The 88,625-nt window shown below is 63.2% G+C and carries 77 protein-coding genes; 36 read left to right on the top strand and 41 right to left on the bottom strand.

The features are described from left to right. The first annotated feature begins 235 nt into the window (after positions 1-235). Positions 236-643, top strand: a complete 408-nt coding sequence (locus NKH30_RS22580) for a carboxymuconolactone decarboxylase family protein (RefSeq protein ID WP_352997121.1) — start codon at positions 236-238, stop codon at positions 641-643. Between the two features lie 214 nt (positions 644-857). Here NKH30_RS22580 and NKH30_RS22585 read toward each other — a convergent pair whose 3' ends face one another. The 11 genes from NKH30_RS22585 to NKH30_RS22635 all read right to left on the bottom strand — a co-directional run bounded on the left by NKH30_RS22585 (position 858) and on the right by NKH30_RS22635 (position 11,214). Continuing rightward, a complete protein-coding gene (locus NKH30_RS22585) occupies positions 858-1,745 on the bottom strand; it encodes an amidohydrolase family protein (protein ID WP_352997191.1) in 888 nt (295 codons plus the stop codon). Next, a complete protein-coding gene (locus tag NKH30_RS22590; RefSeq protein WP_352997123.1) occupies positions 1,745-2,881 on the bottom strand; it encodes a vWA domain-containing protein in 1,137 nt (378 codons plus the stop codon). The genes NKH30_RS22585 and NKH30_RS22590 overlap by 1 nt, the downstream gene beginning before the upstream one ends. Before the next feature lie 235 nt (positions 2,882-3,116). Then, positions 3,117-3,998: an AAA family ATPase gene (locus NKH30_RS22595; RefSeq protein WP_352997125.1), complete on the bottom strand. Its 882-nt coding sequence runs from the start codon at positions 3,996-3,998 to the stop codon at positions 3,117-3,119. Positions 3,999-4,007: 9 nt separating this feature from the next. After that, positions 4,008-5,018 carry a xanthine dehydrogenase family protein molybdopterin-binding subunit gene (locus NKH30_RS22600; protein ID WP_352936922.1) on the bottom strand — a complete coding sequence of 337 codons (1,011 nt, stop codon included), beginning with the start codon at positions 5,016-5,018 and terminating at the stop codon, positions 4,008-4,010. A 1-nt stretch (position 5,019) separates the two neighbouring features. Then, positions 5,020-6,387: a xanthine dehydrogenase family protein molybdopterin-binding subunit gene (locus NKH30_RS22605; protein WP_352997127.1), complete on the bottom strand. Its 1,368-nt coding sequence runs from the start codon at positions 6,385-6,387 to the stop codon at positions 5,020-5,022. A 14-nt stretch (positions 6,388-6,401) separates the two neighbouring features. After that, positions 6,402-6,884, bottom strand: a complete 483-nt coding sequence (locus NKH30_RS22610; RefSeq protein ID WP_352997129.1) for a (2Fe-2S)-binding protein — start codon at positions 6,882-6,884, stop codon at positions 6,402-6,404. A 49-nt stretch (positions 6,885-6,933) separates the two neighbouring features. Then, positions 6,934-7,728 carry an FAD binding domain-containing protein gene (locus NKH30_RS22615; protein WP_352997131.1) on the bottom strand — a complete coding sequence of 265 codons (795 nt, stop codon included), beginning with the start codon at positions 7,726-7,728 and terminating at the stop codon, positions 6,934-6,936. Positions 7,729-7,759: 31 nt separating this feature from the next. Then, positions 7,760-8,203, bottom strand: a complete 444-nt coding sequence (locus tag NKH30_RS22620; RefSeq protein ID WP_352997133.1) for an SRPBCC family protein — start codon at positions 8,201-8,203, stop codon at positions 7,760-7,762. A gap of 107 nt (positions 8,204-8,310) precedes the next feature. Then, on the bottom strand, positions 8,311-9,138 hold the full coding sequence (locus tag NKH30_RS22625) for a helix-turn-helix domain-containing protein (RefSeq protein WP_352474974.1): 828 nt from the start codon (positions 9,136-9,138) through the stop codon (positions 8,311-8,313). Between the two features lie 302 nt (positions 9,139-9,440). Then, on the bottom strand, positions 9,441-10,439 hold the full coding sequence (locus NKH30_RS22630; protein WP_352453761.1) for an ABC transporter permease: 999 nt from the start codon (positions 10,437-10,439) through the stop codon (positions 9,441-9,443). A 34-nt stretch (positions 10,440-10,473) separates the two neighbouring features. Then, complete coding sequence (locus tag NKH30_RS22635; RefSeq protein ID WP_023675804.1) at positions 10,474-11,214, bottom strand: ATP-binding cassette domain-containing protein; 741 nt, start codon at positions 11,212-11,214, stop codon at positions 10,474-10,476. Between the two features lie 426 nt (positions 11,215-11,640). Between NKH30_RS22635 and NKH30_RS22640 the strand changes: the two genes are divergently transcribed. Next, positions 11,641-12,630 carry a sugar-binding protein gene (locus NKH30_RS22640; protein WP_352453763.1) on the top strand — a complete coding sequence of 330 codons (990 nt, stop codon included), beginning with the start codon at positions 11,641-11,643 and terminating at the stop codon, positions 12,628-12,630. A 147-nt stretch (positions 12,631-12,777) separates the two neighbouring features. Further along, complete coding sequence (locus tag NKH30_RS22645) at positions 12,778-13,557, top strand: FadR/GntR family transcriptional regulator (protein WP_352453764.1); 780 nt, start codon at positions 12,778-12,780, stop codon at positions 13,555-13,557. Positions 13,558-13,585: 28 nt separating this feature from the next. Here the strand turns inward: NKH30_RS22645 and NKH30_RS22650 are convergent, their stop codons facing one another. After that, positions 13,586-13,837, bottom strand: a complete 252-nt coding sequence (locus tag NKH30_RS22650) for a hypothetical protein (RefSeq protein ID WP_352683613.1) — start codon at positions 13,835-13,837, stop codon at positions 13,586-13,588. Positions 13,838-14,335: 498 nt separating this feature from the next. Then, complete coding sequence (locus NKH30_RS22655; protein ID WP_352901609.1) at positions 14,336-15,274, bottom strand: NAD(P)-dependent oxidoreductase; 939 nt, start codon at positions 15,272-15,274, stop codon at positions 14,336-14,338. A gap of 151 nt (positions 15,275-15,425) precedes the next feature. On the opposite strand from NKH30_RS22655, the gene NKH30_RS22660 reads away from it, so the two are divergent. Further along, complete coding sequence (locus NKH30_RS22660) at positions 15,426-16,322, top strand: NAD-dependent epimerase/dehydratase family protein (protein WP_352780625.1); 897 nt, start codon at positions 15,426-15,428, stop codon at positions 16,320-16,322. A gap of 287 nt (positions 16,323-16,609) precedes the next feature. On the opposite strand, the gene NKH30_RS22665 is transcribed toward NKH30_RS22660, so the two are convergent. Further along, entirely contained in the window at positions 16,610-17,014 is a 405-nt protein-coding gene (locus NKH30_RS22665; protein ID WP_352531794.1) for a VOC family protein, read from the bottom strand. A gap of 107 nt (positions 17,015-17,121) precedes the next feature. On the opposite strand from NKH30_RS22665, the gene NKH30_RS22670 reads away from it, so the two are divergent. Both NKH30_RS22670 and NKH30_RS22675 read left to right on the top strand, forming a co-directional pair. Continuing rightward, positions 17,122-17,604 carry a MarR family winged helix-turn-helix transcriptional regulator gene (locus tag NKH30_RS22670; protein ID WP_352531796.1) on the top strand — a complete coding sequence of 161 codons (483 nt, stop codon included), beginning with the start codon at positions 17,122-17,124 and terminating at the stop codon, positions 17,602-17,604. Positions 17,605-17,765: 161 nt separating this feature from the next. Further along, entirely contained in the window at positions 17,766-18,275 is a 510-nt protein-coding gene (locus NKH30_RS22675; protein ID WP_352997136.1) for a GNAT family N-acetyltransferase, read from the top strand. Between the two features lie 19 nt (positions 18,276-18,294). Here the strand turns inward: NKH30_RS22675 and NKH30_RS22680 are convergent, their stop codons facing one another. The 4 genes from NKH30_RS22680 to NKH30_RS22695 form a co-directional block, all read right to left on the bottom strand. Continuing rightward, positions 18,295-18,600, bottom strand: coding sequence for a transposase (locus tag NKH30_RS22680; protein WP_352531832.1), 306 nt, complete (start codon positions 18,598-18,600; stop codon positions 18,295-18,297). An 11-nt stretch (positions 18,601-18,611) separates the two neighbouring features. Beyond that, positions 18,612-19,100, bottom strand: coding sequence for a nucleoside deaminase (locus NKH30_RS22685; protein WP_352531833.1), 489 nt, complete (start codon positions 19,098-19,100; stop codon positions 18,612-18,614). 172 nt (positions 19,101-19,272) lie between these two features. After that, a complete protein-coding gene (locus tag NKH30_RS22690; protein ID WP_352531800.1) occupies positions 19,273-20,130 on the bottom strand; it encodes an EamA family transporter in 858 nt (285 codons plus the stop codon). Continuing rightward, positions 20,127-20,741 (bottom strand): nitroreductase family protein, encoded by a 615-nt coding sequence (locus tag NKH30_RS22695; protein WP_352997139.1) that lies wholly within the window; start codon positions 20,739-20,741, stop codon positions 20,127-20,129. Before NKH30_RS22695 ends, NKH30_RS22690 begins: the two co-directional genes overlap by 4 nt. Before the next feature lie 110 nt (positions 20,742-20,851). Here NKH30_RS22695 and NKH30_RS22700 point away from each other — a divergent pair, with 110 nt between their 5' ends. The 6 genes from NKH30_RS22700 to NKH30_RS22725 all read left to right on the top strand — a co-directional run bounded on the left by NKH30_RS22700 (position 20,852) and on the right by NKH30_RS22725 (position 26,840). Continuing rightward, a complete protein-coding gene (locus tag NKH30_RS22700; protein WP_352997141.1) occupies positions 20,852-21,853 on the top strand; it encodes a LysR family transcriptional regulator in 1,002 nt (333 codons plus the stop codon). Between the two features lie 30 nt (positions 21,854-21,883). Next, the gene (locus NKH30_RS22705; RefSeq protein ID WP_352997143.1) at positions 21,884-22,657 is read left to right on the top strand and encodes a FadR/GntR family transcriptional regulator; all 774 of its coding nucleotides are present in this window, start codon (positions 21,884-21,886) and stop codon (positions 22,655-22,657) included. A 207-nt stretch (positions 22,658-22,864) separates the two neighbouring features. Beyond that, positions 22,865-23,857: a substrate-binding domain-containing protein gene (locus tag NKH30_RS22710; RefSeq protein WP_352997145.1), complete on the top strand. Its 993-nt coding sequence runs from the start codon at positions 22,865-22,867 to the stop codon at positions 23,855-23,857. 125 nt (positions 23,858-23,982) lie between these two features. After that, positions 23,983-25,092, top strand: coding sequence for an ABC transporter permease (locus tag NKH30_RS22715; RefSeq protein WP_352997147.1), 1,110 nt, complete (start codon positions 23,983-23,985; stop codon positions 25,090-25,092). Further along, positions 25,089-25,940, top strand: a complete 852-nt coding sequence (locus NKH30_RS22720; protein WP_352542457.1) for an ATP-binding cassette domain-containing protein — start codon at positions 25,089-25,091, stop codon at positions 25,938-25,940. Before NKH30_RS22715 ends, NKH30_RS22720 begins: the two co-directional genes overlap by 4 nt. A 30-nt stretch (positions 25,941-25,970) precedes the next feature. Next, positions 25,971-26,840, top strand: coding sequence for a polysaccharide deacetylase family protein (locus tag NKH30_RS22725; protein ID WP_352997149.1), 870 nt, complete (start codon positions 25,971-25,973; stop codon positions 26,838-26,840). A gap of 12 nt (positions 26,841-26,852) precedes the next feature. Here NKH30_RS22725 and NKH30_RS22730 read toward each other — a convergent pair whose 3' ends face one another. The 5 genes from NKH30_RS22730 to NKH30_RS22750 all read right to left on the bottom strand — a co-directional run bounded on the left by NKH30_RS22730 (position 26,853) and on the right by NKH30_RS22750 (position 32,080). After that, entirely contained in the window at positions 26,853-27,947 is a 1,095-nt protein-coding gene (locus tag NKH30_RS22730; protein WP_352997151.1) for a Gfo/Idh/MocA family protein, read from the bottom strand. A 32-nt stretch (positions 27,948-27,979) separates the two neighbouring features. Further along, positions 27,980-28,792 carry an ATP-binding cassette domain-containing protein gene (locus NKH30_RS22735; RefSeq protein WP_352542462.1) on the bottom strand — a complete coding sequence of 271 codons (813 nt, stop codon included), beginning with the start codon at positions 28,790-28,792 and terminating at the stop codon, positions 27,980-27,982. Between the two features lie 14 nt (positions 28,793-28,806). Continuing rightward, the gene (locus NKH30_RS22740; RefSeq protein WP_352997194.1) at positions 28,807-29,922 is read right to left on the bottom strand and encodes an ABC transporter permease; all 1,116 of its coding nucleotides are present in this window, start codon (positions 29,920-29,922) and stop codon (positions 28,807-28,809) included. A 148-nt stretch (positions 29,923-30,070) separates the two neighbouring features. Beyond that, the gene (locus tag NKH30_RS22745; protein ID WP_023675817.1) at positions 30,071-31,039 is read right to left on the bottom strand and encodes a rhizopine catabolism ABC transporter substrate-binding protein; all 969 of its coding nucleotides are present in this window, start codon (positions 31,037-31,039) and stop codon (positions 30,071-30,073) included. A gap of 201 nt (positions 31,040-31,240) precedes the next feature. After that, complete coding sequence (locus NKH30_RS22750) at positions 31,241-32,080, bottom strand: polysaccharide deacetylase family protein (RefSeq protein WP_352997153.1); 840 nt, start codon at positions 32,078-32,080, stop codon at positions 31,241-31,243. Between the two features lie 362 nt (positions 32,081-32,442). On the opposite strand from NKH30_RS22750, the gene NKH30_RS22755 reads away from it, so the two are divergent. Further along, entirely contained in the window at positions 32,443-33,687 is a 1,245-nt protein-coding gene (locus tag NKH30_RS22755; RefSeq protein ID WP_352997155.1) for a DegT/DnrJ/EryC1/StrS family aminotransferase, read from the top strand. 170 nt (positions 33,688-33,857) lie between these two features. Beyond that, a complete protein-coding gene (locus NKH30_RS22760; protein WP_352542451.1) occupies positions 33,858-34,301 on the top strand; it encodes an SRPBCC family protein in 444 nt (147 codons plus the stop codon). Positions 34,302-34,332: 31 nt separating this feature from the next. On the opposite strand, the gene NKH30_RS22765 is transcribed toward NKH30_RS22760, so the two are convergent. From NKH30_RS22765 to NKH30_RS22785, 5 genes are all read right to left on the bottom strand, one after another. After that, complete coding sequence (locus tag NKH30_RS22765) at positions 34,333-34,710, bottom strand: GFA family protein (RefSeq protein ID WP_352997157.1); 378 nt, start codon at positions 34,708-34,710, stop codon at positions 34,333-34,335. A gap of 180 nt (positions 34,711-34,890) precedes the next feature. Next, a complete protein-coding gene (gene mocR, locus NKH30_RS22770; RefSeq protein WP_352774483.1) occupies positions 34,891-36,357 on the bottom strand; it encodes a rhizopine catabolism transcriptional regulator MocR in 1,467 nt (488 codons plus the stop codon). Between the two features lie 4 nt (positions 36,358-36,361). Further along, on the bottom strand, positions 36,362-36,568 hold the full coding sequence (locus tag NKH30_RS22775) for a LacI family DNA-binding transcriptional regulator (RefSeq protein ID WP_352453276.1): 207 nt from the start codon (positions 36,566-36,568) through the stop codon (positions 36,362-36,364). Between the two features lie 200 nt (positions 36,569-36,768). After that, positions 36,769-37,680 (bottom strand): myo-inosose-2 dehydratase, encoded by a 912-nt coding sequence (gene iolE, locus NKH30_RS22780; RefSeq protein ID WP_352997160.1) that lies wholly within the window; start codon positions 37,678-37,680, stop codon positions 36,769-36,771. Positions 37,681-37,799: 119 nt separating this feature from the next. Next, a complete protein-coding gene (locus tag NKH30_RS22785) occupies positions 37,800-38,087 on the bottom strand; it encodes a DUF3175 domain-containing protein (RefSeq protein WP_352473504.1) in 288 nt (95 codons plus the stop codon). 174 nt (positions 38,088-38,261) lie between these two features. Here NKH30_RS22785 and NKH30_RS22790 point away from each other — a divergent pair, with 174 nt between their 5' ends. The 7 genes from NKH30_RS22790 (at position 38,262) to NKH30_RS22820 (ending at position 46,248) form a co-directional block, all read left to right on the top strand. Then, positions 38,262-39,494, top strand: coding sequence for an MFS transporter (locus tag NKH30_RS22790; RefSeq protein ID WP_352997162.1), 1,233 nt, complete (start codon positions 38,262-38,264; stop codon positions 39,492-39,494). 172 nt (positions 39,495-39,666) lie between these two features. Continuing rightward, positions 39,667-40,695 carry an HTH-type transcriptional regulator GntR gene (gene gntR / locus NKH30_RS22795; RefSeq protein WP_352571764.1) on the top strand — a complete coding sequence of 343 codons (1,029 nt, stop codon included), beginning with the start codon at positions 39,667-39,669 and terminating at the stop codon, positions 40,693-40,695. Positions 40,696-40,990: 295 nt separating this feature from the next. Beyond that, positions 40,991-42,115 carry a sugar ABC transporter substrate-binding protein gene (locus NKH30_RS22800; protein WP_352473506.1) on the top strand — a complete coding sequence of 375 codons (1,125 nt, stop codon included), beginning with the start codon at positions 40,991-40,993 and terminating at the stop codon, positions 42,113-42,115. A gap of 80 nt (positions 42,116-42,195) precedes the next feature. Continuing rightward, positions 42,196-43,737 carry a sugar ABC transporter ATP-binding protein gene (locus NKH30_RS22805; protein ID WP_352997164.1) on the top strand — a complete coding sequence of 514 codons (1,542 nt, stop codon included), beginning with the start codon at positions 42,196-42,198 and terminating at the stop codon, positions 43,735-43,737. Then, entirely contained in the window at positions 43,734-44,714 is a 981-nt protein-coding gene (locus tag NKH30_RS22810) for an ABC transporter permease (protein WP_352997166.1), read from the top strand. The genes NKH30_RS22805 and NKH30_RS22810 overlap by 4 nt, the downstream gene beginning before the upstream one ends. Continuing rightward, positions 44,711-45,697, top strand: a complete 987-nt coding sequence (locus NKH30_RS22815; protein ID WP_352997167.1) for an ABC transporter permease — start codon at positions 44,711-44,713, stop codon at positions 45,695-45,697. Before NKH30_RS22810 ends, NKH30_RS22815 begins: the two co-directional genes overlap by 4 nt. A 5-nt stretch (positions 45,698-45,702) precedes the next feature. Then, positions 45,703-46,248: a gluconokinase gene (locus NKH30_RS22820; protein ID WP_352997169.1), complete on the top strand. Its 546-nt coding sequence runs from the start codon at positions 45,703-45,705 to the stop codon at positions 46,246-46,248. On the opposite strand, the gene NKH30_RS22825 is transcribed toward NKH30_RS22820, so the two are convergent. Next, complete coding sequence (locus NKH30_RS22825; protein WP_006202816.1) at positions 46,245-46,694, bottom strand: RrF2 family transcriptional regulator; 450 nt, start codon at positions 46,692-46,694, stop codon at positions 46,245-46,247. The two genes, NKH30_RS22820 and NKH30_RS22825, sit on opposite strands and share 4 nt — an antisense overlap. 247 nt (positions 46,695-46,941) lie before the next feature. Then, a complete protein-coding gene (locus NKH30_RS22830; protein ID WP_352473511.1) occupies positions 46,942-47,928 on the bottom strand; it encodes a sulfate ABC transporter substrate-binding protein in 987 nt (328 codons plus the stop codon). A gap of 284 nt (positions 47,929-48,212) precedes the next feature. Between NKH30_RS22830 and NKH30_RS22835 the strand changes: the two genes are divergently transcribed. Together NKH30_RS22835 and NKH30_RS22840 are read left to right on the top strand one after the other, a co-directional pair. Beyond that, positions 48,213-48,485: an antitoxin gene (locus NKH30_RS22835; RefSeq protein ID WP_352997196.1), complete on the top strand. Its 273-nt coding sequence runs from the start codon at positions 48,213-48,215 to the stop codon at positions 48,483-48,485. Further along, the gene (locus NKH30_RS22840; protein ID WP_502911506.1) at positions 48,485-48,883 is read left to right on the top strand and encodes a type II toxin-antitoxin system VapC family toxin; all 399 of its coding nucleotides are present in this window, start codon (positions 48,485-48,487) and stop codon (positions 48,881-48,883) included. Before NKH30_RS22835 ends, NKH30_RS22840 begins: the two co-directional genes overlap by 1 nt. 14 nt (positions 48,884-48,897) lie before the next feature. On the opposite strand, the gene NKH30_RS22845 is transcribed toward NKH30_RS22840, so the two are convergent. From NKH30_RS22845 to NKH30_RS22875, 7 genes are all read right to left on the bottom strand, one after another. Further along, positions 48,898-49,938, bottom strand: coding sequence for a sulfate/molybdate ABC transporter ATP-binding protein (locus NKH30_RS22845; RefSeq protein WP_352465240.1), 1,041 nt, complete (start codon positions 49,936-49,938; stop codon positions 48,898-48,900). Positions 49,939-50,069: 131 nt separating this feature from the next. Beyond that, complete coding sequence (gene cysW, locus NKH30_RS22850; RefSeq protein ID WP_352473513.1) at positions 50,070-50,954, bottom strand: sulfate ABC transporter permease subunit CysW; 885 nt, start codon at positions 50,952-50,954, stop codon at positions 50,070-50,072. Next, entirely contained in the window at positions 50,947-51,798 is an 852-nt protein-coding gene (cysT, locus tag NKH30_RS22855; RefSeq protein ID WP_352771332.1) for a sulfate ABC transporter permease subunit CysT, read from the bottom strand. The genes cysW and cysT overlap by 8 nt, the downstream gene beginning before the upstream one ends. Before the next feature lie 18 nt (positions 51,799-51,816). Next, positions 51,817-52,845 (bottom strand): sulfate ABC transporter substrate-binding protein, encoded by a 1,029-nt coding sequence (locus NKH30_RS22860; RefSeq protein ID WP_352473515.1) that lies wholly within the window; start codon positions 52,843-52,845, stop codon positions 51,817-51,819. Between the two features lie 218 nt (positions 52,846-53,063). After that, complete coding sequence (locus NKH30_RS22865) at positions 53,064-53,750, bottom strand: M15 family metallopeptidase (RefSeq protein ID WP_352997173.1); 687 nt, start codon at positions 53,748-53,750, stop codon at positions 53,064-53,066. A gap of 54 nt (positions 53,751-53,804) precedes the next feature. Continuing rightward, entirely contained in the window at positions 53,805-55,895 is a 2,091-nt protein-coding gene (pbpC, locus tag NKH30_RS22870) for a penicillin-binding protein 1C (RefSeq protein WP_352997175.1), read from the bottom strand. Between the two features lie 201 nt (positions 55,896-56,096). Next, complete coding sequence (locus tag NKH30_RS22875; protein ID WP_352997177.1) at positions 56,097-61,577, bottom strand: alpha-2-macroglobulin family protein; 5,481 nt, start codon at positions 61,575-61,577, stop codon at positions 56,097-56,099. A gap of 273 nt (positions 61,578-61,850) precedes the next feature. On the opposite strand from NKH30_RS22875, the gene NKH30_RS22880 reads away from it, so the two are divergent. From NKH30_RS22880 to NKH30_RS22905, 6 genes are all read left to right on the top strand, one after another. Continuing rightward, positions 61,851-63,776 (top strand): autotransporter assembly complex protein TamA, encoded by a 1,926-nt coding sequence (locus NKH30_RS22880; protein ID WP_352997179.1) that lies wholly within the window; start codon positions 61,851-61,853, stop codon positions 63,774-63,776. After that, positions 63,776-69,826: a translocation/assembly module TamB domain-containing protein gene (locus NKH30_RS22885; protein WP_352997181.1), complete on the top strand. Its 6,051-nt coding sequence runs from the start codon at positions 63,776-63,778 to the stop codon at positions 69,824-69,826. Before NKH30_RS22880 ends, NKH30_RS22885 begins: the two co-directional genes overlap by 1 nt. A gap of 260 nt (positions 69,827-70,086) precedes the next feature. Next, positions 70,087-71,739: an ABC transporter substrate-binding protein gene (locus tag NKH30_RS22890; protein ID WP_352473524.1), complete on the top strand. Its 1,653-nt coding sequence runs from the start codon at positions 70,087-70,089 to the stop codon at positions 71,737-71,739. A 221-nt stretch (positions 71,740-71,960) separates the two neighbouring features. Beyond that, positions 71,961-72,995 carry an ABC transporter permease gene (locus NKH30_RS22895; RefSeq protein WP_352453204.1) on the top strand — a complete coding sequence of 345 codons (1,035 nt, stop codon included), beginning with the start codon at positions 71,961-71,963 and terminating at the stop codon, positions 72,993-72,995. A gap of 12 nt (positions 72,996-73,007) precedes the next feature. Next, positions 73,008-74,165: an ABC transporter permease gene (locus tag NKH30_RS22900; protein WP_352473527.1), complete on the top strand. Its 1,158-nt coding sequence runs from the start codon at positions 73,008-73,010 to the stop codon at positions 74,163-74,165. A gap of 79 nt (positions 74,166-74,244) precedes the next feature. After that, entirely contained in the window at positions 74,245-76,653 is a 2,409-nt protein-coding gene (locus NKH30_RS22905; RefSeq protein ID WP_352769165.1) for a dipeptide ABC transporter ATP-binding protein, read from the top strand. Positions 76,654-76,672: 19 nt separating this feature from the next. Here NKH30_RS22905 and NKH30_RS22910 read toward each other — a convergent pair whose 3' ends face one another. After that, positions 76,673-77,263 (bottom strand): transglycosylase SLT domain-containing protein, encoded by a 591-nt coding sequence (locus tag NKH30_RS22910; RefSeq protein ID WP_352779134.1) that lies wholly within the window; start codon positions 77,261-77,263, stop codon positions 76,673-76,675. 218 nt (positions 77,264-77,481) lie between these two features. Here NKH30_RS22910 and NKH30_RS22915 point away from each other — a divergent pair, with 218 nt between their 5' ends. The 3 genes from NKH30_RS22915 (at position 77,482) to NKH30_RS22925 (ending at position 82,503) form a co-directional block, all read left to right on the top strand. After that, positions 77,482-79,020, top strand: coding sequence for a trimethylamine methyltransferase family protein (locus tag NKH30_RS22915; protein WP_352997183.1), 1,539 nt, complete (start codon positions 77,482-77,484; stop codon positions 79,018-79,020). 83 nt (positions 79,021-79,103) lie between these two features. Then, entirely contained in the window at positions 79,104-81,545 is a 2,442-nt protein-coding gene (locus NKH30_RS22920; RefSeq protein ID WP_352997185.1) for a GcvT family protein, read from the top strand. A gap of 151 nt (positions 81,546-81,696) precedes the next feature. Continuing rightward, positions 81,697-82,503 (top strand): class I SAM-dependent methyltransferase, encoded by an 807-nt coding sequence (locus NKH30_RS22925; RefSeq protein WP_352473532.1) that lies wholly within the window; start codon positions 81,697-81,699, stop codon positions 82,501-82,503. Positions 82,504-82,523: 20 nt separating this feature from the next. On the opposite strand, the gene NKH30_RS22930 is transcribed toward NKH30_RS22925, so the two are convergent. From NKH30_RS22930 to NKH30_RS22940, 3 genes are all read right to left on the bottom strand, one after another. Continuing rightward, positions 82,524-82,916, bottom strand: coding sequence for a DoxX family protein (locus tag NKH30_RS22930; protein ID WP_352684720.1), 393 nt, complete (start codon positions 82,914-82,916; stop codon positions 82,524-82,526). Positions 82,917-83,072: 156 nt separating this feature from the next. Further along, positions 83,073-83,849 carry a VOC family protein gene (locus NKH30_RS22935; RefSeq protein ID WP_352997187.1) on the bottom strand — a complete coding sequence of 259 codons (777 nt, stop codon included), beginning with the start codon at positions 83,847-83,849 and terminating at the stop codon, positions 83,073-83,075. Between the two features lie 279 nt (positions 83,850-84,128). Beyond that, the gene (locus NKH30_RS22940) at positions 84,129-84,578 is read right to left on the bottom strand and encodes a cupredoxin domain-containing protein (RefSeq protein ID WP_352771312.1); all 450 of its coding nucleotides are present in this window, start codon (positions 84,576-84,578) and stop codon (positions 84,129-84,131) included. Between the two features lie 220 nt (positions 84,579-84,798). On the opposite strand from NKH30_RS22940, the gene NKH30_RS22945 reads away from it, so the two are divergent. From NKH30_RS22945 to NKH30_RS22960, 4 genes are all read left to right on the top strand, one after another. Continuing rightward, positions 84,799-86,163, top strand: coding sequence for an NAD(P)-dependent oxidoreductase (locus NKH30_RS22945; protein ID WP_352819133.1), 1,365 nt, complete (start codon positions 84,799-84,801; stop codon positions 86,161-86,163). A 2-nt stretch (positions 86,164-86,165) separates the two neighbouring features. Beyond that, a complete protein-coding gene (gene preA / locus NKH30_RS22950; protein ID WP_352927827.1) occupies positions 86,166-87,479 on the top strand; it encodes an NAD-dependent dihydropyrimidine dehydrogenase subunit PreA in 1,314 nt (437 codons plus the stop codon). Positions 87,480-87,579: 100 nt separating this feature from the next. Next, the gene (locus NKH30_RS22955; protein WP_352453193.1) at positions 87,580-88,098 is read left to right on the top strand and encodes an RrF2 family transcriptional regulator; all 519 of its coding nucleotides are present in this window, start codon (positions 87,580-87,582) and stop codon (positions 88,096-88,098) included. A gap of 13 nt (positions 88,099-88,111) precedes the next feature. Beyond that, on the top strand, positions 88,112-88,570 hold the full coding sequence (locus tag NKH30_RS22960) for a carboxymuconolactone decarboxylase family protein (protein WP_352997189.1): 459 nt from the start codon (positions 88,112-88,114) through the stop codon (positions 88,568-88,570). Positions 88,571-88,625: the final 55 nt, after the last annotated feature.

Below are 88,625 nucleotides of genomic sequence, written 5' to 3' on the forward strand. Positions count from 1 at the left end.
AACGACGCAAAACAACCGTTGCAGGCAGGGCGCCGTCCACATATGGATCCCAGGGTCTCCGCGACGGAGCTTCGCTCCTGCTTCGCCCAGGGATGACGAAGGTGAGGGGCCTCGGCCAGCCTTACGGTCTTGCCTCAGCGCGTCAATTGCTGATTCATCCAAGGCGGTTAGCCGCCTTTTCTCCCGACCTGATTCAACGACCTCGCATAACGATTCAAAGCGAAAGGACCAAGCCATGGCCACGACGAAACTTCTGACCGATGCCGAGGTCGAGGCCATTCCCGCTGTCAAGGCGGTGTTCGACGACATCCGCGCGACGCGCAAATCCGATTTCGTCAACAATTTCTGGCGTGGGCTGGCCAATGATCCGGTCTCGCTGAAGCGGGTGTGGGAGCAGCTCAAGGCGGTGATGGTCGCTGACAGCGCCATCGATCCGCTTACCAAGGAGATGATCTACATCGCCGTCTCGACCGCCAATGGCTGCTCCTATTGCGTCCACTCGCACACCGCCGCAGCGCGGGCCAAAGGCATGACCGACGCGCAGCATGGCGAGTTGGTGTCGGTCATCGGGCTGGCCGGGCAAACCAACCAGATGGTGACAGCGCTGCAGATCCCGGTCGATCCGGAGTTCGAGGTGCGGTGAGGTGAGGCGCGGCGCCTTCCCTTCTCCCCTTGTGGGAGAAGGTGGCCGGAGCGAAGCTCGGTCGGATGAGGAGTGCTGGACGGATCACTGCCTTGGAGACGTAAGTGCTTCAAATCGCTGGCAATTTCTCCGCCGAGTTCCTTCCGGCACCCCTCATCCGTCTCGGCGCTACGCGCCGATCCACCTTCTCCCACAAGGGGAGAAGGGATGCGCGCTACACCGGCCGATATACCCGCTCCGCCGTGTTCCAGAAGATATCGGCCTCTGCCGCCGTGCCGTGCTTGCCCACCGCTTCCCGGTGCGCCTTGATCAGCTCGGAATGGCTGGTCCACAGCTTCTCGATCGGGAAGTTCGAGCCGAACATCAGATGATTGCTGCCGAGGATGTCGATGGCGTTGTCGACGATATAGCCGATCAGCGCCGGGTCGTTGCGGTGGACGAAGGTGCCGAGCCCGGACAGCTTTGCATAGAGGTTGGGCGCCGCTGACAGCGTGCGCAGGCCGGACTTCCACGCCTCGGTGGTCTCCGGCTCCATGTCGGTCAGCATGCCGGCGTGGGTGAGAATGAAATTCGTCTCGGAGTTGTCGCCGACGAGCGTCAGCCCGTCCTTCATCTGGGCGGGGAAAAGCTGCAGGTCGAAGGACAGGCCGTAATCCTTGAGCCGCGCGACATTGGCCCGCACCTTCGGGTCGATGACCTGATCGGCCGAGGCGGCGAAGCGGAAGGCCGGCGTTCCGTGCCAGTGCAGCTGCATGCGCACGCCGCGCAGCAGCGGATATTTTTTCAGCCGGTCGATCTGGGGCCTGATATCGGCCACCGTCATATCGGCATAGCCCACGATGGCGTGCGGCCAGCCGGTTTCTTCCGCGGTCTTCTGCAGGAACGCCACCTCTTTCTCGAAATCCTCCTTGGCCCAGTTGGTCTGGACATAGACCGCCTTCTCGACGCCTGAACCTTGCTGGTCGGCGAGGAATTCCTCGATCGGATAGTCGCGGCGGATCGGCTCGTATGGACCGAAGATGCGTGGCACCATCGGCCCGACCAGCCATGGCTGGTCCTTTTGGCGCCAGATGTGGAAATGCGCGTCGATCGCCTTCTGCATCACGAAACCCTCCTCCAGATTGCCGCGGCCGCCGGAGCTGGGCGGGCGAGCGACAGGATGAACTCGGTGAGGCCCGCGATGGACGAGCCGTCGACCAGGTCGTCGAGCACCGGCAGGATGGCGCGAAGTGCTGCCGTGGCCGGCCGAAAACGCGGATCGCCGGCCAGCGGCGTCGCCAGCGAAAGCCGAAAGGCGCGGGCGCTCAGCCGGCGCATCGCGGTCTCCAGCTCGGCATGATCGCCGCGCTCCAGCGCATCGGACAGGATGACGATTGCCGCCCCGCGCGCAAAAGCGGAGAAGCGCGGCACCGACAGGAAGGCGAGCAGTGTCGGTCCCATGCGGGTGCCGCCGTCCCAGTCGTCGACCTGCGCAGCGGCGCGGGCCAGCGCCTGGTCGCGATCGCGAATGCGCAGCGGCGAGGTGATGCGGGTCAGCCGTGTGCCGAAAGTGAATACCTCCGCCCGGTCGGCGCCTTGCACGGCCGCGTGCGCCAGTTTGAGGTAGTCCGATGTGTAGAGCTTCATCGAGCCGGACACGTCGATCAGGATGAGAAGCTTGCGCGGCACGGACTGGCGGCGGCGCAGCAACGGCGAGGGGACATCACCATCGGCACTGACGATTTCCCGCAATGATCGGCGCAGATCGAGTTTGCCGCGCGAATGCGTGCGCACGGTGCGGAAGGAGCGGCGCGCGGGCAAAGCGGTGGCGAGCTTGCGGCGGAAGGCGGCAAGCCCGTCGCTGTCGCGCTGGAACTCGCGGACGCTCAACTGTTCGCTGGCCGAAGACAGTTCGCCGCCTTCCTCCTGGCGGACCACCTCGATTTCTTCTTCGCCCGTTGCACCATCGTCCTTGATGCGGGTTTCCTCGTCGGCCTCGCCTTCGACCAGCGCCGCGGCGTCGCCATAGAAATGGCTCCGGAAATGCGCCTCGAATTCGTCGCGGCGGTCGGGCGGCGGCGCCAGCGTGGCAAGAGCCGCCTCGCGGATGTCGTTCATCGAGCGGGGCCCGAGCAGGGTTACGGCCTGCATGAAGTCTGATACCTGCTCCGGCGCGACAGCAAAGCCGTAGCGGCGGAGCAGCCGGCCGAAGCCGAGCATTGGGGTTGCGGCGCGCGGCAAGCTTTCTCCCCGCATCATTCCTTCGCGCCCCCCTCTGTCCTACCGGACATCTCCCCCTCAAGGGGGGAGATTGGCAGCTTCGACGCTCCGCTCAGCCCTGCAATGTTGGAGTTTAGCGAAAGCCGGGATGACATCTGATCTCCCCCCTTGAGGGGGAGATGCCAAGTGGTGGCAAAGAGGGCAGGACAGAGGGGGGTGCTGTCCCGCCAACGTTGCGGAATGGACGGGAGGAGGGGATTGCCGATTTCCCGGCTCACGCCAGCGCCTCCTCGACAATCTTGCCGAGCTCGGGCGCGATGCAGGAAAGGTCCTCCTCGTCCTTGATCAGCACGCCGATGGCGCGGCGAAACGCTTGCGGCCACGGGCTGCCGCCCTTTTCGAGGATGGTCGCGGCATTGGCCCATTCGACCGCCTCGGCGATGCCTGGCGGCTTGGCCAACGGACGGGCGCGAATGTCGCGCACGGCCGAGGCAACGGCGCGGGCCGTGGCCTCGGCGACATCGCCGGCGCGCAGCATGATGATCTCGGCTTCGCGCCCGGCGTCGGGATAGGTGATCCAGTGGTAGACGCAGCGCCGCCGCAGCGCTTCGGCCAGTTCACGGGTGCGGTTCGAGGTCAGGATGACGATCGGCTGCGCCGTCGCGCGAATGGTGCCGCGCTCGGGAATGCTGATCTGGAAATCGGACAGGAACTCCAGCAGCAGCGCTTCGAATTCATGGTCGGACCGGTCGATTTCATCGACCAGCAGCACGCGCTTTTCCGGCGCCTTCAGCACCTGCAGCAGCGGCCGCGCGATCAGGAAGCGATCGTCGTAGATGTCGACCTCGCGCTCGCCGGCATGGCGGATGGCGAGCAACTGGCGCTGGTAGTTCCATTCGTAGAGCGCATGCGCGGCATCGATGCCCTCATAGCATTGCAACCGCACCAGATCACGCCCGAGCAGCTCGGCTATCGCCTTCGCCGCTTCGGTCTTACCGACGCCGGGCGCGCCCTCGAGCAGCAGCGGCTTGCCCAGCCTGATCGCCAGGAAGATAGCGGTGGCCAGGCTTTCGTCGGCCAGATAGCGCGAGGCGGCGAGGCGGATCGCCACCGCCTCCGGCGAGGTCGCGACAGTTTCGGCGCTTCTCTTGGGCATTTCCAACACTCAGTTTGGCGCGCCGGCTTGCGCCTTCAGCGCCCGCAGGATGCGCTCCGGCGTGATCGGCAGCGTGTCGATGCGCACGCCGACGGCGTCGAAGACGGCATTGGCCACCGCGGGGATCTGCGGGTTGGCGCACATTTCGCCAGGCCCCTTGGCGCCGTACGGCCCGTCCGCCGAGGGCCTCTCCAGCACGATGATCTCGGTTTGCGCGAGATCGCCAGGACCCGGCATCAGATACTGATTGAAATCGGTGCCGCCGTGATCGCGGTTGGGATAATAGGGTTCGGTCGTTTCGTAGAGCGCATGGCTGATGCCCATCCACGAGCCTCCGACGAGCTGCTGCTCGACCATTTTCGGGTTCAGCGCGCGGCCGATCTCAAAGACGTTCTTCACGGTCAGCACGGTGACCTCGCCGGTCTCGTCGTCGACCTCGACCTCGGCAACCGTGCAGGCGTGAGCGTAGCAGGTCGAGGGCTTCATCGCGCCGGTCTCTTTCTCCGGATAGGAGCGCGGGATCAAAAACATGCCGCGGCCGGAAATCGAGCGGCCGCGCTTGAAATGCGCCGACAGCGCGACATCGAAGATCGAGATCGATTTTTGTGGCGCGCCCTTGACCAGGATGTTGCCCTGGCCATCGGTCTCGAGGTCCGACGCATTGACCTCCAGCTCCTCGGCCGCTACTTCCAGCATCACCTGGCGGGCTTCCCTGGCCGCCTGGATAACCGCATTGCCGGCGCGGTGCGTGCCACGAGAAGCGAAGGTGCCCATGCAGTGCGGGCCGGTGTCGGTGTCGGCGGTGTCGACGACGACGCGGTCGGTCGGCACGCCGATCGTCTCGGCGCAGATCTGCGCCATGATCTGCTTCATGCCCTGGCCGAGATCGACGCTCGACAGCGTGACCATGAAATTGCCGGTCGGCGTCGAATGGACCAGCGCCTGGGTCGGGTCGCCGCCGAGATTCATGCCGGTCGGATAATTGATCGCGGCGACGCCGCGTCCGCGCCTGATCGCCATCTCAAGCTTCCTTCGCGTAAGACGACATCGCCATGAATTTTTCCGCTACCGGCCAGTTGGCGGCGCGCGAGGCTTCCTGCATGCACTCGATCAGCGCAGCACCCTCGGTCGGCTGCCGATGTGCTTTCATGTCGCCATCGCGATAGGCGTTGATGAAACGGAATTCGAGCGGGTCCATGCCGATCAGCCGGGCGAGCTTGTCCATCTGTACCTCTAGCGCGAAATCGCCAATGGTGACGCCGAAGCCACGCATCGCCGAGGACGGGGTGCGGTTGGTGTAGACGCAGTAGGTGTCGATCCAGACATTCGGGATCGTATACGGGCCGGGATAATGCCCGGCGCCCTTCTGCGCGCCGTAGGGCGAATGGCGCGAATAGGCGCCGGCGTCGGTGTAGCCGGTCACTTTGCGCGCGACGATGCGGCCGTCGTTCATGACGCCGTCCTTGATGACGACTTTCTCGGCGGCGCGCGGCGAGGAAATCTGCATCTCTTCCTCGCGGCTGTAGATAAAACAGACCGGTCGTCCTGTTATTTTGGCGCCAAGGATGGCGATCGGCTCGACGATTACGTCGACCTTGCCGCCAAAGCCGCCGCCGACAGTGCCGCCGACGAAATGCAGCTTGTTGCCGGGCATCTGCAGGATGATCGAGGCGTTATCGAGAGTGAAGAACATCGCCTGCGTGTTGGTGTAGCAGGTGAAGCGGTCGTTGCCCTCCGGCGCGACGATGCAGCCGGTCGTTTCGGTCGGCGCATGCTCGATCGGTGAAGACTGGTAGGTCTGTTCGAGCACGTGGTCGGCTCCTGTAAAGCCTGCCTCGACATCGCCGAAGCGCACCTTGCGGCATTCGCCGCTATCGTAGAGATAGTAGTTCCGGCCATGGTACTCATTGACGATCGGCGCGCCGGGCTTCAGCGCTTCGTCCATGTCGAAGACGGCCGGCAGCACCTCGTAGTCGACCTTGACCTTGGCGGCGGCTTCCTGGGCGGCACGCTCGGTCTCGGCCAGCACCGCGACCACGGCCTCGCCCTTCCAGCGCACCTTGCCGTCAGCCAGCACCGTCTCGTCCTCCGGCCCGATCTGGATCAGGATCAGGATGGTGTAGACATTGTGCGGCACATCCTTGGCGGTCAGCACCTTGACGACGCCGGGGTGCTTTTCCGCCTCTGACGTATCGATGCTGCGGATGCGGGCGTGATGATGCGGGCTGCGCACCATCTTCAGGTGCAGCATGCCGGGAAAATTGCGATCGGCGAAATAGGCGGTCCTGCCGGTAACATGGCCGGGTGAATCCGAACGCGGCCGCGGCTGGCCGATCTCGTGCAGATCGTCCTTGCGCTGGTCGGCGAAATAGCTCTTGCGGAGTTCCATTTTCTTGACTCCCCTCAAGCCGCGTTCTGCGAATTGGAGCGCGCGGCGGTCAGAACTGCCTGGATGATCGGTTCGTAGCCGGTGCAGCGGCAGATATTGCCGGACAGTGCCTCGACCACATCCTCGCGGCTGGGGTTGGGGGTTTGGTCGAGCAGCACCTTGGCGGCCATGATCATGCCCGGCGTGCAGAAACCGCATTGCGTCGCGAAGGCGTCGAGGAAAGCGCGTTGCAGCGGATGCAGCACGCCGCCTTCCGCCAGCCCCGTGGTCGTGGCGATAGTCGCGCCATTGCAGGTCTCGGCCAGCGTCAGGCAGGACAGCCTGAGCTCGCCGTCGATGATGACCGAGCACGCCCCGCAGGTGCCTTGATGGCAGCCGCCCTTCGGCGAGGTGTCGCCGATCTTGTCGCGCAGCGCATGAAGCAGCGTTGTGCCGCTGTCGATGAATTCGGCCTTTTCGGCACCATTGAGCGTGAACTGAACCGGGACCTTTGCCATCTTTTTACTCCTTGCGCCGCAGCCAGGCGGACATACGCGCCACGGTCTTTCAGGCGAGCAGCAGCCGGCCGAGATGGACCGGCAGGACTTCGTTGCGATACCAGGCACTGGCGATCGGATCGGTTCGCGGCGAAGTGCCGTCGCGGGCAACAGCCAGTGCCGGTGCGATGCCCTGGCTCGTGAGTTCCCGGCCAATCAGGGCCTTCTCCGCCGCCCTGGCACGGATCGGCCGGTCGGCCATGCAGCCGAGCGCGATCCGCGCGGACGACACGGTGCCGTCCGGTGCGTGCTCCAGCACGGTCGCGATGCTCAGCACCGAAATGCCCTTTGGCTTGACCCTCGACACTTTCAGGAAGCGAAAGCCGCCTTCCTTCGGAAGCGTGAAGCCGACCGCAGTGACGATGGCGTGGTTGCTTTCGCGTTTCGCCAGGAAGGTTTCGATCGGGAGTTCGCCGTCGCCGGTGTTGACGGTTGCGTCCAAGGCCAGCAGTGCAACGGTGAAATCGCCGTAAGGCGCTGGCGCGAAGAGATTGCCGCCGACCGTTGCCATGTTGCGGATCGCCGGGCCGCCGACGGCGCGCGCTGCGTGGGCCAGCGGAGCGAGATCCGCATGACGGGCGATCGCCGCCATGGTCACCGAAGCGCCAATGCGGACCGTGCCGCCGGAGACGGTGATGGCCGACAACGCCGGGTCGGTCGACCTGACGAAACCGGAGATCGACACGTCGCCTTCATTGGCGGCGCGCACGACCAGTGTGCCGCCACCGAGATAGCGGGCGCCGGCGGCTTTCAGCGCCGCGCCGGCGTCCTTCACCGTCGCGAAAGTCTGCAATGCAAGCGTCATGGAACGCTCCTGTTTGTCAGCTCAATTCAGTTCAACCTTGGCCGGCAAAATGGGCCTTCAGGGCGTTGAAGCCGCCCTGGAAGACGTTGGCGCCCATGCCTTCGGCCAATTTATCGGCTTCCTCGGGAGCGGCGTCGAAGCTGGCGGTCCATTCGGCATAGGTGCGGTCGCCGTCGGTCACCCGCCGCAACTGCAGCGTCGCCTTGTGGTTGGTGAGCGGCTGCGGCGTCTCCAGGATGGCGTAGCTGACGAGGAAGTTCTCGTCGGAGAAGTCGAGCAGCTTTTCGCGGAGGCGGGCGCCGCTGGCGAGCTGGAAATTGCGCACGCAGCCGATCGTGCCGGCATCCTTGCCGTCCTCGATATGGCTTTCGACCATGCGCGGGTGCCAGGTCGGCAGGCCGTTGAAGTCGCGTATGCGCGCCCAGACCTTTTCGACCGGTGCGTCGATGACGCTGGAGATGGTGACTTTCGCCATATGATCGTTCCCTTGCAAATCAGCTGCTTGGGAGGGTAGGGCGGCAGGCTCGGCAGCGCTTATCAATGCGTCTTGAACGCCTATCAAATAGTCTGAAAAACGGGCGCTCAGCTGATCGCCCGCGCCGCTTCGCGGTAAAGCGTCGGCGGGACGCCGACATGGTCGCGGAAGAAGCGCGAGAAATTGCCTTGCGTGGTGAAGCCGAGATTGCAGGCGACCGAGATCAGCGGCTCCTGCGACCACTGCAACTGCCGCACGGCTTCCTCCATGCGCAGCGTGTTCCAATAAACGTTGGGCGTCAGATTGGTCTGTTCCTTGAACAGCGCGAAGAAATGCGGCCGCGACAGGCCGACGCTGCGCGCCACGTCGTCGAAGCAGATGCGCTCGCAGACATTGGCTTTCATCAGCTGGATCGCCTTGCGGACGCGGAAGTCCTGCATGGTGTTGATGCGGGCGCGCACGGTCTGCGGTGCGGAGGCATCGGCGGCATCGAGTACGCTGTCGATGAAGCGCTCGATCTCGTAATTGGCGATGTCGTCGATGCTCTCATTGTCGCTGAGATGGTCGAGGAGGTTAGCCGCTGCCTTGTGCAGCCAAGGCTCGAGCGTGATTGCCGGGGCGGAGAACAGCGGCGCGGCGGAAGGCAGCTCGCGGCGTTTCCGTGCCCAGTCCGGATCGATGTAAAAGGCGAGGAACAGGCCGGGCGTGCCGTCGCGGGACAGAGCGTGGCTGTGCGGCTGGAAGGAATTGATGCCGGCGGCGGTGCCCGGTCCAAGCCGCACCGTCTCGCGGCCGATGGTCATCTCGCCGGCGGTGCCTTCCAGCCAGATGATGATATGCGCCTCGACATGGGCGTGGGTGACGAAGTCGCTGGCGACGTTCAGGACAGAAACATGTCCGAACCGGCCCCAGTAGAGCCTGATCGCTTCCGTCATGGGTATATCCTCCCGCAGGCGACTGGCCTCCCTTCGCCTGCTGCGAGCGATTGTGCGGCGCAGTTCGGGCTTGCGTCAAGACGGATGTGCACGTCCGGGCGCCGGCCATGCGCCGCACCGGCGGATTATCAGACCCGGCGATAGGAGCGCGTCCCCTTCCCCCTGTGGGAGAAGGTGGATCGGCGCGCTAGCGCCGAGACGGTTGAGGGGTGTTGGAAGAAATGAGGCGATGGCAAACTGGAGCACCCCTCATCCGTCGCCTTCGGCGACACCTTCTCCAAGGGGGAGGCTGCGCTTGAACGTCAGTCGTTGCGCCTGAAATTGCGGATGCGGTCGAACAGCACGGCGAGCAGGATGGCGCCGCCGATGAACACGCCTTGCCAGAAGGCATTGATGCCGAGCAGGCCGAGGCTGTTGCGGATGACCTCGATCAGCGCCGCGCCGACGACCGCGCCGAAGGCTGTGCCCATGCCGCCGGCCAGGTTGGCGCCACCGATGACGGTGGCGGCGATCACCTGAAGCTCCATGCCGTTGCCGAGATTGGTGGTGACCGCGCCCAGCCAGCCGGTCTGGATGATGCCGGCAAGGCCAGCCGCCATTGCCGAGATCATGTAGACGACGACCTTGATCTGGCGCACCGGAACGCCGGTCAGCGTTGCCGCATGCTCGTTGCCGCCGATGGCGAAGATGTGCCGGCCGAATTTCGTCCAGCGCAGCACAAAGCCGGTAATCAACGCCAGCACGATCATGTAAAGCACCGGATTGGCGATGCCGAACACCCAGGCGCCGCCGCCCAGCGCCAGCAGCTTGTCGTGATCCGGCCCGAACTGGAAGACGACGGTGTTGTTGGAGGCGACCATGGCCAGGCTGCGCGCAATCGACAGCATGCCGAGCGTCACCACGAAGGGCGGGAAGCCGAGATAGGCGATCAGAACCCCGTTGAAGGCGCCGATGATCAGCGCCGTCGCGATCGCAGCGCCAATGCCGATCTCGATGCCGTAGCCGGCATGCATGGTGACGGCCAGCACCATCGAGCACAGGCAAAGCACCGAGCCGACCGACAGATCGATACCGCCGGTGATGATGACGAAGGTCATGCCGAGCGCCACGATGGCGACGAAGGTGACGTTGCGGGTGATGTTGTAGAGGTTCTTGGTCGTGGCAAAGGAATCCGTGGCCACCGACAGGAACAGGCAGGCGAGGATGACCGCGATCACCACCCAGAAGGTCTGGCTGGCAAACACCTTGCTCAGCAAGGTGTGCTGCTTGTGCGCGATCGTCTGATCAAGGGTGACTGCCATTATCGACCTTTTTTACTCATGGTTGAGGCGTCAATCATACCTGTTCGATGGCGCCGGTGATGAGTCCGGTGACTTCTTCCGGCGAACTCGATGCGATCGTCTTGTCGGCGACCTTGCGGCCGCGCCGCATGACGATGACGCGGTCGGCGACGTCAAAGACGTCGGGCATGCGGTGGCTGATCAGCACGACGGCGATGCCCTGGTCGCGCAAATGGCGGATCAGGTTCAGCACCTCGGCGACCTGGCGCACCGAGATCGCCGCGGTCGGCTCGTCCATCAGCACGATCTTGGCCTGCGAAAGCATGGTGCGGGCGATCGCCACCGCCTGCCGCTGGCCGCCCGACATTTGTTTGACCAGGTCGCGCGGGCGCGTTTCGGATTTCAGCTCGGCGAAGATCTGGCCGGCACGCTTGTACATCGCGGCATAGTCGAGGATGCGAAGCGGCCCGAGGCCGCGGCGCAATTCACGGCCGAGATAGACGTTGGCGGCGGCCGTCAGATTGTTGCACAGTGCCAGGTCCTGATGGACGATTTCGATGCCGTGCTGGCGCGCCTCGACCGGCTTGTGCAGGATCAGCTCCTTGCCGTCCATCTGCATCGTGCCATGGCTCGGCGGGAAATTGCCGGCGATCATCTTGACCAGCGTCGACTTGCCGGCGCCGTTGTCGCCCATCAGGCCGACAACCTGTCCGGCCTCGATCGACAACGAAACGTCGTTGACCGCCTGGATGGCGCCAAAATGCTTCGAGATGTTGGTGAGTTCGAGAACCGCCACCAGCCTTCTTGCCTCCCCGTGCTTTGGGGCCTGCGGTTCTGCCGCGGCCATTCGCTCTCCCCAGTTCCTCCCGGAAGCAGCGATTTTGCCCATTTACGCATATGCCTCCTTGGCGTCAACCACGGCTTCTTTCGAAAAATCAGTTTTGTAGGACAAATAGCATTGACGTCGGTGACAAGGCGATATTAGCTAAGTGTCGGAGGAGCTTGCGCCGAGCCACCGGGTTGCCGGAAGGAATCGGTGAGGGTTTGTCGGTCAGGGATTTGGTAACCAGCGATATCTGTCGGTGCCGGTCCGAGACTGAATATGAAAATGCTTATCGACCTGGCTTGGCGACACGAGTGCGACGTCCTCTGTCATCTTGCTCCGGGTCGATCTGTGTGTGGCGGGCACGTCGTGTCCGTTTGTTTCAAAGGGAGGACTGACATGAGGAAATCACTATTGCTCGCTGCCGCCGCCGTCATGGCGCTGGGTGCCGGGCCGGCCATGGCCAAGAAACAGCTCGTCATCGTCGTGAAGGGGCTCGACAATCCATTCTTCGAGGCCATCCACCAGGGTTGCGAGAAATGGAACAAGGAAAACGCCAGCTCGGAATATGAGTGCTTCTACACCGGACCGGCGTCGACCTCGGATGAGGCCGGTGAAGCCCAGATCGTCCAGGACATGCTGAGCAAGCCCGATACAGTGGCGATGGCGATTTCGCCGTCGAACGCGCCATTGATCGCGCAGACGATCAAAAGCGCCAATCCGTCGATCCCGATCATGACCCTCGACGCCGACCTCAGCAAGGAAGATGCGGCGCTGCGCAAGACCTATCTCGGCACCGACAACTACCTGATGGGTCACAAGATCGGCGAATACATCAAGAAGGCCAAGCCGAATGGCGGCAAGATCTGCACCATCGAAGGCAATCCGGCCGCCGACAACATCCTGCGCCGCGCGCAGGGCATGCGTGACGCGCTGTCGGGCAAGGACGGCCTCGCGGCGCTGGCGGGCGAAGGCGGCTGGACGGAAGTTGCCGGCTGCCCGGTGTTCACCAATGACGACGGCGCCAAGGGCGTGCAGGCGATGACCGACATCCTCGCCGCCAATCCCGATCTCGACGCCTTCGGCATCATGGGCGGCTGGCCGCTGTTCGGCGCTCCGCAGCCCTACCGCGACCTGTTCAAGCCGATGGCCGACAAGATCGCCAGCAACGCCTTCGTCATCGGCGCCGCCGACACGATCGGCGACGAGGTGGCGATTGCCCGTGACGGACTGGTGACCGCGCTGGTTGGCCAGCGGCCGTTCGAGATGGGCTACAAGGCGCCCTCGGTGATGATCGACCTGGTCGGCGGCAAGCCGGTCGCCGATCCGGTGTTCACCGGCCTCGACGAATGCACCAAGGACACCGTCGACACCTGCATCCAGAAGTAGGTTCGCAATTTCGGGGCGCCCTTCGACGGGCGCCCCGTTCGCACTGTCCATACAAAACGCACGAGGCGACGCTGCTTTGGAGCGTAGGCCGCTGCTTTGCCGTGCCCTGAGTTCAGGCTTTCGACAAGCAGCTGCCGGGGAATACCAATGCCGGACGCGACATCAAAAAAGCGACCCGCCAAATTCAAGGCAGAGGCTGAGCGGCCGGCCGGCGTTCGGCGTGCCGACGCCGCACACTTTCCCGGCTCGAGCGTGCATGCCTCGCTCGCCAATGAAATCGGGCTCAGGATCGTGCGCGGCGACTATCCGCCGGGAACCATCCTGCCCAACGAAGCCAAATGGTCGGAGACCTTCGACGTCAGCCGCTCGGCGGTGCGCGAAGCCATAAAAATGCTGATGGCGAAGAGCCTGCTGGCGTCACGCCCGAAGATCGGCAGCTGGGTCGAGCCGAAGGAGCGCTGGAACCTGCTCGATCGCGACGTGCTGGCCTGGTATGCGACCTCGCCGGACCGCGAGGTGTTCCTCAGGACCGTGCAGGAATTCCGCCACATCATCGAGCCGGAGGCCAGCGCCTTTGCCGCGATGCGGCGCACCGACGAGCAGATGGCCGAGATCAGCCAGGCCTGCCGCGAGATGGGCGAGGCGACCAATCTGCAGGAGCGAACGCGCGCCGACACGCGATTTCACCTCGCCATCCTGCGGGCCTCGGGCAACGATCTGCTGGTGCCGCTCGGCGTGCTGATCGAATCGGCGCTCGACCATTTGTTCCAGTTCGTCACCCGCGAGACCAGCGATCAGCGGCGGGCGCAGGCACTGCACGAGGCGATCGAGAAGAACATCCGCCTGCAGCGGCCCGCCGCAGCCCGCGCCGCGGTGCACAGGCTTCTTGCCAACACCGACGATGTCATCGGCCGGTCGCGGCGGTGATTTATAACGCAAAGTCCGGCGCCGCCCCTCATCCGGCTGCCGCCACCTTCTCCCCGTATAGTGACGGGGAGAAGGGGCTGGCCGCGATCTTGGCACACTCTTTGCAATGGAAATAGTTGGCGAAATCATCAGCGAAAGCGTCCTTCTCCCCGTCACTATACGGGGAGAAGTGCCCGGCAGGGCGATGAGGGGCGGCGCTGGCGTTGATTGAAAAATAGTGCGCCGTGCGCATTGCCCATGCGCTTAGATCGTCTGCATTTTTCGCATCCTTGGCCGGCATGACGTCGACACCGTTGAGCTTTGTGCGACCGGGGGCGTATTTTGTTCTTGCTTTGTGCCGGCAGCTATGCTACTAATTTTGGTATGGTGCTAATTGGCTCCAACGACCCGCCTCCCGAGGCGGGTTTTTTGTTTCTGGCTTCTTCCGATCGGAAGTGCGCGTGCTTTGGTGCACAGACTTCTCGCCAATACCGACGACGTTATCGGCCGGTTTCGGCGCTGATTCGATCGTTTCTCGGCCAACTGCGTGTAAGTCGGGTCAACCAGCAACGAAGGTCGATCATTCCCGTCAGTCGCAAATCGCAAATTTAGGAGATTAGCCGAAACCCTCCCTTCGTCATCCCAGGGTCTGCGCGACGTCGCTTCGCTCCTGCTCCGCCCTGGGATGACGAAGGTGTGGTGTCATATGCTAATCGCCAGCGTTGGAGATTGGGGGATGTAGCTGGTCGGCAGCGAACGTTTGCAGTTGCGACACTCCCAGGCGTTAATCCCAACGTTCTCAGATCGTCTGCTTTTTGCCATCCTTGGTGGGCATCAGGTCGACACCGTTGACCTTGCCGATATGCGTGGCCAGCATCGGCACATATTGATCGGCGGGGCCGACCGCGAAGGCGCAGGCGAAGGCGTTCTTGGTGGCGTTGCCAAGCGGGTTGGCGATGCCGGCAGCACCCGCCATCGATTCGAGATAGGTGAGGTCCTTGAGGGCGTTGGCGATGGTGAATTTGTGCGCGTCGCGGTCGCCTTCCAGCGTCCAGCGCATGAAGGTCTGGTAGAAGCCGCAGTCCATGCGGCCGTTGCGGATGACGCTGTCGAAGCGCGGCGGCGAGATGCCGACCTTCTGCGCCAGCGCCAGCGCCTCGGAATAGATCGCGGCGTAGCCGAGCGAAATGAAGTTGTTGAGCAGCTTCATGCGGTGGCCGTCGCCGGTGTCGCCGATATGGACGATGCGTCCGGACCAGGTGTCGAGCACTGGCTTCAGCCGGGCAAAGATCGCATCGGGCGCGCCGACCATGGCGTCGAGCGTGCCTTCCCAGGCCTCCTTCGGCGTGCGGCTGAGCGGGGCATCGACATAGTCGACGCCGAGCGCCTTGAGTTCGGCGGCCAGCGCCACCGTCGAGACAGGATCCGAGGTCGAACAGTCAACGACAACCGATCCCGGCTTCAGGCCCTCCTTGAGGCCGCCTGGACCCCGAATGATGGCTTCGACTTCGCGGGAACCGGTGACGCAGATGAAGACAACCGTCGATGCCGCCGCCACGTCGCGCGAGGTCGCCGCTTCCTTGGCGCCCCGGCCGAGCAGGTCTTCCGCGGGCTTGCGGTTCTTGCGGCCGAGAAACGTCAGCGGATAACCTTTGTCGACGATGTTCTTCGCGATCCCGTGCCCCATCAGGCCAAGCCCGATGAAGCCAATCTTTTCACTCGCGGCAGTCGTGTTCATGTCGTTTCGTCCTATTTGCAGTGATGGATGACGGCGCTGCACCTTGCCGGCGAATTGTTGAGGCGGTTTTTGCCGCATGCCATGGCAGGCGATTGCAGAGTTCGATATTGTCTGACAATACACATGAATTCCAGGGAATGTGGAGAGCAAAATGACAAAGCGGATCATGTTCACCGGCGGCAGCGGCAAGGCTGGGCGCCATGTCGTGCAGTATCTGGTCGAGCAGGGCTGCCAGGTGCTCAACATCGACACCAAGCCGCTCGACAATCCCAAGGTGCGCACGCTGATCACCGACATCACCGACAGCGGGCAGGTGTTCAATGCGCTGTCGAGCTATATCGGCCTGCACGAATTCGACCCGTCGCTGCGTTCGCAACCGATCGATGCCGTTGTGCATTTCGCGGCGATCCCGCGCATCATGATCACGCCCGACAATGAGGTGTTCCGCATCAACGCGCTCGGCACCTACAACGTCATCGAGGCCGCGGTGAAGCTCGGCATCCGCAAGGTGGTGATCGCCTCCAGCGAAACGACCTACGGGCTGGTCTTCGCCAACGAACCGCGCGATCCGACGCATTTCCCGCTCGATGAGGCGTACGACGTCGATCCGATGGACAGCTACGCGCTATCCAAGGTGGTCAACGAGAAGACGGCGCGCGCCTTTGCGCTGCGCAGCGGCTTCGACATCTATGCCTTGCGCATCGGCAACGTCATCGAGCCGCATGAATATTCGTTGTTTCCGAAATGGTTCGCCGATGCGGGTTTCCGCAAGCGGATCGCCTGGAGCTATATCGATGCGCGCGACCTCGGCCAGATCACGCTGCGCGCCATCGAGAAGGACGGGCTCGGCTACCAAGTGTTCAATGCCGCCAATGACGACACCTCGTCCGATCTGCCGACAGCCGAACTCCTGAGGCGGTTTTATCCCGATGTGCCGGTCAAGAGCGAACTCGGCGAATACGAGACGCTGCTCTCCAACCGCAAGGCGCGGGACGTGCTCGGCTTCCGGCCGGAACACAGCTGGCGGAAATATGTCAAGACGACCTGACGGGCGCAGCTGACGCGAAACGGCGCTGGGCCATGCCCGAATTGCTGGTCATGACTCGAGGCTCACACCCGCTAGGACCGATGCGCCGACACCTTCATGTCCGCCATCTGCATTGCCGCAACCGCCATCTTCTGGCTCTGATCAACGAGAGCCTAGTCGCGCTCATTGCGTGGCCTTCTAAAGCGCGTCGCGTTCGACCGGCTTCATGCGACGCGCTTTAGGTTCTTGTTTTGATGCATGTCGTTATCGCAAAACCGCTGCACACTTTTGCGCGACATGCATTAGGTTCAGGCGTTCGCCGTCGGGTTCATCCATACGATTTCCCAAACGTAGCCATCTGGGTCTTCAATGTGGCGGTTATACATGAAGCCAAGATCCTGTGCTGGGTTGGGATCGGCGCGACCGCCCGCCACAACCGCGCTGGTCAGTGTTGAATCGACGGCGTCGCGGTTATCGACAGTGAGGACGATCATTGCCTGGCTGTCGCGCCGTGCGTCGCCGATTGGGCGAGTAGTGAATTCGCGGTAGTGGTCATGGGTCAGCAGCATCACCCCGATCGTGTCCGAGAACATGAGCGAGGTGGATTTCTCGCCCGAAAACTGCGGGTTCACAGTGCCGCCTAGCGCCACGTAGAACGCCGTCGACGCCGATAGGTCACGGACAGGCAGGTTCACGAAAATCATTTTGGGCATCGATTTCTCCTTCTCCAGGGCTGCGCGCTGCGCTATTGTCTTACTACAATGTTAGTAGATGCAATGTATCTTGATTGCAAGATACATTTGCCGAGGGAATATTTGCCATGGATCGCGCCGAGGCCGCAGCTAAGGAATGGGCCCGCGAGCGCCCCGATCTTCCGTTGCTACCTGTTGAAACGGTAGGTCGTCTGCTTGATGCCGCCGCGCGGGTTATCCGCGATCACATGAACCCGTTGCTCAAAGAAGTAGGCCTGAATGTAGGTGAGTTTGATGTGCTCACGCCGCTCAGGCGCGCCGGTGAACCCCATATGCTTTCACCTACTCAGCTCTACGAATCGGCAATGATCTCCTCGGGCGGCATGACGAGCCGCCTGGACCGGCTCGAGCGCGCTGGGCTGATTGAACGACGCCCCGATCCCAACGACCGGCGCGGCAAGCAAATTGCGCTAACGACTGGCGGCAAGCGCGCGATAGACGATTTGATCGGTCCAATGGTGGCGCTAGAAGAGCAATTAATCTCCGTGCTGACGCCGGCGGAGCAGGAAACTCTTAACGCTCTACTTAAGAAATTGCTCACCGGCCTCTAGGATCGGGACTCATAACTGGGCATCAGGCGGCGGCGAAGGGCAAGCTTCGACAGCGGCCATGCCTTAGCTTTTTTCCCATCATCGTGATGATCTTGTGCTAACTTGAAAGCGGTTTGCACTGGACCTGCTGAAGAATGCCGAGGATCAGCCTGGACCATCGGTTGGCGTCACATGCCGATATGCCGGCGCTGGTCTTACTGATGAATGCAGCCATCGGCGAGCTTCAGAAGCCGTTCCTCACAGAGGAGCAGATCGCTTCGAGCCGAGCAATCATGGGGCTCGATACGCAACTCGTTGATGACGGAACATATTTCATTGCGGAGCAGAATGGCGTCCTGGCCGGTTGCGGCGGATGGAGTCGGCGCGCAACCCTCTACGGCGGCGACCGTTCTCCTGGGCGCGATGCAGCGCTGCTTGACCCGACGAAAGACGCTGCGCGCGTGCGCGCCATGTATACGCATCCCAGCTTCATCCGCCGAGGCGTGGGGCGCCTAATCCTCATGCTGTGCGAGGACGCCGCCCGCCGCGAGGGCTTCACAAGTGTCGAGCTTATGGCAACGAGGGCCGGCGAACCGCTGTATCGGGCCTGCGGCTTTGAGGCGGTTGAAGAAGTCGTCGACAACAGAGGCGGAGCGGGCGTGCCACTGTTGCGGATGAGGAAGGCGTTGTGAATGATCGGCGGGCTCGCACTCATAGCCAGTAGCTGACGGTAGCTGCGAGGCAGACGGCGGCAAGGAAGTTCGTCGCCGACCGATCGTACCGAGTGGCGATGCGGCGGAAATCCTTGAGGCGCCTGAACATGCGCTCGATGGCGTTGCGCTCGCGGTAGAGGAACGGTGAGAAGCAGTTTTTCCAGCGCCGGTTAGCCTTCGGCGGGATGTTCGGCATCGTCCCTCTGCCCTCGACCTTATGGCGGATGGCATTGGTGTCGTAGCCCTTGGGTCCGAACGCTAGGTCGTTGTCCACGTCAGCAGTCACCTCTTCCTCTGAATCAATGAGTCCTGACCCTACTTGTCTTTCCAGAATTCGGCCTGGAGTTGCGCCGCTTCATCGGCAAGCAGCGGGCCGACGACTTCAGTCGGACGCTGCCCAGCTTCGAAGACGATCCTGCAGGGCAGGTCGAGTGTGGGATTCTCGACGTGTGCGCCCGTCAACCCCTTGAGGTCATGTTCGCTCTGCCCAAAGACGACCCGTCCGATGCCCGCCCAATAGATTGTCCCGGAGCACATCGCGCAAGGTTCGGCCGAAGTGTAGAGTGTGCAAGAGGCCAGCTTTTCGAGACTGAAATTCATCCCCGCCCACGAGGCCAGCAGCCTTTCGGCATGAGCGGTGCGGTCGCCCCCTCCGGCTTTGTAACCGTTGGGCTGCTCGCGCAACACATTGCCGTCTTTGTCAGCGAGGAGCGAACCAAAGGGATGTTCGCCAGCATCGCGGGCCTTGCGCGCGACTTCGAACGCCTGACGGAGCAGGCGCTCATCATAAGGGCGTTGTGGCATCCAAATCCTCCGGCAGTGCCGCTTGATCATAGTGCCGAACAATCCGCCGACACAAGTCAACAACCTAAAGCGCGTCGCGTTCGACCGGCCTCATGCGACGCGCTTTAGGTTCTTGTTTTATGCATGTCGTTATCGCAAACCGCTGCACACTTTTGCGCGACATGCATTAGGCTCAGGACTCGTTGCGCTTGGGGCGTTGAGCCAGCCAGATGCTGCCGATGACGAAAACGACGCCGGCGATCTGAGGCAAGGTCAGCGTCTGATCCAGGAATACCCATCCAAGCAGCACGGCGGTCACCGGGCTGAGGAAAAGCAGCGATGACACCACTGCGGATTCCAGTCGCGCAATGCCCCGGAACCAGAGGACATAGGTCAGCGCCGCACCGATCAGCCCGAGCCACGCCAGTCCAAGCAGGTTGGCGCCGGTCGGGAGCGGGATGGAAGGCTCGAAAAGCAGAGCCACTGGAACGAGCAGCAGACCGCCGGCGGTCAGTTGCCATGCCGTGAAGGTAAGCAGCGATACTGGCGGTTGCCACTTACGGGCCAATACGCTTCCGAAGGCCATGGAGGCCGCCCCGGCGAGGCCGGCGGCAACGCCGACCGCATCGAGCGCCGCATTCGGGGTCAGCACCAGCAATGCGACACCTGCGATCCCGACAAGGGCGGCGACGATCGCCAACCGACGGACAGGGCTGTCAAGCAGGGCAGCGGCAAGGAAAATCACCATCAACGGCTGGACCGACAGCACGGTCGCGGCGACCCCGCCCGGAAGCCGGTAGGCGGCGACAAACAACATGCTCAGGAAGATCGAGATGTTGAGGGCTCCGAGCACGCAACTGCGTAGCCACCAGATGCCCGTTGGCAGTTGCCGGACGATCGCGAGCAGCAGCAATCCGGCGGGCAAGGCACGCAGCATTGCGACCGTCATCGGCGAAAAATTCGGCAGGAACTCGGTGGTGACGATATAGGTACTGCCCCATATTGCGGGTGCTGTCGCTGTAAGCAACAGATCGAAACGGCGCGTTGTCATAAGATCTCCAGAACTTCGGCAAGAGGGCGGCGAGGCTTTTGCGGCCAGTTTCCGGACGCGGCGCGGCCGACCGCGATGAGCATCACCGGCACCTCATTGCGCCCAAGGCCAAACTCGCGCGCCACGCCTTCGGCATCGAAGCCTGCCATCGGACCGGAGCCGAGGTCCAGCGCTTCGGCCGCGAAAATCAGCGTTGCAGCGCCAAGCGTTGCCGAGCGCACCGCTTCGTCGCGGGCCGCTAGAGGATCGGCATATTGGGCGCGGGCGCCCTGCTGCCAGCCCGAAGCCATATCCGCCGGCATGAAGCCGGCTTCGACGAAAGGACGCAGCCTGGCATTGAGGGCAGCGTGGTCGGGCAGTACGCCGCAGATGATGAAGGTGACCGCTGCTTCCTGCACCTTCACCTGGCCGTGGGCCACGCTGCGCAACCGCGCCTTTGCTTGCGGCGTCCGCACGGCGATGAAACGCCAATTCTGAAGGTTGTAGGCGCTTGGCGCGCGCGTTGCGAGACGTGCCAGTTCCTCGATCTCGGCATCCGTCAATTCGTGCGAGGCATCGAACCGATTGGCCGACATGCGGCGCTCGATAAGGAAAATTGCGGGGTTGGTCATCATGTCATTCCGAAACTGAGAAAGTCGTTCGGGAAGCAGATAGAGAATTTACCAAGGAGCGATAATATGCAACAATTGCAAGACATTATTTACTGGAAGAGAATGGTGCGATGGATCGCCTGACGGCGTTGCAGGTTTTCCGCCAGGTGGCGGAACTGAACAGCTTTGCCGAAGCCGGACGGCGGCTCGGTCTCTCGCCTCCCGCTATCAGCAAGAACATCGCCGAGCTGGAGGCGCATCTGGGGGTGCGGCTCATCAACCGGACAACGCGGCGCATGGCGCTGACCGAAGAGGGCAGGATCTACCTGGAGCATGTCACGCATGGGCTCGATGCGCTGGCCAAGGCCGACCAGGTGCTCGGCCCGATCAAGACGGCGCCGAGCGGCACGTTGCGGATCAGCGCGCCGATGACTGTCACGTTGACGCGGCTTTCGGCTGCCATCCCCGCGTTTCTATCGCGCTATCCCGATTTGAAACTCGATCTGCATCTTGACGACAGACGCGTCGATATCGTGCGGGAGGGATTTGACCTGGCCATTCGCGGCAGCGACAATCTCGAGGATTCCAGCCTGGTCGCCAGAAAGCTTGCGGTCATGCCGCACGTGCTTTGCGCAGCTCCGTCCTACTTTGAGGAGCATGGGCGGCCCAAAACGCCTGCCGATTTGAAGGCGGCCAATTGCATCCGGTTCAGCCTCTCGGGGCATGCGGACATATGGGAATTCCGCAAGGACGGCCGCGCCGAGCGGATCGCCATCGACGGACGATATTCGGTCTCGTCAAGCCTTGCCGTGCGCGATGCGCTGCGCGCCGGCTTCGGCGTCAGCCTGATCCCTTATCCCTATGTCGAGAGCGACCTTAAAGCAGGCCGGCTGCAATCGGCTCTGGATGATTGGGACAAGGTCGAAACCACGCTCTACGCGGTCTATCCGGCACGCCAGCATCTTGCCCCGAAAATCCGCGTCTTCCTTGATTTCCTGATCGAGGAATTCAGCCGGAACAAAGAGAAACCGTTCGTGCCTCCCCGGCGTGAACGCTCGGCAAAGCGCGGTGTCGGCGAGGGGACGGAGGCGGAAAATCAAGCTGAGATATTGCCGTCGATTTCATCTCCTTGACACGCCTCCAAATCCGGACTTTGTGGAGCTATGCAGGACGCGAAGCCGAATAAGGGAAAGACAGCGGCCGAGGCGTTCGCCGAACGCACGAGCGGTATTCGCCGGGCCGATGCGGCGCGCATGCCGGGATCGAGCGTGCATGCGTCGCTGGCCAACGAGATCGGGCTGAGGATCGTGCGCGGCGATTATCCGCCGGGAACCATCCTGCCCAACGAAGCCAAATGGTCAGAGACCTTCGACGTCAGCCGCTCGGCGGTGCGCGAAGCCATAAAAATGCTGATGGCGAAGAGCCTGCTGTCGTCACGTCCCAAAATCGGCAGCTGGGTCGAGCCTAAGGAACGCTGGAACCTGCTCGATCACGACGTGCTGGCCTGGTATGCGACCTCGCCGGACCGCGAGGTGTTCCTCAGGACCGTGCAGGAATTCCGCCACATCATCGAGCCGGAGGCCAGCGCCTTTGCCGCCATGCGACGCACCGACGAGCAGATGGCCGAGATCAGCCAGGCCTGCCGCGAGATGGGCGAGGCGACCAACCTGCAGGAGCGGACGCGCGCCGACACGCGGTTTCACCTCGCCATCCTGCGCGCCTCGGGCAACGATCTGCTGGTGCCGCTCGGCGTGCTGATCGAATCGGCATTCGATCATCTATTTGCTTATACCACGCGGGAACTCGACGATTTGCAGCATGCGCAGAGGCTGCATGAGGCAATCGAGAAGAGCATCCGCCTGCAGCGGCCGGACGCGGCGCGCAATGCGGTGCGCAAGCTGCTGGCCAATACCGACAGCGTAATCAAGTCCAGGTAGCCGCCGCCACACATTCAAACAGTCGGATTGTGTCGGTGCGGCCGCCGATGGTGCGCGCTTGACCAATGTTTGCCGGCGAGGTTTCGGCACGAATGGTTCCCGTCAATCGATACGAAATGGGTCTGTTTGACGAACCGGCTGCCGATTAGCTTCCAGATGCGCAAGTCGCTTGGGTCGACCTTAACAACAAGCATAGGGGAAATCGGCATGAGCATGAAAAATGGGCTATCGAAAATTGGCTTCCACGTCAGCCGGGTTGTCGCCATTTCGGCGGTGGCCTTGCTGCCGGTCTTCGGCGCAGCGGCCATGGCGCAGGACAAGGATATCTCGATCTACTTTGTCGGCTGTGCCGCACCGACGGGCTTTCATGGCTATCTGGCACGCGGCGCCGAGGAGGCCGGCAAAAACCTCGGCGTGAAGGTCACCTATATTTTCCCGGATCAGCTTACCATTTCAAACCAGGTGCAGAAGATCGAGGAGGCGATCGCCGCCCAGGCCAACGGCATCGCCATCTGCGCCTTCGCCGAGGATTCTTCCTATGCCGATGTCGCCGCGCGCGCCAAGGAAGCCGGCATTGCCTTCGGCAGCGCCGCCGCGCCGCCGTCCGGTTCGCAAGTGCGCGATCCCAACGATTTCTTCCTGTTCCGCACCGGATCGGATGAAGCGGCGGCGGGCAAGTTGACGGCGCAGCGACTGGTCTCGATGGGCGTCAAGGGCCGCGTCGTGGTCGCCAATCAACAGCCGGGCGACGCGAGCTGCCAGCTCAGGGCGACGTCGCAGATCGATGAGCTCAAGAAGGCCGGCATCGAGGCCGACTTCCTCGAACTGACCATGGATCCGGGCCAGCAGGCGGAAGCGCTGTCAAATTACCTGCGCGTGCACCCCGATACGGCCGCGGCCACGAGCACATGCGACGTGATCGACGGTTTCCTCTCCGCCAAGGCAGACAGCGGCCGGGACGACCTGGTGCTCACCGGCTACGACATCGTCGCGCAATCGCTCGATGCGATAAAGGATGGCCGGCAGGCGTTCACCATCGACCAGCAGCAGTTCTGGCGCGGCTACATGCCTGTGCTGCTCCTGACCCACTACCTGAAATACGGCCTGATCGAAGGTAACTACTTCCTGACCGGTCCGACGGTCGTCGACAAGGACAATGTGGAGCGCGTCTCGGCATTGGTGAAGCAGGGCTATCGCTGATGCACGCCGCCCAAAAGTCCATCAGTGGTTTTTGGACGACAGCAAAAACCTAGCACGCGTCCAGGACGGGCGGCCAAGCCGCCCGTTCGCCATCTTCGTGGCCACTCTTGTATCGGGGTGACGGCATGAACGAACAGCCCGGGCCGAATGCGGCCAACAAGCCTTTCTCCCGTGTGGTCGCCGGCGAGGCGCTGAGACGGCTGATGCTGCGGCCGGAGGCGACGTCGATCGCGGCCGTCGTCATCCTGTTCCTGGTCTTCACCGCACTCAGCCCGCAGCTTTTCCCCACCAGGCTGTCCTACATCAGCATCATGGCCGTCGCGGCCGAACTCGGTATCGTCAGCGTCGGCGTCACGTTGCTGATGATCGGCGGTCACTTCGACTTGTCGGTGGGCGCGGTGCTCGGTCTCACCTCGTTCGTCTGCGTGGTGCTGATGCGCGACTTCGGCCTGCCACCGATCGTCGCCGCGCCGGTCGCGGTGGCCGTCGGAGCCGCGCTTGGCTGGGCCAACGGCATGATCGTGGTCAGGTTCCGCATCCATTCCTTCGTCGTGACGCTCGGCACCATGCTGATCTGGCGCGGCATACTGATCGCGCTGACCGGCGGCTTTCCGATGACGGTCGCCATTCCGCCTGGGTTCAAGGCCATAATGGCGGGTCCGCTGCTTGCCGGCTTTCGTATGTCGATGCTGTGGTTCCTGGCAATCGGGCTGGCAGGCACCTTCCTGCTGGCGCGCACCAGGTTCGGCAACTGGATCCAGGCACGTGGCCAGAACGAACAGGCGGCGCGCAATCTCGGCGTACCGGTGGACCGCGTCACCGTCGTCCTGTTCATGATCACATCGGCGCTGGCAGCCATCGCCGGCGTCATCCAGGTTGCCCGCTTTTCCTCCGTCGACGCATTGCGCGGCGAGGGCATCGAACTGCAGGCGGTAGCCGTTACCGTTATCGGCGGGACGCTGCTGGCCGGCGGCTACGGCAGCGTCATCGGCACCATTCTCGGAGCCGTCACCTTCGGCATGATCCAGGTCGGCCTGGTGCTGGCAGGCGCTCCCGGCCATTTCTTCCGCACGCTCACCGGCGTCATTGTCGTCGGCGCGGTCATCCTCAATACCTCGGTGGCGCGCCGCATCGCCAAATCCAGGCCGATGGGCGGCTTCAAGCGCGACAGCAGTGCTGCCGACGCGGCGATTGCCGGCAACGCGGCAACGGCGGCGAAGGAGAAGACGCGATGAGCGAGCCGTCTGGCCTGGATGCCCAGCGCGGGGCCCGGCTGCCGGCCGGCAGCGGCTCCGACGACCTGACCCTTCGCCGCCCTCCGGTCGAGCCGGTCGCTGCCGGCGCGGTGCCGGTGATCGAGGCTGTCAACCTGTCGAAAGGGTTCGGCGCCACCACCGCGCTGGTCGACGTGTCGCTAAGCGCCTATGCCGGACGCATCCTGGCGCTGCTCGGCGACAACGGCGCCGGCAAATCGACCTTGATCAAGATCCTGTCCGGCGTCTTCCCGCCGGACAGGGGAGAATTGCGCTTCAACGGCGAGAAGGTGGCTTTCGCCAACCCGGCTCAGGCGCGCGAACGCGGCATTGCCACGGTGTTCCAGGACCTTGCCGTCTGCGAATTGCTGTCGGTCACACGCAATGTCGTGCTCGGCCGCGAACCGCTGAAAGGTTTCGGACCGTTCAAATGGCTCGACATGAAACGCGCCGACGACATGGCGCGCTCGGCGCTGCATCAGCTCGGGGTGCGCTGGGAACGCGGCCTGGACGAACGCGGCGTCAACATCTCCGGCGGCGAACGCCAGTCCCTGGCAATCGCAAGAGCCATGTTCTTCGGATCGTCGCTGCTTGTGCTGGATGAGCCTACGTCGGCTCTGGCCGTGCGTCAGGCAGGCCGGGTGCTCGAGCACATTCTCAGGGCACGCGAGCAGGGCCAGGCGGTCATCCTGATCACCCACAATTTCCGTCACGCGCTCTCGGTGGCCGACGATCTGGTGGTTCTGGCGCAGGGGCGCGTGGCGGGCCGGTTCCGGCGTGACGAGATCGAGCTCGACGAATTGACCGACCTCGTTGCCCGTGTCGGGTGAGATGACAATGCAGCAGTTCAGGAGCAGGAAATGACCGTAAAGACCGCAAGGAAGCGTGTCGTCATCCACGAGGACGACGTCGGCATGAGCCATGGCGCAAATGTCGCGTTTTTCGAACCGTCGAAGTTCGGCACATGCAGTTCCGGTTCGGTGATGGCGCCATGCCCGTGGTTCCCGGAAGCCGCTCAGATCGCCGTCGCCAACCCCGATTTCGACCTCGGCGTACACTTGACGCTGACCAGCGAGCAGAAGCCGTATCGCTGGCGTCCGCTGACCAACCCGCCCAAATCGGCTGCGATGACTGACGAGTTCGGCTATTTCTGGCCGACCGTACCGCAGGCGCGCAAAGCCCATCCCGATGCGGTGGAAGCGGAACTGCGTGCGCAGATCGAATGCGCCATCGCTGCCGGCATCGACATCACCCATCTCGACGCTCACATGGGCACGGCGCAGATGCCGGAATTCATCGCCATCTATCGCAAGCTCGGCCGGGAATACCGGCTGCCGGCGCTGCTGGTGAAGGACCTGTCGGGCTACAACCCGGCGAGCTATGCCGGTGAGCTGGACATTGCCCGCTACGATGCCGAAATCGTAAAGGCGCAAGCGGCAGGCGAACCGGTGTTCGACATCGTTCTGGAAACGCCCTGGGCGCGCAAGACGGATGCGCAGACGGCCTACCACGCGATGTTTGCCAGAATCCCGGAGGGGTTGAGTTTCCTGTCGCTGCATTTCAACACGGTAGGCGATTTCGAGGCGATCAATCCTCCGGATGCCCATCTGCGGACCGAGGAATACGCGTTGTTCAAGACGGCGCGCGTCAAGGCGTGGATCAGCGAGTTCGACATCGAAGTGATCGGCATGCGCGGCATGCGTGATGAACTGCGCGCCGCCAAGATCTGAAAGCCGACGATCTTATGAGGCCAGATGCCGCCGGGTCAGCCCGATCAGCAGCGCCTGGTCGCGGGCGGCGTGTTCGGGCGGGTTGACGACGGCATCGCCATTGACGATCGCCGCCCAGAAGCCACGCATCTCCTCGACGAAGGCTTCGGCGTAACCGGCCCGCAAATCTTTCTTCGACAGCGTGTGACCGTCCGAGGTCGTCACCGTCAGCCGGGTCGGATGATGGTTGAGCCAGGGCGAGGGGAATTCGAGCTCGAGGCTGGCATCGTCGAAGAACAGCGTGATCCGCTCCTTGTAGTCGGCGAGCTTGGGCACGGTGAGATGCGTCATGGTCCACAGTGCCTGCCCGTCCAGCAGCCTGAAGGCGCCGTGGCCGCCGTCGCCATTGGCAAAGATCTGCGCGCCGGCGACCTCGCCGTCCGGCACGCCGAGCGCATCGAGCAGGCCATGGACGGCATTGACATCGTGAATCAAGGCCGAGCTGTAAGCGCCGGTAAATCCACGGAAAGCGAGATCGGTCAGATGCACGCCGACGGCCTCTTCGACCTGGCGCTTCTGCTTGGCTGCGACAGCGGCGACCATGTCTTGTGGGATATCGGTACCGCGCCTGTAGGGCTGATGGGCGATGAACGGCCAGGCGTCGGGATCGTTTACCTCCACCGAGACCGCGCGCAGCGTGCTCGATGTTCCAGGCAGCGAAGCGAGCGCCAGCCGGTAGCTCGGGTCGAAGCGCTTCATATAGCCGACCTGAACGATTTTCCTGGCGGCGTCGCGCGCGGCGATGATCCCGGCGATTTCCGCCAGCGAATAGCAGAGTGGTTTTTCGCAAAAGACATGCAGGCCGCGCGCCAGCGCCGCCAGCACCTGTTCGTGATGCAGCGGGTCCGGCGAGCCGATCACCACCGCGTCGAGGCGCTGGTCGAAGAGCTGGTCGATCGTTTCGAAATTGGCAATGCCATGGGTGTCGGTGACGAACTGCCGCGAAATCCTCGAGGGATCGGCGACCCCGACCAGCTCGAACAATTCACCGAGGCGCAGCAGATTGGGGATATGCTCGACCTGCGAGATCATGCCGGCGCCGACGACCCCGACGCGTATCCTGCTCATTGGATCATTCCCCGCAATGTCCGATTGTCAGCTCAAGGCGCCGCAGGCGGCCGGTTGCCGATCTGGGCGAGCAGGCCGGCAATCTCCGCCTCGACCGCCTTCAGGTCCTCGCCGCCCGACATGATCGAGATGACCTCGTCGCGCGAAATCTCGGACTTGGCATAGGTGCCGCGATTGCGGCCGCGGTTGAGCAGCGTGAAGGTGTCGCCGACCGGATAGGCATGGTGGATGTTATGGCTGATGAAGATCACGGCCAAACCCCGCATGCGTGCTTCGATGATGAACTTCAGCACCATCGCCGCCTGGTGGACGCCGAGCGCGGAAGTCGGCTCGTCGAGGATCAGCACGCGCGCGCCAAAATGCACGGCGCGGGCGATCGCCACCGACTGGCGCTCGCCGCCCGACAGCGTGCCGACGGCCTGCGTCGGATCGCGCACGTCAATGCCGATATCGGCCATCGCCTGCCTGGCAATGGTGTTGGCGCGCTCCTTGTCGATGCGCGAGAAGGGCAGGCTGCTTTTGGTCGGCTCGCGGCCGAGGAAGAAGTTGCGGGTGATCGACATCAGCGAGATCATGCCGAGGTCCTGGAACACCGTTGCCACGCCGAGCTCCTGCGCGTCGCGCGGGCTGCGGAAGGTGACCAGCTTGCCGTCGACCAGGATTTCGCCCTTGCTCGGCCGATAGACGCCGGACAGGACCTTGATCAGCGTCGACTTGCCGGCGCCGTTGTCGCCGAGCAGGCAGTGGACCTCGCCCGGATAGACCTTGATGTCGATGTCCTGGAGGGCGCGCACCGAGCCGAAATTGACGCTGACGCCGCGCAGTTCCATTGCCGGTTCGGTCATTTGGGCCCTCTCGGTCATTTGCCACCTCCGCGGCCGAGCGCCTTCAGCCTGATGTAGTTGTTGACCAGCACGGCCATCAGGATGACGATGCCGAGGAAGACCTTGAACCAGTCGGTGTCGATGCCGGTGTAGAAGATGCCCATCTGCACCAGCCCGAAGATCAGCGCGCCGAACAGCACGCCATAGACGGTGCCGTAGCCGCCGGTGAGGAGCACGCCGCCGATGACGGCGGCGATGATCGCCTCGAATTCCTTGAGCAGGCCGCGCGTGGTGTCGGCGGAGCCCGCCTCCATCACCTGGATGGTGGCAAGCAGCGTCGCCGCGCAGGCGGTGTAGACGAACAGGCTGATCTTGACGCGATCGACCGGCACGCCGACGTTGCGGGCTGCGATCAGGTCGCCGCCGGTGGCGAAGATCCAGTTGCCGTATTTCGTCTGGGTAAGCACGTAGCCGGCCAGCGCCGTCAGGCCGAGCCACCAGACGATCGACATCGGAATGCCGGCGACGAAGGGAATGCCGTCGCTGCGGGTGGCTATCCAGCCTTGAGCGCCCATCCAGTGGAACAGGCCGGTGAGCAGATGGCCGTTGAAAATGCCGGCCGTCGCCGGATCCGGTGCGCCTTCGAGTATGTAGGGGATCTGGGTGCGGCCGGTGACGGCGCGGGTGATGCCGATCGACAGTCCGCGCAGGATATAGAGGGTGGCGAGCGTGACGATGAAGGAGGGCAGGCGCGTCTTCACCACGATCAGTCCGTTGAGATAGCCGGTGAGGATGGCAACGGCGAAGGCACAGGCGATGCCGCCCCATAGCGGCAGGCCCCAGTACTTCACCGTCAGCCCGATGACGACACCGGCAAAGCCGACCATGGAGCCGACCGAAAGATCGAACTCGCCGGCGATGATGAGGAGTGCTGCCGCGGTGGCGACGATGCCGAGCTCCGCCGACAGCGTCAGGAATGTCATCGATCCCTGCAGCGAATAGAGGTTTGCCGCGCCCGGCAGCAGCGCAAAGATGATGATCGTCGCAAGCAGCCCACCGGCGGCACCGGCTTCCGGCCGGCGCAGCCACTGGGTCAGCTTGCCGGTGCTGGCCAGCCGCTCGTCGGCGCCGACGGCGCGCTTCGACGTCATGCCGAAGCGGTCGGTCGCCTTCAGTTCGCCCGGAGATATAGCCTTGTCTTCCACGACCGCCATTAGGCTCTCCAATCGCTCAATTCGCAATCTTCGAACGGATCGGGAGTGCGCTTGGCGCATTCTCCCGTTCCGTCGGAGCGCTTGCCTAGCGGATGCCCTCTTTGGCGAGCGCCAGGATCGCCTTGGCTTTTTCCGGCGAGTCGATGAACAGCGGTCCGGTATAGGCGTTGTTCTGCGGCCAGAAGCCGTGCGTCGCCTGCTCGACCAGATAGATCACCGGCAGATAGCCCATCAGATATTGCTGGGCATCCATGCCGAAGCCCATTTCGCCGGCGACGACAGAGTCGAGGACCTCCGGGCTGATGTCGAATGTGTAGAGCTTGAGCTTGCCGAACAGTTCCTTGTCGCGGAACATCGGGATCAGCGGGTTGGCGGCGGTGGCGCCGAGCGCAAAGACGGCCTGCGTGTCGGGATGCGCGGACAGATAGGCTTCCGTGCGGCGCTGGATGTCTGCGGGATCGGGCGCCACGGCCAGAACCTCGGTGCCGCCGCCGGAGGGCTTCAGCCCGTCATTGAGGCCCTGGCAGCGCTGGTCGAGGCTGACATTGCCGACCTCGTGGTTGATGCAGACGACCTTGAGCGTGCCTTCCTTGGCCAGCCGCTCGCCGGCCTTCTTGCCGGAATCATATTCGGAAACGGTGCCGACATAGAGCGTCGTGCCGAGCTCGGCGCCTTCCTTTTCGCCGGAATCCAGAACCACCATGGGAATATTGGCGGCAAGCCCGGATTTGACCGATTTGCCGAGCGCATTGGCGTCGGCGATGGAGACGGCGATACCGTCCGGCTTGGTGGCGATAGCGGCGTCGAGAAGCCGGGCCTGCTCGACCACGTCGAAGACCTGCGGCGCGTAATATTCGACCTTGGCACCGGTAAGGGCGGCCGCGTCATCGACGCCGCGCTTGACCACCGACCAATAGGGATCGGACGCCGACCCATGCACTACGAAGGTGATGCGGACGTCCTTCGGATCCTTCAGGCCCGCGGCATGCGCGATACCCGTCATCAGGCCCGCCGAAACGAAGGCGCCCAATGCCACTTTCAGAAGAGTTTTCATCTTATTCTCCCATTTGTCGTTGCAGTTCCAATCCCTCTGGCGCCGTTTTCCGGCCGCGACGATCGGCTCACGTTGCGGATCGGGTGGCCGCTTTGCGGGCCTTTGCCGACGCCGATCGCTGTTCGCCCACGGTGTTGCCGCGGGCTGTTGTTGATGATCGCCCGGCCGAGAGCGCTGCGCGAAGCTCCTCGCGCAACGGCTTCATGCCGATGAAGTCGATCGGCTGTGCGGCGAGCCAGTCGCGAAAGCCCTGTCGCGGAACAGCTCGTACTCTTCGGTGCGGATATAGGCGGAGCGCGGCTCGATCAGCTCGAGTTCACCGGGCGCGTTGCAATGCAGGCAAAAGAAGGTCAGGCCCTCGCGCACGCCGTCGATGAGCGCCTGGTAAGCCGGCTCGATCGGCCTGGAGCGCGGCCGGCCCCAGGTCGTCTGGATGGCGGCGTCGAAAATGGCAAAGCCGCCCGCACGGGCCAGCGCCACGCCGCGCTGGAACGCCTCCTCGGTGACGCCGACCAGATTGTCGTTGGGGGAATAGGCGGACAGCGTCTTGGTCAGCAGCACCGGCAGCTGATATTCGAGCCCGAGCTTGATGTAGATAGCGCAGAATTCCGGCGACAATGCCGCTCCCATATGCGCGTCGAGGTGGGTGACGTCGATGCCGGCGCGATAGGCGGTGTCGATCTGGGCGCGAAGCTCGGCCTCGACCGCCTGCGGCACCGCCTTGCGGCGCGTGGTCGCCACATCGGGCCAGAAGAAGCCGAACTCGTCGGTCAAGCCGGCCGCCCGCGACGGCGCGGTCAACGGCCGCCATTTGTAGTGCTGCTTCTCGCTGTTCAGCGTCAGGTGGACGCCAAGGTCGAGGGCAGGGTTGGCGGCGGCGCTTTCGGCCATTTCGAGGAACCACGGGCACGGCACCATCACCGCGCCGGAACTGCAGACACCCAGCCCGCTCAATTCGAGGAAGGCGCTGTTGGCGCCGTGGCACATGCCGACATCGTCCTCGTGGAGCACGATCCGTTTGCTGGAGCCGGCGGCCTTCACGAACGGCCGCCTTTCCGCCGGCACGCCGGTTTCGAGGGTCTTCCAAAGTGTGTCCCGTATTTCATGGAACCAACCGTTTGCCCAACTGGCCGGAATGGAACGCCGAAACCTGCCTTTCCGACAGGGCCACTTTGGCGAATTCGGATGGGTACGATTTGCCTGCCGGCTGAGACACTTAGCTGCCGATTCCCCCAATCACGGTTCAAAACCAGTCATAGGAACCGTCTTCCGGGCGCAGATGGCTTGGTCGAATAGCGGCGGAGTGGTTCTTTCAAACCGTGCCGACAAGCCTACAGCTGTCCACACCATCAAGCGACCACATTATCAAGTGACCCACACTATCAAGTGACTGGAGGCCTGTCATGTACACCGCCGGCGAAGAGGAAATCGAAGCCATTGCCAGGGTGATCCGCTCGGGCGCGCTGTTTCGTTACGGCAGGGACAGCGAATGCGACCGTTTCGAGGCCCGCTATGCGCAGCATCTTGGCGTCGAGCATTTCGCGCTGGCCGCCAGCGGCACCTATGGGCTCGCCGCCGGCCTGATCGGCCTCGGCATCGGCCCGGGGGACGAAGTGCTGGTGCCCGCGCACACCTATATGGCGACCGCGACCGCGGTGCTGTCGGTCGGGGCCATTCCCGTCATCGTCGACATCGACGAGAGCCTGACCATCGATCCCATCGCCCTGCGCGATGCCATCGGGCCGCGCACCAGGGCGGTCATCCCGGTGCATATGTGGGGTGCGGCCTGCAACATGAATGCGATCATGGACATTGCTGCCAAGCGCGGCTTGCTGGTGCTGGAGGATGTCTGCCAAGGCATCGGCGGCGGCTATGAGGGCCGCAAGCTCGGCTCGATCGGCCATGCCGGCGCCTATTCCTTCAACTACTTCAAGAACATGACCTCGGGCGAGGGCGGCGGTATCGCCACCAGCGACCCGAAAGTGGCGGAACGGGCGCGCTGCGCAATCGACCCTTGCCATTTCTACTGGCAGGGCAGAAGCGACAGCATCAAACCCTTCGCCGGCATCGGCGCGCGTGCTTCCGAACTGATGGGGGCGATGCTCAACGTCCAACTCGACCGGCTGGACGGCATCATCGAGGCGATGCGAGCCGAGAAGAAGACGGTGCTGGCCGGTACCCACCACCTTAGCAATCTTGGGCTGACGCCGTCGCCGATGAACAGCGCGGACGACGATTGTGCCGCACAGGTGATGTACCTGCTGCCGAGCGAGCAGGCGGCGCAGACTTTTTCGAAGACCATTCCGAGCGTCGTTGCCGGCAAGACCGGCCGTCACAATTTCACCCAGTGGGACCAGGTGCTGATGCATGAAGGCGCGCATCATCCGGCGCTCAATCCTTACGCACTGCCCGAGAACCAGGGCCTGCGGCTGGATTATTCCGACGACCTCGGCAAGCGCTCGCTCGACATCCTCAACCGCACCGTGATGGTCGCCATGAACCCGGCGCACAGCGATACCGACATTCAGGACATGATCCACAACATCGACGCGGCGGCGCGGGTGGCGCTGGAGAATGCTTCGCTCGATGATATCGAATTGCGCAAGGCGGCACCGGTTGACCTGCAGAAGTTCGACAGTGTGAACTAGACCAGTTCCGGCGCGGTTTGCTCCCCTGCGGTCGAGTTCCTTGTCCGGTGGCCGGCCGAGGATTCCGGCCGGCATAACCGGCCGCCAAAAAAATCCGCAGGCCCGTGTCGGACAGGCCGCGCTCCGCTCGTCCTAGGGGGCATCGATCACCAACACGGAGGATTAACGATATGCCCGGCACCGTACGGCTGCACCGCGTTCTGACAACCAGCCCGGAGAAAGTCTACCGCGCGTTCCTTGAAGCGGATGCACTTGCGAAATGGCTTCCGCCGAACGGCTTCACCTGCACGGTTCATCACTTCGAGGCGAAAGTCGGCGGTGCGTTCAAAATGTCCTTCCGCAACTTCACCACCGGCGACAGCCACTCGTTCGGCGGCGAATATGTCGAGCTCGTGCCCAATGAGCGACTGCGTTACACCGACCGGTTCGACGACCCCAACCTGGCCGGCGAGATCGAGGTGACCGTGACATTGAAGAAAGTGTCGGTCGGCACCGAAGTGAATATCACGCAGGCAGGTATCCCAGACGCCATCCCGGTTGAGGCCTGCTATCTCGGCTGGCAGGAGTCGCTGCGAAATCTGGCGAAGCTCGTTGAACCCGAGATCAACCAGTAAGGTAAAGCGCTGCCCTGGCGGGTTGGCGTCGCTAACCGGAAACCCAGGGATGACGCCGGTCTTCCCACCCAACATGCGCTGGCGCCGGAAAGGCCGGATCGGCGAAGCAGCCGACTGCGACGGCGATCCATTCAGGCTTTTGCTCGGGCTCCCAGAAGACGCTCGAGCCGCAGCCCGGGCAGAAATGGAAAGTGACGTGGTGGCCGCTCCGAGCTGACCGCCTGTAGGTCCTGGCGTCGCCTCTGGCTTCTACCTTGTCGCGCGCAAAGAAGGCGGCGACGCCGTATGTGCTGCCGGTCCGTTTCTGGCAGTCGAGGCAGTGGCACTGTGCGACCAGCTGTGGCTCTCCGTTACAGGAGATCCTCAGTTGCCCGCAGGCACAGGATGCGGTTCTCATGGCAATCCTCATGGTTCAGATGAATGCGTTGCCCGCCTATACCGGCGGTGGGCATGCTTCTGGTTTTCGGGGAGGTTCGGCCTTGGGAAGCGCGCTTTGCGCGGACGCCGAAAAACAAGGACCGACGTCCCATATTCCTAATCACTGCGGACGACCGATTCAACCCGCGGTGAACGAGATGGAGAGCCGGCTCTAGCTTCTATCCAATCTTAGGAACGCGGCGCGCAGCGCCAGCACGGCGCGCAGGATCTGACGTTCGTCCATTGCCGCGTAGCCGAGCAGCAGGCCGTGCTCGGGTTCAGTAGAGTGGTAGTTGATGGAGATGCCCTGAACGTCGAGCCCCTCCTTGAGGGCGGCGGCGACCACGTCGCTGTCCTTATAGGGCCTGACGAAGCTCGCCAGCAGCTGCATGCCGGAATCGTTTTCCGTCACGGTCAGCCATTCGGCCAGATGCTCCTGGCACAGCTTGACGAAGTTCGCCTGCCGGCGCGCATAGAGCCGGCGCATGCGCTTGAGATGCGTGGCGAAATAGCCCTGCATGATGAAGTCGTTGACCGTTGCCTGCAGGATCAGCGGCGCGAACTGGCCGGTGATGCTCACCGCCCGGTCGAACGGAACCGACAATTCGCGCGGCACGATCAGATAACCGATGCGCAGCGCCGGAATCAGCGTCTTGCCGAAGCTGCCGATATAGACGACGCGGTCGGCATGGTCGAGCCCGCGCAGGGCCGGCACCGGCCGGCCGCGGAACCGGTATTCGCCATCATAGTCATCCTCGACGATCCAGGCGCCGTTGCGTTCCGCGATGTCGAGCAACTGCAATCGCTCCTCGATACGCATGATTGTGCCGAACGGCCATTGGCAGGATGGTGTCACATAGATCAGCCGCGGCGGCGGCAGCTCCGGATCGGCAAGATGCCAGCCGCGCCGGTCGACCTTCAACGGTGCCAGCTTGGCGCCGCTGGCGAGAAAGGCGCTTTTGGCGCCGAGATAGCCGGGCTCTTCCATCCAGACATGGTCGCCTTCGTCCATCAGCACGCGCGAGACCAGATCAAGCGCTGCCTGCGCACCGGTGACGATGATCACCTGGTCGGCGGTGCAACTGATGCCGCGCGACAGGCCGATGGTCGAGGCAATGGCCTGGCGCAGGCCGGGGTGACCGGCAAAGGAGAGATAACCAAGCAGACTATCGTCGCGGCTGCGTGCATTGCGCACCAGAAGGCTTGACCAGATGGTGAACGGAAACGATGCCGTTTCAGGCACGCCGGGATGGAAATTGATGACGCCGGCATTACGCGGCGGTTGCGGGCCGTTGACGATGGTCTGACCGCGCCGCGACAGCTTTTGCGGCGCTGCCAGTCCGGCGCGCAGGGATGCCAAGGGGCGGTTCTGCTGGATCGGCGCCACCCAGGTGCCCGATCCGGCACGCGCCTCGATAAAACCTTCGGCAAGGAGCTGGTCATAGGCGGCGATGACCGTGTTGCGCCCGACCTTCAGATCTTCGGCCAGCGAGCGCGTCGACGGCAGCAGCGTGTTCTGCGGGATCTGGCCGTCAAGAATGAAGCGTCGCAAGGCGCCGTAGATCTGACGATGCATCGGTTCTTCCGAAGCGCGGTCGACCGACATGATGTCGAGGGAAAGGCGCATGTGGTCGGGCAAGGCACTATCCCCCGACGAACCGGGCGGCGCGGGCGATCTTTTCCTCGTTGAGCCGGCAGACGGTGTCGAGCACCAGCCGCCTGGTTTCGGGACGGATCTCGCGGCTGTTCTTCAGCGCGCGATGCACGGTAGCGGCGCCAAGTTCCGCCTTCTCGGCAATCTCGCGGATGGTGCAAAGCCGTTCCATGCCAAGCGCAGCTTCGAAAGCCATATCGCTCCTCCTCGGTTGCATCAAGGCACGGCTTCCGGTCGGCCTCAAGCTTGAAAGTCGGGGTTTGCAATCCAGAGCCGGGATTCTGCGATCCGCGCCGCGCAGGGAGCAAGGCGGCGCGGATCGCCGGGCGCTTTCGCGTCGCTAACCCCATCGCGGCGCGCGCTCATCGTGTCCCCCGGCTCGCAAATGCGGGCCGGTCAGTTTGCCTGCCGCGTCGCCACTTCGAAGCCGGCCTCGCGGGCGGTGGCGAGCAGCGAGAAATAGCCCTTGCTGGCATAGGTCAGCGGATGCGCCTTGGCCGGATCCTGCTCGGCTTCGACAACGAGCCAGCCTTCATAGCCGCGCGCGGCGAGGGGTTTCAGCAATGACAGGAAATCGACCGAGCCGTCGCCGGGCACGGTAAAAATGCCGTCCATTACCGCCGCCATGAAGCTCATGTCCTCGCGGCGTGCCCGTTCCAGCACCGCCCTGCGAACGTCCTTGCAATGGAAATGCACGATACGGTCGAGATGCCGTTGCAGCAGCGATTGCGGGTCGCCGCCCGAAAACAGGCAGTGGCCGGTATCGAACAAAAGGCCGACGCTTCGGCCCGTCGCCGCCATCAGCCTGTCGACTTCATCGTCCGTCTCGACGATGGTGCCCATGTGGTGGTGGAAGGCCATGCCGACCCCGAATGCGGCCATGCGGTCGGCGAGGGCGGTCAGTTTCTCGCCATAGGACGGCCAGTCGCCGTCGGCGAGGCGCGGACGCTCGGAGATCGGTGCGAAAATGCCGTCATGGCGACCGCGCGAGGTGTCGGCGTAGACGACGATCCTGGCGCCAAGGTCGCGCAACAGCTGAAGATGTGGGGTGATCGCCGCGAATTCCTCGTCGACCGTGCGGTCGAGAATGCGGCCATCATACCAGCCGGAGACGAGTTCCAGGCCATAGGAAGACAGGAGCGGCCCAAGCACTTCGGCCTGGCGCGGAAATTTGCCGCCGAGTTCGGTGCCGCGGTAGCCGGCCAGCGCGGTTTCCGACAGGCAGGTGTCCAAGGACGTATCCCCGCCAAGCGCCGGAACGTCGTCATTGCTCCAGGTGATGGGATTGATGCCGATCTTGACCGTCATGACGCCAGGCTTTTGCGGGCTTGGGAATACAAGCCGAGCCTGCAAACTGGCGACAAAGAGGCCCTGTCACTAGGTCCAGTTCAGCCGAATCTGGCAGAACCAATTAATGGTGACCGATTCTAGTCTTCCTTTGGGCGGCCAAAAAGGGCGCGCAGTTCGTCCTTTGCGTCCTCCAGCACTTTCTTCTGCGCCGCCGGCAGGTTCTTGCCGGCGCGGTTGATGTAGAAATTCAGCATCGACATGGCGGATTGAAACGGCCCTGCCTTGCGCCGGTCGCTGTGCTCGGCCGAGCGCTTCAACGAGGCGGCGATCTTCTTGGGATCGTGGGATTCGAAGATGTGTTCCTCGAGGTCCAGCGCGTCGCTGTGCCCGGTGACGTCGGCGGACCATTTCCGTTGCGCGGTCATGGCAAACTCCTTCCACTAGGTCGTTGCCGGAAAACGCCTTATGGCGCACCCCTGTTCCACTTCGGCCCGAATCCCTGGAGCCACGGATTTGCCTGTCGTGGCGCTGCTCGGCGATGCGAATGCGCCGATAGTGGTCAGAACCGCCGATTCAAGAACTGCGGACAGGAAACGCTCTTGATCCCAATCGTCTCAAGCCAGGCAGGAAGTTCCGGCATCGACAGTGCCTATGCCTGGATACGGCTGGGCATCTCGATGCTGCTGGCAACGATCGGCGGGGTCGGCATGTGGGCGGTGGTCGTGGTGCTGCCTGCCGTGCAGGCAGAATTCGGCGTCGACCGCGCCGCTGCCTCGATGCCCTACACCGCGACCATGGTCGGCTTTGCCGCCGGCAATGTGCTGTTCGGCCGCGCCATCGACCGCATGGGGTATTGGATCCCGGCGCTGATTGCCGCGATTACACTTGGCGCCGGCTTCCTGCTGGCGTCGCTGACCAGTTCGATCCTGCAGTTCACCCTCGTCCAGGGCCTGTTGATCGGCGTTGGCTCGTCGGCGATCTTCGGGCCGCTGATCGCCGACATCTCGCACTGGTTCAACCGGCGCCGCGGCGTCGCGGTGACTGCTGCCGCATCCGGCAACTATCTCGCCGGAGCGATCTGGCCGACGGCGATGCCCTATGTCATGCAGGCGCAAGGCTGGCGCTTCACCTATGCCGCGATCGGCGCCGTCTGCCTGGTCACCATGGTGCCGCTGATCCTGCTGCTCCGGCGCGGCGCACCGCCCCAGGCGGCTCCGGGATCGCCGGGGAGCCGCGTGGTGCAGCCGATCTCACTGTCGCCGGCGGCCTTGCAGGCGCTGCTCATCGTCGCCGGGCTCGGCTGCTGCGTGGCGATGTCGATGCCGCAAGTCCATATCGTCGCCTATTGCATGGATCTCGGCTACGGCGTAGCGCATGGCGCCGATATGCTGTCGATCATGCTGGCGGCGGGCGTCGTCAGCCGGCTTGGCTCGGGTTTCCTTGCCGATCGCATCGGCGGCGTGAAAACCCTGCTGATCGGCTCGGTGCTGCAATGCCTGTCGCTGTTGTTCTATATCCCGTTCGACGGGCTTGCCTCGCTTTATGTCGTCTCGCTGGTCTTCGGCCTGTCGCAAGGCGGCATCGTGCCCTGTTATGCGATCATCGTGCGCGAATATATGCCAGCCAAGGAGGCTGGCCAGCGCGTCGGCATCGTCATGATGGCGACCATCTTCGGCATGGCGATCGGCGGCTGGATGTCGGGCTGGATCTACGATCTGACCGGCTCTTATGCCGCCGCGTTCCTCAACGGCATTGCCTGGAACCTGCTGAATATTTTGGCCATGGTGCTGCTGCTGTGGAAGGCCCGGCGCAGCGCTGCTGTGGCGGCCTGAAGCACAGCGGTACGGATACAGTCTCTCCGCCGTCGCTTGACAATAGCCGAAGGCTGCGCGACGCCAGACAAGGTGTGGCAACGGGCCAGGTTGGCAAGGCAGCGGTGGCAAAGACCCTGAACATCGTCTCACGGTCGCGTCTGGGCGGTTGCCCGGCTTCGGGACCAGTACGGTGATCAAGCCGCGCTCGCGCCGCGGCGGCGGCCGCCCGACCATCGCCGACGTCGCCCGCAAGGCCGGCGTCGGCGCCATTACCGTATCGCGCGCCCTGCGTGAGCCGGGGCGTGTCTCGGAAGATCTGCGCCGCCAGATCGAGTCGGCCGTGAACGAGCTCGGCTATGTGCCCGACCCGAATGCGCGGGCGCTGGCTTCGGCGCGCGCCGAGGTCTTTGGCGTTCTGGTGCCGTCGCTTACCAACAACGTCTTTGCCGAAGTGGTGCGCGGCATCTACGACAGCCTGTCGGACGGCCCTTTCCGGATTCAGCTCGGCAACACCCACTATTCCGGCCTCGAGGAAGAGCGGCTGCTGCAGGTGTTTGGCCCGCAACGCCCGGCGGCGCTGATCGTGGCCGGCATCGACCAGACGCCGGCCTCGCGAAAACTGCTGGAAACGGCAGGCTGTCCGGTGGTGCAGGTGATGGAGACCGGGCCCGATCCGGTCGACATGATGGTCGGTTTCTCACATTTCGAGGGCGGCAAGGCGGCTGCGGAACATCTGATCGAGGCAGGCTATCGCCGGATCGGCTTCATCGGTGCGCGCATGGATCCGCGTTCGCAGCGGCGGCTTGCCGGCTATCGCGCGGCGATGGAGGCGGCCGGCCTGTTCGATCCGAGGCTCACCACCACCACGCCGGTGCCCTCCAGCGTCACCCTCGGCCGCGAATTGTTCCGCGACGCGCTGGCCAAGGTGCCGAGCCTCGACGGCGTGTTCTGCAACAATGACGATATAGCACTCGGGGTGCTGTTCGAATGCCACCGCGCTTCGATCGCCGTACCGAAGACGATCGGCATCGTCGGCTTCAACGATCTCGACATGATGGAGGTGGCTTTTCCGTCGGTCACCAGCGTTCGGACGTATCGCTACGAGATCGGCCGGCGGGCGGTCGCCATGGCGCTTGCGGCGATCGAAGGCAACAGGCCGGAACAGCGGGTCGTCGACCTCGGCTTCGAACTCAAGCGGCGTGAAAGCACGGCACGCTGAAGCGCGCTTCAACGCAATGGCGCTTTACACTACGTCATGGTAGCGCTACCAGTTATCGCCGGGCGGTACTTCGCTCAGAGGATGGGGGCTGTTTATTATACATAAGCGACAGCTCATGCTTGTTTATTATGTATAATATGATAGTTTTTGCGGGACTAGCCGGGCAGCAAAGGAGGGGATCGGGTCGGCATTCGGCCACCTGAACGCGCGACGGGTACGGCGGGAGGTGCCGGGCCGGAAAAGCGCAAATTCATCGGCGTAACAACAAACAAAACTGCAACTGGGAGGAATATCGATGATCAAGTCACTCGTTGGCGGTATCGTTGCCGCCACTGCTTTCGTCATGCTGAGCTCGTCGGCGATCGCCGATCCTGAAATCGTCAAGGGGCCATCGGCCGAGCCTGACTGCTTCGCGCCCTGGTCGGCCGATACGCAGTTCTTCAAGTTCCCCAAGAAAGACGGCCCGTACCGCATCGCTCTGGCCAACGGCTATATCGCCAACACATGGCGCATCCAGATGGTGCAGACGGCAAAGGCCTATGCAGCGCAGCCGGACGTCGCGGCCAAGCTCAAGGAATTCAAGGTGGTCTCGACCGGCGAAGACGTGCCGGCGCAGATTTCGGCGATCAACAATTTCATCGATTCCGGCTATGACGCGATTGTCGTCAACGCCCAGAACCCGACCGCATTCGGTCCTGTCATCAAACGGGCCAAGGAAGCCGGCGTGGTGCTGGTCGCCTTCGACAACATCCTCGACACCAAGGATGCCATCAACGTCAATGTCGACCAGAAAGGCCTTGGCGAATTGTGGGGCAACTGGCTGGTCAAGCACGTGCCGAACGGCGGCAAGGTGCTGGAAGTGCGCGGCGTCGCCGGCACATCCGTCGATACCGACCGCCATAACGGCATCCACGAGGTTCTCGACGCTTCCGGCAAGAAATGGGATGTCACCGAGGTCGTCGGCAAGTGGGATGACGGCGTTGCGCAAAAGGCTACGGCCGATGCCATTGCCACCAACGGCCCCTTCGACGGCATTACCGGACAGGGCGGCGATACGGGCATCGTGCAGGCGATGATCGATGCCAAGCATCCGTTCGTGCCGTTCGGTGGCGAGACGGAGAACGGCTTCCGCAAATTCTGCGCCAAGTTCGCCGCTGACGGCCTGAAATGCTCGTCGGCCGGCACCGGCCCGGCGCAGGTCGCGGTTGCCATCAAGACGGCGATTGCAGCACTTGAAGGCCAGGTCGTGCCGCAAGCGGTCAAGCTGCCGCTGGCGATCGTCGAGGATCCGAACTTCAAGGCAGGCCAGGACTACTTCCCCGACCAATCCGACAATTTCTTCGTCGGCAATTCCTTCCCGACCTGCGGCATCAATTTCACGGCGCAGGAAATCATGGGCCAGAGCAAGGAAAACCAGTAAACTCCGACAGCCCGACGCCGCGGGAGATCCCGCGGCGTCGGCGCTCGACATCCTGATTGCCAAGCGCCTGGAGAGGGCCGATGGACGGTGCGGTTCCGCTCTTCCGCATGGAAGGCATATCCAAGCGCTATGGCGGCGTGCGCGCGCTGGAGAAGGCCGAACTGTCGGTCACTCCAGGCAGCATCCACGCCATTCTCGGCGAGAACGGCGCCGGCAAATCGACGCTGATCAAGGTAATGGCGGGGGTCGTCGCGCCCGACGAGGGCCGCATGATGCTGGACGGAAGCGAAGTTACCTTCGCTTCGCCGGCCGCTGCCAACCAGGCCGGCATCGTCTGCATCTTCCAGGAACTGTCGCTCGTCCCCGAACTCAGCGTTGCCGACAACATCGTCATTTCCGATCCGCCGAAGCGTTTCGGCATGATCGACCGCAAGGCGCAGCGCCGCATCGCCGAAGAAGCCCTGGCTCGCGCCGGCGCTTCCCATATCCATCCGCTGGCGCTGGTCAAGGATCTTCCCCTTTCAAGAAGGCAGATGGTCGAGATCGCCAAGGCACTGGCGCGCAAGCCACGCATCCTGATCCTCGACGAGGCGACCTCGGCGCTGACCGCGGCCGACGTCGCCAGAGTTTTCGCCGTGTTGAAGCGGCTGCGTTCGGAAGGGCTGGCGCTGCTCTATATATCGCACCGCATGAACGAGATCGCCGAGCTGGCCGACCAGTGCACGGTGTTCCGCAATGGCCGCAATGTCGCCAGCTACGCGGCCGGTACAAAAAGCGACAACGAGGTCGTCGAACTGATGATCGGGCGCGAATACAGCCACATCTTTCCGCCCAAGCCCGCGCGGGCGGCTGCCGCAGCCACGCCGGTTCTGGAGGCGCGCAGCCTGTCCTGGACGGATCGGCTGCACGATGTCTCGCTATCGGTCGGGGCGGGCGAGGTGGTCGGGCTTGGCGGCCTCGACGGCCAAGGCCAGCGCGAATTGCTGCTCGCCTTCTTCGGTGTGCTGCGTGGCCTGTCGGGCCAGATCCTGATCGACGGCAGGCCGGTGGCGATCGCCAGCCCGGCCGCGGCGCGCGATGACCGGATCGGCATGGCGCTGATCCCGGAGGACCGCAAGACCGAGGGGCTGATGCTGCCGATGACGGTGCGCGAAAACCTCTCATTCGCTGCCCTCGACCGGCTGTCCAGGGCCGGCATCATCGATCGCGCCGCCGAGCAGCGGCTGATCGACGATATGGTGGGTCTCCTAGCGATCAAGACCGCCGGCCTCGACATTCCGGTCGGCGCGCTATCCGGTGGCAACCAGCAGAAGGTCGTCATCGCCAAATGGCTGATGCGGCAGCCGCGCATCATCCTGCTCAACGATCCGACGCGCGGCATCGATGTCGGCACCAAGCAGGAGCTTTACCAGTTGATGCGCAAGCTTGCCGACCAGGGTGCGGCGATCCTCTTCTATTCGACCGACTATGACGAGCTGATCGGCTGCTGCGACCGCGTGCTGGTGCTCTATGACGGCGCGGTCAAGCGCGAACTGGTCGGCGCCGAAATCACCGAGCGGGCCTTGATCGCCAGCGCGCTCAACATTCACGAAGAGATGCCAAAGCAAGGAGCGGACGCGTGAAGGATTGGCGCTACTGGCTTGCCGAACAGCGCGGAACGCTGCTGGCGTTCGGCATCTTCGTCGTCATGTTCGTCATCTACACCTCGAACCATCCGGCGGGCTTCACCGCCAATGTCGTACAAACGGCCTCGAACAAGGGTGTGCTGCTCGCCTTCGTCGCCATGGCGCAGACGCTGGTGGTGATCACCGCCGGAATCGATCTTTCGGTCGGGATGATCTTCACCCTGACCAACTGCCTGGCGTCGTGGCTGGTCGTCGGCACCGGCATCGAGACCGCCGTCGGCGTCATCGCCGTGCTCGGCACCGGGCTGCTGTGCGGGGCAATCAACGGCGCCATCGTCATCTATGGACGCCTGCAGCCGATCGTCGCCACCATCGCCACCGGTGCGGTCTATTTCGGCATCGCGCTGCTGCTTCGGCCGTTTCCGGGCGGCTCGGTCAATGAGGGGCTCGCCGACGCGCTGACCGGGCGCCTGTTTGGTATCGTGCCGGCGAGCCTGGTGGCGCTGCTGGCGGTCGTGCTCGTTGTCTGGGTGCCGTTCAGCCGGTCGGTGCTCGGCCGCGCCGCTTATGCGGCCGGCTCCTCGGAGATGGCGGCCTACATGTCCGGCGTGCCGATCCGGCGTGGAAAGTTCGCCGCCTATGCGCTTGCCGGTCTGCTTACCGCGATCGGCGGGCTGTTCCTGACGTTCTTCACCTATACCGGTGATGCGGCCTATGCCAGCGGCAACGCCTATACGCTGTTTTCGATTGCCGCGGTCGTGCTTGGCGGCGTGTCGCTGTTCGGCGGCAAGGGCAGCGCCATCGGCGCGATCTTCGGCGCGCTTGCCTTCCGCACCATCGGCGACCTGCTGTTCGTCTTCGATTTCGATCCGCTCTGGCAGCCCCTGTTCCAGGGCGTCATTCTGCTGATCGCGGTCAGCCTCGGCGCCTTCGCCCTGTTTCGGGTCCGCAACCGGCTGGAGTGGTTCCTGTGAGCGAAACGACTGTGAGTGGTCTCGCCGGCCGCATGCCGAAATTCCTCCGCCGCGCCGACCGGGCGGTGCTGACGGCGTTCGCCTGTATCGTGCTGCTGCTGTTCCTCGGCAGCCTCTATTCGCGCAGCTTCCTGTCGCCTGAATACCTTTTGCAGCAGCTCAAGGTGGCGTCGTTTCTCGGCGTCATCGCGACCGGCATGATGCTGGTCATCCTGCTCGGCCAGATCGACCTGTCGGTGCCCTGGTCGGTGGCGGCCGGCGCGATGATGGCCTGTGCCGCGGCCGCATACGGCCCGGTCGGCGTGGCGCTTGCCATTCCGTTCGGCATCTTCTGCGGTGTTCTGATCGGCATCGTCAACGGCATCGGCGTCGCCTATCTGCGCATTCCCTCGATGATCATCACGCTTGCCACCAACGCCGTCGCGCAGGGGCTGATGGTGGTCTATACGGGCGGTTTCTCGCCGCAGGATTCGGCGACCGGTGCGATGCGCTATCTGGCGACCGGCTTTGCCGTTCCTGCCGTGCCCAACGCCGTCCTCATCTGGGCGCTGATCGGCGCCGCAATGGTGTTCGTGCTGACCCGCACCGGCTTCGGCCGCACCGTTTACGGCATCGGCAATCGCGAGCGTGCCGCCTATCTTTCCGGTATCGACACGCGGCGCGTGGTGATGATCGCCTTTGCGGTTTCGGGCGGGCTCTCCGCCTTCGGCGGCGTGCTGTTGGCCGGCTATGCCTCCAAGGCGGCACAGTCGATGGGCGACGCCTATCTGCTGCCGTCGATCGCCGCGGTTGTGCTCGGCGGCACGTCGATCCTCGGTGGGCGCGGCTCCTATCTCGGCACAGTCGCCGGGGTAATCCTGATCACGCTTCTGCAGTCCATTCTCTCTGTCATGCAGATGCCGGAGGCGGGACGGCAGATTATCTACGGCGTCGTCATCGTCGCCATGCTGCTGCTCTATGGCCGCGCGCCGGCAAGCCGCTGACCTGCATGACCGGCAAAGACGTGGCATATAAGCCGCCGAGCACTGTTCGAACGATACCCGCCATCGTGGTGATGGGGGTTGCCGGCTGCGGCAAGTCGGTTGTCGGCGAAGCGCTTGCAGCGGCATTGGGCGCCGTCTTTATCGAAGGCGACAGGCTGCATCCGCCCGAAAACGTCGCACGCATGGCGAGCGGCCAGCCGCTCACCGACGCGCTGCGCGAAGGCTGGCTCGACGCGATCGGCCAGCGGATGGCCGCGTCGGTCGCAAGCGGGCAAGGTGTGGTCGCCGCCTGCTCGGCGCTGAAGCGCAGCTACCGCGATCGCCTGCGCGGCTTTTGCCCGGATATCGTTTTCGTTTACCTGGAGATCGACCCGGCAACAGCAAAACAGCGCGTCGGCAATCGCAAGGGTCATTTCATGCCGGCAAGCCTGGTCGACAGCCAGTTCGCCACGCTTGAGGCGCCAGCGGCGGACGAGGCGGCAATGACCCTGGATGGCACGCGTCCGGTCGCCGACACCGTCGCGACCGCCTTGAGCCTGCTCGCGCGCTAGATTTGCGACGTCAGTTCGACCGGGAAATCGTCATTGTCGGCGTCGCGCATGGCCGCGAGGCTGCGGTTGTCCAGCACCTCGGCGATCGCCTGCCGGACCTCCAGCATCATGTGCCGGACCTGGCAGGTCGCCTCGTCGCAATCCTCGCAGCGCTGGTATTGCGTGCGGCTGGCGCAGGGGATCGGCGCCAGCGGCCCGTCGAGGACACGCACGACATGGCCGATCTTGATCTCGGAAGCCGGCCGGGCAAGGCGGTAACCGCCTTCCTTGCCCTTGCGGCTCTGGACGAAGCCGGCGTTACGCAACTCGCCCAGGATGGCATCCAGGAATTTCTTGGGGATGTTATTGGCGACCGCAATGTCGTTGACGAATGCGAGCTGGCCGACCGGCAGGCCCGACAGATGCACGAGGGCCTTGAGGCCGTATTTGCCTTTTTTGGTAAGCATGCCCCGAGTCAACCCATGAAGCCCCAACCACCTGCGTCTGGCGGCTGTTTGTGTGCAAATCATGACGGTTTGATCACGCGAAGCCGTTCGCGAAAACAAGCCGTCCGTTCTCACGGTAGGCACAAACGCGTTGATTCTTTGTAACGTTTTGGACGGAATGCGCCTGGAAAGTGCCAGAAATCACCTTTCGCGGCGCGAAAGCAAAGAAACCGGCAAAGCCGGCTTCTGTCAAAGTTGGAAGATCGCCTCAGCGGCTGCCATAAGTCTGGTCGAGCAGGCCGCCCGCTGCAAAGTGCTCGGCCTGGACCTTGGCCCAGCCGCCGAAGACCTCCTCCACCGTCAGCAGGCGGACATCGGGAAACTCAGCCTTATATTTGGCGGCGACTGCCGCGTCCCGGGCCCGCAGGCCGTTGCGGGCGGCGATGTCCTGGCCCTCCGGTGTATAGAGGAAGTCGAGATAGGTCTTGGCGAGATCGCGCGTGCCATGCTCGTCTGCAACCGTGTCGACGATCGCCACCGGAAATTCCGCCAACAGGCTGACCGAAGGCGTTACCTGCTCGAACTTGTCCTCGCCATACTCCTTGCGGACGCCGCGCGTTTCCGACTCGAAGGTGATGAGTACGTCGCCGATTTCGCGCTGCACGAAAGTGGTGGTCGCGGCGCGCCCGCCGCTGTCGAACACCGGCACGTTGTTGAACAGCTTTGTCACGAACTCCTTCACCTTGGCATCGTCGCCCTTGAAGGCTTCCTTGGCGTAGGCGGTGGCCGCGAGATAGGTGTAGCGCGCATTGCCCGATGTTTTCGGATTGGGGAAGATCACCTGGACGTCGTCGCGCACGAGATCGTTCCAATCCTTGATGTGCTTCGGATTGCCGGCGCGCACCAGGAAGGAGGGCAGCGAATAGAAAGGCGAGGCGTTGTCCGGAAAGTCCTTCTGCCAGTCGGCGGAGATGAGGCCCTTCTTGACCAGGAAGTCGATGTCGATGACCTGGTTGAACGTGACCACGTCGGCGCCGAGGCCTTCGGCGATGGCGCGTGCTTGTGCCGAGGTTCCGGCATGCGACTGATCGATGGTGACGCCGGGGTGGCCGGCGACGAACGCCTTGTTGACCTGCGCAAACAGTTCGCGCCCGACATCATAGGAAGCATTGAGCAATTTGTCGGCCGACCAGGCTTGGGAGGATGCGAGGAAGAGGCCGGCCAACGTGGCGATGCCAAGCAAAAATCGCTTCATGAAAACAGGCTCCAATGCCATGAGCTTAATGCCGGACCATAGCGGCAAGGCATCGTGCGCGACGAGGCACGCAGAGCGGCCGCTCCACGTTGTCGATAGAAGAAATATTCCCGCTGTGGGCGATTTCTGGTTTTTTCTTTCAGGCAGAGTCTCAGGACAGCTTGGCAGCGGCGCCGATGCCGTCGGCGTGCACGATGGTTCCCGGCCGGCCAACGCGGTGCAAGGCGATTGCATCGCCGCCCTGTCTGGCATATACAAATAGTATATACAAGGGAGCTGTTGTCATGTCTCAACACCGCCATTCAACAACCCCGCCGAAGGAGGCGAAGCTGTTTCGTAACAATCGCAGCCAGGCGGTGCGCATTCCCGTCGAGTTCGAACTTCCCGGCGAAAAGGTCTTGATCAGCCGTGAAGGCGACCGCCTGATCATCGAGCCGGTCCGCAAACCTGGCCTCACCGCACTGCTCGCGCAATGGGCGAAAGAGCCGCCGCCCGGTGCCGAGGAAGACTTTCCCGAAGTCGAGGATATACCTGTCAAATCCGAGGAATTTTTTTGATGCGGTTCATGCTGGACACGAACATTGTCAGCGACATGATCCGAAATCCGGCCGGGAAAGCCGCAAGCGCTGTCCTGCGCGTGGGAGACGCCGCCGTGTGTACCAGCATCGTCGTCGCGTCGGAACTGCGATATGGCTGCGTCAAGAAAAGATCAGCCAAGTTGCACAAGAAGGTCGAGGAATTGCTGACTGAGATTCCCGTCTTGCCGCTCGATGTGCCCGTGGATGCCGAGTACGGCGCGATTCGCGCAGAACTGGAAGGCAGGGGCCAGACCATCGGCCAAAATGACCTTTTTATTGCTGCCCACGCCCGTGCGCTTGGAACTACCCTGGTGACCGCCAACACCGGGGAGTTCAACCGGATCAAAGGCCTGAAGGTCGAGAACTGGCTGGTGTAGCGCCTGATAGAGGATCAAGCAGCCGGAAAAAGCTTCCAGCGCCGCGGCCTGAAAGCCACGCGACTTTTCTGCGCCGCCGGATGATCGACGGGCAATTCGATCTCGACCCGCTGACGTTCGCCGCCGATTTCGAGCTCGACCCGCCTGGTGCCGGCGACGCGGCGGCTGGCGGCGACCGTGCCGGCGATGCAGCCGTTGCATTCTTCCACCAGATCGACGTCGTGCGGGCGAAAGAACAGCGTCGCTTCGCCTTGCGGTGCGTGCGGCGCGGAAAGCCCGATCGGCCGGTCGGCGATCCAGACCTGACCGTCCTCGACCTTGACCGGAAGCGAACTCGATTCGCCGATGAAGCCGTAGACGAAGGGAGAGTTCGGCGTGTCGTAGATCTCGTCGGCGGTGCCGACCTGCTCGATGCGGCCCTGGCTCATCACCACGACACGGTCGGCAAGCTCCAGTGCCTCTTCCTGGTCATGGGTGACGAAGACCGTGGTGTGACCGGTGGCGTCGTGGATGTCGCGCAGCCAGCGGCGCAGTTCGCGGCGCACCTGCGCATCGAGCGCGCCGAACGGCTCGTCGAGCAGAAGCACGGCCGGTTCGATCGCCATGGCGCGGGCCAGCGCCACGCGCTGGCGCTGGCCGCCCGAAAGCTGTGCCGGATAGCGTTTTTCCAGACCGGAAAGCTGAACGAGGTTGAGGAGTTCCGAGGCGCGGCGTCGGATTTCCTTCGCCGACGGGCGTGACGGCCCGTGCCGGACCTTGAGTCCGAAGCCGATATTGTCGGCGACCGTCATATGGCGAAACAGCGCGTAGTGCTGGAAGACGAAGCCGACATTGCGCTCCTGAATCGACTTTTGGGAGGCATCCTCTTCGCCGAAGAAGATCTTTCCGCGGGTCGGCCGCTCCAATCCGGCAATCAGCCTGAGCAGCGTCGTCTTGCCGGAACCGGACGGTCCCAGCAGGGCGATCAGTTCTCCCGACTTGATGTCGAGCGAAACGTCGTGGAGGGCCGGAAACCGCTCAAACTCCTTGCGCACGTTGGCAACGCGAACTTCCATGCAAATCCCTTTTGTAGTTGATGCATGCCGTTATCCCAAAACCGGTTCCCACTTTTGGGCGACATCAAATCTTTGTTTTATGCATGTCGTTGTCCAAAAACCGCTACACACTTTTGGGCGACATGCATTTGTCAGTGTCCGCGCGTCGCGGCGATCTCGGCGCCGTAGCGCATCTCGAGAAGTGTTTTCAAGACCAGCGTGACGAGCGCCAGGCCGGCAAGCAGCGAAGCGACGGCAAAGGCGGCGGCGGCATTGTACTCGTTATAAAGGATTTCGACATGCAGCGGCATGGTGTTGGTCAGCCCGCGTATGTGGCCCGACACGACCGAGACGGCGCCGAACTCACCCATCGCGCGGGCATTGCACAACAGCACGCCGTAGAGCAATCCCCATTTGACGTTGGGCAACGTCACGTACCAGAACGCCTGCCAGCCATTGGCTCCAAGCGACAGGGCAGCCTCCTCGTCGCCATTGCCCTGTTCCTGCATCAGCGGGATCAATTCGCGGGCGACGAAGGGGAAGGTGACGAAGACGGTGGCCAGCACGATGCCCGGCACGGCAAACAGGATGACGATGCCATGTGCTTTCAGCCAGGCGCCGAGCAGGCCTTGCGCGCCGAACAAGAGCACGTAGACAAGCCCCGAAATGACCGGCGAGACGGAAAAGGGCAGGTCGATGAGTGTGGTCAGGAACGCCTTGCCCTTGAACTCGAACTTGGCGATCGCCCAGGCGGCGGAAATGCCGAAGACGATGTTGAGCGGCACCGAGATCGCCGCGACCAGAAGCGTCAGGCGGATCGCTGAGCGCGTATCCGGTTCGCCTAGCGCCTGTGTGTAGGCCTCGATGCCCTTGGCGAAAGCTTCCTTGAAGACGATGATCAGCGGCAAGAGCAGGAAGATGGCGAGGAACGCAAACGTTACCGCCATCAGCACGGCTTGCGCAGGGCGGCTTTCGGTTACCGCCGCCGAGCGGCTTTCGTGGTGCGGCGCGTAGGATTTGATCTCCGGGTCAGCCATAGCGCTTGCGGCTCCAGGTCTGCACCAGGTTGATGACCAGCAGCATCACGAAGGACAGCGCCAGCATGATCGCCGCGATCGCGGTCGCCGCGGCATAATTATATTCCTCGAGCCGGATGACGATCAGAAGCGGTGCGATCTCGGATTTGTAGGGCAGGTTGCCGGCGATGAAGATAACCGAGCCGTACTCGCCGACGCCGCGCGCGAAGGCCAGCGCGAAACCGGTGACGATGGCCGGTGCCAGTCCGGGAAGCAGAACACGGCTGATGATCTGGAAGCGATTGGCGCCGAGCGTGGCGGCCACTTCCTCTACCTCTTTGTCGATTTCCTCCATGATCGGCTGCACAGTGCGCACGACGAAGGGCAGCCCGATGAAGATCAGCGCGATGACGATGCCGAGCGGCGTATACGCGACCTTGATGCCGAGCGGCGTCAGCAGGCTTCCGATCCAGCCATTCGGTGCGTAAAGCGTGGTCAAAGCGATGCCGGCAACCGCCGTCGGCAGCGCGAAGGGCAGGTCGACCATGGCATCGGCGATGCGGCGGCCTGGAAAGCTGTAGCGCACCAGCACCCACGCGACGATCGTGCCGAAGACGACGTTGACGGCGGCGGCAATGAAGGCGGTGCCGAAGCTGATTTCAAGCGCGTTGATGGTGCGGCGGTCGGTGACGATCGCCCAGAAGTCGGTCCAGCCGAGCGCCGCCGAGCGCCAGATCAGCCCGGACAGGGGAATGAGGATGATGAGGGTGAGGTAGGCAAGCGAGAAGCCGAGCGTCAATCCGAAACCCGGAATGACGCTCGGCTGCCTGAATCGCCACCCCGCCTTGGCGGGTGCTGTGGTCATGTCGTCCTGATCTAAATGCTACTGGGCCGGCTTGTAGATCTGGTCGAATATACCACCATCGCCGAAATGATAAGGCTGTGCTTTCTTCCAGCCGCCAAAAAGCGGGTCGTCGATGGTGACCAGCTTGATCTCAGGCAGCTTGGCCAAGTCCTCCGCCGGCACCAGTTCGGGCTTCGAAGGGCGATAATGGTTTTTGGCGATGAGCGTCTGGCCTTCCTTGGAATAGAGGTAGCTCAGATAGGCTTCGGCAACTTTGCGCGTGCCTTTGGCGTCGACATTGGCGTCGACCACGGCTACCGGCGGCTCGGCCAGGATCGAGGTCGGCGGGTAGACGATATCGAAATTGTCGGCGCCGAACTCGTCGAGCGCCAGATAGGCCTCGTTTTCCCAGGCGAGCAGCACGTCGCCCAGCCCCTTTTGCGCGAAGGTCACGGTGGCGCCGCGCGCACCGGTGTCGAGAACCGGGACATGCGCATAGAGATTGCCGACGAATTCCTTGGTCTTGGCCTCGTCGCCGCCATCCTTGGCGCTGGCATAGGCCCAGGCGGCAAGATAGTTCCAGCGCGCGCCGCCGGAGGTCTTCGGATTGGGCGTGATCACCTGGACATCGTCCTTGACCAGATCGCCCCAATCATGAATGCCCTTGGGGTTTCCCTTGCGGACGAGGAAGATGATCGTCGAGGTGTAGGGTGCCGAATTGTTTTCGAATTTCGTCCGCCAGTCGGGATTGATCTTCTTCGTTTTCGAGACAATGGCGTTGATGTCGCCTTCGAGCGCCAGCGTCACCACGTCGGCGTCGAGCCCGTCGATCACGGCGCGCGCCTGGGCGCCGGATCCGCCATGCGACTGCTGGACGGTGACGGTCTCGCCTGTCTCGGCCTTCCAGTGGGCGACAAAGGCCTCATCGAATTGCTTGTAGAGCTCACGCGTCGGGTCATAGGACACGTTGAGAATGGTGGTGTCGGCAAACGCGAAACCGAGCGTGCCGAACTGGACAGATGTGGCGACCAGTGCGCCGAGCAGTTTCCTGAAATGAGGTTTGGTCATTTCCGCCTCCGTTGAACTCGCGCCAATCTACCGAATTGATAGAATTTAGATGCATTCAATGTTGCCTTTTTTGGCCTATTGAAGCAATTTTTCGCCTAGTTTCGGCGATGCGAGAAACTATTTTCCCCGCATGGACCATGATTGCGCTCCCGACGCGATTATCTAGAGACGGCTAGCTCTTCGGCAATGACTGCGTCGCGCCCGAAGGTTGCGGCCGGCTATTCGGCGGTAACGGGAAAGTTGAAGCGCTCTTTTGGAAACGGCTCGTTCTCCAGCGTGAAGTGCCACCATTCGCGGGCGTAATTCTTGAAGCCGCGGGCACGCATCGCCTCGACAAGTCTTTTGCGGTTAGCCGCCGCTTCACTGGCTATCGGTCGGTGAGCCGTTTCGCTCGCTGGATCGAAACAGTCGAAACCCGTGCCGAAATCGAGCGTGTCGGCATCGGTCGCGCCGCAGGCCGGTTTCGGAGCGCTCTTGCGGTCGGCTCGCGCGATCGCGACATCGACCGTCGATCCGCGCGAATGGGTGGACAGTTCGCCGATATAGCCCTTGGCGATGAGATCCTTGCGCTTGACCTTTGGGTACCATTGCGCGTCCGGTGGCCCACTCGTTTTTGTCCAGTCACCCATGTCGGAGACAGCCCGCGCAGGGCGATAGCAGTCGAACACGACCAGCGTCAGTCCTTCGGCGGCAATCGCTTTCTGCACTGCCGAAAGCGCTTGCGCCGCTTGCCTGGTGAGGATGCATACCGGCGCATGGTAGCCGCTTACCTTGCGATGCAGGAAATTCTCGAGGCCGGCATAGCGGATATCCTGCCGGATATTGGGATCGATGTCGGCTAGCCGAACAAAGCCGGCGGGGAGGGTGTCAGCAAAGGCCGAGGAAATACCGGCGGCCGAAAGCAAGACGTAAAACCCAATCCCCTGAATCACCTGCCGGAAATTATTCAAGGGAAACTTTCACTCGACGAAAACCTTCACACTGGCCGCGCGTCCCGCCGCGTCGATCACGGTCAGGGTCGAATAGCCGGCGCCGTCCGGCTGCCAGGTCGCGGTGCGCCGCCGGTCGATGCCGACCAGCGGCTTGCCGTTGGCCAGCCAGCGGAATGGTGCGCGGCCGCCTTGCAGCTTGAGCACCAGCGGCGAGGCGTCGGCCGAGGAAGTGCCGAGATCGACGCGAGCGCCGTCGGGCGGAAAGATGATGGTTGGCGCAGGTTCGGTCGGCGTCGCCTGCACCAGCCCATCGGTGCCGGCGCCGAAGCGCGTCAGCGTCACCGGCAGCTCCTCGCGTTTCGGACGCCGGACGCCGGACGGCTGGCTCGGCAGTGGTACGGCGGCCAGGCCGGAACGGACAAAGCCTTCGAACAGGATGGGCGCAGCCGAGACATAGCCGGACAGGCCGGGCACCGCACCGGCGTCGGGGCGGCCGACCCAGACGCCGAGCACGTAGCGGCCGTCGAAGCCGACCGACCAGGCGTCCCGATAGCCGTAGGAGGTGCCGGTCTTGTAGGCAATGCCGCGTTGGGCGGCACCCTGGGGAGGCTTGACGCCTGACAGGATGTCGGTGATCTGCCAGGTCGCCTGCCCGTCGAGGATGGTGGTGGTCGAGCGTTCCGCATTCGCCGGCTCGGTGCCGTCATGCAGCGTGTGTGCCTTGCCGCCATTGGCAAGGCCGGCATAGAGTTGGACTAGGTCGCGCAGGGTCACCCCGACGCCGCCGAGGCCGATCGCCAGGCCGGGCGCTTCGTTGACGGGCAGGATAGGGGTCACATCGGCCTGGCGAAAGCGTGCCATCAGCCGGGCCGGGCCGACCGCGTCGAGCACGCGGATCGCCGGCACGTTGAGCGACAATTGCAGCGCCTGCCTGATGCTGACATCGCCCTGATAGCCCATGTCGAAGTTCTTCGGTCGATACCCGGAGAAATCGGCTGGGCTGTCCTCGATCAGCATCTCCTGCGCCACCAGGCCTTGTTCGAAGGCGAGGCCGTAGATGAACGGCTTCAGCGTCGAGCCAGGCGAGCGAACGACCTTGGTCATGTCGATCCAGCCCGAACGGCTGGCATCGAAGAAATCGGCAGAGCCGACCTCACCAAGAATATCGCCGGTACGGGCATCGGCCAGTACCATGGCCACCGAGAGGCGAGGGCCGAGCCTGGCGGCCGCATCCTTGGCCACCTGCTCCAGCCCTTCCTGGACACTCTTGCGGATCGTCAGTTGCAGCTTCTGGCCGGGAATGGCCTTGGACAGCATCGTATAGGCCGCATGGGCAGCGAGCGCCGGCAAGGTCCGCCGCAGCCCCGACACATCGTCGAGCGCGGCTCGAGCGGCCTCACGTTCGCCGAGCAGGCCTGCCGAGACCATGCGGGTCAGCACGCGGTCGCGGGCGGCATGGGCGACGTCGAGGTTGCGGTCAGGGCGCCGCTTTTCCGGCAATTGCGGCAAAGCGACGAGCAGGGCCGCCTCCGAGACCGTCAGCCGTTTCGGCTCCTTGCCGAAATAGGCAAGCGAAGCGGCGCGCACACCTTCGAGATTGCCGCCATAGGGCGCCAGCGTCAGATAGCGTTCGAGGATCTCGCGCTTGGAAAGCCGCCGTTCGATCTGGAGGGCGCGCAGCACCTGCTTGATCTTCGAGCCGAGGCTGCGGCTGTCGCGCGGTTCGATCAGCCGGGCGAGTTGCATCGGCAGCGTCGAACCACCGGAGACGATATGGCCGCTGGTCGCGAACTGGCCGGCGGCACGCGCCAGTGCCAGCACGTCGACGCCTTGATGATCCCAGAAACGCTTGTCCTCATAGGTGACCAGCATGTCGACGAACTGCTTGTCGACCTGGTCCAGGCTGGTAGCGAGCCGCCAGTAGCCATCCGGCGTAGCGAAGGCGCGCAGCAGCTGGCCGTCTCGGTCCTGCACCTCGGTCGAGACCGTCAAAGCAGCCGGCAGCGGCGGCGGAAATGCGCGGTCGAGCTGCCAGAGGCCGAAGGCGGTGATTGCCGCGAGACCGGCCAAGGAAATGCCCGTGATGGCCGCTCGGCGCAGGAATTTTCTGGAGAGCATGGCGCCGCCCCTCATCCGCCTGCCGGCACCTTCTCCCCGTTTAGTGACGGGGAGAAGGGGGCTGTCGCGACCCTTGGCGCCTTTTCTGCGACGTTAAAGTTCGGCGAAAACTTCGGCGCATGGCTCTTTCTCCCCGTCTCTATACGGGGAGAAATGCCCGGCAGGGCAATGAGGGGCAGCGCCACCGCCATATTCCTATCCTTACGGCGCCTTGACCTCCATCATGCCGGTGGCGGTGCGGGCCGAATATTGCGGCCGGTACATGTCCTCGATCGTTGCCGCCGGGTGGGCATAGGTGCCCGGCGTCACCGCGCGCACGACGTAGGCGAGCGTGATGTTGCGGTCGCCGTCGCCGTCGTTGGGATTGAAAGCCGCGACGAAACGGTCGTCGCGGAATTCGAGATGAGCGGCATCGGTCTGCGCCAGCCAGGAGAAGTTCGTCAATTGGGCGCTGGAGACCAGGCCCGGATTGTCGATCTCGAAGCCGGCCGGCAACAGGTCGGTGATCAGCAGTCGCGAAGGCCAGGTGTTCTGCTCGTAAACCTTGAGCACGACGACATAGCGTTCGTTCTGCTTGACCTCCGTCACGTTGGCCTCTGTGCCGTCTAGCTTGTAGTAGGTACGGCTGATGGTAAAGCCGTTGCCGCCGGCCGGCAGAGGCTGGATCGGCGAGGCCACGGTGGTGACGACCGCCTGCAGCGGATTTCTGCCGGTGTTGACGATGGTCAGCGGACTGTCGGCCAGGTCGCCACCAGCGATCTGGTCCGAATAGCCGCCGGCATGCGGTGCGCCGTTGACGGTCAGCGCGATCGAATCATTGCCGGCCTTCAGCGCGCGGGCCGCCAGCAGCATCCAGGACTCGTCCTGTGTGCTGGTCCACCTGGCGTCGGCGCGTTCCCTGGTCACTAGTTGGATCAGCGCCGGCACGATGGTCGGCACCGGCTTGCTTTCCGCGGCAAGCGCCAGGATCGCCGCGCCGTCGCGCAGCGGCGAGCCATAGTCGGACCGGTAATAGTCATATTCGGGCGTCGACTTGGCCAGTTGCAGCGCGGCCTGGAAGGTTGCCTCCGAGCGCTGGGTGTCACCGTAGAGCGCGAGAGACGCCGCCAACTGGGCGACGGCCATCGGGCTGGTAAAGGCTTCGAGCTGGGTGTCGGCATAATAACGCAGATCGCCGACCGAGGCCTTCTTGTTGCGGGCAAGCACATAGAGCGCATAGGCGATCTCGCTGCCGCGATCCTGGACGTCCTGATCGTAGCCGATCGCGTTCTGCAGATTGCTCAGCGCCTGGTTCATCGCCAAAGCCGGCACGTCGTATTTCTGCTCGCGCGCCCGGGTCAGGAAATCGGTGACATAGGCGTCGAGCCACAGATCGCCGGAACCCGGACCCCACAGGCCGAAGCTGCCGGCCGATGCCTGGTAGCTCAGCACCTTGTAGATAGCGTCCTGGACGCGGCCATGCAGATCGGGGTCGCTGGCCATGCCGATGCCGGAAGCCATCTCGTTGACGTAGAGAAGCGGCATGGCGCGGCTGGTGGTCTGTTCGGCGCAACCATAGGGATAGCGGTCGAGCGTCATCAGCAGCGACGGTACATCGAAGGCAGCCGCCTGCGAAACGCCGACGCTGACCGAAGCGCCATCGAGCAGGCTTGCCGCCAGCAGTTCCTTGTCGACGCGCAGCGCGCCGCCATTGCCCTTGAGGTCGACGACCATGCGGGTGGTCACCGGCAGTTGCGCTGGGCGCACCGGCACATAGAGCGTCTGCTCGACAGCGGTGCCGTCGGCATGCGCAAGCTTGATGGTGATCGAGGCGTTGCCCGCGGTCCGCGCAATCAACGGCACGGTCAGCGTCTGCCGCTTGCCTTTGGCCAGCGTCAGCTTTTCAGGCAAGGCGGCACTGCCGGTAGACAGGTCGCCCGTCGTGTCGATGGTCAGCTTGTAGTCGCCAGCGGGGCCGTCGGTGTCGGCGACATCGAGCCGCATGACGGCGGAATCGCCGGGCGCCAGGAATCGCGGCAGGCCGGCGGTGATCACCACCGGATCGCGAACGATGACGTCGGACTGGGCATGGCCGACTGCTTCCTTTGTCCACGCGACGGCCATGACGCGCACGGTGCCGTTGAACTGCGGTATGTCGAAGTCGATCCGCGCCTTGCCGTCGGAGTCGAGCTGGACCGGGCCGGAGAAGAAGGCTACCAGCTTTTCGGTCGGCGGACTGCCTTGCGATTGCATGTTGGCGCCGTCGCCGCCGGTGCGCAGCTTACCGGTTGTGCCCAGCGAGCCGTCGATCAGCCGGCCATAGATGTCGCGAACCTCGAGACCGAGCATGCGCTGGCCAAAGAACCAGTTCTCCGGATCCGGTACCTTGTAGTTGGTCAGGTTGAGGATGCCGACGTCGACGGCCGCGACCATGACATAGGCGTTGGTGCCGGGCTGCACGCCGGCTACGGCCACCGGGATCGACAGCTGCTGGCGCGGCATGGTCTTGTCCGGCGGCGCCAAGCTGACGGCAAGCTTCCGCGAGCCGGGATCGAGCTTCAGCCATTTGACGCCGATGGCGCGCGCCGGCATACGCGTCTCTTGCGCATCGCCCGGCCTGAACAGCGTTGCCGTGACGTAGGCGCCGGCACCCCAGTCGTCGCCGACCGGGATGTCGACGGTGCTGCCGCCGGCCGGCACGCTGGCGGTGACGGTCTTCAGGAGCTTGTCGGCGCCGATGGTGACGAGCAGCTCGCCGGCAAAGTGCGGCGACACTTTGAGCTTGGCCACTTCACCCGCCGCATAGGTATCCTTGTCGAGGGCGATCTCTAGGCCGTCGGGCGTTTCGGTGGTGGTGGAACTGACATACCAGCCGGCGTCGAACTCGTAGCTGGTGGCCGGGCCTTCCGGATCCGCTGTCTCGATCTCGAGCCGGTAGCGGCCCCAGTCGACCGGCAGCGACACCGTCGCCTCGCCATCGGCGCTCAGGTCGACCTGGCCGTTGGCCACCGCCTTGGTGAAGGTGACCGGCTCATAGTTCCAGGAGTTGCTCGAGCGGTACCACTGGTAGCTGCGCTCGACCTTGACCAGCGACCACTGCGCGCCCTTCAGCGCCTCACGCTTGCCGTCTGGGTCGACAGCGATCAGGCTGAACTTGGCCGTGCCGCCTTGCGGCACCTCGTCGTCGTCGAAATCCGGGCGGATGCCGATCATGTGGCCCTGCGGGCGGATGCCGATATTCAGCGAGCGCTCGACGGCACGGCCGCCGGTTTCACGCATCCTGACAGTGACCTTTGCATCGACCAGCTTGGTGGTGGATGGCAATTGATCGACGGAGACCGGGAAAGTCGCCTTGCCGTCCTCGCCGACCACCGGCAGGCCGGTGAAGGGCGTCACCGTCGGTTCAGCCGACTGTTCGTCGGCCAGACCGAAAGAATAGCCTTTGAAGCGGTCCCAATCGCGGGCGGTCGACAGCGTCAATTCGCCTTCGAGCGCGAGGCCCGCGGCCGGCGCGCCGTAGAGAAAGCGGCCGTCGACGGTAATGTTGGCGGTCTCGCCCTGGGCGATCTCCTGCTTGTCGGAGGACAGGTCGAACTCGATGCGGTCCGGCACGAAGTCCTCGACCAGGAACATCTGGCTGGCGACCGCCGCCTGCTTGGGATCGGTATGGATCGCCACCGTCCAGGTGCCGCGCATGGCGTTGGGTTCCAGCGGCAGGTCGACAGCGTGACCGCCGGCCGATGCGCCGTCGCTGACGATGCGGCGGTCCTCGACGCCGTCGGGCCGCGAGAAGATGAAGGTCAGCGGCAGGTTCTCGACCGCCTTGGCGGCACTGTCGCGGGCAAGGGCCGCGACATGGACATCTTCGCCGGCGCGGTAGATGCCGCGCTCGGTCCAGGCATAGACGTCGAGCGCGCCAGGTGCCGGCCGTCCGGCGACGCCACGGTCGGACAGGTCGAAGCCGGCGCGGCCCATATCGAGGAAGACGAAATCGTCGTCGCCCTGTTTGGCCATCAGCACGGCCGGGGCCATGCCGCTGTCGCCGCGCGTCAGGCCGGGATTGAACACCGCCCGCCCTTCCGCGTCGGTGGTCGCGGTGCCGAGGATTTCATTGTTCCTGGCCAGCAGCGTCAGCTCGGCGCCGGCGATCGGCTTGGCGGTTGCGAGCGAACGGGCAAAGACGTTCAGCCCATCCTGTCCGGTATAGGTCGACAGGCCGATATCGGAGACGACGAACCATTGCGTGGCGTGCGAATCATAGTCGTCGCTGCGATCGTTGACGGCTTGTGCGGTCAGCACATAGACGCCGGGCTTGCGCTTCGGCAAAGCCTCGTCGATTGGGAAGGAGGTGGTGACTTCCTTGTTGAGGTCGTTGGCGATGTCGAGCTGGCCTTGCCAGACCGGCTCGCCCATCTGTTCGGAGATGTTCGAAATGTCGTAGCCGTCAAGCTGGCGCAGGAACTGATATCCCGACAGAAGCTGGGCCAGCGAGCGGTCGCCGATGCGGAAGAGCTTCATTTGGGCGGCATTCATGTTGACGGTGACGACCGGTATACCTCGGCGTGCGCCGGCGGGCAGCACGAAGCTGTCGCCGGTGAAGCGGGCCGAAGGCGCGCGGTCCTGCACGTAGATCGACAGAACCACCGGTGCCGCGGTGACCTCGCCAATGGCGGCCGGCAAGCCGGCGCGGAAGGTCACGTCATAATGTTGGCCGTGCTCGAGTCCTTCGACGCAGATCTGCTTGTCCTTGGCTTCGACGCCCTTGGGAGCGGCGTTGTCGACAGTAACGAACTGCGAGTAGTCGACGCCGGTCTTGACCAGTTCCTCGGAGAACTGCGCGCAGATGCGTGGCGCGCTGGTGTCGGCATCGACGGTATGATCGATGACGCGGAAGCCCTTGCGGGCCTTGAGATCCTGATAGGCGGCCCTGACTGCCGGCGAATTGACGAGAGCGAGGCTCGCCTCGTAGGCCTGCAGAGCCGGCCTGTAGAGATCGCGGCGATCAAGGCCGTCCCCGAGCAGCGCCAGCACGTCGGCGCGCGTCTTGGTGGTGCGCAGCAATTTGTAGGCGTTGAAGGCGGCGGAAGTGGCGTTCGCCGGCAGGGTCGACGGCTCCGAGCTGTTGGCGGTCGGATGGACGGCAAGCGTTTCGCGCGCCAGCTCGAGCCAGAGCTGGCCATCATCCGGCAGCACCGAAACCGCCGCTTCGTATTTGTGCATGGCCGAGCGATGGTCGCCCGTCAGCGCCGACCGTTCGGCGGCGGCCCTCAGCGCCGTCAGCCCCTCGGTCGGCTTGGTGTAGGTCGGGCCAGTGAGGTTGTTGCGGTATTGCTGGGCCTGGTCGGCCATCCAGTTGGGGAAGAAGGCGAGTTCGGGTGGCGCGCCGATGTCGGGATCGCCATCGATGTTGACGACCTTGCCGGCGACGGCGCCACCGAAGGGTTTCAACGAATTGTAATCGGATTTAAGGAAGCACCATTTGGCCTTGAGGTTGTAGGTGAAGGCGCGGCAGGCCGGGTCGCCGAGGCAGGTGGTCTTGCACTGGTCGAGGCTGACATTCTGGTCGGATCTGAGATCGAAACCGAAATAGTCGGAATTGTCCGATGTCACCACGCGCCGGGCTTCGGCCGCTTGCGCGACACCGCTCCAGGCAAAAAAGAGAAGGAAAAGAATCGATAGACCACGAGCCGCGCGCATTGCCATAAACCCCTCCAGACAAGTGCTTACGTCCAGAAATCTTCAAGCTTCAGTCGCGCTTGTCAACATCAGGACGCGGCAGGATCCGCCTGCCAACGGTTTGCTTTCCGGCCGGTGACCGGTAGTAGCTCCATAGGACAGGGGATCACGCTTTCTTGCGGCGACGCAGAAGGTGTGAGTTCCAAGCCCTGTCTATTTCAGCAATTGGATTGTGGCCCCTTTACGAGTGCTTCAGAACTTCATTCCAATTTTAGGTTTGCGAGCTAGGCTAGGAGCGTAATGCCGGCGTATGAAAGGCAGATGTCGGGAGGAACCGCGCCACGGCGCGCGCTTTCGCGCGCCCTGCTTTTCGCATTGTTGTGCTCTACGGCACTTGTTGCCGAAACCGGAAGTGCGGCAGCCTTCGAGATTTTCGGCATCAAGCTGTGGGGATCCAAAGACGAAGATGCCGATATCGTCGACCCGCTGCGCTATGCGGTGACGATCGAGGCGCCGGACGCCGACAAGGATCTCGCCGAGAAGCTCGAAAACGCCTCGGCGTTGAAGGCCGACGAGGAACACCCGGTATCCGGTTCTCTCGGCCTGCTGGCCAAGGCGCGCAGCGACCGTGAACAACTTGTTGCCGCACTCTACACTGACGCCCGCTACGAGGGTGTCGTCACCATCACTATTCAGGGCAAGCCGCTCGACGATCTGCCGCCCGATGCCGAGTTTTCGGGTCCGCAGCCGATACCGGTGGTGATAAGCATAGCAGCCGGGCCGAAATTCACGCTTGGCAACATCAGGCTGGAAGGCGATGCGGCGGGGCTGGCAAGTGCCGATTTCGGTCTGATCGCCGGCGGTGACGCCAGTTCGGGCGCCGTGCTCAAGGCCGAGGCGGCGATCGTGCGGGCACTCAAGCAAGAAGGCAGGCCGCTGGCCAAGGTGACGGGCCGCGAGATCGTCGCCGAGCACGCCGGTTCGACGCTCGACGTGACGCTTGCCGTCGCGGCCGGCCCGGTCGCCGGCTATGGCGACACCACTGTCGAGGGCACGGAAAAGGTCGACCGCGACTTCACCGAATATATGACCGGCCTTAAGCGCGGCCGCCAATATTCGCCCGATGAGATCGACGATGCGCGCGACCGGCTGCTCGGGCTCGAGGTCTTCAACAGCGTGACGGTGAAGGAAGCCGACGCACTCGACGCCGAGGGCAACATCCCGATCGGTGTCCAGGTAAGCGAACGCAAGCCGCGCTATTTCGGCATTGGCGGCAGCTTCTCAAACACCGAAGGGCTGGGCCTCGAAGGCTATTGGGGGCATCGCAATCTGTTTGGCCGCGCCGAAAAGCTGCGCATCGACGGCAAGATCAGCGGCATCGGCAGCAACGACTTGACCCAGCTCAATTACAATGCCGGCGTCATGTTCGAAAAGCCGGGCGTGGTCGGGCCGGCGTCGAAATTCATTGCCAGCGTCAATACCGTGCTGGAACACCCCGACGCCTACGACCATTTCTCGGTCAAGGGCAGCACCGGCCTATCCTACGAATTGGACAAGAAGCAGACGGTTTCCGCGCAAGTCGCGCTGGATTATTCGAGGATCCACGACGCTTTCGGCAAGCACACCTATCTGATCGCCAGCATTCCACTGCAATATGTCTACGACAATCGCGACAGTAAGCTCAATCCGACCCGGGGCTTCAGGGTGCTGGCCTATGGTGAGCCGAGCTACGACATTTTGGGCGGGGCTGCGTTTGTCAAGCTGAAGGGCGAGGGGTCGGCCTACCAGTCACTCGATTCGGCCTCGAAATTCGTTTTCGCCGAACGTGTCGCCATCGGCTCCATCATCGGCGCCAGTCTTCAAGATGTTCCGGCAGATCGACGCTTCTACTCAGGCGGCGGCGGTTCGGTGCGCGGCTATGCCTATCAAGGCATCGGCCCGAAGGACAGCAATGGAGAACCGATCGGCGGGCTTTCCTTCTTTGAGACCTCGGTCGAGATGCGCATCGCCGTCACCGACAAGATCGGCGTCGTGCCGTTCGTCGATGCCGGCACGGTGTCGACCAGGCAGGTCCCCGATTTTTCGGACATGAAGGTCGGCGCGGGTGTAGGCTTGCGCTATCTGACGGCGTTCGGGCCGCTGCGCGTCGACGCGGCGGTGCCTCTCAACCGCGGTCCTGACGATCCTCATTTCGGCATTTATGCCGGCATCGGCCAGGCATTCTGATGGCAATATTCAGGCGCATCCTCCGTATTCTTTTCTACACGCTGCTCATCGTCGTGGCAGCGGCGGTGGGGGCGCTCGTCGTGCTGACCAAAACCGAGCGCGGCCGCGAAAACCTTGCCGGCATCATCTCGACCATGGCCTCGACCGGCGACCGCAAGGTGACTGTCGTCGGCATCGACGGCATCTGGTCGGGCGCGCTGAGGGTCGATCATGTCGTTCTGGAGGATCGCGAAGGCGCCTGGATGGTGGCGCGCAACGTGGCCGTCGACTGGTCGCCGCTGGCACTCCTGTCGAAGAGCTTCAGCGCCGATCGCATTGGGGCCGAGCGTATCGAGTTGGCAAGGCTGCCGGTGGCCAATACACAGCCGAGCCAAAGCGGAGCGACGACGCTGCCGGTTTCCATCGACGTCAGGCAACTCGACCTTCCCGAAATCGCGCTCGGGCAGGCTCTGGCCGGCAGCGGTGTGGCCGAACTTGCAGCCAAGGGAGCGCTCAAGGCGGACGCCTCTCCATTGGCGATCGAGACCAACCTCAACATCGTTCGCCACGACGGCAAGCAAGGCACGGTCGACGCCAAAGCCCATTTCGCGCCGGCCGACAACAAGCTCGACCTCGACCTTAAGGCATCCGAGCCGGCCGGCGGCATCATCGCCAACCTGCTCAACCTGCCGGGCGCGCCGCCGGTCAACATTGTCGTTTCCGGCACCGGACCGCTCGCCAACTGGAATGGCATCGGGACCTTCGTTGTCGACGGCCGGATCGTCACCCAGCTTACCGGTCGCCATCAGCTCACCGACAAGGGTCATTATGTCGAGGCCAACGGCGATGGCGAATTCGAGCGCTTCCTGCCCGAAACCCTGAAACCGCTGTTTGCCGGCAAGACCACCTTCGACCTCGCCGGCACGGCGACCGCGGCCGGCGGCGTCGATGTCGAGCGCGCCAATATCGACAGCGGCGCCTTGCACGCGACCGCCGCCGGCATTGTCGATCCGAACGGCGCCAGCGACCTTTCGGTGAAGCTCGCCGCAAAGGGGCCGCCGATCGTGCTCAGCCTCGGCAGCGAGGCGCAACCGATAACCGTGGCAATCAAGGATGCCACGGCCCGCGCTTTCGGCGATGGCAAGGCGCCGATGGTGGATATCGGCGCGTCGCTGGTCTCGGTGGTGGCGGGCGGCACGCGGGTGGACGACCTGATCGGGCAAGTGCATTCCGATGGTTTCGACATCCAGAACCGTAACGGGCCGGTCACCATCAAGCTGACGGCGGCCGACCTGAACACCGACGTTGCGACTTTGGCGCCGCTGATAACGGGCAGGGTCAGCGCCGGTCTCGCCGGCTCCGTCAGCAAGGAACAGATTGTCGTCGACGAAGGCACGCTACGCAGCGACGCGCTCAATGCGTCCGTAACAGCCACAGTGGCGCTTGCCGATCTGTCAATGACGCTCAAGATGAATGCCGACGCGGCTTCGACGGCGCTGCCGCCGCAAATCAGCTCGGTTCTCGGCGAGCGCGTGCAGTTTTCCGCAACCGCGACACGCGACCCGGACGGTGCGTTCGCCGCCAACGCATTGCAACTCACCTCCGGCACGCTTAGCGCCAGCGGCACCGCCAGTGTGCAAGGCACCGATATCCGAGCCGATATCAAGGGTACGCTGGGCGACGTGTCGGTGCTGTCGCCGCTGGTCGGCGCCAACGTCGGCGGCGCCGTCGGTTTCGGGCTTACCGCAAGCGGCGCGCGCAGCGCACCGGATTTCTCGGTTTCGGCCAACAGCGACAGCCTGACGGCGTCCGGCCATACGGTGAAGCAGATCAGGCTGAGCGCGAGCGGCAAGGCCGATATCGCCAGTCCCGCCGCCGATGTCTCGCTGACCGGCTCGGTCGACGACCAGCCGCTCGACCTCAAGGCATCGCTGGTCACAACCGACGGCAAGCGCTCCATCAATGGACTTGCCGTCTCGTTAGCCGACAACAAGGTCTCCGGCGACCTCGGGCTCGACGACAACCTGCTGCCGCTCGGCACGTTGACCCTCGATGCCGCCGATATTGCTCCGCTGGCCGCACTCACAGGCCAGTCGGTAGCCGGCGACGTGCGCGGCACCATCCGCTTTGCGAACGACAACGGAGCGCCGACGGTCGCGATCGATGCGACGAGCACCGTGATTTCGCGCGGCGAACTGGCGGCGAAGACAATCGCCGTCAACGCGCTGGTCGCCAATTATCTCAAAGCACCGGCAATCGCCGGCAAGATCAAGGCCGACACGATCACCTCTGGACCCACGGTGATCAGCGGCATCGATGTCGACCTGAAGCGCGATGGCGACTGGACCGGCTTTAGCGGCGGCGCCACGGTCGCCGGCATTCCGGCCAGCGCGTCCGGGCGGGTCAGGGTTGCGAACGGCACCACCAGCATCGAGCTTGCCTCGGGCGAGGCGACCATCCGCGGCATCAAGGCAGCTGTCGCGCAGCCATCAGCGCTGACAATCGCCAATGGCAGGGTGAGCATAGAGAAATTGGCGCTCGGTGTCGGCGGTGGTTCGGTTGCCGTGTCGGGTACGGCCGGCCAGACGCTTGATCTCGCTGCCACCTTGTCGGCGGTGCCGGCAGCGCTTGCCAATGATTTTTCACCGGGTCTCGATGCCGTGGGCGTGCTCAGCGGCACCGCGCAGGTCACCGGATCGTCGGCTGCCCCAGATATTCGCTTCACCGCCCGGCTCAACGGCGCCGAAACCAGCCAGACCCGGCAGGCTGGGCTCGGGCCGCTGGATCTCGACGCAGCAGGCCGTTTCTCGTCGGCCAGCGGCCTGGCCATCGAGCAGGCGACGCTTGCCGGCGAGAAGATCTCCGGCAAGGCAGCCGGCACCATCAATCCGAACGGTGCCAGCGATTTTTCGCTCCACCTGGCCTCTACCGGTCCGAGCCTGCCGTTGTCGCTTGGCAGCAAGGAGAGCCCGATCAAGCTCGTGCTACAGGCGATATCGCTAACGGCGGCCGGGCAGGGCGCCCAGCCGAAGCTCGACATTTCCGCGACGCTGCCATCGGCCGCCACCAATCTAGCTATGATCGAGGGCATCACGCTTGCGCTGCACTCCGATCGCTTTGACGTGAAAGCCCGGAGCGGGCCGATCTCCGGCACCGTGACTGCCGAAAAAATCGGCATCGACAATCCGACTATCGCGCCGCTGATCGCCGGCAAGGTCACCGCCAAACTCGCCGGCAGCCTTGCCGCCGATGCCATCGTCATCGATAGCGGCACGGTGACCAGCGACGCATTGAACAGCGGCTTCAACGGGCGGGTCTCGCTGGCCGACGGCGCCATCGACCTCAATGTCAAGGCGGACGCCGCCTCGGCGGCGCTGCCGGCGGCGGTGCGTGGCGTGCTCGCCGAGCGAACGCAATTCAGTGCCGCGCTGAAGCGGGATGCCAACGGCAATGTCACCGCCAACGCGATCAGGCTGTCATCAGGCGCGCTGACCGCAGACGGGCAGGCGAGCCTTGCCGATAACAAGCTGAGCGCCGACGTCAAAGGCGCACTAGGCGACGTCTCGCTGCTATCCAAGGATGCCGGAGGCGCTATTTCTTTCGCGCTGAATGCGCAAGGCGCCAGTACCGCACCGGATCTATCGCTGACTGTCAACAGCGACAAGCTTTCGGTGGCCGCGCGTGAGATCACGGGATTGAAGCTCACCGCCACCGGCAAGGCTGATGCGGCCAACCCCGCCGCGAATGTGCAACTCACCGGAAACGTCGGCGGCCAACCGCTGCAGGGTAGTGCCGTGCTGGCGACATCGGACGGCAAACGCGCCATCAACGGGCTTTTGCTGTCGCTCGGCAAGAACCGTATTTCCGGCGACCTGGCGCTTGACGATGCCTTCCTGCCGGCCGGCACCGTGGCGCTCGACCTGCCCGATATCGGTCCGCTTGCGGCCCTGGCACTGGAAAAGGCCGATGGCGATGTGCGCGGCACGATCGCCTTCTCCAAGGCGGGTACCGTGCCGCAAGTCGCCGTCAAGGCGACGACGGCCTCGATCTCGCGCGGCGATGTCTCGGCCAAGGCCGTGAGCATCGATGCGCTGATCGCCAACTATCTGGCGGCACCGGTGATCTCGGGCAAAATCCGTGCCGACAGCGTAACTTCCGGCGGAACGGCTATTCGGGGCGTCAACGTCGATCTCAAGCGCGACGGCGAATGGACCGGCTTTTCCGGTGGCGCCACCGTCAAGGATATTCCGCTGAGGGCGGCCGGCCGGGTCAAGGCGGTCAAGGGCACGACGACGGTCGAACTTGCCTCCGGCGAGGCGACCATCCGCGGCATCAAGGCGGCCATCGCCCAGGCCTCGACCATCAACATCGCCAATGGAGTGACCAGCCTCGACAGGCTGGTGCTCAACCTCGGCGGCGGCACGGCGACGATCACGGGCAAGGCTGGGCAGGCGTTCGACCTCAACGCGACGCTGGCCCGCGTCCCGATCTCGATAGCCAACAGTTTTTCGCCGGGCCTCGATGCCGCCGGTTCCATCTCGGGCACGGTGAAGGTGACGGGCGCGCCGGCCAATCCGGCCGTTGCCTTCAAGATCGACGCCGCAGGCGTTCAGACGTCGCAGACCCGTGGTGCAGGTTTCGGCGGCATGGGCGTTTCATCCTCAGGTACGTATTCGGGCAACAGACTGACCTTCGACGCCAACATGAGCGATGCCGCCGGCCTCGGCCTCAAGGGCGGCGGCACGATGACGACATCAGGCGCGCCCACCCTTGATCTCAACTTTTCCGGCAAGGTGCCGTTCGCCTTCCTCACCAGGACACTCGCCGCGCAAGGCCTGTCCCTCAGCGGCACGGCCGACGTCGATGTGCAGGTGCGCGGCCCGGCGACGTCGCCGGTGATCTCAGGCACGGTCCGCACGTCGGGCGCCCGTCTGGTCGATGCGCGATCGGGGCTTGCGATCAACGACATCACTGCCGATGTCGCTATCGGCAATGGCGTGGCCAGGATCAACCGCCTGACCGGCACGCTGTCGACACGCGGCAGCCTTTCGGCCAGCGGCACCGTCGGCATCGATCCGGCAAAAGGTTTTCCGGCCGACCTGTCGGTCAAGCTCGTCGATGGCCGCTATACCGACGGCAAGGTGGTCACCGCCAATCTTGGCGGCGACCTGACCGTCAAGGGACCGCTCACCTCCGCGCCGGTGATTTCCGGTACGGTCAACCTGGCCAAGACCGTCATCACCGTACCCGAAAAGCTGCCCGGCTCGCTGGCCGAGCTCAACGTCAAGCACAAGAATGCGCCGGCCGCCGTGCGTGCGCAGGACAAGGCGTTGCGCCCGGCCGCTGCAAGCAGTGGCGGCGGCGGCAACGGCCTCAATCTCGACGTCACGGTCAATGCGCCGAGCCAGATCTTCATCCAGGGCAGGGGTGTCGACGCCGAGCTCGGCGGTTCGCTGCGGCTGACCGGCCCGGCATCGTCACCCCAGGCGGTCGGCACCTTCACCTTGCGGCGCGGACGGTTGACGATCCTTGCCAAGCGGCTGACCTTCACGGAAGGCACCGTCGGCTTTTCCGGCTCTCTGGTGCCCTACCTCAATCTCACGGCGCAATCGAAGACGACCAGCGCCACCGTGACTATCGTGGTGTCAGGCGAGGCGAACAACCCGAAATTCACCTTCTCCTCGGTACCCGCGCTGCCGGAGGATGAGGTGCTGGCGCAGCTGATCTTCGGCCGTTCGATGTCGAACCTGTCGCCGCTGCAGATCGCGCAGCTTGCCGAGGCTGCCGGACAACTGGCCGGCGTCGGCGGCTCGACCTCACTGCTGCAGAACCTGCGCAGCGCAATCGGCGTCGACGATCTCGACGTAATCACCGATGAACAGGGTGGCACCGCCGTCTCGGCGGGCAAGTATCTCAACGACCGTACCTATGTGACGATCCAGAAGGGCGACAGGCCGGGCTCGGGCAAGGCAACCGTCGATCTCGACGTTGGGCGCGGCGTCAAGCTGCGTGGCGAGGCAACCGACGCCGGCGAAGCAAAAGGCGGTGTTTTCTACGAACGGGAATATTGAAACCGGCCGTTCGCGCAGAACAACTGGTTGCCTGAGAACGAGTGGCGCAGCGGCGAATGTCCCAGTTTAATTGCCTGTGGGGATTTCGGACGAAATCCCTGGCGCAGTAGCAAATTTGCGCCAAGACTGTCGTTATCGCGCGAACCGCCCTGCTTTCAAAGTTGCACATTCCTTGGCATGTTCCCAATCCCTGCCGTCTTTGACATCATGGCGAGGATGCGGAATGTTAAAAGGCAGAAAGCCAACAATGGGAGTAAGTCATGACGATCTACAAGAGTAACGGCGACCGCGTTCCCGATCACATCCTGGCCATGGCCGAAGACGCCAAGGCAGGCAAGATGGATCGTCGCGAATTTCTAGCTCTCGCCAGCGTCTTCGGCGCGTCGACGGCGATGGCCTATGGCATGCTTGGCCTTGCAGACCCGACGCCGGCCAAGGCGGAAGAGGTCCAGGGCAAGAAAGGCGGCGTATTGAAGGTCGCGCAATGGATCAAGGATCCGAAGGATCCGCGCAAGGCCGACTGGTCGGAAATCGCCAATGCCGAGCGCCAGGCGCTCGAGCCGCTGGTCAAATACACCACCGAATACACGTTCCGCCCCTATCTGCTGGAGAGCTGGGACGTGAATGACGACGCTACCGAATACACGCTGCATGTGCGCAAGGGCGTCACCTGGAACAACGGCGATCCGTTCTCCGCAGACGACGTCATCTTCAACCTCAAGCGTTGGGCCGACAAGAAAGCCGAAGGCAATTCCATGCCCGGTCGCCTCGGTTCGCTGGTCAAGGATGACAAGCTGGATGAGAGCGCGGTTACCAAGGTCGACGATCACACGGTCAAGCTGACGCTCAGCAAGCCGGATATCGCCCTCATTCCCAACGTGTGCGACTATCCCGGCCTTATCGTCCACAAGACCTTCGACGAGAAGGGCGGCGACTTCAAGTCCTGCCCGATCGGAACCGGCCCGTTCGAGTTGGTCTCCTACGATGTCGGCCAGAAAGTGGTCTACAAGCGCCGCGAAGACAACAAATGGTGGGATGGTGACGTCTTCCTCGACGGCATCGAGTTCATCGACTACGGCACCGATCCGGCGGCGATGGTCAGCGCTTTCGAGGCAGGCGAGGTGCACACCAACTTCGAGACGTCGGCCGACTATGTGTCGATCCTCGACGGCATGGATTTGGTGAAGTCGGAGATCGTCACCGCCTCGACGATCGTCTGCCGTACCAATGTGACCAACAAGCCTTACGGCGACCAGAAGGTTCGCAACGCCCTGCAGCTCGCGGTCGACAACAATGTCGTCCTGCAACTCGGCTACGGCAATGCCGGCACGGTTGCCGAAAACCACCATGTCGCCCCGATCCATCCGGAATACTATGAATTGCCGAAGATTGCTCGCGACCCGGCCAAGGCAAAGGCGCTGATGGCCGAAGCCGGCCAGGCCGATTTCGAGCACGAACTGATCACGGTCGACGAAGACTGGCACAAGAACACAGGCGATGCGATCGCCGCGCAGATGCGCGACGCCGGCATCAAGGTCAAGCGTACGGTGCTGCCGGGTTCGACCTTCTGGAACGACTGGACGAAGTATCCGCTGTCGATGACCAACTGGAACATGCGGCCGCTCGGCGTCCAGGTTCTGGCGATCGGCTATCGCACAGGTGAGGCCTGGAACGAGACGGCCTGGTCGAATCCGGAGTGGGATGCCAAGCTCAACGCTGCGCTGGCAGTTGCCGACGCCGCCAAGCGCAAGGAAATGATGAAGGATATCGAGCAGATCCTGCAGGATTCCGGCATTATCATCCAGCCTTATTGGCGCAAGCTCTACAGCCATTCGGTCAAGGCGGTGCAGAACTACAAGATGCACCCGACCTTCGAGCGCGACTACGGCAAGGTCTGGCTCGACCAGGCCTGACCGGACGATCCGGAAGGGGGCGTCTCGCCCCTTTCCCTCGCTCTTTGCATGGTCCTTGGACCGGAAGTCGGCGCAGCAAAAAGTTGCGGACTCTTCGGCCTGGGTCTGCAATAAAAAGGGTATTGCATCTGGGACTGGTCTGAAGGCTTGTTCTGCCGCTGGCGGCAGCGCACGGCTTGCAAACCGGTTCCACCCCCCAACCCGACCGGCAGGGGACCGCCATGCTTTCTTTCGTTATCAGGCGTCTCGGCACCATGGCAGTGACGATGCTGTGCCTGACGATGATCGTCTTCTTCCTGGTCAATCTCGGGCCTAATCTGAAGAAGCTCGCGATCAGCCAGACCGAAATGCACACATCCGCCGAGCAGCTTGAGGCTTGGCTGGTCAACCATGGCTATCGGCAGAATTTCTTTATCCGCTACGGTCAATGGCTGGGCATCATGCCCAAGCAGCCGGTGACCGACCCGGCGACCGGCAAGCCCGCACAGCGTTTCTCCTTCTGCAACGATCCGGTCGTGCCGACATTCTCCGGCATCCTGCAAGGCGATTTCGGTTGCTCGACCAAGTTCAAGACGACGGTCGCTTCGAAACTCTTTCCGGCGCTCAGCGCCACCGGCATCCTGATGCTCTGCGTGCTGGCCGTAATGGTGCCGATCTCGCTTTTGATCGGTATTCTCGCCGGTATGCGCGAGGGTTCACGCACCGACCGCACATTGTCGGTGGCTTCGATCGCCTCGACGGCGACGCCCGAATATGTTTCGGGCGTCATCTTCACCGTGATCTTTGCCTCCTGGCTCGGCGTGCTGAACGGTTCGGCGGCCTCGGCCAGCCAGGGCATCACCTTCTATAATTTCACCTTGCCGGTGATGACGCTGGCGATCTACGGCATCGGCTACATCGCTCGCATGACCCGCGCCTCGATGGTCGAGGTGATGACCCAGCAATATATCCGAACCGCCCGGCTGAAGGGCCTCTCCTTCGGCAGCGTGGTGATAAAGCACGCTCTGCGCAACGCCCTGATCGCGCCATTCACGGTCATCATGCTGCAGTTCCCCTGGCTGCTCACCGGCGTCGTCATCGTCGAGGTGATGTTCCGCTACCAGGGGTTCGGCTACACCCTGGTCGAGGCCGCCGGCAACAACGACATCGATCTTCTGCTCGGCTGCTCGCTGGTCTCGGTGTTTATCGTCCTGATCACACAGCTCATCTCCGATGTCGGCTACGCGTTCCTCAATCCGCGCATCAGAGTTCAATAGGAGACCGGGCGGATGCAGGTCGAATATCTCAGCGCCTTCAACGTCGTACTCGGCGTGCTTGCCCGCTTCTGGCCGGTCTGGATCGCTCTCGCCCTGGTGATGGGGGCGAGCTTCGGCTACAAGAAGAAGCTAGGCCTTTACGGCCAGCTTTTCGACAGCGGCGTCGGCATCGTCGGCGTCGGCATCTGCCTGTTCTGGCTGTTTACGGCGATCTTCGCGTCGACTATCTCACCCTTCGATCCGCTCGCCCAAGTGCCGATCATGAAGGACGCGCTGCCGGGCGCAATCGAGCCGGCGTCGAAACTTGTATACTATTTCGGCGGCGACAAGCTCGCCCGCGACGTGTTCTCCCGCATGGTCTATGGCAGCCAGATCGTGCTGATCATCGCGCCGGCGGCGACCGGTTTTGCGCTGATGGTCGGCATTACGCTCGGCCTGCCGGCCGGCTATTATGGCGGCAAGATCGATACGGTGCTGTCCTTCCTCGCCAACCTTGTGCTGGCCTTCCCGGTGATCCTCCTGTTCTACCTGCTGGTGACGCCGGGCATCATGGACACGCCGATCCCCTACGCGATGGCAGGGCTGTTCTTCCTGTTTCCGATCATCTTCTTCAGTGTGCTGTTCTGGACACGCTACAAGAACCGCCCCGACCGCCTCTATATCCTGCTTGGCCTGACGTTGGTACTTGGCGGCTGGATCTATGCAGGCCTTGTCTTCGATGCCGATCCGTTCAAGATCATCCACATCGATCCCAACCAGCTCAACATCTTCGTGGCGGTGGTGTTCGCCTCCAGCCCCGGCGTGTTCCGCATCGTGCGCGGCCTGGTCATGGATATCAAAACGCGCGACTATGTTGCGGCGGCACAAACGCGCGGTGAATCGCCCTGGTACATCATGCTGTGGGAGATATTGCCCAATGCGCGCGGGCCGCTTATCGTCGACGCCTGCCTGCGCATCGGCTACACCACGATCCTGCTCGGTACGCTCGGCTATTTCGGGCTGGGACTGGCGCCGGAAAGCCCGGACTGGGGCACGGCGATCAAGGATGCAAGCCGGCTGCTGCGCTCCTTCATCCACCCGGCGCTGCCGCCGACGATCGCATTGATGTCGTTCGTGCTCGGCCTCAACCTCCTGGCGGATTCGCTGCGCGAACAGTCTATGAAGGATTGATGCCGGCAAAGATTGACGCCGGGAAGATCGATGCCGGGTTCGGCCCGACATGCCTGAAGAACAAGGATTGGAGCGACCCATGAATGAGGCAGTTCGAAATCCCGCCAAGCCGACGAATGGCCCGATCATCGAGATCGAGAACCTGTCGATCTCCTTCTTCACCCGCAAGGGCGAGATCCCGGCGGTCATGGATTTTTCCTGCACGGTCATGCCCGGCGAGGCGATGGGTATTGTCGGCGAATCCGGCTGCGGCAAGTCGACCGTGTCGCTCGGCATCATGCGCGACCTCTCCAACATCGGAAAGATCGTCGGCGGAAAGATCAAATTCCAGGGCAAGGACATGGGAGAATTGTCCGACGAGGAACTGCGCGCCATCCGCGGCAACAAGATCGCGATGATCTACCAGGAACCGATGGCCAGCCTGAACCCGGCGATGAAGGTCGGCCAGCAGCTGATGGAAGTGCCACTGATCCACGACAAGGTGTCGAAGGACGAAGCTTACAAACGCGCCTTGGAAATGGTGCGCGCGGTGAAGCTGCCGGATCCCGAGCGCATGATGCGTTCCTACCCGCACCAGCTTTCCGGCGGTCAGCAGCAGCGCATCGTCATTGCCATGGCGCTGCTGTCGAAGCCGGCGCTGCTTCTGCTCGACGAGCCGACGACAGCGCTCGACGTGACGGTGGAGGCCGGCATCGTCGACCTGGTCAAGGGGCTGGGCGAGAAGTTCGGCACCTCGATGATCTTCGTGTCGCACAACCTCGGCCTGATCCTGGAGACCTGCGACCGCATCACGGTGATGTATTCGGGCGAAGCGGTGGAGACCGGCAAGATCAAGGACGTCTTCGACCGGATGCGCCATCCTTACACGCAAGGCCTGTTCCGCTCGATCCCGTTGCCGGGCGCCGACAAGAATTCGCGGCCGCTGATATCCATCCCGGGGCAGTTGCCGCTACCGCACGAGCGGCCGAAGGGCTGCAATTTCGGCCCGCGCTGCCACCATTTCGTCGAGGGCGTCTGCAACGCCGCCGAAATTCCGATGATCGCGGTCGAAGGCCATGACGGGCATTTCTCGCGCTGTGTGCGCTTCAACGAGATCGACTGGGAGGCGCTGCCACCCGGCGCCAAGAAGGTCAACGAGCGGGTGGTGCCCGGTGCGCCGGTGCTCCAGATCGAAGACCTCCGGAAGTACTACAAGGTCGGCGGCAGCGAAGTGTTCGGCTCGAGCGAGGGCCGTGTCGTCAAGGCCAACGAGACGATCTCGTTCATGGCGCGCGAATCCGAGACCGTCGCGATCGTCGGCGAATCCGGCTGCGGAAAATCGACCCTGGCCAAGGTGCTGCTCGGCCTCGAAACGGCAAGCTCCGGCCGCGTCAAGCTCGGCAATAAGGAGATCCAGTCGACCGGGATCGAGAAGCGCAGCGTCGACACGGTGTCGTCGATCCAGATGGTGTTCCAAAATCCGTTCGACACGCTCAATCCCAGCCATTCGGTCGGTTCGCAGATCATCCGTACGCTGGAAAAGTTCAACGTCGGCGACACGGTGGCCGACCGCCGCAAGCGAATGCTGGAATTGCTCGACCTGGTGAAGCTGCCGAGGGCGTTCGAGTCGCGCAAGCCGCGCCAGCTTTCAGGCGGCCAGAAACAGCGCATCGGCGTTGCGCGTGCCTTTGCCGGCGACGCCAAGGTGGTGGTGGCCGACGAGCCGGTCTCGGCACTGGATGTGTCGGTCCAGGCCGCGGTGACCGAGCTCTTGATGGACATCCAGCGCAAGAACAAGACGACGATGCTGTTCATCAGCCACGATCTGTCGGTGGTGCGCTACATCGCCGACCGCGTCGTCGTCATGTATCTCGGCTATATCGTTGAGCAAGGCACGACCGACCAGATATTCGCGCCGCCCTATCACCCCTATACCGAGGCATTGCTGTCGGCGATCCCGATCGCCGACACAAGCGTGGTCAAGAAGCACATCGTGCTGGAGGGCGACATCCCTTCGGCGATGAACCCGCCGTCCGGCTGTCCGTTCCAGACGCGCTGCGGCTACAAGAAACTGGTGCCGGACAACCTTTGCGAAACCATGGTGCCGCCAGTCAAAAATCTCGGCGACGGCCATATGAGCCTGTGCTGGCTGTCCGACGACGTGCTGGCGAAAATGGAGCCGGTGATCAAATTCGACAAGGAGCACGCCGCAAATGAGGGCGTGCCGGATGATGCAAACCACGGTGTTGGCCCGGGCTTTGCCGGAGATCCGCCCAAGCGCCCGCATGGAAAGACTGGCAGCGTTGAAGCCGATGCCGAGGGCCAGGCAGTGGAGAATGCCGAAGCGGTCGCCAAAGCCCGCCGTCACGAGGTTCGCGACGAGGTTTCAGAGACCGGCACCTCAAGCTCTGCCGACAGCGCGGTGGCACCAATCATGCCGCCGACTGTCGGCGACGGCCGACAGGCCGAGGACGCCACGCGCAAGCCGCGCAAACCCAAGGGCGGCTGAGAGCCGTTAATAGGCTAGACTAGGGCGCGCATTGCCGTAGCTGCGCGGCGTAGTCCTGCGCCATCTGTTCGGTGGCATGCGCATAGCGCTGCACGTCGGCGTCGCCGCGATTGCCGCGCTTATAGGCATTCCAGCCGAGATAGTAGGCGAGATACAGATTGTAGGTGTCGTTGCGGGCGACGCCGAGGGTCTCGGCGGTCTTGGAATGATACCAGCCGACGAAATCGACGGCATCGGCAAACCTGGTGCGGCGCGCCGCCCAGCTGCCGGTCTCGTTCTGGTATTGCGCCCAGGTGCCGTCGAGCGCCTGCGAGAAGCCGGTGGCGCTGGAGATATGTTTCCAGGGAATGAAGCCCAGCAGCTTGGTGCGCGGCGGCCTTGCGTTGCTCTTGAAGCCGGATTCCTTGCGCACCGTCGCCATCAGCACGGGAACCGGCACACCGTATTTCTGCTCGGTCCGTTGTGCCGCCGCCTGCCAATTGTCGAACCAGCCGTCATTCTGGTCGAAAACGGCGCACACATCGTTGATATGGTTCGGTGGCGTCGCGCAGGCCGAAAGCGCCAGCGGCGCGGCAATCGCTATAATTTTACTAAAACTCGACCTACGCATCGGAAGAGCATTAGGCCGAAAACATAAAAGGAATCTTGCTGTCTTCCTTAACGGCTCATCGGCCGCTTTGGCCGACACTGAGCAGGTATAAACATTCCGACGTTTGTTGTCGCTTTTACCGATGTGAAATTCCCGGAATGCCGCCTTGGCTAAAATCACGCCCGCAGGTGGCGGATTCTTGACAGCTCGATCCTCGTGCCGGCGCTTTGATGCGCGGCATGAGCGAACCAAGACGCAAGCGCGGCGCCGAGCGAACCAGCAACAGGGGACCGACCGCCATCCCGCAACTGCCGCTCAGGCGGGTGACAAATCCTTATCCGCCGATGGCGATGCTCTCGGCCGACCAGATCGAGGCGATCCACCAGGCGTCGATGCATATCCTGGAGAATTTCGGCATCGAGGTGATGAGCCCGCGGGCGCTGTCGCTGTTCGAGAAGGCCGGGGCCAAGGTCGATCATGCCACGATGAACGTCCGCATCGATCGCGGCATGATCGAGGAAGCGCTGAAGACGACGCAGTCCAGTTATACGCTGACGCCGCGCAATCCCGCCCATGCCGTCCACCTCGGCGGCAATACCATCAACTTCACGCTCGTCGCCGGGCCGCCGAATGTGCACGACATGGAGCGCGGCCGCCGTGCCGGCAATTTGCGCGATTATTCCGATCTCGTCCGGCTGGCGCAGCATTTCAACTGCATCCACATGCTAGGCAACCAGGTCTGCGCGCCGGTAGAATTGCCGGCGAATTCCCGTCATCTCGACACCTATTTCGCCAATCTGACACTGACCGACAAAAGCTTTCACGTCTCGGCCATCGGCCGCGGCAGGGCGCTCGACGGCATCGAAATGATGGCAATCGCGCGCGGACTGACGCTTGATGAGATGCGCCACGATCCCGGCGTCACCACGATCATTTCGGTCAATTCGCCGCGCCGCTTCGACGAGATGATGGCCGAGGGGCTGATGACGATGGCCGAGTTCGGCCAGTCGGTGGCGGTAACGCCATTCACGCTGATGGGAGCGATGAGCCCGGTGACGCTTGCCGGCGCGCTCGCCCAGCAGAATGCCGAGGCGCTGTTCGGCGTGGTGCTGACGCAGCTCGTCCGCCCCGGCGCGCCGGTGATGTATGGCGCCTTCACCTCCAATGTCGATATGAAATCGGGAGCGCCGGCGTTCGGCACGCCTGAAAATACCAAGGCGAATATCGCGTCCGGACAGTTGGCGCGGCGTTACAACCTGCCTTATCGCACAACGCCGGGCTCGGCTTCCAATGCCGCCGACGCGCAAGGCGCCTATGAGACGCTGATGGCGCTGTGGGGCGCGGTGCTCGGCCATGGCAACCTCGTCTACCATGCCGCCGGCTGGCAAGAGGGCGGACTGACAGCGTCGTTCGAAAAGTTCATCATCGACGTCGAGATGATCCAGCACATGATGGAGTTTTTGCGCCCGATCGAGGTCAACGAGGCCGAGCTTGCCGTCGAGGCTCTGGGTGCGGTTCCGACCGGCGGCCACTTCTTCGGCGAGCCGCACACGCTGGAGCGCTACGCCACGGCCTTCTACCAGCCGATGCTGTCCAACTGGCAGAATTTCGAGGCTTGGCAGGAAGCTGGTGGGCTAGACGCCACGGCGCGAGCGACGAGGCTGTGGAAGAAGGCGCTGGAGGACTATGTCGAGCCGGTGATGGAAATCTCCAGACGCGAGGCGCTTGAGGCGTACGTGGCCAAGCGCAAGGAAGCGATCGGGGTGGGCGAGCCTTAAGCGCCGCTCGTCTTGTTCGGCTTCATTCTCTTCTCCTCCAGAATCATGAAACCCATCCAACTCTTTGAAACGACGAGAATCCCATGAAATCGCATGCAAAGGTCGTTGTTATCGGCGGTGGCGTTGTCGGGTGCTCCGTGCTGTTCCATCTGGCCCGGCACGGCTGGACAGACATCGTGCTTCTGGAGCGCGATGAATTAACCTCCGGCTCGACCTGGCATGCCGCCGGCGGCATGCACACGATCAATGGCGATCCCAATGTCGCCAAGCTGCAGAAATACACAATCTCGCTCTACAAGGAGATCGAGGAACTGTCCGGCCAGGCGACCGGCGTGCATTTGACTGGCGGCGTCTTGCTGGCAGCGACGGAGGCGCGGCTCGACTGGCTGCGCGGCGTCGTCGCCAAGGGCCGCTATCTCGGCATCGAACTCGAGGAGATATCGCCTGATGAGGCGGCCGAGCTGATGCCGTTGCTCGTTCCCAAGCAGTTCGTCGGTGCCGTGCGCAACAAGGAGGACGGTCATCTCGACCCGTCCGGCGTTACCCACGCCTACGCCAAGGCGGCGAGGAAGCTTGGTGCCGAGGTCGAGCGTTTCACCAAGGTCGAGGACATTGTGCGGCGCGCCGACGGGTTGTGGCGCGTCATCACCAACAAGGGCGAGGTTGTGGCCGAATATGTCGTCAATGCCGGCGGCCTGTGGGCGCGTGAGGTCGGCCGCATGGTCGGGCTGGAGCTGCCGGTGCTGGCGATGGAGCACATGTACCTGATCACCGAGGACATGCCGGAGGTCGCCGCCTGGAACCAGAAGACCGGCACGGAGATCATCCATGCGGTCGACTTCGACGGCGAGCTCTATCTGCGCCAGGAACGCGGCGGCATGCTGATGGGCACTTATGAAAAGGCCAACAAGCCATGGTCCGAATTCCAGACGCCATGGAATTTCGGCCACGAACTGCTGGAGCCCGATATCGACCGCATCGCACCGTCGCTGGAGGTTGGCTTCCGGCATTTCCCGGCGTTCCAGAACACCGGCATCAAGCAGATCATCAACGGACCCTTCACCTTCGCGCCGGACGGCAATCCGCTGGTCGGGCCGGTGCGCGGCCTGCCGGGGTTCTGGGTGGCCTGTGGTGTCATGGCGGGATTCTCGCAGGGCGGCGGCGTCGGCCTGGCGCTGTCGAACTGGATGATCGAGGGCGATCCCGGCGCCGACATCTGGGCGATGGATGTGTCACGCTACGGTGACTGGGCCACGATGGCCTATACCAACGCCAAGGTGCGCGAGAATTATTCGCGGCGGTTTTCGATCCGCTTCCCGAACGAGGAACTGCCGGCTGGGCGACCGCTCAAGACGACGCCGGTCTATGGTCTGTTGTCGGCCGAGGGCGCGCAATGGGGCGTCGCCTATGGGCTGGAAGTGCCGCTGTGGTATGCGCCCGAAGGGGTCAAGGACGAATTCTCCTGGCGCCGCTCGAGCGACTTCGAGCATGTCGCGAAAGAAGTGGAGACGGTTCGGCAACGCGTTGGTCTGTCGGAAATCTCGTCATTCGCCAAATACAGAGTGACCGGTGAGGGCGCAGCAACCTGGCTCGACAGTATGCTCGCGTGCAAATTGCCAAGGCCCGGCCGCATGACGCTGGCGCCGATGCTGAAGGAAGACGGCAGGTTGATCGGCGATTTCACGCTGGCCAATCTCGGCGGTCCAAATTCTGCAAGCAAGGATTGGTTCCTGGCCGGCAGCGGTGTCGCCGAGCAGTACCACATGCGCTGGTTCGAAGCGCATCTGCCGAAGGACGGCTCTGTTAGCATCGAGGCGCTGGGAGCAAAACTCACCGGCCTGTCGATCGCCGGACCGAGCGCGCGGAACCTTCTTGAAAAGGTCACACGATCTGACGTGTCGAATACGGCCTTTCCGTTCATGGCCATCAGCAGGATGGATATCGGCATGGCACCGTGCCTGGTCGGGCGCGTCAGCTACACCGGCGACCTCGGCTACGAAATCTGGGTGGCGCCGGAATATCAGCGTGCCGCCTATCAGGCGCTGATGGCGGCGGGCGAGGAATTCGGCATCGGCCTGTTCGGCTCGCGCGCGCTCAATGCGCTGCGGCTCGAGAAGAATTACGGCTCATGGGCGCGCGAATACCGGCCGATCTATGGGCCGCTGGAGGCCGGCCTCGACCGCTTCGTCGCCTATGGCAAAGAGGCCGATTTCATCGGCAAGCAGGCAGCACTGGCAGAGCGCAAGCAAGGCGGCAGACTGCGGTTGCGGGCCTTTGTCGTCGATGCTGCCGATGCCGACGTCATCGGCGACGAGCCAATCTGGTATGGCGGTGCCGTGCGCGGCTGGGTCACGTCGGGTGGCTACGCGCATCATTCAAAAAAGTCCGTCGCCATCGGTTACGTGCCGAAAGAGATCGCCGATGAGGCCAACGGTTTCGAGATCGAGCTATTGGGCAAGCGTTACGCCGCACGTATGCAGCAGACACCGCTGTTCGACGCCAATTTCGAGCGGATGCGCGGTTGAGGAACCGAGTGGCATGGCGAAGTCGCCGTGCCGGTGGCACGATGAAAGGGGGAGGACGATTTCGCGATAGTGAAAATTCTTTCGCGCGGTGACCTTTGGTTTTATTGTCGAGCTGCGGCGGAAGGCTGGGCAATTGCTTCGGAGGTCCACCATGCCCGATGTGTATGCGCAGATCACAACCGCTGATCCGGCTGTTGTCGCGGTTCTTATCAACGCGATGGAGTTGCGGGCCGCAGACCCGCGCCAGAAGGCAATCCGCCACTCGTTTTTCTCCTCGATCGATTTTCCGGAAAGGGCACGCGTCCTCGAAGGCGGCTGCGGCTCGGGACCGATCAGTCGCGAGCTTGCGCGCTGGCCGGGGGTGAACGAGGTTGTTGGGCTCGATCCGTCGCCGATATTTCTGGCGAAGGCGCGCGAGCTTGCCGCGGATATCCCCAACCTGAACTTCGTCGAAGGGGATGCCAGGTCGCTGCCGCACGAGGACAACTCGTTCGATGTGGTCATCTTCCATACCTGCCTGACCCATGTGCCCGGTCCCGAAAAGGCCCTGACGGAATCGTTGCGCGTGCTTCGCCCAGGCGGCTGCCTGGCGATCTTCGACGGCGATTACGCGACGACGACGGTCGCCATCGGCGATCATGATCCGCTGCAGGATTGCGTGGATGCCGCAATGGCGGCGCTGGTGAATGACCGCTGGCTGACGCGCCGGCTGCCGCTGCTGGCGAAATCGGCGGGCTTTGTCGTCGAAAAATTCGACAGCTACGGCTACGCCCAAATTGCCGCGCCCGACTACATGCTGACTCTGGTCGATCGCGGCGCCGATATTCTGGCCGGCTGGAAGCGACTCGACAAGGCGCTTGGCGACGGGCTGAAGCACGAGGCGCGCCGGCGTGTCGAAGCCGGAGAGTTCTTCGGGTTCATCGCCTTCGCGGGCCTGATTGCGCGCAAGTCGGCCTGAGCGCGCGCTGATCCGCCCGGCTACGATGTTTTGCGGTTGTCCAGTGCCAGGGCGCCGGGGCCGGCGAATACCAGATAGAAGAAGATGAAGCAGAAGGAGATCGCGGCATCGCCGCCATTGTTGACCGGGAAGAAGCTCTGCGGCATGTGCGCCATGAAATAGGCGATCGCCATCTCGCCGCTGAGAAGGAATGCCACCGGCCTGGTGAAAAGCCCCAATACCAGCAGGATGCCGCCTCCGAATTCCAGGATGGCCGCGGTCAGCGATAGCCCGCTCATGGTGCCGGCATGGTCGCCGACGGGGAAATTGAACAGTTTCTGGGTGCCGTGCTCAATGAACTGCAGCGCCGTCATGATGCGCAAGGCGGCAAGGGCGAACGGTTGATATCCGGCGAGGCCTTCGAAAAGCTTCATCTACGACTCCATTTTCACCTAGCCCGGCCATAGGTCATCGCCAAAGGCCGGACCATTCACATAGTCCGGCCTTCATTCAACTGTCGGTGAGTGAGTCGTGAGGCGTGCTGCAGCCTTGGGGCCGCACGATGGCGGCCCCGCAATTGGCGCGGCCTGTTACCGCGTCGGTGCCATTAGCGCGAAATGGGCGCCTTGCGGATCCGTGCACTGTACGATCCAGCTGCCGCCGGGGACCTCCATCGGACCCATCAGGATCTTGCCGCCATTGTCGGTGACGCGCTTGGCTGCCGCGTCGATGCCGGGCACGTTGAAATAGAACTGCCAGACCGGCGCCGGGATCTGCTCGGGCTTGTTCATCATGCCGCCAACGGGCTCGCCGCCGAAGGCGAAAAGCTGGTAGACGCCCATCGGACCCATATCCATGGCGTCGCCCTTCTCCCAGCCGAACTGGCTGGAATAGAAATCGAACGCCGCCTTCCAGTCTGACGTGTAGAGCTCATGCCAGCCGATGTTGCCGGGGGTCGCCAACGATAGCGGCGGCTGGTCGGGGCCGCTGGGCTGCAGGAAGTTGAACATCGCACCTTGCGGGTCTGCAACGACGGCGAAGCGGCCGACGCCAGGAATGTCGTCGGGCTCGCGGTGAACCGCGCCACCAGCCTTCTTGAGGGAGGCCGTTGCGGCATCGACGTCCCTGGTGAGGATATAACCGACCCAGGCCGGCGGCATGCCCATCCTGCGCGCGTCATCGGGCAGCGTCATCAACCCACCGACGCCGCGCTCGCCGACATTCATGACGATATAGCGCGGCATACCCTGGGCCCCTTCGAAAGGCTGCCCCCTCCAGCCCACCACGGAGGTGTAAAACGCCTCGGCGGCGTCGAGATCGGTGGTCATCAGCTCGTACCAGAAGAAGGGCATCGGGGACTGTGGCATTGTCGTGCTCCTTGCGGTTTGTACATCGATCATGCGCGATTCCATTCTAGGACGATCTTCACGACGAAAATCCGACAGCCAACCAAAAAAGATGACGGCAAATTGGAAATGTTACCGAGTTGCGCGCCCTGCGGTTTTCGACTTTGGTCGCAGTCAACGAGGGGTTGTTGATCCATGCGCCGGATGTCGCTCACTTCCCTGACCAGAGCGGACCATCCCAGTCTAAAGCCTATCCCGCTGCCCGGAATGGTTGCGGAAGGCGTGGTGCGAAGCGAGGGGTCAGATCCAAGCAGCTATGGCTTCACGAGCAATCACCTCTACCGTGCATTCGAGACTGAGCAATAGGAAATGCGAACAGTCGTCTGTCGGCCCGGGTATTGATCGCAACCAGTGCGAGTTCTCGACTCGGAGGAGGGGCCATCTGTAGGAGGCTTGCCCGCCAGAGCCAATCAACGGGATTGAGCTGCTAGCGCTGACATGGGTCACTCCCAACATGTCGTCATGAGCCGAAAGTGCTAGCACTCCGTGGAAGTTGATCTTCAGGGTTCGTTCGGATGCCCCGATGAAGAAGTCGCCTTCGACGGCCAATTCAAAGTAGTTGTCGGATTTCAGACGCCACACCTGACAGGCAGCCAGCGGTAATTCTTCCACAGGCTCCCACCGCTGAACCGCCTCCTGAACAATGTCCATCACCTTCTCCAATGTTTGAAAATCGCGCACGATGCTCAAGCGCCTACCGCCCCGTAAGCGCTTTCGAACAGCTTGTCGCCACTGGTAGCCAATTCTGGGCGCCGCATCCATTGAGGCGCAACGGACGGCGCTCAAAAACATGAGTGCATTTATCATATTTTTATCGAGAGGTTTCAGCGGTTTGCGCCGAAAATTGACCAATTGATAAAAAAACAAAACGTGCTAGCCTTCCCCAAAACAAGAACATGGGGAACTGACGATGCCAGAAGGCCAGTTCAAGCAAGGCATTGCCGGCGGGCGGCTCTCGCCGGACCAATATGCCGACAATTTCGCCGACCTGCACCCGCCACTCGATCATCACGAGGCGCTGGTCGAGTCCGACCGCTGCTATTTCTGCTATGACGCGCCTTGCATGAATGCGTGTCCGACCTCGATCGACATCCCGCTGTTCATCCGCCAGATTTCGACGGGCAATCCGATCGGCTCAGCCAAGACTATTTTTGACCAGAACATTTTGGGCGGCATGTGCGCCCGCGTCTGCCCGACCGAGACGCTATGCGAAGAAGTCTGCGTGCGGGAGGTGGCCGAAGGCAAGCCAGTGCAGATTGGTCGCCTCCAGCGCTACGCCACCGATGTCGCTATGGCCGAAAACAAGCAGTTCTACAAGCGCTCCGAACCGACCGGCAAGACGGTCGCCGTGGTCGGCGCCGGACCGGCCGGGCTTGCGGCCGCGCATCGGCTTGCCCGCCACGGCCACGACGTGACCATCCTGGAAGCCCGGCCGAAGCCTGGCGGCCTCAATGAGTACGGTATCGCCGCCTATAAAAGCGTCGACAATTTTGCCCAGGCCGAAGTCGACTATGTCACGTCGATCGGCGGCATCGACATCCAGAACGGCAAGGCGCTCGGCCGAGATTACCAGCTGTCGGACCTGACCAGGAATTACGATGCGGTGTTCCTCGGCATGGGGCTTGCCGGCGTCAATGCCTTGCGAGCGGATGGCGAGGAGGCGCAAGGCGTCACCAATGCCGTCGAGTTCATTGCCGAGCTTCGTCAGGCCAGTGATCTGGCCAGCCTGCCGGTCGGCCGGCGTGTTGTCGTCATCGGCGGCGGCATGACGGCGATCGACGCGGCGGTGCAATCGAAGCTGCTCGGAGCCGAAGAGGTGACGATCTGCTATCGGCGCGGCCCGGAGCACATGAATGCCTCCGAATTCGAGCAGGATCTGGCTGCCGCCAACGGCGTCATCATCCGGCACTGGTTGCAGCCGAAGCGGGTCATTGCCGATGCCGGCAAGGTGTCGGCGATCGAGCTCGAATACACCGCGATGGACAGCGACAGGCTCGTCGGCACCGGCGAGCGGCTGACGCTCGTCGCCGATCAGGTGTTCAAGGCGATCGGCCAGAGCTTTGTCCCGGCTGCGCTCAACGGCAGCGGTGCGGAGGTCGCGCTGGAAGCCGGCCGCATCAAGGTCGATGCGGAAGGGCGCACCTCGCTGGCCAATGTCTGGGCTGGCGGCGACTGCATTTTCGGCGGCGACGACCTGACTGTTTCAGCCGTCGCGCAAGGCCGCGATGCGGCGGAGAGCATTCATCGGGCACTGACCTCGAACGGGAGGGCATGAGCATGGCAGACATCCGCAACAATTTCGTCGGCATCAAGTCGCCGAACCCGTTCTGGCTGGCTTCGGCGCCGCCGACCGACAAGGCCTACAACGTCATTCGCGCCTTCAAGGCGGGCTGGGGCGGCGTGGTATGGAAGACGCTCGGCGAAGAGGGCCCGCCGGTGGTCAACGTCAACGGTCCGCGCTACGGCGCGATCTGGGGCGCCGACCGTCGTCTGCTCGGCCTCAACAACATCGAGCTGATCACCGACCGCGACCTGCAGGTCAATCTGCGCGAGATCAAGCAGGTCAAGATGGACTGGCCCGACCGGGCGATCGTCGTCTCGCTGATGGTGCCTTGCGATGAGCATGCCTGGAAGGCCATCCTGCCGGTAGTCGAGGAGACCGGCGCTGACGGCATCGAACTCAATTTCGGCTGCCCGCATGGCATGTCGGAACGCGGCATGGGTGCGGCGGTCGGCCAGGTGCCGGAGTACATCGAAATGGTGGTGCGCTGGTGCAAGGCCAACACCCGCATGCCTGTCATCACCAAGCTGACGCCCAACATCACCGACATACGCAAGCCGGCACGCGCTGCGCTTGCCGGCGGCACCGACGCGGTGTCGCTGATCAACACCATCAATTCGATCACCGGCGTCAATCTCGACAATTTCGCACCGGAGCCGACGATTGACGGCAAGGGTTCGCATGGCGGCTATTGCGGCCCGGCGGTGAAGCCGATCGCCATGAACATGGTGGCCGAGATCGCGCGCGACCCGGAAACGAAGGGCCTGCCGATCTCCGGTATCGGAGGCATCACCACCTGGCGCGACGCCGCCGAGTTCATGGCGCTTGGCGCCGGCAATGTGCAGGTGTGCACGGCGGCGATGACCTATGGCTTCAAGATCGTGCAGGAGATGATCGCCGGCCTGGAAAACTGGATGGACGAGAAGGGCCATGCCTCGCTCGACGACATCATTGGCCGCGCCACTCCCAACGTCACCGACTGGCAGTATCTCAACCTCAACTACATCGCAAAGGCGCATATCGACCAGGAGGCCTGCATCAAATGCGGCCGCTGCCACATCGCCTGCGAGGACACCTCGCACCAGGCGATCACCGCAATCGTCGACGGCGTCAGGCATTTCGAGGTGATCGAAGCCGAATGCGTCGGCTGCAATCTCTGCGTCAACGTCTGCCCGGTCGAGAACTGCATCACCATGGAGCCACTGGCGGTTGGCGCGATCGACGAGCGCACTGGTAGGCCAGTGTCGCCGATCTATGCCAACTGGACGACGCATCCCAACAATCCGATGGCCAAGGTGGCGGCGGAATAGCATTGCGAAAAAAGCGGCGTCCATGGGCGCCGCTTTTTGACTTTCCTATTGCGGATAAAAGATATCCAAGATAATCTATATCCATGAACAGGAGAGCGAAATGAAGCTGGGCGAAGGCGTCGAAGCGGCCATCCACTGCGCCGCGATGCTCGCCGGCGTTGATGGCGCCGCGACCTTGCCAGGTGCTGCCATGGCCGAGGCGTTCGGGCTGTCGCCGAGCTATCTGCTTAAGCATCTCAACGCGCTGACTGCGTCCGGCATTCTGGAATCAGTGCCGGGGCCGTCCGGCGGCTACCGGCTGGCGCGGCCGGCGGAACGCATAACGCTGCTCGATATCGTGCTGGCCGTCGAGGGGCGTGAACCGGCGTTCCGCTGCGCCGAAATCCGCCAGCGCGGCCCAGCGAAGCTCGATGCCTCGGTCTATGTCAAACCCTGCGGCATCAACGTAGCCATGCTGAAGGCCGAGCGTGCCTATCGCGCCGCGCTCGCCGACGCCCGGCTGTCCGACATCGTTGCAGAATACACGGCCGATGCCGATCCCCGTTCGGTCGCCGCGAACTGCGCCTTCGTCGAGCGCCATCGGCGGCCGCAGAAATCAAGTTCAACCAAGCAAGCATGAAAGGCTACAGACGATGAAACAGAGGCTGCAATTTTTCGGCGCGGCGCCGGAGATCATGAAGGCGGTGTCGGCGCTCAACAAGGCAGTCGACGAATGCGGGCTCGAAAAAAGCCTGTTGCATCTGATCAAGCTCAGGGCGTCGCAGATCAACGGCTGCTCGTATTGCGTCGAGATGCATAGCCGCGAAGCGCGCCGCGACGGCGAAAGCGAGCAGCGGCTCTATCTCGTCTCCGCCTGGAAGGAATCGCCGCTGTTTTCAGAGCGCGAACGCGCGGCCTTGGCCTGGACCGACGCGCTGACCAGGATCGCCGACAACGGTGTTTCGGACGAACTCTATGCAAGGACGCTTGAGCATTTCTCGGAACAGGAGCTGGTCAAGCTGTCGGTTGCGCTCGGCATGATCAACACCTGGAACCGGCTTTGCGTTCCGTTCCATGCAATCCATCCGATGCCAGCGGTCATGGCCGCTTGAGGACCAGGCGCGGGGGGCGGGGGGGGGCGCGCCCGAGTGGAAGAAGCCCACCCAC

The organism is Mesorhizobium sp. M1273 (assembly GCF_040318195.1).
Classification (GTDB): domain Bacteria; phylum Pseudomonadota; class Alphaproteobacteria; order Rhizobiales; family Rhizobiaceae; genus Mesorhizobium.

What these genes read in the sequence shown, in the direction of transcription:
- NKH30_RS22580 (WP_352997121.1), top strand. Translation starts at nt 236, where the DNA reads ATGGCCACGACGAAACTTCTGACCGATGCCGAGGTCGAGGCCATTCCC.
- NKH30_RS22585 (WP_352997191.1), bottom strand. Translation starts at nt 1,745, where the DNA reads ATGCAGAAGGCGATCGACGCGCATTTCCACATCTGGCGCCAAAAGGAC.
- NKH30_RS22590 (WP_352997123.1), bottom strand. Translation starts at nt 2,881, where the DNA reads ATGATGCGGGGAGAAAGCTTGCCGCGCGCCGCAACCCCAATGCTCGGC.
- NKH30_RS22595 (WP_352997125.1), bottom strand. Translation starts at nt 3,998, where the DNA reads ATGCCCAAGAGAAGCGCCGAAACTGTCGCGACCTCGCCGGAGGCGGTG.
- NKH30_RS22600 (WP_352936922.1), bottom strand. Translation starts at nt 5,018, where the DNA reads ATGGCGATCAGGCGCGGACGCGGCGTCGCCGCGATCAATTATCCGACC.
- NKH30_RS22605 (WP_352997127.1), bottom strand. Translation starts at nt 6,387, where the DNA reads ATGGAACTCCGCAAGAGCTATTTCGCCGACCAGCGCAAGGACGATCTG.
- NKH30_RS22610 (WP_352997129.1), bottom strand. Translation starts at nt 6,884, where the DNA reads ATGGCAAAGGTCCCGGTTCAGTTCACGCTCAATGGTGCCGAAAAGGCC.
- NKH30_RS22615 (WP_352997131.1), bottom strand. Translation starts at nt 7,728, where the DNA reads ATGACGCTTGCATTGCAGACTTTCGCGACGGTGAAGGACGCCGGCGCG.
- NKH30_RS22620 (WP_352997133.1), bottom strand. Translation starts at nt 8,203, where the DNA reads ATGGCGAAAGTCACCATCTCCAGCGTCATCGACGCACCGGTCGAAAAG.
- NKH30_RS22625 (WP_352474974.1), bottom strand. Translation starts at nt 9,138, where the DNA reads ATGACGGAAGCGATCAGGCTCTACTGGGGCCGGTTCGGACATGTTTCT.
- NKH30_RS22630 (WP_352453761.1), bottom strand. Translation starts at nt 10,439, where the DNA reads ATGGCAGTCACCCTTGATCAGACGATCGCGCACAAGCAGCACACCTTG.
- NKH30_RS22640 (WP_352453763.1), top strand. Translation starts at nt 11,641, where the DNA reads ATGAGGAAATCACTATTGCTCGCTGCCGCCGCCGTCATGGCGCTGGGT.
- NKH30_RS22645 (WP_352453764.1), top strand. Translation starts at nt 12,778, where the DNA reads ATGCCGGACGCGACATCAAAAAAGCGACCCGCCAAATTCAAGGCAGAG.
- NKH30_RS22650 (WP_352683613.1), bottom strand. Translation starts at nt 13,837, where the DNA reads ATGCCGGCCAAGGATGCGAAAAATGCAGACGATCTAAGCGCATGGGCA.
- NKH30_RS22655 (WP_352901609.1), bottom strand. Translation starts at nt 15,274, where the DNA reads ATGAACACGACTGCCGCGAGTGAAAAGATTGGCTTCATCGGGCTTGGC.
- NKH30_RS22660 (WP_352780625.1), top strand. Translation starts at nt 15,426, where the DNA reads ATGACAAAGCGGATCATGTTCACCGGCGGCAGCGGCAAGGCTGGGCGC.
- NKH30_RS22665 (WP_352531794.1), bottom strand. Translation starts at nt 17,014, where the DNA reads ATGCCCAAAATGATTTTCGTGAACCTGCCTGTCCGTGACCTATCGGCG.
- NKH30_RS22670 (WP_352531796.1), top strand. Translation starts at nt 17,122, where the DNA reads ATGGATCGCGCCGAGGCCGCAGCTAAGGAATGGGCCCGCGAGCGCCCC.
- NKH30_RS22685 (WP_352531833.1), bottom strand. Translation starts at nt 19,100, where the DNA reads ATGCCACAACGCCCTTATGATGAGCGCCTGCTCCGTCAGGCGTTCGAA.
- NKH30_RS22690 (WP_352531800.1), bottom strand. Translation starts at nt 20,130, where the DNA reads ATGACAACGCGCCGTTTCGATCTGTTGCTTACAGCGACAGCACCCGCA.
- NKH30_RS22695 (WP_352997139.1), bottom strand. Translation starts at nt 20,741, where the DNA reads ATGACCAACCCCGCAATTTTCCTTATCGAGCGCCGCATGTCGGCCAAT.
- NKH30_RS22700 (WP_352997141.1), top strand. Translation starts at nt 20,852, where the DNA reads ATGGATCGCCTGACGGCGTTGCAGGTTTTCCGCCAGGTGGCGGAACTG.
- NKH30_RS22705 (WP_352997143.1), top strand. Translation starts at nt 21,884, where the DNA reads ATGCAGGACGCGAAGCCGAATAAGGGAAAGACAGCGGCCGAGGCGTTC.
- NKH30_RS22710 (WP_352997145.1), top strand. Translation starts at nt 22,865, where the DNA reads ATGAGCATGAAAAATGGGCTATCGAAAATTGGCTTCCACGTCAGCCGG.
- NKH30_RS22715 (WP_352997147.1), top strand. Translation starts at nt 23,983, where the DNA reads ATGAACGAACAGCCCGGGCCGAATGCGGCCAACAAGCCTTTCTCCCGT.
- NKH30_RS22720 (WP_352542457.1), top strand. Translation starts at nt 25,089, where the DNA reads ATGAGCGAGCCGTCTGGCCTGGATGCCCAGCGCGGGGCCCGGCTGCCG.
- NKH30_RS22725 (WP_352997149.1), top strand. Translation starts at nt 25,971, where the DNA reads ATGACCGTAAAGACCGCAAGGAAGCGTGTCGTCATCCACGAGGACGAC.
- NKH30_RS22730 (WP_352997151.1), bottom strand. Translation starts at nt 27,947, where the DNA reads ATGAGCAGGATACGCGTCGGGGTCGTCGGCGCCGGCATGATCTCGCAG.
- NKH30_RS22735 (WP_352542462.1), bottom strand. Translation starts at nt 28,792, where the DNA reads ATGACCGAACCGGCAATGGAACTGCGCGGCGTCAGCGTCAATTTCGGC.
- NKH30_RS22740 (WP_352997194.1), bottom strand. Translation starts at nt 29,922, where the DNA reads ATGACGTCGAAGCGCGCCGTCGGCGCCGACGAGCGGCTGGCCAGCACC.
- NKH30_RS22745 (WP_023675817.1), bottom strand. Translation starts at nt 31,039, where the DNA reads ATGAAAACTCTTCTGAAAGTGGCATTGGGCGCCTTCGTTTCGGCGGGC.
- NKH30_RS22755 (WP_352997155.1), top strand. Translation starts at nt 32,443, where the DNA reads ATGTACACCGCCGGCGAAGAGGAAATCGAAGCCATTGCCAGGGTGATC.
- NKH30_RS22760 (WP_352542451.1), top strand. Translation starts at nt 33,858, where the DNA reads ATGCCCGGCACCGTACGGCTGCACCGCGTTCTGACAACCAGCCCGGAG.
- NKH30_RS22765 (WP_352997157.1), bottom strand. Translation starts at nt 34,710, where the DNA reads ATGAGGATTGCCATGAGAACCGCATCCTGTGCCTGCGGGCAACTGAGG.
- NKH30_RS22775 (WP_352453276.1), bottom strand. Translation starts at nt 36,568, where the DNA reads ATGGCTTTCGAAGCTGCGCTTGGCATGGAACGGCTTTGCACCATCCGC.
- iolE (WP_352997160.1), bottom strand. Translation starts at nt 37,680, where the DNA reads ATGACGGTCAAGATCGGCATCAATCCCATCACCTGGAGCAATGACGAC.
- NKH30_RS22785 (WP_352473504.1), bottom strand. Translation starts at nt 38,087, where the DNA reads ATGACCGCGCAACGGAAATGGTCCGCCGACGTCACCGGGCACAGCGAC.
- NKH30_RS22800 (WP_352473506.1), top strand. Translation starts at nt 40,991, where the DNA reads ATGATCAAGTCACTCGTTGGCGGTATCGTTGCCGCCACTGCTTTCGTC.
- NKH30_RS22805 (WP_352997164.1), top strand. Translation starts at nt 42,196, where the DNA reads ATGGACGGTGCGGTTCCGCTCTTCCGCATGGAAGGCATATCCAAGCGC.
- NKH30_RS22820 (WP_352997169.1), top strand. Translation starts at nt 45,703, where the DNA reads ATGACCGGCAAAGACGTGGCATATAAGCCGCCGAGCACTGTTCGAACG.
- NKH30_RS22825 (WP_006202816.1), bottom strand. Translation starts at nt 46,694, where the DNA reads ATGCTTACCAAAAAAGGCAAATACGGCCTCAAGGCCCTCGTGCATCTG.
- NKH30_RS22830 (WP_352473511.1), bottom strand. Translation starts at nt 47,928, where the DNA reads ATGAAGCGATTTTTGCTTGGCATCGCCACGTTGGCCGGCCTCTTCCTC.
- NKH30_RS22835 (WP_352997196.1), top strand. Translation starts at nt 48,213, where the DNA reads ATGTCTCAACACCGCCATTCAACAACCCCGCCGAAGGAGGCGAAGCTG.
- NKH30_RS22840 (WP_502911506.1), top strand. Translation starts at nt 48,485, where the DNA reads ATGCGGTTCATGCTGGACACGAACATTGTCAGCGACATGATCCGAAAT.
- NKH30_RS22845 (WP_352465240.1), bottom strand. Translation starts at nt 49,938, where the DNA reads ATGGAAGTTCGCGTTGCCAACGTGCGCAAGGAGTTTGAGCGGTTTCCG.
- cysW (WP_352473513.1), bottom strand. Translation starts at nt 50,954, where the DNA reads ATGGCTGACCCGGAGATCAAATCCTACGCGCCGCACCACGAAAGCCGC.
- cysT (WP_352771332.1), bottom strand. Translation starts at nt 51,798, where the DNA reads ATGACCACAGCACCCGCCAAGGCGGGGTGGCGATTCAGGCAGCCGAGC.
- NKH30_RS22860 (WP_352473515.1), bottom strand. Translation starts at nt 52,845, where the DNA reads ATGACCAAACCTCATTTCAGGAAACTGCTCGGCGCACTGGTCGCCACA.
- pbpC (WP_352997175.1), bottom strand. Translation starts at nt 55,895, where the DNA reads ATGCTCTCCAGAAAATTCCTGCGCCGAGCGGCCATCACGGGCATTTCC.
- NKH30_RS22875 (WP_352997177.1), bottom strand. Translation starts at nt 61,577, where the DNA reads ATGGCAATGCGCGCGGCTCGTGGTCTATCGATTCTTTTCCTTCTCTTT.
- NKH30_RS22880 (WP_352997179.1), top strand. Translation starts at nt 61,851, where the DNA reads ATGCCGGCGTATGAAAGGCAGATGTCGGGAGGAACCGCGCCACGGCGC.
- NKH30_RS22885 (WP_352997181.1), top strand. Translation starts at nt 63,776, where the DNA reads ATGGCAATATTCAGGCGCATCCTCCGTATTCTTTTCTACACGCTGCTC.
- NKH30_RS22890 (WP_352473524.1), top strand. Translation starts at nt 70,087, where the DNA reads ATGACGATCTACAAGAGTAACGGCGACCGCGTTCCCGATCACATCCTG.
- NKH30_RS22895 (WP_352453204.1), top strand. Translation starts at nt 71,961, where the DNA reads ATGCTTTCTTTCGTTATCAGGCGTCTCGGCACCATGGCAGTGACGATG.
- NKH30_RS22900 (WP_352473527.1), top strand. Translation starts at nt 73,008, where the DNA reads ATGCAGGTCGAATATCTCAGCGCCTTCAACGTCGTACTCGGCGTGCTT.
- NKH30_RS22905 (WP_352769165.1), top strand. Translation starts at nt 74,245, where the DNA reads ATGAATGAGGCAGTTCGAAATCCCGCCAAGCCGACGAATGGCCCGATC.
- NKH30_RS22910 (WP_352779134.1), bottom strand. Translation starts at nt 77,263, where the DNA reads ATGCGTAGGTCGAGTTTTAGTAAAATTATAGCGATTGCCGCGCCGCTG.
- NKH30_RS22915 (WP_352997183.1), top strand. Translation starts at nt 77,482, where the DNA reads ATGAGCGAACCAAGACGCAAGCGCGGCGCCGAGCGAACCAGCAACAGG.
- NKH30_RS22920 (WP_352997185.1), top strand. Translation starts at nt 79,104, where the DNA reads ATGAAATCGCATGCAAAGGTCGTTGTTATCGGCGGTGGCGTTGTCGGG.
- NKH30_RS22925 (WP_352473532.1), top strand. Translation starts at nt 81,697, where the DNA reads ATGCCCGATGTGTATGCGCAGATCACAACCGCTGATCCGGCTGTTGTC.
- NKH30_RS22930 (WP_352684720.1), bottom strand. Translation starts at nt 82,916, where the DNA reads ATGAAGCTTTTCGAAGGCCTCGCCGGATATCAACCGTTCGCCCTTGCC.
- NKH30_RS22935 (WP_352997187.1), bottom strand. Translation starts at nt 83,849, where the DNA reads ATGCCACAGTCCCCGATGCCCTTCTTCTGGTACGAGCTGATGACCACC.
- NKH30_RS22945 (WP_352819133.1), top strand. Translation starts at nt 84,799, where the DNA reads ATGCCAGAAGGCCAGTTCAAGCAAGGCATTGCCGGCGGGCGGCTCTCG.
- preA (WP_352927827.1), top strand. Translation starts at nt 86,166, where the DNA reads ATGGCAGACATCCGCAACAATTTCGTCGGCATCAAGTCGCCGAACCCG.
- NKH30_RS22955 (WP_352453193.1), top strand. Translation starts at nt 87,580, where the DNA reads ATGAAGCTGGGCGAAGGCGTCGAAGCGGCCATCCACTGCGCCGCGATG.
- NKH30_RS22960 (WP_352997189.1), top strand. Translation starts at nt 88,112, where the DNA reads ATGAAACAGAGGCTGCAATTTTTCGGCGCGGCGCCGGAGATCATGAAG.